The 109789-nt window shown below is 69.2% G+C and carries 110 protein-coding genes (2 of these 110 cut by a window edge); 52 read left to right on the top strand and 58 right to left on the bottom strand.

The features are described 5' to 3' along the window. On the top strand, positions 1-3599 hold the 3' portion of the coding sequence (locus JMJ55_RS02380; protein ID WP_202823878.1) for an SdrD B-like domain-containing protein. 6964 nt of this gene lie to the left of the window's left edge; only the last 3599 of its 10563 coding nucleotides appear in the window; its start codon lies off the left edge, out of view; it ends in the stop codon at positions 3597-3599. Here the strand turns inward: JMJ55_RS02380 and JMJ55_RS02375 are convergent. Genes JMJ55_RS02375 through JMJ55_RS02360 form a run of 4 tightly spaced genes read right to left on the bottom strand, consistent with a single transcriptional unit; the run spans position 3590 to position 6385 of the window. Next, on the bottom strand, positions 3590-4249 hold the full coding sequence (locus JMJ55_RS02375) for an NrsF family protein (RefSeq protein WP_202823877.1): 660 nt from the start codon (positions 4247-4249) through the stop codon (positions 3590-3592). The genes JMJ55_RS02380 and JMJ55_RS02375 overlap by 10 nt on opposite strands. Continuing rightward, entirely contained in the window at positions 4250-4846 is a 597-nt protein-coding gene (locus JMJ55_RS02370; RefSeq protein ID WP_236033319.1) for an RNA polymerase sigma factor, read from the bottom strand. Next, entirely contained in the window at positions 4809-6194 is a 1386-nt protein-coding gene (locus tag JMJ55_RS02365; RefSeq protein ID WP_202823876.1) for an amidase, read from the bottom strand. The genes JMJ55_RS02370 and JMJ55_RS02365 overlap by 38 nt, the downstream gene beginning before the upstream one ends. Next, positions 6191-6385, bottom strand: coding sequence for a hypothetical protein (locus JMJ55_RS02360; RefSeq protein WP_202823875.1), 195 nt, complete (start codon positions 6383-6385; stop codon positions 6191-6193). Before JMJ55_RS02360 ends, JMJ55_RS02365 begins: the two co-directional genes overlap by 4 nt. 107 nt (positions 6386-6492) lie before the next feature. Between JMJ55_RS02360 and JMJ55_RS02355 the strand changes: the two genes are divergently transcribed. The 5 genes from JMJ55_RS02355 to JMJ55_RS02335 are packed head-to-tail and all read left to right on the top strand — an operon-like array spanning position 6493 to position 12545. Then, a complete protein-coding gene (locus JMJ55_RS02355) occupies positions 6493-8196 on the top strand; it encodes a thiamine pyrophosphate-requiring protein (protein ID WP_268885239.1) in 1704 nt (567 codons plus the stop codon). Between the two features lie 34 nt (positions 8197-8230). Further along, positions 8231-9280 carry an ABC transporter ATP-binding protein gene (locus tag JMJ55_RS02350; RefSeq protein WP_202823873.1) on the top strand — a complete coding sequence of 350 codons (1050 nt, stop codon included), beginning with the start codon at positions 8231-8233 and terminating at the stop codon, positions 9278-9280. A 28-nt stretch (positions 9281-9308) separates the two neighbouring features. After that, positions 9309-10637: an ABC transporter substrate-binding protein gene (locus tag JMJ55_RS02345; protein WP_202823872.1), complete on the top strand. Its 1329-nt coding sequence runs from the start codon at positions 9309-9311 to the stop codon at positions 10635-10637. Between the two features lie 50 nt (positions 10638-10687). Beyond that, positions 10688-11644: a carbohydrate ABC transporter permease gene (locus tag JMJ55_RS02340; protein ID WP_202823871.1), complete on the top strand. Its 957-nt coding sequence runs from the start codon at positions 10688-10690 to the stop codon at positions 11642-11644. After that, positions 11637-12545 (top strand): carbohydrate ABC transporter permease, encoded by a 909-nt coding sequence (locus JMJ55_RS02335; RefSeq protein WP_202823870.1) that lies wholly within the window; start codon positions 11637-11639, stop codon positions 12543-12545. Before JMJ55_RS02340 ends, JMJ55_RS02335 begins: the two co-directional genes overlap by 8 nt. Before the next feature lie 4 nt (positions 12546-12549). Here JMJ55_RS02335 and JMJ55_RS02330 read toward each other — a convergent pair whose 3' ends face one another. Further along, a complete protein-coding gene (locus JMJ55_RS02330) occupies positions 12550-13311 on the bottom strand; it encodes an SDR family oxidoreductase (RefSeq protein ID WP_202823869.1) in 762 nt (253 codons plus the stop codon). Positions 13312-13414: 103 nt separating this feature from the next. On the opposite strand from JMJ55_RS02330, the gene JMJ55_RS02325 reads away from it, so the two are divergent. Genes JMJ55_RS02325 through JMJ55_RS02315 form a run of 3 tightly spaced genes read left to right on the top strand, consistent with a single transcriptional unit; the run spans position 13415 to position 16407 of the window. Continuing rightward, complete coding sequence (locus tag JMJ55_RS02325; protein WP_202823868.1) at positions 13415-14587, top strand: mandelate racemase/muconate lactonizing enzyme family protein; 1173 nt, start codon at positions 13415-13417, stop codon at positions 14585-14587. Positions 14588-14600: 13 nt separating this feature from the next. After that, positions 14601-15644 (top strand): C-terminal binding protein, encoded by a 1044-nt coding sequence (locus JMJ55_RS02320; protein ID WP_202823867.1) that lies wholly within the window; start codon positions 14601-14603, stop codon positions 15642-15644. A gap of 10 nt (positions 15645-15654) precedes the next feature. After that, on the top strand, positions 15655-16407 hold the full coding sequence (locus JMJ55_RS02315) for an SDR family oxidoreductase (protein ID WP_202823866.1): 753 nt from the start codon (positions 15655-15657) through the stop codon (positions 16405-16407). A 3-nt stretch (positions 16408-16410) separates the two neighbouring features. Here JMJ55_RS02315 and JMJ55_RS02310 read toward each other — a convergent pair whose 3' ends face one another. Further along, on the bottom strand, positions 16411-19002 hold the full coding sequence (locus JMJ55_RS02310; protein WP_202823865.1) for a hybrid sensor histidine kinase/response regulator: 2592 nt from the start codon (positions 19000-19002) through the stop codon (positions 16411-16413). Here JMJ55_RS02310 and JMJ55_RS02305 point away from each other — a divergent pair. Further along, entirely contained in the window at positions 19001-19906 is a 906-nt protein-coding gene (locus JMJ55_RS02305) for a substrate-binding periplasmic protein (RefSeq protein WP_202823864.1), read from the top strand. The two genes, JMJ55_RS02310 and JMJ55_RS02305, sit on opposite strands and share 2 nt — an antisense overlap. Before the next feature lie 9 nt (positions 19907-19915). On the opposite strand, the gene JMJ55_RS02300 is transcribed toward JMJ55_RS02305, so the two are convergent. Further along, on the bottom strand, positions 19916-20260 hold the full coding sequence (locus JMJ55_RS02300; RefSeq protein ID WP_202823863.1) for an Hpt domain-containing protein: 345 nt from the start codon (positions 20258-20260) through the stop codon (positions 19916-19918). A 355-nt stretch (positions 20261-20615) separates the two neighbouring features. On the opposite strand from JMJ55_RS02300, the gene JMJ55_RS02295 reads away from it, so the two are divergent. The 3 genes from JMJ55_RS02295 (at position 20616) to JMJ55_RS02285 (ending at position 24988) form a co-directional block, all read left to right on the top strand. Continuing rightward, positions 20616-21830: an NADP-dependent isocitrate dehydrogenase gene (locus JMJ55_RS02295; protein ID WP_202823862.1), complete on the top strand. Its 1215-nt coding sequence runs from the start codon at positions 20616-20618 to the stop codon at positions 21828-21830. A gap of 54 nt (positions 21831-21884) precedes the next feature. Next, entirely contained in the window at positions 21885-22580 is a 696-nt protein-coding gene (locus JMJ55_RS02290) for a DUF599 domain-containing protein (protein ID WP_236033318.1), read from the top strand. 200 nt (positions 22581-22780) lie between these two features. Then, the gene (locus tag JMJ55_RS02285) at positions 22781-24988 is read left to right on the top strand and encodes a peroxidase family protein (RefSeq protein ID WP_202823861.1); all 2208 of its coding nucleotides are present in this window, start codon (positions 22781-22783) and stop codon (positions 24986-24988) included. Positions 24989-24991: 3 nt separating this feature from the next. On the opposite strand, the gene alaS is transcribed toward JMJ55_RS02285, so the two are convergent. From alaS to JMJ55_RS02240, 9 genes are all read right to left on the bottom strand, one after another. Then, positions 24992-27640, bottom strand: coding sequence for an alanine--tRNA ligase (alaS, locus tag JMJ55_RS02280; protein ID WP_202823860.1), 2649 nt, complete (start codon positions 27638-27640; stop codon positions 24992-24994). 106 nt (positions 27641-27746) lie between these two features. Next, positions 27747-28793: a recombinase RecA gene (gene recA / locus JMJ55_RS02275; protein WP_202823859.1), complete on the bottom strand. Its 1047-nt coding sequence runs from the start codon at positions 28791-28793 to the stop codon at positions 27747-27749. A 176-nt stretch (positions 28794-28969) separates the two neighbouring features. After that, positions 28970-30466, bottom strand: a complete 1497-nt coding sequence (locus JMJ55_RS02270; protein WP_202823858.1) for an ATP-binding protein — start codon at positions 30464-30466, stop codon at positions 28970-28972. Then, a complete protein-coding gene (locus tag JMJ55_RS02265; protein WP_202823857.1) occupies positions 30459-31502 on the bottom strand; it encodes an EscU/YscU/HrcU family type III secretion system export apparatus switch protein in 1044 nt (347 codons plus the stop codon). The genes JMJ55_RS02270 and JMJ55_RS02265 overlap by 8 nt, the downstream gene beginning before the upstream one ends. 3 nt (positions 31503-31505) lie before the next feature. Beyond that, on the bottom strand, positions 31506-32261 hold the full coding sequence (locus JMJ55_RS02260; RefSeq protein ID WP_236033317.1) for a flagellar biosynthetic protein FliR: 756 nt from the start codon (positions 32259-32261) through the stop codon (positions 31506-31508). After that, positions 32258-32530 carry a flagellar biosynthetic protein FliQ gene (locus JMJ55_RS02255; protein WP_202823856.1) on the bottom strand — a complete coding sequence of 91 codons (273 nt, stop codon included), beginning with the start codon at positions 32528-32530 and terminating at the stop codon, positions 32258-32260. The genes JMJ55_RS02260 and JMJ55_RS02255 overlap by 4 nt, the downstream gene beginning before the upstream one ends. Before the next feature lie 13 nt (positions 32531-32543). Then, positions 32544-32837 (bottom strand): flagellar hook-basal body complex protein FliE, encoded by a 294-nt coding sequence (locus JMJ55_RS02250; RefSeq protein WP_202823855.1) that lies wholly within the window; start codon positions 32835-32837, stop codon positions 32544-32546. Continuing rightward, positions 32837-33244: a flagellar basal body rod protein FlgC gene (gene flgC, locus JMJ55_RS02245; RefSeq protein WP_202823854.1), complete on the bottom strand. Its 408-nt coding sequence runs from the start codon at positions 33242-33244 to the stop codon at positions 32837-32839. The genes JMJ55_RS02250 and flgC overlap by 1 nt, the downstream gene beginning before the upstream one ends. 12 nt (positions 33245-33256) lie before the next feature. After that, the gene (locus JMJ55_RS02240) at positions 33257-33637 is read right to left on the bottom strand and encodes a flagellar basal body rod protein FlgB (RefSeq protein ID WP_202823853.1); all 381 of its coding nucleotides are present in this window, start codon (positions 33635-33637) and stop codon (positions 33257-33259) included. A gap of 87 nt (positions 33638-33724) precedes the next feature. Here JMJ55_RS02240 and JMJ55_RS02235 point away from each other — a divergent pair, with 87 nt between their 5' ends. From JMJ55_RS02235 to fliP, 3 genes are read left to right on the top strand one after another with little or no spacing between them, the layout of a single operon-like run. Beyond that, on the top strand, positions 33725-33958 hold the full coding sequence (locus JMJ55_RS02235; protein ID WP_202823852.1) for a hypothetical protein: 234 nt from the start codon (positions 33725-33727) through the stop codon (positions 33956-33958). A 26-nt stretch (positions 33959-33984) separates the two neighbouring features. Further along, positions 33985-34251 (top strand): flagellar biosynthetic protein FliO, encoded by a 267-nt coding sequence (locus JMJ55_RS02230; protein WP_202823851.1) that lies wholly within the window; start codon positions 33985-33987, stop codon positions 34249-34251. Further along, on the top strand, positions 34248-34988 hold the full coding sequence (gene fliP / locus JMJ55_RS02225) for a flagellar type III secretion system pore protein FliP (RefSeq protein ID WP_202823850.1): 741 nt from the start codon (positions 34248-34250) through the stop codon (positions 34986-34988). The genes JMJ55_RS02230 and fliP overlap by 4 nt, the downstream gene beginning before the upstream one ends. A 9-nt stretch (positions 34989-34997) precedes the next feature. Here the strand turns inward: fliP and speE are convergent, their stop codons facing one another. From speE to JMJ55_RS02180, 9 genes are all read right to left on the bottom strand, one after another. Further along, a complete protein-coding gene (gene speE / locus JMJ55_RS02220; RefSeq protein ID WP_202823849.1) occupies positions 34998-35873 on the bottom strand; it encodes a polyamine aminopropyltransferase in 876 nt (291 codons plus the stop codon). Between the two features lie 72 nt (positions 35874-35945). Continuing rightward, on the bottom strand, positions 35946-36401 hold the full coding sequence (speD, locus tag JMJ55_RS02215) for an adenosylmethionine decarboxylase (protein WP_202823848.1): 456 nt from the start codon (positions 36399-36401) through the stop codon (positions 35946-35948). A gap of 154 nt (positions 36402-36555) precedes the next feature. Further along, entirely contained in the window at positions 36556-39285 is a 2730-nt protein-coding gene (locus JMJ55_RS02210; protein ID WP_202823847.1) for a hypothetical protein, read from the bottom strand. Beyond that, on the bottom strand, positions 39285-39872 hold the full coding sequence (locus JMJ55_RS02205) for a protein phosphatase CheZ (RefSeq protein WP_202823846.1): 588 nt from the start codon (positions 39870-39872) through the stop codon (positions 39285-39287). Before JMJ55_RS02205 ends, JMJ55_RS02210 begins: the two co-directional genes overlap by 1 nt. Beyond that, entirely contained in the window at positions 39865-40245 is a 381-nt protein-coding gene (locus JMJ55_RS02200; RefSeq protein ID WP_456237064.1) for a chemotaxis response regulator CheY, read from the bottom strand. The genes JMJ55_RS02205 and JMJ55_RS02200 overlap by 8 nt, the downstream gene beginning before the upstream one ends. A gap of 36 nt (positions 40246-40281) precedes the next feature. Further along, complete coding sequence (locus JMJ55_RS31500; protein WP_202823844.1) at positions 40282-40881, bottom strand: MotE family protein; 600 nt, start codon at positions 40879-40881, stop codon at positions 40282-40284. After that, positions 40881-41318 carry a DUF6468 domain-containing protein gene (locus JMJ55_RS02190; protein WP_202823843.1) on the bottom strand — a complete coding sequence of 146 codons (438 nt, stop codon included), beginning with the start codon at positions 41316-41318 and terminating at the stop codon, positions 40881-40883. Before JMJ55_RS02190 ends, JMJ55_RS31500 begins: the two co-directional genes overlap by 1 nt. A 3-nt stretch (positions 41319-41321) precedes the next feature. After that, positions 41322-42368, bottom strand: coding sequence for a flagellar motor switch protein FliM (gene fliM / locus JMJ55_RS02185; RefSeq protein WP_456237063.1), 1047 nt, complete (start codon positions 42366-42368; stop codon positions 41322-41324). Next, the gene (locus tag JMJ55_RS02180) at positions 42365-42862 is read right to left on the bottom strand and encodes a flagellar basal body-associated FliL family protein (protein WP_202823842.1); all 498 of its coding nucleotides are present in this window, start codon (positions 42860-42862) and stop codon (positions 42365-42367) included. The genes fliM and JMJ55_RS02180 overlap by 4 nt, the downstream gene beginning before the upstream one ends. A gap of 203 nt (positions 42863-43065) precedes the next feature. Here JMJ55_RS02180 and JMJ55_RS02175 point away from each other — a divergent pair, with 203 nt between their 5' ends. From JMJ55_RS02175 to flgH, 4 genes are read left to right on the top strand one after another with little or no spacing between them, the layout of a single operon-like run. Next, a complete protein-coding gene (locus JMJ55_RS02175) occupies positions 43066-43788 on the top strand; it encodes a flagellar hook-basal body complex protein (RefSeq protein ID WP_202823841.1) in 723 nt (240 codons plus the stop codon). Positions 43789-43799: 11 nt separating this feature from the next. Further along, positions 43800-44585 (top strand): flagellar basal-body rod protein FlgG, encoded by a 786-nt coding sequence (gene flgG, locus JMJ55_RS02170; RefSeq protein WP_202823840.1) that lies wholly within the window; start codon positions 43800-43802, stop codon positions 44583-44585. 2 nt (positions 44586-44587) lie between these two features. Then, on the top strand, positions 44588-45526 hold the full coding sequence (gene flgA / locus JMJ55_RS02165; RefSeq protein ID WP_202823839.1) for a flagellar basal body P-ring formation chaperone FlgA: 939 nt from the start codon (positions 44588-44590) through the stop codon (positions 45524-45526). Beyond that, entirely contained in the window at positions 45526-46248 is a 723-nt protein-coding gene (gene flgH, locus JMJ55_RS02160) for a flagellar basal body L-ring protein FlgH (protein WP_202823838.1), read from the top strand. Before flgA ends, flgH begins: the two co-directional genes overlap by 1 nt. Here flgH and JMJ55_RS02155 read toward each other — a convergent pair. Beyond that, the gene (locus tag JMJ55_RS02155; RefSeq protein WP_202823837.1) at positions 46223-47644 is read right to left on the bottom strand and encodes an aminotransferase-like domain-containing protein; all 1422 of its coding nucleotides are present in this window, start codon (positions 47642-47644) and stop codon (positions 46223-46225) included. The two genes, flgH and JMJ55_RS02155, sit on opposite strands and share 26 nt — an antisense overlap. Positions 47645-47817: 173 nt before the next feature. Between JMJ55_RS02155 and JMJ55_RS02150 the strand changes: the two genes are divergently transcribed. Next, positions 47818-48033, top strand: a complete 216-nt coding sequence (locus JMJ55_RS02150; RefSeq protein ID WP_202823836.1) for a DUF1127 domain-containing protein — start codon at positions 47818-47820, stop codon at positions 48031-48033. 4 nt (positions 48034-48037) lie between these two features. Here the strand turns inward: JMJ55_RS02150 and JMJ55_RS02145 are convergent, their stop codons facing one another. Beyond that, on the bottom strand, positions 48038-48673 hold the full coding sequence (locus tag JMJ55_RS02145; protein WP_202823835.1) for a glutathione S-transferase family protein: 636 nt from the start codon (positions 48671-48673) through the stop codon (positions 48038-48040). A 33-nt stretch (positions 48674-48706) separates the two neighbouring features. On the opposite strand from JMJ55_RS02145, the gene JMJ55_RS02140 reads away from it, so the two are divergent. Continuing rightward, positions 48707-49432, top strand: coding sequence for an SOS response-associated peptidase (locus tag JMJ55_RS02140; protein WP_202823834.1), 726 nt, complete (start codon positions 48707-48709; stop codon positions 49430-49432). Here JMJ55_RS02140 and JMJ55_RS02135 read toward each other — a convergent pair. Both JMJ55_RS02135 and JMJ55_RS02130 read right to left on the bottom strand, forming a co-directional pair. Continuing rightward, the gene (locus tag JMJ55_RS02135) at positions 49422-50348 is read right to left on the bottom strand and encodes a dihydrodipicolinate synthase family protein (protein WP_202823833.1); all 927 of its coding nucleotides are present in this window, start codon (positions 50346-50348) and stop codon (positions 49422-49424) included. The two genes, JMJ55_RS02140 and JMJ55_RS02135, sit on opposite strands and share 11 nt — an antisense overlap. Before the next feature lie 2 nt (positions 50349-50350). After that, on the bottom strand, positions 50351-51778 hold the full coding sequence (locus JMJ55_RS02130) for a M20 family metallopeptidase (protein ID WP_202823832.1): 1428 nt from the start codon (positions 51776-51778) through the stop codon (positions 50351-50353). Between the two features lie 113 nt (positions 51779-51891). Between JMJ55_RS02130 and JMJ55_RS02125 the strand changes: the two genes are divergently transcribed. The 8 genes from JMJ55_RS02125 to cysG all read left to right on the top strand — a co-directional run bounded on the left by JMJ55_RS02125 (position 51892) and on the right by cysG (position 61879). Further along, positions 51892-52512, top strand: a complete 621-nt coding sequence (locus JMJ55_RS02125) for an ANTAR domain-containing response regulator (protein WP_236033316.1) — start codon at positions 51892-51894, stop codon at positions 52510-52512. A 214-nt stretch (positions 52513-52726) separates the two neighbouring features. Next, the gene (locus JMJ55_RS02120) at positions 52727-53842 is read left to right on the top strand and encodes a CmpA/NrtA family ABC transporter substrate-binding protein (protein WP_202823831.1); all 1116 of its coding nucleotides are present in this window, start codon (positions 52727-52729) and stop codon (positions 53840-53842) included. A gap of 1 nt (position 53843) precedes the next feature. Then, positions 53844-55109: a CmpA/NrtA family ABC transporter substrate-binding protein gene (locus JMJ55_RS02115; protein ID WP_202823830.1), complete on the top strand. Its 1266-nt coding sequence runs from the start codon at positions 53844-53846 to the stop codon at positions 55107-55109. A 3-nt stretch (positions 55110-55112) separates the two neighbouring features. Continuing rightward, on the top strand, positions 55113-55982 hold the full coding sequence (gene ntrB, locus JMJ55_RS02110) for a nitrate ABC transporter permease (protein WP_202823829.1): 870 nt from the start codon (positions 55113-55115) through the stop codon (positions 55980-55982). A gap of 11 nt (positions 55983-55993) precedes the next feature. After that, positions 55994-56788 carry an ABC transporter ATP-binding protein gene (locus tag JMJ55_RS02105; RefSeq protein WP_202823828.1) on the top strand — a complete coding sequence of 265 codons (795 nt, stop codon included), beginning with the start codon at positions 55994-55996 and terminating at the stop codon, positions 56786-56788. Positions 56789-56799: 11 nt separating this feature from the next. Next, positions 56800-57999 carry an NAD(P)/FAD-dependent oxidoreductase gene (locus JMJ55_RS02100; RefSeq protein WP_202823827.1) on the top strand — a complete coding sequence of 400 codons (1200 nt, stop codon included), beginning with the start codon at positions 56800-56802 and terminating at the stop codon, positions 57997-57999. After that, a complete protein-coding gene (locus JMJ55_RS02095) occupies positions 57999-60566 on the top strand; it encodes a nitrate reductase (RefSeq protein ID WP_202823826.1) in 2568 nt (855 codons plus the stop codon). The genes JMJ55_RS02100 and JMJ55_RS02095 overlap by 1 nt, the downstream gene beginning before the upstream one ends. Next, positions 60566-61879 carry a siroheme synthase CysG gene (cysG, locus tag JMJ55_RS02090; protein WP_202823825.1) on the top strand — a complete coding sequence of 438 codons (1314 nt, stop codon included), beginning with the start codon at positions 60566-60568 and terminating at the stop codon, positions 61877-61879. Before JMJ55_RS02095 ends, cysG begins: the two co-directional genes overlap by 1 nt. Before the next feature lie 6 nt (positions 61880-61885). On the opposite strand, the gene JMJ55_RS02085 is transcribed toward cysG, so the two are convergent. The 4 genes from JMJ55_RS02085 to cnbZ all read right to left on the bottom strand — a co-directional run bounded on the left by JMJ55_RS02085 (position 61886) and on the right by cnbZ (position 65580). Beyond that, a complete protein-coding gene (locus JMJ55_RS02085) occupies positions 61886-63163 on the bottom strand; it encodes a TRAP transporter large permease (RefSeq protein WP_202823824.1) in 1278 nt (425 codons plus the stop codon). Then, the gene (locus JMJ55_RS02080) at positions 63160-63732 is read right to left on the bottom strand and encodes a TRAP transporter small permease (protein WP_202823823.1); all 573 of its coding nucleotides are present in this window, start codon (positions 63730-63732) and stop codon (positions 63160-63162) included. The genes JMJ55_RS02085 and JMJ55_RS02080 overlap by 4 nt, the downstream gene beginning before the upstream one ends. A gap of 2 nt (positions 63733-63734) precedes the next feature. Further along, positions 63735-64724, bottom strand: coding sequence for a sialic acid TRAP transporter substrate-binding protein SiaP (locus tag JMJ55_RS02075; RefSeq protein ID WP_202823822.1), 990 nt, complete (start codon positions 64722-64724; stop codon positions 63735-63737). Between the two features lie 100 nt (positions 64725-64824). Then, on the bottom strand, positions 64825-65580 hold the full coding sequence (cnbZ, locus tag JMJ55_RS02070; protein WP_202823821.1) for a 2-amino-5-chloromuconate deaminase CnbZ: 756 nt from the start codon (positions 65578-65580) through the stop codon (positions 64825-64827). Positions 65581-65646: 66 nt separating this feature from the next. Between cnbZ and atzD the strand changes: the two genes are divergently transcribed. After that, positions 65647-66753, top strand: a complete 1107-nt coding sequence (gene atzD / locus JMJ55_RS02065; RefSeq protein ID WP_202823820.1) for a cyanuric acid amidohydrolase — start codon at positions 65647-65649, stop codon at positions 66751-66753. Positions 66754-66779: 26 nt separating this feature from the next. Here the strand turns inward: atzD and JMJ55_RS02060 are convergent, their stop codons facing one another. From JMJ55_RS02060 to JMJ55_RS02040, 5 genes are all read right to left on the bottom strand, one after another. After that, the gene (locus JMJ55_RS02060) at positions 66780-67985 is read right to left on the bottom strand and encodes a hypothetical protein (protein WP_202823819.1); all 1206 of its coding nucleotides are present in this window, start codon (positions 67983-67985) and stop codon (positions 66780-66782) included. Positions 67986-68029: 44 nt separating this feature from the next. Continuing rightward, positions 68030-68389 (bottom strand): hypothetical protein, encoded by a 360-nt coding sequence (locus JMJ55_RS02055; RefSeq protein ID WP_202823818.1) that lies wholly within the window; start codon positions 68387-68389, stop codon positions 68030-68032. Between the two features lie 79 nt (positions 68390-68468). Further along, on the bottom strand, positions 68469-69347 hold the full coding sequence (gene ypfJ, locus JMJ55_RS02050) for a KPN_02809 family neutral zinc metallopeptidase (protein WP_202823817.1): 879 nt from the start codon (positions 69345-69347) through the stop codon (positions 68469-68471). A gap of 60 nt (positions 69348-69407) precedes the next feature. Further along, positions 69408-70631 carry a CaiB/BaiF CoA transferase family protein gene (locus JMJ55_RS02045; protein WP_202823816.1) on the bottom strand — a complete coding sequence of 408 codons (1224 nt, stop codon included), beginning with the start codon at positions 70629-70631 and terminating at the stop codon, positions 69408-69410. After that, a complete protein-coding gene (locus JMJ55_RS02040) occupies positions 70628-71596 on the bottom strand; it encodes a tripartite tricarboxylate transporter substrate-binding protein (protein WP_202823815.1) in 969 nt (322 codons plus the stop codon). Before JMJ55_RS02040 ends, JMJ55_RS02045 begins: the two co-directional genes overlap by 4 nt. A gap of 103 nt (positions 71597-71699) precedes the next feature. Between JMJ55_RS02040 and JMJ55_RS02035 the strand changes: the two genes are divergently transcribed. After that, positions 71700-72692, top strand: a complete 993-nt coding sequence (locus tag JMJ55_RS02035) for a Bug family tripartite tricarboxylate transporter substrate binding protein (protein WP_202823814.1) — start codon at positions 71700-71702, stop codon at positions 72690-72692. 11 nt (positions 72693-72703) lie between these two features. On the opposite strand, the gene dksA is transcribed toward JMJ55_RS02035, so the two are convergent. Both dksA and JMJ55_RS02025 read right to left on the bottom strand, forming a co-directional pair. Continuing rightward, positions 72704-73123, bottom strand: a complete 420-nt coding sequence (dksA, locus tag JMJ55_RS02030; protein WP_202823813.1) for an RNA polymerase-binding protein DksA — start codon at positions 73121-73123, stop codon at positions 72704-72706. Positions 73124-73252: 129 nt separating this feature from the next. Next, positions 73253-73672, bottom strand: coding sequence for a flagellar assembly protein FliX (locus tag JMJ55_RS02025; RefSeq protein ID WP_202823812.1), 420 nt, complete (start codon positions 73670-73672; stop codon positions 73253-73255). Between the two features lie 116 nt (positions 73673-73788). Between JMJ55_RS02025 and JMJ55_RS02020 the strand changes: the two genes are divergently transcribed. Genes JMJ55_RS02020 through JMJ55_RS02010 form a run of 3 tightly spaced genes read left to right on the top strand, consistent with a single transcriptional unit; the run spans position 73789 to position 75604 of the window. Continuing rightward, positions 73789-74934 (top strand): flagellar basal body P-ring protein FlgI, encoded by a 1146-nt coding sequence (locus tag JMJ55_RS02020; protein WP_202823811.1) that lies wholly within the window; start codon positions 73789-73791, stop codon positions 74932-74934. Then, positions 74934-75206 (top strand): rod-binding protein, encoded by a 273-nt coding sequence (locus JMJ55_RS02015; protein WP_202823810.1) that lies wholly within the window; start codon positions 74934-74936, stop codon positions 75204-75206. The genes JMJ55_RS02020 and JMJ55_RS02015 overlap by 1 nt, the downstream gene beginning before the upstream one ends. Continuing rightward, the gene (locus tag JMJ55_RS02010) at positions 75203-75604 is read left to right on the top strand and encodes a hypothetical protein (RefSeq protein WP_202823809.1); all 402 of its coding nucleotides are present in this window, start codon (positions 75203-75205) and stop codon (positions 75602-75604) included. Before JMJ55_RS02015 ends, JMJ55_RS02010 begins: the two co-directional genes overlap by 4 nt. Here the strand turns inward: JMJ55_RS02010 and JMJ55_RS02005 are convergent. The 3 genes from JMJ55_RS02005 to JMJ55_RS01995 form a co-directional block, all read right to left on the bottom strand. Continuing rightward, the gene (locus JMJ55_RS02005; RefSeq protein ID WP_236033315.1) at positions 75601-76035 is read right to left on the bottom strand and encodes a phasin family protein; all 435 of its coding nucleotides are present in this window, start codon (positions 76033-76035) and stop codon (positions 75601-75603) included. The two genes, JMJ55_RS02010 and JMJ55_RS02005, sit on opposite strands and share 4 nt — an antisense overlap. A gap of 46 nt (positions 76036-76081) precedes the next feature. Continuing rightward, positions 76082-76681 (bottom strand): TetR family transcriptional regulator, encoded by a 600-nt coding sequence (locus JMJ55_RS02000; protein ID WP_202823808.1) that lies wholly within the window; start codon positions 76679-76681, stop codon positions 76082-76084. Between the two features lie 217 nt (positions 76682-76898). Further along, the gene (locus tag JMJ55_RS01995) at positions 76899-78587 is read right to left on the bottom strand and encodes a sensor histidine kinase (RefSeq protein WP_202823807.1); all 1689 of its coding nucleotides are present in this window, start codon (positions 78585-78587) and stop codon (positions 76899-76901) included. Between the two features lie 604 nt (positions 78588-79191). Here JMJ55_RS01995 and JMJ55_RS01990 point away from each other — a divergent pair. The 3 genes from JMJ55_RS01990 (at position 79192) to JMJ55_RS01980 (ending at position 83100) form a co-directional block, all read left to right on the top strand. Continuing rightward, complete coding sequence (locus JMJ55_RS01990; RefSeq protein ID WP_202823806.1) at positions 79192-80523, top strand: MmgE/PrpD family protein; 1332 nt, start codon at positions 79192-79194, stop codon at positions 80521-80523. Between the two features lie 35 nt (positions 80524-80558). Then, positions 80559-81563 carry a Bug family tripartite tricarboxylate transporter substrate binding protein gene (locus tag JMJ55_RS01985; RefSeq protein WP_202823805.1) on the top strand — a complete coding sequence of 335 codons (1005 nt, stop codon included), beginning with the start codon at positions 80559-80561 and terminating at the stop codon, positions 81561-81563. A gap of 100 nt (positions 81564-81663) precedes the next feature. After that, positions 81664-83100: an amidase gene (locus JMJ55_RS01980; protein WP_202823804.1), complete on the top strand. Its 1437-nt coding sequence runs from the start codon at positions 81664-81666 to the stop codon at positions 83098-83100. Between the two features lie 53 nt (positions 83101-83153). Here JMJ55_RS01980 and JMJ55_RS01975 read toward each other — a convergent pair whose 3' ends face one another. From JMJ55_RS01975 to JMJ55_RS01965, 3 genes are all read right to left on the bottom strand, one after another. Continuing rightward, positions 83154-83582 carry a DUF1810 domain-containing protein gene (locus JMJ55_RS01975; protein WP_328702556.1) on the bottom strand — a complete coding sequence of 143 codons (429 nt, stop codon included), beginning with the start codon at positions 83580-83582 and terminating at the stop codon, positions 83154-83156. A gap of 108 nt (positions 83583-83690) precedes the next feature. Beyond that, on the bottom strand, positions 83691-84092 hold the full coding sequence (locus JMJ55_RS01970) for a DUF4186 domain-containing protein (RefSeq protein ID WP_202823803.1): 402 nt from the start codon (positions 84090-84092) through the stop codon (positions 83691-83693). 9 nt (positions 84093-84101) lie between these two features. Further along, positions 84102-85691 carry an ABC transporter substrate-binding protein gene (locus JMJ55_RS01965; protein WP_202824317.1) on the bottom strand — a complete coding sequence of 530 codons (1590 nt, stop codon included), beginning with the start codon at positions 85689-85691 and terminating at the stop codon, positions 84102-84104. 174 nt (positions 85692-85865) lie between these two features. On the opposite strand from JMJ55_RS01965, the gene JMJ55_RS01960 reads away from it, so the two are divergent. The 3 genes from JMJ55_RS01960 to JMJ55_RS01950 all read left to right on the top strand — a co-directional run bounded on the left by JMJ55_RS01960 (position 85866) and on the right by JMJ55_RS01950 (position 88939). Further along, the gene (locus tag JMJ55_RS01960; protein WP_202823802.1) at positions 85866-87125 is read left to right on the top strand and encodes a CinA family nicotinamide mononucleotide deamidase-related protein; all 1260 of its coding nucleotides are present in this window, start codon (positions 85866-85868) and stop codon (positions 87123-87125) included. A gap of 63 nt (positions 87126-87188) precedes the next feature. Next, positions 87189-88058 carry an LLM class F420-dependent oxidoreductase gene (locus JMJ55_RS01955; protein WP_202823801.1) on the top strand — a complete coding sequence of 290 codons (870 nt, stop codon included), beginning with the start codon at positions 87189-87191 and terminating at the stop codon, positions 88056-88058. A 74-nt stretch (positions 88059-88132) separates the two neighbouring features. Continuing rightward, positions 88133-88939 (top strand): IclR family transcriptional regulator, encoded by an 807-nt coding sequence (locus tag JMJ55_RS01950; RefSeq protein WP_328702554.1) that lies wholly within the window; start codon positions 88133-88135, stop codon positions 88937-88939. Here JMJ55_RS01950 and JMJ55_RS01945 read toward each other — a convergent pair. Further along, positions 88929-89771 carry a polysaccharide deacetylase family protein gene (locus JMJ55_RS01945; protein WP_202823799.1) on the bottom strand — a complete coding sequence of 281 codons (843 nt, stop codon included), beginning with the start codon at positions 89769-89771 and terminating at the stop codon, positions 88929-88931. The two genes, JMJ55_RS01950 and JMJ55_RS01945, sit on opposite strands and share 11 nt — an antisense overlap. Before the next feature lie 302 nt (positions 89772-90073). On the opposite strand from JMJ55_RS01945, the gene JMJ55_RS01940 reads away from it, so the two are divergent. The 3 genes from JMJ55_RS01940 to JMJ55_RS01930 all read left to right on the top strand — a co-directional run bounded on the left by JMJ55_RS01940 (position 90074) and on the right by JMJ55_RS01930 (position 92537). After that, positions 90074-90727, top strand: a complete 654-nt coding sequence (locus JMJ55_RS01940; protein WP_236033384.1) for an SDR family oxidoreductase — start codon at positions 90074-90076, stop codon at positions 90725-90727. A gap of 17 nt (positions 90728-90744) precedes the next feature. After that, positions 90745-91515 carry an SDR family NAD(P)-dependent oxidoreductase gene (locus JMJ55_RS01935; protein ID WP_202823797.1) on the top strand — a complete coding sequence of 257 codons (771 nt, stop codon included), beginning with the start codon at positions 90745-90747 and terminating at the stop codon, positions 91513-91515. A 101-nt stretch (positions 91516-91616) separates the two neighbouring features. Further along, positions 91617-92537 carry a tripartite tricarboxylate transporter substrate binding protein gene (locus tag JMJ55_RS01930; protein WP_202823796.1) on the top strand — a complete coding sequence of 307 codons (921 nt, stop codon included), beginning with the start codon at positions 91617-91619 and terminating at the stop codon, positions 92535-92537. 42 nt (positions 92538-92579) lie between these two features. Here JMJ55_RS01930 and JMJ55_RS01925 read toward each other — a convergent pair whose 3' ends face one another. Together JMJ55_RS01925 and JMJ55_RS01920 are read right to left on the bottom strand one after the other, a co-directional pair. Beyond that, positions 92580-93443, bottom strand: a complete 864-nt coding sequence (locus JMJ55_RS01925) for an aspartate/glutamate racemase family protein (protein ID WP_202823795.1) — start codon at positions 93441-93443, stop codon at positions 92580-92582. Between the two features lie 30 nt (positions 93444-93473). Next, positions 93474-94280 carry an SDR family NAD(P)-dependent oxidoreductase gene (locus JMJ55_RS01920; RefSeq protein WP_202823794.1) on the bottom strand — a complete coding sequence of 269 codons (807 nt, stop codon included), beginning with the start codon at positions 94278-94280 and terminating at the stop codon, positions 93474-93476. Between the two features lie 222 nt (positions 94281-94502). On the opposite strand from JMJ55_RS01920, the gene JMJ55_RS01915 reads away from it, so the two are divergent. Next, positions 94503-95576: a malate/lactate/ureidoglycolate dehydrogenase gene (locus JMJ55_RS01915; protein ID WP_202823793.1), complete on the top strand. Its 1074-nt coding sequence runs from the start codon at positions 94503-94505 to the stop codon at positions 95574-95576. 56 nt (positions 95577-95632) lie between these two features. Here the strand turns inward: JMJ55_RS01915 and JMJ55_RS01910 are convergent, their stop codons facing one another. Next, on the bottom strand, positions 95633-96601 hold the full coding sequence (locus JMJ55_RS01910; protein ID WP_202823792.1) for a Bug family tripartite tricarboxylate transporter substrate binding protein: 969 nt from the start codon (positions 96599-96601) through the stop codon (positions 95633-95635). Further along, positions 96598-97593: a Gfo/Idh/MocA family protein gene (locus JMJ55_RS01905; protein ID WP_202823791.1), complete on the bottom strand. Its 996-nt coding sequence runs from the start codon at positions 97591-97593 to the stop codon at positions 96598-96600. The genes JMJ55_RS01910 and JMJ55_RS01905 overlap by 4 nt, the downstream gene beginning before the upstream one ends. Before the next feature lie 120 nt (positions 97594-97713). Between JMJ55_RS01905 and JMJ55_RS01900 the strand changes: the two genes are divergently transcribed. The 7 genes from JMJ55_RS01900 to JMJ55_RS01870 all read left to right on the top strand — a co-directional run bounded on the left by JMJ55_RS01900 (position 97714) and on the right by JMJ55_RS01870 (position 107105). After that, positions 97714-99852, top strand: a complete 2139-nt coding sequence (locus tag JMJ55_RS01900) for a molybdopterin-containing oxidoreductase family protein (RefSeq protein ID WP_202823790.1) — start codon at positions 97714-97716, stop codon at positions 99850-99852. Between the two features lie 177 nt (positions 99853-100029). Continuing rightward, the gene (gene fabI, locus JMJ55_RS01895; protein WP_456237062.1) at positions 100030-100857 is read left to right on the top strand and encodes an enoyl-ACP reductase FabI; all 828 of its coding nucleotides are present in this window, start codon (positions 100030-100032) and stop codon (positions 100855-100857) included. A gap of 15 nt (positions 100858-100872) precedes the next feature. Next, on the top strand, positions 100873-101526 hold the full coding sequence (locus JMJ55_RS01890) for a CoA transferase subunit A (RefSeq protein WP_202823789.1): 654 nt from the start codon (positions 100873-100875) through the stop codon (positions 101524-101526). After that, on the top strand, positions 101526-102188 hold the full coding sequence (locus JMJ55_RS01885; protein WP_202823788.1) for a 3-oxoacid CoA-transferase subunit B: 663 nt from the start codon (positions 101526-101528) through the stop codon (positions 102186-102188). The genes JMJ55_RS01890 and JMJ55_RS01885 overlap by 1 nt, the downstream gene beginning before the upstream one ends. 6 nt (positions 102189-102194) lie before the next feature. After that, positions 102195-103598: a bifunctional enoyl-CoA hydratase/phosphate acetyltransferase gene (locus JMJ55_RS01880; protein WP_202823787.1), complete on the top strand. Its 1404-nt coding sequence runs from the start codon at positions 102195-102197 to the stop codon at positions 103596-103598. After that, positions 103595-104779, top strand: a complete 1185-nt coding sequence (locus JMJ55_RS01875; RefSeq protein WP_202823786.1) for an acetate/propionate family kinase — start codon at positions 103595-103597, stop codon at positions 104777-104779. The genes JMJ55_RS01880 and JMJ55_RS01875 overlap by 4 nt, the downstream gene beginning before the upstream one ends. A 43-nt stretch (positions 104780-104822) precedes the next feature. Beyond that, complete coding sequence (locus JMJ55_RS01870; RefSeq protein WP_202823785.1) at positions 104823-107105, top strand: DUF3141 domain-containing protein; 2283 nt, start codon at positions 104823-104825, stop codon at positions 107103-107105. Positions 107106-107164: 59 nt separating this feature from the next. Here JMJ55_RS01870 and JMJ55_RS01865 read toward each other — a convergent pair whose 3' ends face one another. From JMJ55_RS01865 to JMJ55_RS01835, 7 genes are all read right to left on the bottom strand, one after another. Continuing rightward, positions 107165-107470, bottom strand: coding sequence for a hypothetical protein (locus JMJ55_RS01865; RefSeq protein ID WP_202823784.1), 306 nt, complete (start codon positions 107468-107470; stop codon positions 107165-107167). 69 nt (positions 107471-107539) lie between these two features. Next, positions 107540-108019 carry a GlcG/HbpS family heme-binding protein gene (locus JMJ55_RS01860; RefSeq protein ID WP_202823783.1) on the bottom strand — a complete coding sequence of 160 codons (480 nt, stop codon included), beginning with the start codon at positions 108017-108019 and terminating at the stop codon, positions 107540-107542. Then, entirely contained in the window at positions 108016-108324 is a 309-nt protein-coding gene (locus JMJ55_RS01855; protein WP_202823782.1) for a 2Fe-2S iron-sulfur cluster-binding protein, read from the bottom strand. The genes JMJ55_RS01860 and JMJ55_RS01855 overlap by 4 nt, the downstream gene beginning before the upstream one ends. Next, entirely contained in the window at positions 108321-108620 is a 300-nt protein-coding gene (locus JMJ55_RS01850; RefSeq protein ID WP_202823781.1) for a ferredoxin, read from the bottom strand. The genes JMJ55_RS01855 and JMJ55_RS01850 overlap by 4 nt, the downstream gene beginning before the upstream one ends. Continuing rightward, on the bottom strand, positions 108620-108952 hold the full coding sequence (locus JMJ55_RS01845; protein WP_202823780.1) for a 2Fe-2S iron-sulfur cluster-binding protein: 333 nt from the start codon (positions 108950-108952) through the stop codon (positions 108620-108622). The genes JMJ55_RS01850 and JMJ55_RS01845 overlap by 1 nt, the downstream gene beginning before the upstream one ends. Before the next feature lie 3 nt (positions 108953-108955). Then, positions 108956-109687, bottom strand: coding sequence for a TenA family transcriptional regulator (locus JMJ55_RS01840; protein ID WP_202823779.1), 732 nt, complete (start codon positions 109685-109687; stop codon positions 108956-108958). Between the two features lie 32 nt (positions 109688-109719). Beyond that, positions 109720-109789: the 3' end of a hypothetical protein gene (locus JMJ55_RS01835; RefSeq protein ID WP_236033313.1), read on the bottom strand. Its footprint extends 1496 nt past the window's final position; 70 of the gene's 1566 nt are visible here — the last part of the coding sequence; its start codon lies beyond the right edge, outside the window; the stop codon is at positions 109720-109722.

Raw genomic sequence — 109789 nt, 5'->3', positions numbered from 1 at the left:
CGGATGCCGGCCTCTATCTGCCTGCGACCATCGGAGATCTGGCGTTTGAGGACAAGAACGGCAACGGCATCCTGGATTCCGGCGAGGGCGGCGTCGCCAATCTTGGCGTCAAGCTCGTCAACGACCTGACCGGCGAAAGCTACACCACCACCACCGATGCGAACGGCGCCTACAGCTTCACCGGCCTGCGGCCCGGGACCTACCATGAGGAGTTCACCAAGCCCTCCGGCTGGGTCTTCACCCCGAACGACAAGGGCACGGCGGCGACCGACAGCGACGCGAACCCGGCGACCGGCATTGCCCCCGCTTTCAGCATCAGCTCGGGCGACAGCGACCTGACCCATGATGTCGGGCTCTACCGCCCGATCAGCATTGGCAATCGCGTCTTCGCCGATATGAACGCCAATGGCGTGCAGGATGCGGGCGACCAGCCCCTGGCCGGTGTGACGGTGACGCTGCTGGACAGCGCCGGCAACCCGATCTCGGGCAAGACCGTGACCACCGGTGCCGATGGGGGCTACCTGTTCAGCGGCCTCGCCCCCGGCCAGTATGGCGTGCAGTTCGTGAGGCCCACGAGCTATGTCGCCTCGGCCCAGGATGCGGCGGCCGACGACCAGGACAGCGATGCCGATACGGCCACCGGCAAGACGGCGATCAAGACCTATGTCTCGGGCGACCAGGACAATACGGTCGATGCCGGCTTTTACCAGCCGACCGGCCTCGGCGATCGCGTCTTCCTCGATGTTAATGGCAACGGCATCCAGGACAATGGCGAGCAGGGCATCGACGGCGTCACCGTCACGCTGCTGGACGGCAGCGGCAATGCCCTCCCCGGCCGCGTCACCACCACCGCAGGCGGCGGCTTCTATCACTTCGCCGGCCTCGTCCCGGGCGAGTACAAGGTGCAGTTCTCCGCGCCCAGCGGCTATGCCATCACCCTTGCCGATCGCGGCCTGGATGACGCGGCCGATAGCGATGCGAGCCCGCTGACCGGCATCACCGGCACCCATACCCTGGTCTCCGGCCAGACCGACAACAGCGTCGATGCCGGTCTCTACCAGCCGGTCACCATCGGCGACCGCGCCTGGGTGGATGTGAACGGCAATGGCGTGCAGGATTTGGGTGAGCCCGGCCTCGCCCATGTCCTCGTCACCCTGGTGAACGACCTTACCGGCGCGACCGTCAGCCAGGAGACGGATGCGGACGGGAACTACCTCTTCACCAACCTCCTGCCCGGCACCTATCACGAGATCTTCACGGCCCCGGCGGGTTATGTCTTCACCCGCAGCGGCGCCGGCACGACGGCGACCGACAGCGACGCGAATGCCGCGGGCCTTGGCGCCAGCTTCGCCATCGGCAGCGGCGAGACCGACCGCACGCATGATGCCGGGCTCTATATCCCGCCGAAGATCGGCGGCACCGTCTCGCTCGTGCTGCCGCCCGGCATCTGCGACTACAAGCGCCCGGATGCGGTCTTCGCCGGCGTGACGGTCGAGCTGCTGGACGTGAACGGCCATGTGGTGGCGACCACCACCACCCGCAGCGATGGCACCTACCTGTTCGAGAACCTGGTCCCCGGCACCTATAGGGTGGAATTCATCGCCCCGGCCGGAACACAGTTCGCCGCCGGCGTCGGCGCGGACGGCCTCAGCGCCAGCATGGCAACGGTGAGCGGCGATGCCTTCACCTATGTCGATGCCGGGCTCAGCCACCTCACCGGCACCATCTTCGACCAGCCGGCGACGGTGCTGACCTCGCCCTGGGCCTATGATGCGAACACCGCCGTCAATATCGCCTTCGAGGGTGCCGGTCAGGTCAATCTGAACGCGCCGGGCAGCTATGTGGTGGGCGGCCTCGGCGGCCTTACCGCCAGCAGCAACCAGGCCGGGCAGTACATCATCGGCGGACGCGGCAACAATCTGGAGCATGGCGGCTCCAACGGCGCCCAGCTCGGCGGCAGCGTGCTGGTCGGCGGTGCCGGCAACAATGTCTTCGAGGGCACCAGCGGCAACGACATCATCATCGGTGGCTGCGGCACCAACAACATGCAGGGCCTCGGCAGCGTCGGTGCCTCGGCCCCGCATGGGCTGGCCGGCTTCGATATCCTGGTCGGCGGCCCCTCGGCCGATATCATCGAGGGCAATAGCAGCCTCGCCCTAATGGTCGGCGGGGCCGGCAATGACGAGCTCAATGGCAATGGCACGATCGTCGGCGGCAGCAATGACGGCAGCGTCACCTATGCCGATGGCGCCATCACCAGCCTGGTCATCGGCGACCACCTGAAGCTCGGCGGTGGGGCGAATACCGTCATCTTCCAGAAGGGAGACGGGGTCCAATGGGTGGAGAATTTCCATCCCGCCGAGGGCGACAACCTGCAGATCTACGGCTATGCCGCGCCGGTGGCGGTCGGGAGCTATAACGGCTTCACCGTCCTGTATTTCGGCGGCAATGACGCGCTGGTCTTCAACCAGCCGGTCCCGCAGGAGCACCTGGCCTATTTCGCCGGCCAGAACAGCGCTCCTGGTGCCTATGGCCATTGGGCGCCGCTGCCGCCGACGCTGCTGACCACCGCCGTCACCAGCTACACCGGCACCCAGGGCGACGACATCGCCGTGGGCTCCTCCGCCGCGACGACCTTCTGGGCCGGCGCCGGGGATAATCTGCTGATCGGCGGCACCGGGAACGACACCTTCCATGGCGGCGCCGGCAACACGACCATGATCGGCAATGGCGGCACCGATCTCTATTACGGCGGCACCGGCGACGACCTCTACTATCTGAACAGCGCCGCCGAGACGATCGTCGAGCAGGCGAATGGCGGCCATGACATGGTGGTGGCCGGCTTCAGCCTGACGCTGGCGGATAATGTCGAGAACCTGATCCTCTCCATCGGGGCAGGCGATCTCGACGGCACCGGCAATGCCTCGGACAATGTCCTGGTCGGCAATGGCGGGGTCAATATGCTCAAGGGCCTCGAGGGGAATGACAACCTCGCGGGCAATGGCGGCAACGACAAGCTGCTGGGCGGCTTGGGCAACGACACGCTCGATGGCGGGACGGGCGGCGATGTCATGCTCGGCGGCGCCGGCGACGACACCTATGTGGTGGACGATGCCGGCGATCTGGTGATCGAGGTTGCGGGGGCCGGGACGGATACGGTGATCGTCCAGGGCAGCTTCGTTTCCTACACCCTCAACACCACGCTGGAAAATCTGGTGCTGCGCGGCAGCATCAGGCTCGGCACCGGCAACACGCTCGACAACCAGCTCACCGGCAGTGACGCCGACAACTGGCTGCTGGGCAAGGAGGGCAATGATACGCTCGATGGCGGCGTTGGCAGCGATGTGCTGTTCGGCGGCACCGGGGCCGACCTGTTCGTCTTCGGCCGGGGCCTCGGTTTCGACGTGGTCGGTGACTTCACCGCCGGCGCCGATCGCATCCTGCTGAAGGGCCTGGGCTTCGCCGACTTCGCCGATGTCGAGGCGCATCTGGCGGAAGTGAACGGGTCCAGCGTGATCGATCTCGGTGCCAATGGGGCCGTCACCCTGGTCGGGGTGGCCAATGCCTCCCTGACGGCCAGCGACTTCCTCTACGCCTGATCCCTACCCGCCCGGCTGGCCAGGAATGGCCGGCCGAGCAGCCAGCCGGCGACGACCAGCAGGGCCATCGCCCCCCCATGCCAGAGCAGGATCATCACTGCGGCGTCGAGGTGATGGAACAGGCTCAGCCCAGCCGAGCAGAGCGCGGCCGAGGCGAGGCCACCCAGCAGCAGCACCGGCCCGGGCCGCACCGGCCCGGCATGGCGCAGCAGCCAGAACTGCGCCGCGGCCAGGGGTAGCCCCATGGCCAGGATGAAGCGCAGGCACCCCCAGCTGGTGCCCAGCTGCCCCTCCATCGGGCCGAGCCTGGCGAGATCGGCGAGGCACCCCCAGCCCAGGCTGACGAACCAGACCAGCAGCGCCGGCACCGGCAGCAGAGCCCAGCGCCAGGATCGGTCCGGCCGCGCCAGCATCGCCGCGGCCAGCGCCGAGCCGCCACCGGCCAGGACCGAGGCCACCCATTGCGCGACCTCCTGCGGCATCAGCATCCGCTCCTGCAGGTCGTGCCGCAGCCCATGCGCCAGCACCGCCAGCCCGACCGCCCCGGCGGCGAGGCCGAGCCAGAGCGCCGCCTGCCGGCCCGGCGGGGCCATCCGCCGCACCGGGCGCAAGCCGCCCGCCAATTGGCCGATGAAGTCCTCGGTCCGCACCTAATCCTCCGCGCCCAGGCGCCGCCGCAGCGCCTTCACCGCCCGATGGGTCGCCACCTTCAGCGCGCCGACCGACATGCCGGACCGGGCGCTGGCCTCGGCCAGCGACAGGCCCTCCAATTTCGCCAGGCCGAGCGCGGTGCGCTGGGCCTCGCTGAGTTCGGCGACGGCGGCGCGCAATTCGGCCGATGCCACCCTCTCCTCCCCCTGGTTCGCTCCAGGGGTTGCCAAGGTTTCATGCCAATCCTCGATTGGTGATTCGCGGCCGCCACGGCGGGATTGCCGCCGCAGCCGGTCGATCGCCCGGCGCTCGCAGATGGCGACCAGCCAGGGGCGGATCGGCCGCGCCGGCTCATAGCTGTGGCGGAGCCGGTGGATGGTCAGCAGCGCATCCTGCACCGCATCCTCCGCCTCGGCCGCGTTGATGATGCGGCGGCGGGCGACGGCGCGCAGCAGCGGCAGGGCGGCGCGCAGCAGGCGGTCATAGGCGGCGGCGTCGCCGGCCTGCGCCGCTGCCATCCAGCCCTCCCACTCGCCTTCCGCCCCGACCATCAGCTGTTCAGGCGGCCAGGGCGGGACGCGTCGCGCGCCAGGCATGCGCCTTTTCATAGGCATCCGCCGCCTGAAACAGCAGCGGCTCGGCAAAGGGCTTGCCGACCAGTTGCATGGCGACCGGCAGCCCGCCCTCGCCGAAGCCGGTCGGGACGGTGATGCCGGGCCAGCCGGTGACGTTGAAGGGAATGGTGAAATTGGGCTTCTCGAGGAAGGCCCATTTCGGCACGGCCTCGATCCGCGGCGCCTCACCCGGCTGGGCGGCGGTCAGCAGCAGGTCGCAATCAGCCATGGCCGCCTCGGTCGCGGCGATCAGCGCCCGGCGCTGCTTCTGCGCCTGGAGGTAGTCGGCGCCGGAAAGCAGGCCGCCCAGGACCAGCCGGTCCCGCATCAGCTCGCCATAGAGGTTGGGGTCGCGGCGCATCCAGGTCTCATGCACGGCGAAAGCCTCGGCGAGGAGGATGATCCAGCCGCAGGCATTGAAGGCAGCGAGCGAGGGCAGCGTGATCTCCCTCACTTCCGCCCCCTCGGCACGGAAGAATTCGGCGGCGGCGTTGATGCCGGCCAGCGTCGCCGGGCTGACCGGATTGTCCGTCTCATGGAAATGTCGGACCAGGCCGATTCGCAGCCCCTTCACGCCGCGGCCGAGGCCGGCACGGAAATCCGGCACCGACCGGTTGGCGCTGGCCGGGTCGGCCGCATCATGGCCGGCCATGGCCTGGAGGAGGATGGCGCAGTCCTCCACGGTCCAGGCCATCGGCCCGGCATGGTCGAGGCTCTGGGCGAGCGGCAGGATGCCGGCGCGGGAGCAGAGGCCATAGGTCGGCTTGATGCCGGTGATGCCGCACAGCGCCGCCGGGCCGCGGATCGAGCCGCCGGTATCCGACCCAGTCCCGCCCAGCACCATCCCCGAGGCAACGGCAGCGCCGGTGCCGGAGGAGGAGCCGGCGGTGAAGTGGTCCGGATTCCAGGGATTGCGGGCCGGCGGCCAGGGCAGGTCGAAGCTCGGTCCACCGAAAGCGAATTCATGCGTCGCCAGCTTGCCGAGCATCACCACCCCGGCGGCCGCCAGCTTCGCCACGGTGGTGGCATCGGCGGACGGCACATGGTCCTGCAATACCCGGGAATGGCCCGTGGTCGGGATGCCGGCCGTGCCGTAGATGTCCTTATGAGCGAAGGGGATGCCGTCGAGCGGCCCGCGCGGGCCCTCCTTCATGATGCGCGCCTCGGCCGCCCGCGCCGCCGCACGCGCCTCCTCCGGCATCAGGCGGATGAAGGCATGCAGCGTGCCATCCAGCCGTTCCGCCCGCGCCAGGCAGGCCTCGGTCAGCTCGACCGGGGAGAGCTTGCGGGCGGCGATCAGCGCCGCGGCCTCGGCGATGCTCGGGATCATTGGCCGGCCTCCGCCGAGAAGGTGGTGGCCGGCTCCGCCTCGGCCTCGGGCAGCGGAGTGCGGATCAGTACCTGCATCGCGGCGAGGCCGGGCAGCGCCGGCAGGATGCCGGCCCGCTGTGCCGGGCTGAGGGGAATGCCGGCGCGGGCGAGCAGCGCTTCGAATTCGGCTTCGGTGATTTCGGGCGGCATAGGGCTCCCCCTGGAGAAGGTGTGATCGGTGGGGAGTATGCCGTGTTTCCCCGGCCCGGAAACCATCCCGCCAGCCCGGTTGCGCGGCGCCGTCCGCGAGGGTTAGTCTGAGGTCGGAAACGAAAGCGGAGCCGCAAGCCGGCACCGCGATAAGGGCCGAACGGCCCGTATCGGGGAGGAAGGCGATGAAACTCGGCGACGCAATCGCGGAGATTATGAAGCGCGAGGGGATCGAGATCCTCACGGGCTATCCGGTGAACCACCTGATCGAGCATGCCGCGGCGCGCGATATCCGCCCGGTGATGGTCCGGCAGGAGCGGATCGGCCTGCACATGGCCGATGCGATCTCCCGCGTCACCTCGGGCCGCAAGCTCGGCGCCTTCTGCATGCAACACGGGCCGGGCAGCGAGAATGCCTATGGCGGCGTCGCCCAGGCCTACGGCGAGAGCGTGCCCATCCTCGTCCTGCCGATGGGCTATCCGCGCCGCATTGCCCATGTGGACCCGAACTTCAACTCGACCAGCGCGATGCGCGGCATCACCAAGAGCGCCGAGCCGATCACCCTCGCCGCCGAGGTGCCGAACATCCTCCGCCGCGCCTTCACCCGGCTGCGCAACGGCCGCGGCGGGCCGGTGCTGGTCGAGATTCCGACCGATATGTGGAATGAGGAGGTGCCGGAGCCGCTCGACTACCAGCCGGTGATGGCGACGCGCTACGGGCCCGATCCAGCGGATGTGAAGCGCGCGGCACGGATGCTGGCGGATGCGAAGCGGCCGGTGATCTATGCCGGCACCGGCGTCCATTGGGCCCAGGCCTGGCCGCAGCTCAAGGCCCTTGCCGAACTACTGGCAGCGCCGGTGACGACCAGCCTCGGCGGCAAGTCCTCCTTCAACGAGGACCATCCTTTGAGCCTCGGCTCCGGCGGCCTCGCCATGCCGAGGCCGGTGCGGCACTTCCTCGACCAGGCGGATGTGATCCTCGGCATCGGCTGCTCCTTCACCGAGACCAATTTCGGCGTCCGCATGCCGAAGGGCCCGCGCATCATCCATGCGACGTTGGACCCGATGCATCTGAACAAGGATGTCCGGGCGGAGATCGGCCTCATCGGCGATGCCGCGCTGACCCTGGATGCGCTGCTCGCCGAGCTCGCCGGCCATGCGCCGCGCGACCAGGTTGCGGTTGCCGCCGAAATCCAGTCCATTCGCGAGCCCTGGCTCGCCGAATGGATGCCGAAGCTCACGCATAACGACGCGCCACTGAACCCCTATCGGGTGCTCTGGGACCTCCAGCACACGGTGGACCGCGACAACACGATCATCACCCATGACGCCGGCAGCCCGCGCGACCAGCTCTCGCCCTTCTGGAAGTCCACTACCCCCCTCTCCTATCTCGGCTGGGGCAAGACGACGCAGCTCGGCTACGGGCTCGGCCTCGCCATGGGGGCGAAGCTGGCGGCGCCGGAGAAGCTTTGCATCAATGTCTGGGGCGATGCCGCGATCGGCTTCACGGGGATGGATTTCGAGACCTGCGTGCGCGAGCGCATCCCGATCATGTCCGTGCTGCTGAACAACTTCTCCATGGCGATCGAGCTGAAGGTGATGCCGGTCAGCACGGAGAAATACCGCAGCACCGACATCTCCGGCGACTATGCCGCCATGGCCCGCGCCTTCGGCGGCCATGGCGAGCGGGTGACCGAGCCTTCGGAGATCATCCCGGCCATCCGGCGCGGCATCGAGAAGACGCAGCAGGGCATTCCCGTGCTGCTGGAATTCATCACCTCCAAGGAGACGCAGGTCTCCCGCTTCGCCTGAACGATAAACAAGCCGCGTCCATCAGGGAGGACCAATGGCCAGCGTCGAGATCCGCAATGTCCGGAAAGCCTTCGGGCCCGTGCAGGTGCTGCATGGTGTCAATGTCGATATCGCGGATGGGGAATTCGTGGTGCTGGTCGGGCCGTCGGGCTGCGGCAAGTCCACCCTGCTGCGCATGCTGGCGGGGCTCGAGAACATCACCAGCGGGGAGATCGCCATCGGCCCGCGCGTGGTGAACAACGTGCCGCCGAAGGACCGGGACATCGCCATGGTGTTCCAGAACTACGCGCTCTATCCGCATATGACCGTTTTCGACAACATGGCCTTTTCCATGAAGCTGGCCAAGGCGCCGAAGGCGGTGATGGAGCAGGAGGTCGGCCGCGCGGCCAGGATCCTGGGGCTGGAGGCGCTGCTGCAGCGCTACCCGCGCCAGCTCTCGGGCGGCCAGCGGCAGCGCGTCGCCATGGGCCGCGCCATCGTCCGCAACCCGCAGGTCTTCCTCTTCGACGAGCCGCTCTCCAACCTCGATGCCAAGCTGCGGGTGCAGATGCGGGCCGAGATCAAGGAGCTGCACCAGCGGCTGCGGGTTACCACCGTCTATGTGACGCATGACCAGATCGAGGCCATGACCATGGCCGACAAGATCGTCGTGATGAATGGCGGCCATGTCGAGCAGGCCGGCCCGCCGCTCGAACTCTATGACCGCCCGGCCAACCTCTTCGTCGCCGGCTTCATCGGCTCGCCGGCGATGAACCTGGTGAAGGGCGGCCCGGGCGAAGGCGGCTTCCAGGCCGAAGGCGGTGCGGTACTGCCCCTGCCGGGCAGCGCCCGCGGCGAGGCCGGCATCTACGGCATCCGCCCCGAACACATCCAGCTGCGCGAGGACGGCATCCCGGCGACCGTGGTGCTGGTCGAGCCCACCGGCTCTGAGACCCAGGTGATCGCCCGCATCGGCGAGACGCCGCTGACCTGCGCCTTCCGCGAAAGGGTGACGGCGCGGCCGGGCGAGACCATCCGCATCATGCCGGAAATGGGGCTGGTGCATCTGTTCGAGGCCGGCTCCGGCCGGCGGCTTGCCGCCTGAACCATAAACAACCGGGGGAAACAGAAGAATGCACATTATCCAACGGCGCGCCGCCCTGAAGCTCGGCCTTTCCGCCGCCGCCCTCTCCGCCTTCAGCGCCTCGGCCCAGTCGCAGATCCAGGCCGCGGATGCGCCGGAGCCGCGCCTGCAGATCGAGAGCGGCGCCACGCTGCGGATGCTGCGCCCGGTCCGCTTCGTCCAGCCGGATGAGGAGGTGTTCCGCGCCAATGCGGCGAAATTCACCCAGAAGACCGGCGTGCAGGTCCGCGTCGATTTCGTCGGCTGGGAGGACATCACGCAGCAGACCGCAGTGACGGCCAATACCGGCGCCGGGCCCGACATGATCATCGGCTTCGGCGACGCGCCGCATATCTACCAGGACAAGCTGGTTGAGCTGACCGATGTCGCCGAATACGCAGGCAAGCGCTACGGCGGCTGGCTGGCCCTCGCCGAGCGCTACGGCAAGAAGCACGGCACCAACTCCTGGATCGGCCTGCCCTTCGGCGCGACGGCGGGCCCGACCGTCTACCGCAAGTCGGCCGTCAGCGCCGCCGGCTTCGACCGAATCCCCGATGACCATGCCAGTTATCTCGACCTTTGCAAGAAGCTGAAGGCGGCGAACAAGCCGGCCGGCTTCGCCCTCGGCAATGCGGTCGGTGACGGCAACGGCTTCGCCAACTGGCTGATCTGGTCGCATGGCGGCTTCCTCGTGGACGAGGAAGGCAAGGTCGCGATCAACAGCAAGGAAACGATCAACGCCCTGAACTACCTGAAGGAGCTATACCCGACCTTCGTGCCGGGCACGCTCTCCTGGGGTGATATCAGCAACAACCGCGCCTATGCCGCGAGCGAATGCTGGATGACGGCGAATGGTGTCTCGCTCTATTTCAGCATCAAGAACGACCCGGCGACGGCGCCCATCGCTCAGGACACCGAGCATCAGGAGTTGCCGAAAGGCGTTCTGAGCGCTTCGCCCATGGCGGGGCTGACGCTGAACGCCATGGTGTTCAAGCACAGCCGTTACCCCAACGCCTCCAAAGCCTTCCTGCAATTCATGCTGGAGCGGGAGCAGTACGATCCCTGGTTGAACGCGAACCTCGGATACTGGGCGCATCCGCTGGCGAATTACGACGCCAGCGCGGTCTGGACCAGCGACCCGAAGGTGGCGCTGTTCAGGAACACCATGCGCAGCACCTTCTACAACGGCTATAAGGGCCCGCTTTCCGAGGCGACGGGCGCCGCGACGGCCGATTACGTGATGGTGCAGATGTGCGCCGCCGTTGCCTCCGGCCAGGCGACGCCCGAAGCCGCGGCACGCGAGGCCGAGCGCCGCGCCCGCCGCTACTTCCGCCGCTGAGCCGCGCGGGCGGCGCCCCCGCGGCGCCGCCCCCGATCGGGGAGCCAAGCATGTCCGCCACCACCGCCGTGACCTGGAGCCGGCCGAATCAGCAGCCGAATTGGCTGGTCCGGCTGTTCGACTGGAAGCCCTTTCTTGCATTTGCCTGCCTGCTGCCGGCGGCCGGCCTGCTGCTGGTCTTTCTCACCTATCCCCTGGGCCTCGGCATCTGGCTCGCCTTCACCGACACCACCATCGGCCGCAGCGGCTACTGGGTGGGGATCGAGAACTTCCAGTACCTGCTGGAAGACCCTTTGTGGTGGAATGCGGTCTTCTACAGCGTCTTCTACACGGGCGTGGCGACCTTCGGGAAGTTCGCCCTCGGCCTTTGGCTGGCGCTGCTGCTGAACAACCACCTGCCCTTCAAGTCGCTGCTCCGGGCCATCATCCTGCTGCCCTGGATCGTTCCGACGGTGCTCTCCGCCATTGCCTTCTGGTGGATCTACGACCCGCAATTCTCGATCATCTCCTTCCTGCTGGTCGAGAAGCTCGGCCTGCTCAGCAGCAATATCGACTTCCTCGGCAGCGCCTGGCCGGCGCGCTTCTCGCTGATCGCGGCGAATATCTGGCGCGGCATCCCCTTCGTCGCCATCTCGCTGCTGGCGGGGCTGCAGACCATCTCGCCCTCGCTCTACGAGGCGGCGCTGCTCGACGGCTCCACCGCCTGGCAGCGCTTCCGCTTCATCACCTTCCCGATGCTGCTGCCGATCCTGGCGATCGTCATGACCTTCAGCATCATCTTCACCTTCACCGACTTCCAGCTGGTCTACGCGATCACCCGCGGCGGGCCGGTGAACTCCACCCATCTGCTGGCGACGCTCGCCTTCCAGCGCGGCATCCCCGGCGGACAGCTTGGCGAGGGCGCGGCCATCGCCGTCTCGATGATCCCTTTCCTCGTCTTCGCAACGCTCTTCAGCTATTTCGGCCTCGCCCGGCGCAAGTGGCAGCAAGGAGAAGGCAATGACTGACGCCGCCGTACTGCCCGAAGCCGCCCAGAGCAACGCCGCCACCGCCCAGCCGGAGACCATGGCCTGGGACAGCAAGGCGCGCCGGATGGTGACGCTCTATTTGCCGCTGGCCTGCTTCGTCATCATCCTGCTGTTTCCCTTCTATTGGATGACGGTGACGGCCTTCAAACCAAATGCGGAGCTGTTCGACTACAAGACCTACAATCCCTTTTGGATCGGCTCGCCGACCCTCGACCACATCAAGCACCTGCTGTTCAACACCGCCTATCCGCACTGGCTGGTGACGACGATGACGGTGGCCATCTGCGCCACCTTCCTCTCGCTCTTCTCCTCGACGCTTGCGGCCTACGCAATCCAGCGGCTGCGCTTCAAGGGCAGCCAGTATGTCGGGCTGGCGATCTACCTCGCCTATCTCGTGCCGCCCTCGATCCTCTTCATCCCGCTGGCGACCATGGTCTATCGCCTCGGGCTGTTCGACAGCCCACTGGCGCTGATCCTCACCTACCCGACCTTCCTGGTGCCCTTCTGCACCTGGCTGCTGATCGGCTACTTCAAGTCGATCCCCTATGAGCTCGAGGAATGCGCGCTGATCGACGGCGCGACGCGGCTGCAGATCCTGCGCCAGATTACCCTGCCGCTGGCCGTGCCGGGGCTGATCTCGGCTGGCATCTTCAGCTTCACCCTGTCCTGGAACGAGTTCATCTACGCCCTCGCCTTCATCCAGAGCAGCGAGAACAAGACCGTCCCCGTCGCCATCCTGACCGAGCTGGTCTCCGGCGACGTCTATCAATGGGGCGCGCTGATGGCGGGCAGCCTCCTAGGCTCGCTGCCCGTCGCCATCTTCTATTCCTTCTTCGTCGACTACTACGTCTCCTCCCTCACCGGCGCGGTGAAGGAATAGCCGGCTACAGCTTCCGACCCAGGGCCGCGACATAGCCGCGGTTGTGGGTCGGGGTGAGCCAGACCTCGTTCATCGTCACATGCGGCGGCAGCGTCGCCACAGTGAGCAGCAGCTCGGCGCAATCCGCCGGCTGCAGCATCTGGTTCAGCTCCTCCTGGCTCAGCGGATTGGGCCGCTTCTTCAGGATCTCGGTATTCACCTCGCCGGGGCAGAAGGCGGTGGAGCGGATGCCGTTGACGCATTCCTCCATGTTGATGCTGTGGCTCATGGCGACGACGCCGTGCTTCGCCGCCGAGTAGCCGCCGCCGCTCATCACCCCGACATGACGCCCGGCCATGGAGGCGGTGTGGATCATCACGCCGCCGCCCTGGACCCGCATGATCGGCAGCACCGCCCGCGCCACATAGAAGGCCGAAGAAAGGTTGCCATGGATCAGCTCGTCGATCCCCTCCGGGCTGATGCGCTTCCAGTCCCGCTCCGTAATGTTCAGCCCCGCATTGCTGACCAGCAGGTCCAGCCGGCCGAATTCGGTGCCGATCCAGTCTGCCACCCGTTGCACCTCCGCCGAGCGCATCAGGTCGGCCGGCTGCACATGGACGGTGCCGCCCGCGGCGCGGATTCGGCCGGCCACTTCCTCCAGCTTCTCCTGCCGGCGGCCGGTGATGACGGTCACGGCGCCTTCCGCCGCGAAACGCTCCGCCACCGCCTCGCCGATGCCGCTGCCCGCGCCGGTCACCCAGGCGATCTTCCCCGCTAGCTTGCCCATCGCATCCTCCCATGTTGCGCGGGAAGGCTAGCCCCGCCTCGCCGTCTTGTGGAGCCGCCCCCGCCATGCTTCGCTTGCCGCCAGGGATGGAACGGAGGATGCGATGAAGGTCGCCCGGATCGAGACACTGCGCGCGGATGCGGGCTGGCGGCTATTCTCCTTCCTCAAGGTCACCACCGATGACGGGCTGGTCGGCTGGTCCGAATACAACGAGAGCTTCGGCAGCACCGGCCTTTCCGCCGTCATCGATGGCCTCTCCCCCCTGGTGATCGGCCGCGACCCGACCCGGTGGGAGGAGGTGACGGCTTGGCTGCATGTGATGACGCGGCAGTCGCGGGGCGGGCTGAACCAGCAGGCTATTGCCGCGATCGAGAATGCGCTGCTCGACATCGCCGCCCGCGCCCGGGGCATCTCCGTCGCCGCGCTGTTCGGCGGCCCGATCCGGGAACGCATCCCGGTCTACTGGTCGCATTTCGGCAGCTATCGCGTGCGAAATGCCAGGCATATGGGCGTGCCGCCGCTGACCGATTACGAGGAGGTCGCCCGCCATGCCGCCGAGGTGAAGGCGGCCGGCTTCCGCGGCCTCAAGACCAATATCCTCATCCCCGGCGCCGACAGCCTGCTCTATCAATACTCGCCCGGCTTCGGCCGCCATGCCGGCTGGCCGGAGCTCAACTGGGACAACAAGACCCTCGCCCAGCTCAAGCACCATCTGCGCACCATCCGGGAGGCGGTGGGGCCCGAGATGGGCATCCATCTCGATACCAACTTCCACTTCCGCACCGAAGGCTTCCAGCGCGTCGCCGAGGCCGTGGCCGAGTTCGACCTGACCTGGCTCGAGATCGACTCCCATGACGCCGCCGCGCTGGCCACGATCAAGCGCATGGCCCCCTGCCCCATCGCCTCCTGCGAGACGCTGCATGGCCGCCGCGAATTCCGCCCCTTCCTCGAGCAATACGCCATGGATGTCGGTATCGTCGACGTCATCTGGAACGGCATCGCGGAGTCGATGAAGATCGCCGCGATGTGCGACGTCTACGAGGTCAACTGCGCGCCGCACAACTTCTACGGCAACCTCTGCAGCATGATCAGCGCGACCTTCAGCGCCTGCATCCCCAATCTCCGGGTCATGGAGATCGACATCGACAGCGTCTCCTGGCGCGACGAATTCACCCCACCGCCGGTGATCGAGAATGGCGAGCTGGTAATGCCGACGGGCCCCGGCTGGGGCGTCGAGGTGAACGAGGCCGCGATCCGCGCGCGGCCGCCGAAGTAAGAGGGAAGAACTTATGGCCAAGTACCGAATCGTCACGCCGGCCGGCGCCAGCTTCACCGTCGCCGGCGGCGGCTACGCGCTGGAGAGCGAGGCGCTGGAAGGCCTCGACGCCGAGATCGTCGAGGCGCCGACCGATACTGCCGGCTTCATCGCCGCCGCGAAGGATGCCGATGCGATCTACGCCAAGGGCATCCCGATCACGAAAGAGATCATCGACAGCCTCGAGCGCTGCAAGGTCATCACGCTCGGCAGCGTCGGCGTGGACAGCGTCGACGTGAAGGCGGCGACGGCCCGCGGCATCCCCGTCACCAACATCCCCGACACCTTCATCGAGGAGGTCGCCGACCATGCAATGACCCTGCTGCTGGCCGGCTTCCGCCGCCTGATCGAGCAGGACAAGATGGTGCGCGACGGCCGCTGGAAGGAAGGCCGCCCGGCGCTGCTGAAGATTCCGCGCCTGATGGGCCAGACCCTCGGCTTCATCTCCTTCGGCCGCGTCGCCCGGGCCGTGGCGAAGCGCGCCGCCCCCTTCGGCCTCCGGATGATCGCCTATGACCCCTTCGTCGAGGAGATGCTGATCTCGGAATATGGGGTGCAGCCGGCGACGCTGACCGAGGTGCTGAGCCAGTCCGACTTCGTCAGCATGCATGCCCCGGCCCGGCCGGAAGTGCACCATATGCTGAAGGAGCAGCATTTCCGCCTGATGAAGCCGAGCGCGATCTTCATCAATACCGGCCGCGGCCCGACCGTGCAGGAGGAGGCGCTGATCAAGGCGCTCCAGGAAGGCTGGATCGCCCATGCCGCGCTCGACGTGCTCGAGGTCGAGCCTCCCTCGCATAACAACCCGCTGCTGCGCATGGAGAATGTGACGCTGACCGCCCATGTCGCCTCCGCCTCGGCGCGCTTCGATGAGGCGCGGAAGCGGCGCGTGGGGCATGAGCTGGCCCTCGTCCTCCAGGGCAAATGGCCGATGAGCTGCGTCAACCCGGCGGTGCTGCAGAACACCGCATTGCAGCGCTGGCAGCCCATCGGCATGGGCCGCGGCCCGAACAGCTAGGAGAATGACCATGACCACCCAATACGCCGTCGTCACCGGCGCCGGCTCCGGCGTCGGCCGGGCCGCGGCGCTGGCCCTGCTGGGCGGCGGCTGGACCGTCGCCTTGGCCGGCCGGCGCAAGGACGCGCTGGAGGAAACGGTCGGCCTCGCCGGCGATGCCGCCTCCCGCGCCCTGCCCGTCCCGACCGATGTCGGCGACCCGAAATCGGTCAATGCCCTGTTCGACAAGCTGAAGGCGGAGTGGGGCCGGCTCGACTTCCTCTTCAACAATGCGGGCGGCAATGTCCCGGCCGGGCCGATCGAGGACCTGGCCTATGAGGACTGGGCGCGGGTCGTCCAGGTGAACCTGACCGGCAGCTTCCTCTGCGCCCAGGCCGCCTTCCGCATCATGAAGAACCAGTCCCCCCAGGGCGGCCGCATCGTCAACAATGGCAGCATCAGCGCCCATGTGCCGCGGCCGGAGAGCGTCGCCTATACCTCGACCAAGCATGCCATCACCGGCCTCACCAAGACCCTGGCCCTGGATGGCCGGGCCTTCGACATCGTCAGCGGCCAGGTCGATATCGGCAATGCGGCGACGCCGATGACGGCGCGGATGGCGAAGGGCGTGAAGCAGGCCAATGGCGAGATGAAGGTGGAGCCCACCTTCGACGTCGCCCATGTCGGCAGCACGATCCTGATGATGGCGAACCTGCCGCTGGATGCGAATATCCAGTTCGTCACCATCACCGCATCCAAGATGCCCTGGATCGCCCGGGGCTGACGCTCAGGCTGGCCGTGCCGGCGCGATGAGACCCAGCATGGCCATCAGCGCCGTCCGCTGCACCGGCTTGCCGAGATACTCGTCCATGCCGGCGGCGCGGCATTGCTGCTCGAAGACCGGGCCGACCGCCGCCGTCAGGCCGATGATCTTCGTCCGGCGGTTCGGCCCGGTGCTGCGGCGGATCTGGCGCGTCGCTTCCAGCCCGTCCATCACCGGCATCTGCAGATCCATCAGGATGGCGTCATAGGGTTGGCGCCGGGCGGCGGCGACCGCCTCGGTGCCGTCGCCGGCCACCTCCACCTCGCAGCCGGCCCGTTGCAGGATGGTCCGCATCACCAGCTGGTTGGTGGCATTGTCCTCGACCAGCAGGATGCGGAGGCCGAGATTCTCCGCCGGCCGCGGCACCGCTGTCGGCCTCGCCTCCACCCCCGCGCCGAGCGCCTGCATCACCGCATCGCGGAAGCGGCCTGGCAGGGCGGGCTTCAGCAGCACGGCATCCACCAGGCCCGGCGCCGGCGGCTCCCGCAGCGCCGCGGCGCCGGCGGCGGCCAGGATGATGGCAGGTCGATCTTTGGCCGGCTCGGCCCGGACGCGGCGCGCCAGTTCCTGCCCGTCCATCCCCGACAGGGTCGCATCGACCAGCAGGGCGCTGAAGGGCCGGCCCATGGCACGGGCCGTCCGCAGCGCGGCCAGCGCCGCCTCGGCCGTCTCGACCGCTTGGGATTCCGCGCCCAGCACCATGAGCTGCCGCGCCAGCACCTCGCGGCTCAGGGCGAGGTCGTCCACCACCAGGACCCGGCGCCCGGCCAGCGGCCGCGCATCACGCGTCTCGCCGGGCATATCGGGGGCGATGCCGACCATGATGTCGAAGCGGAAGACGCTGCCGCCGCCCGGCCGGACCTCGGCGCCGATACTGCCGCCCATGGCCTCGACCAGCTTGCGGCAGATGGCGAGGCCGAGGCCGGTGCCACCGTATTTCCGGCTGATCGAGGCATCGGCCTGGGTGAAGCGCTCGAACAGCAGCGGAATCTTCGCGGGGTCGAGGCCGATGCCGGTATCGCTGACCCGGCAGGAGAGGCGCCAGCCCTCCCCCTCCCGCTCGGCCGAAATTCCCAGCTCGATCCAACCGGATTCAGTGAATTTCACCGCATTGCCGACCAGGTTGAACAGCAGCTGGCGGAACCGGCCGGGATCGCCGATCACCCGCGCCGGCAGACTGGGCGAGAGCGAGCAGATCAGCTCCACCCCATTCTGCGCCGCCTTCGGGGCAAAGAGCTCGACGATGGTCGAGAGCTCCGCCTCCAGCGCGAAGGGTACCTCCTCGCGCTCCACCCGCCCGGCCTCGAGCTTGGAGAAATCGAGGATGTCGTTCAGCACCATCAGCAGGTGCTCGGCCGAACCCTGGATCGTCTCGGCATAGCGGTGCTGCAGCGGGTCGAGCCCGGTATCGAGCAGCAGGCCGGACATGCCGATGACGCCGTTCATCGGCGTGCGGATCTCGTGGCTCATCGCCGCGAGGAAGTCCTCCTTGGCGCGGCTGGCGGCCACCGCCTCGCGCTCACTCTCGGCCAGGCGGGCACCCTGGCGCTGCAGCTTCTCCGCCAGCCGCACCAGCATCCAGAGGGCGAAGAGCGTCGCCGTCGCCGCCGCTCCGACGCCGCCACCCAGGACGAGGCCGAGCTGGTGCAGCGCCGCCAGCGCATCGTCCCGGTTCCGTGCCACCTCGACCACGAAGGTGCCCTGGCGGGTGACGGCGAAGCTGGCGATGACATCCGCCCCGTCCTGGTCGATGCCCTGGAAGGAACCCGATTCCCGCCGCGGCAGGAAGTCGCGGAACAGCCAGGCGCCGGAATGCAGCTGGCCGATCCCGCCGGCGGTGGCATCGGAGCGGGCAAGCAGCTGCCCACTGAAGGAATGCAGCCGGATGGTGACGCCGAAGGCCTCGGCATAGCGGCGGCTGACCCCGGTGAAGTAGTCGGGGTTGAGCAGCGCCACCGCGGCACCGGCGAATTCGCCCCCCTGCGGCGCCCGGATACCCCGCGCCAGCGGGATGGACCAGAGGCGCGTATGCGCGATGCTGGCCCCGGTGCTGAGATACCGCCCGGTCTCCGGCGCACCGAGCCGGAGCGTCTGGCCCCCATAGCGCAGCACCCGGAACCAGTCGCGGTCGGAGACTTGCAGGTCGCGCAGCGAATCCACCGTGGCATGGGTGATCCGGCCGTTCACATCGGTCATCAGCAGGGCGCGGATCTGTGCCAGGTCGCGCGAGCGGTTGGCCATCTGCTCGGCGAAGGCGGCCGGGCTCATCTCGACCGGGTTCTCCGCCAGGTCGTTCATCAGCAGCTCGACCGTCTGGGTAGCGCGAGTCAGCTGGTCCGCCAGCGCCGCCGCCACGCTCTGGGTCAGCTTCTCCGCCTCGGCCAGGGCATCGCGCTGGCCTCGTTCCAGGACGATACCGTAAATCAGCACCAGGCAGGCGGCGACCAGTCCGACCGCTGCCCCGAACAGCAACCAGGGCCGCGGCTCCGCTGGCTTGGGGGCGCCAAGGTGGAGGGACCGCCGGATGCTCGCGTCCAGTTTGGCGAAAGGATGCATGATCGCGTCCTTTATTGCACCATTGGTTGCTGTTTTCGAGATGAATGGCGCGGCGGCGCAGACCCCGCCGCCCCGTCCCGCGGCGCGGCCGGCGCCGGTGCCGCTCGGCCCGCCCCCGCCCCCGCCGCCGGCCGCCCTGCTGCAGCCCGAGCCACCGGTCCCACCGCCCGAGCCGCCGCCGCCGGACCACCTCGCCGCCATCCGCAGCCGCGGCGAGGTCATGGTCTGCATCTGGCCGGACTATTTCGGTATCAGCTACCGCAACCCGCGCAACAGCGAGCTGGAGGGGCTCGACATCGACATGGCGCGGGCCCTGGCCAACCGGCTCTCGGTCCAGCTCCGCTTCGTCGAGACCAATTTCGCCGAGGTGATCGACAAGGTGGAGTCCGGCGCCTGCGACATCGCCATGATGGGGGTCGGCATTCTGGCCGCGCGCCAGACGCGGGTCGCCTTCTCGAAACCCTATATGGCCAGCACCGTCCACGCGGTGACGACGCGGGAGAACACGCGGATCAGCCGCTGGGAGGATATCGACACGGTCGGCACCGTCGTCGCGGTGGCGGCCGGGACGCTGATGGAACCGCTGATGCGGCGCAGCCTGAAGCTGGCCGAGCTGCTGGTGGTGCGCCCGCCCCGCACCCGCGAATCGGAAGTGCAGTCGGGCCGTGCCGATGTCTTCATGAGCGACTACCCCTATGCCCGCCGCTTCGCCCTGGCCGGGGACTGGGCCCGGGTGCTGGAGCCGCCGGAGCGCTTCGGCGAGACCCTCTATGGCTATGCGGTGCCGCGGGGTGACGCTGCCTGGCTCGCGGAGGTGAATGCCTTCGTCAATGCCGCCAAGGCGGACGGCACCCTGGCCCGGGCCGGGGCCCGCTACGGCCTCTCGGCGCTGCTGGTCTTCTGAGGCCGGCGCTCAGCGATCCGGCTTGGCCCCGAGCGCGACCATCGCTTCCGCCACCTCGGCGGGCAGGCGGCTGAGCGCGCCGCGCAGGCCGAGAGTATCGGCGGCGCGGGCCGCACGCTCCAGCGTCAGCAGCTCCTCGGCCAGGACCTCCAGGCCGAAATTAGCGGCGACGCCGCGCAGCGCATGCGCCTCTGCCTTCAGCGCATCGAGATCCCCGGCGGCGGCAGCAGCCTCGATCCGCGGATGGCGTTCGCGCAGTTCATCGGCGCAGAGCGCGGCCAGGGCCGGGCCATGCCGGTCCGCCAGATAGGCGCCGGCCGGGGCCCCGTCCGGACGGGGCGGAGGTGATGCCATGCCTTGCCCCTCCCCCTTAGACGGCATCGGCACCGGCCGTGCTGGGCCGGGCTGGCCGCGGGACGGCCGCACCGAAGCCGCGAGTGGGATGGGTGCCGTAGCGGTGAATGCGGGAATTCGGGACCGGATTCATGGTACCCACCTGCAGCATCGGCGATGCGTTAACACGTCTGAGGCGACTAAGCACGGAAGCACGACTACCGGCAAGTGTATCGACTTCGGAATGATCGGGCGGCCGGCCCATGGGCTTGCCGCCGCCCGTGACGGGTGCGATGTTCCCCCGCCCAAACCCCCCAAGGCCGCCCCTGCGCAGCGCCCCGCCGCGCCCGGCGGCGGGGAGACCACGAGGACCGGCATGGCAAAGATCCAGGTAAAGACCCCCGTCGTCGAGCTCGACGGCGATGAGATGACCCGCATCATCTGGGGGTTCATCAAGGAGAAGCTCATCCTCCCCTACCTGGATGTGGATCTCAAATACTACGATCTGGGTGTCGAGTACCGCGACCAGACCGATGACCAGGTGACGGTCGATGCGGCGAATGCCATCAAGCAGTATGGCGTCGGCGTGAAATGCGCCACCATCACCCCGGACGAGGCGCGGGTGAAGGAGTTCGGCCTCAAGAAGATGTGGAAGTCGCCGAACGGCACCATCCGCAACATCCTCGACGGCACCATCTTCCGTGAGCCGATCATCTGCTCGAACGTGCCGCGCCTGGTGCCGCACTGGTCGAAGCCGATCGTCGTCGGCCGCCATGCCTATGGCGACATCTACCGCTCGGTCGAGATGAAGGTGCCGAGCGCCGGCAAGGTCACGATGACCTTCACGCCGGATGGCGGGCAACCGCAGGAGATCGGCGAGTTCGTCATGCCGGCCACCGGCGGCGTCGCGATGATGATACACAACCTCAACAAGTCGATCGAGGGCTTCGCCCGCGCCAGCTTCAACTACGGCCTGGCGCGCAACTACTCGGTCTATTTCAGCCACAAGAACACGATCCTCAAGGCCTATGACGGCAACTTCAAGGACATCTTCCGCGGCATCTATGACGCCGAATTCAAGGCGGAGTTCGAGAAGCGCGGCCTGACCTATGAGGACCGGCTGATCGACGACATGGTCGCCTCCGCGCTGAAGTGGGAAGGCGGCTATATCTGGGCCTGCAAGAACTATGACGGCGACGTGCAGTCCGATATCGTGGCCCAGGGCTTCGGCTCGCTCGGCCTGATGACCTCCGTGCTGCTCTCGCCTGACGGCAACACCGTCGAGTCCGAGGCGGCCCACGGCACCGTCACCCGCCACTACCGCGAGCACCAGAAGGGCCGCGAGACCAGTACCAACCCGATCGCCTCGATCTTCGCCTGGACCCGGGGCCTCGCCTATCGCGGCAAGTTCGACAACACGCCGGACGTGACCGCCTTCGCCGAGACGCTGGAGAAGGTCTGTATCCAGACCGTCGAGAGCGGCGACATGACCAAGGACCTCGCCATCCTCATCGGCAAGGACCAGCCCTGGCTGAACACCCAGGCCTTCCTCGCCAAGATCGACGAGAACCTGAAGAAGGCGATGGGCTGACCCTTCGGCCTGGCGTTCCAGAACGGGCGGGTCCTTCGGGGCCCGCCCTTTTTCATGCCCGGGGCTTCCGCCATGCACTCGCTCTCCTGGCTCGACTGGCTGGCCCTGGCCTGCTTTCTCCTCTGCTGGGCCGGCTATTCGGCGCTGGTGGACCGCCACCCGGCCCTTCGCCGACGCAGCGTCATCGCCGCCATGGACGAGCACCGCCGGCGCTGGATGCAGACGATGGTGACGCGGGAGAACCGCATCATGGACACCAATATCGTCGGCAACCTGATGAACAGCACCAGCTTCCTGGCCAATACCGCGATCTTCATCCTGGGCGGGCTGGTGGCGATGCTGGGCAGCCCGGAGCTCGGCGCCCGGGTCTTCGGCGCCCTGCCCTTCGCTGCGGTCCCCGACCAGGCCGTCTGGGAAATGAAGATCGCCCTGCTGCTGGTGATCTTCGTCCGCGCCTTTTTCGAGCTGACCTGGGCACTGCGTCAGTTCAATTATTGTTCCATCGTCATGGGCGGCATCTCGCACGATCCGGTCGATGACGGCCGCGTGGCCCAGGCGGAGATGGCGGCCAAGGTCGCCAACCGCGCCGCCGGGCATTTCAATAGCGGACTCCGCGCCTACTACTTCGGCCTCGCGGCGCTGGCCTGGATCCTTCACCCGCTGGCGCTGATCGTGGCGAGCCTCTTGGTGATGCGGGAATTATACCGGCGGGAGTTCCGCTCGGTCGTTCGTGAAGCGCTCCGCGGTTGAATTGCTGAGAGCACCATCCATCGCTCATACCGGATAACACGAGAGGGAGAGCTAATGCTTGAACAGTTATTCAGGCATTTGCAGTAATCACGCAATCATTATGGGATTGCGCCACCGGTTCAGGGGAAACTGACTTCGCCGTAACCAACGCTTCCTGTATCAAAGCGGGTGACAATCAATCGCAATAAAGGCCCGCCAGGATGCTCTATCGCTCAATCGACGGCTCGGGGAACAACCTCTCCAATACGGAGATGAATGCCACGGGCACCGATTATGTTCGGATCGGGCCGGCGAATTTCGCGGATGGGGTGAGCATCCCGGTCGAGGGCCCGAATCCGCGCACCATCAGCAATCTCGTCGTTGGCGAGGGCGATGCGGTCGGACCGAATTCCCTCGGCCTCTCGGGCATGATGTATGCCTGGGGCCAGTTCATCGACCATGACATCACGCTGGCAGGCACCGGCAAGACGCCCTTCAATATCGTAGTGCCGGCAGGCGACCCGATCTTCGCGGATGGCACCGTCATCGCCATGAACCGGTCGAAGTCGGATCCGGAGAGTGGCACCGGGACGGACAACCCCTCTATTGCGATGAACACCAATACCGGCTGGCTCGACGGCTCGATGGTCTATGGCTCGGATGCCGTGACCGCTGCGGCGCTTCGCTTGGCCGATGGGCATCTGGCAAGCTCGGCGGGCGGCAACCTGCCGATCGTCAACGGGAATTATCTCGCTGGCGATGTGCGCGCGATGGAGAACCCGTCTCTCACCGCGCTGCAAACCATATTCCTCCGCGAGCACAACTGGCAGGTCGACCGGCTGGCCGCTGCTGATCCGACCCTCACGGGCGATGAGCTCTACCTCCAGGCCAAGGCGATCGTCACCGCCGAGATCGCCCATATCACCTACAGCGAATTCCTGCCGCATCTGCTCGGCAGCGATGCCCTGCCCGGCTATGCCGGTTACGACCCGACCGTCGATGCCCGGCTGAGCATCGAGTTCACCGGCGCCGCCTACCGCTTCGGCCATTCCATCGTCTCCGCCGAGACCGAGCGGGTGGATGAGCAGGGCAATGTCACCGGGCCCGAGCTGCAACTGCGCGACACCTTCTTCCTCAACCCGGCGGGCTTCGAGCTGGGCGGCGGCGCCGATGGCTTCATCCGCCATCTTGGCGACGATGCCTCGCAGGAGATGGATGCCCGCATCGTCGAGGATCTGCGCAACTTCCTCTTCGATCCGCCGGTCGGGCTCGACCTCGCCGCCATCAACATCCAGCGCGGCCGCGATCTCGGCCTCGGCACACTGAACCAGACGCGGGTCGCGCTGGGCCTTGAGGCCTATACCGACTTCGCCCAGATCACCGACGACCAGGGCACGGTCGCGGCGATGCGGTTGGCCTTCGCCTCGGTGGACGAAGTCGACCTCTGGACCGGCGGCCTAGCCGAGGCGCATGCGCCGGGCGCCTTCGTCGGCGAAACCTTCGCCCGCATCATTGCCGACCAGTTCGTCGCCCTTCGCGACGGCGACCGCTTCTGGTACGCGAATCAGGGCTTCGATGCCGACACCCTGGCGATGATCGAGCACACGACTCTCAGCGACATCGTGCTGCGGACGACGGATACGCAGTATATCCAGCCGGACCTCTTCCTGTTCTACGACCGTCTGGCCCCTGGCGTGGTGCCGGATGAGGAGGGCGCCCCAGTGCTCGTGGTCGGCGGCGCGGCAGACGAAGTTCTCACCGGCAGCGACGGAGACGATATCCTCGCTGGTGGTGCTGGTGCCGACACGATGGCAGGCGGCCGAGGCAACGACACATACTATGTGGACGACAGCCGCGATATTGTTGACGAGGGCAATATGCCCGAATACGCCTACCTCGGATCCGACGGCAAAGACTCCATAATTTCGACCGCCAACTGGTATTGGGACATTTACTCGGTCGCGGAGCGCTTGGTGATCGCCGATGGAGCGGCAGACTCGAATGGCGCCGGCACCACCGCCATCGGCTCCTGCTTCGACAACGAGATGATCGGCAACTCGGGAAACAATATCCTGTTCGGGCGCGGCGGCTCCGATACGTACCGCGCCGGAGACGGTGTCGACTACATCTCGCTTTCGACGCTCGGCATGCAGGACGCGCCCGGCTATGTCGCCGACGGTGCAAACGTCATCATAGTCGATCCACGCAAGAGCGGTGCATTTTCCTATGATGTCATCTTCGAGTTCGATGTGACGAAGGACAAGATCGATATCTCCGCCTACCACTACGCGTCGGCCGAAGACGTGCTGACCCGCGGCGTTGATGACGGCGCAGGGAACAGCTACTTCATTCTCGGCGACGGCCTTGACTACGTCTTTCTGGTGGGAGTTGAGAAGTCCGCAGTGAAAGAGGAAGACTTTATCGTCTGACCGTTACCTGGCCAGCGCCCCGCGGATCGCCTCCAGCGCGGTCTCGGCCAGGGCCGCATCCGGCCCGCCTGCCTGGGCCATTTCCGGCCGCCCGCCGCCGCCCTTGCCGCCCGCCGCGGCGCTGGCGGCGCGCACCAGCGCCACCGCATCCGCCTTGCCCCGCGCGGCCTCACCGAGGCCGACGACGATGCTGGTCTTGCCCTCGGCGGTCGAGACCAGAGCGGCCACATCGGCGGTGCCGCCCTTCAGGATGGCCTCCGCCAAGCCCTTCAGGTCGCGCGCCGGAATCTCGCCCAGGTTCCGCAGCGCCACGCGGAAGCCACCTAGCGTCTCGGCCTCGGCCGCGGCGCCGCCGGTCGCCAGCTTCTTGCGCAGCTCACTCACCTCGCGCTCCAGCCGACGCCGGTCCTCCACCAGGGCAGTGACCCGTGCCGGCACCTCGGCCGGCGCCACGCGCAGCGCCAGCGCCGCTTCGGAGAGGTTGCGGGCCTGCTCCTCGATCAGGGCCAGCGCCGCCTCGCCGGTCACGGCCTCGACGCGCCGGACGCCGGCCGAGACCGCGCCCTCGGAGACGATCTTGAACAGGCCGATATCGCCGGTGCGCCGCACATGCGTGCCGCCGCAGAGCTCCAGCGAATAGACGCCCTGGCGCTCGGTCGCCGCCGGGTCATGGCCCATGCCGACGACCCGGACCTCATCGCCGTATTTCTCGCCGAACAGCGCCATGGCGCCGACGCCGACCGCCTGTTCCGGCGTCATCAGCCGCGTCACCACCTCGGCATTCTCGCGGATGCGGGAATTCACCTCGGCCTCGGTCCAGGCCAGATCCTCCGCCGTCATTGGAGTCGGCTGGGAGACATCGAAGCGCAGCCGGTCGGGCGCGTTCAGCGAGCCCTTCTGCGCCACATGCGTCCCGAGCCGGCGCCGCAGCGCCTCATGCAACAAATGGGTCGCGCTGTGATGCGCCCGGATCGCGCCGCGCCGGACATGATCGACCTCCGCCAGCACGGCGAGCCCTGGCCGGGCCTCGCCATGCGCGACCGTCCCGATATGGACAAAAAGGTCACCGAGCTTCTTCTGCGTGTCCCGCACCACGATGCGACAGGCCTCGCCGGCCGAGATCAGCCCGCTATCGCCGACTTGGCCACCGCTCTCGGCATAGAAGGGTGTCTGGTTCAGCACCACCGCCACCTCGGCGCCCGGGCCGGCGCGCTCGACCGGCTTGCCGTCCTGGATGACGGCGAGAATCTCGCCCTCTGCCGTTTCGGTGCTGTAGCCGAGGAATTCGCTGGCGCCGATCCGCTCCTTCACGTCGAACCAGACGGCGTCGGTGGCGGCCTCGCCGCTGCCGGACCAGGCGGCACGGGCGCGGCGGCGCTGCTCGGCCATCGCCGCCTCGAAGCCGGCGACATCGACGCCACGGCCTTCGGCCCGCAACGCGTCCTGGGTCAGGTCGAGCGGGAAGCCATAGGTATCATAAAGGCGGAAGGCGACCTCGCCGGGCAAGGTGCCGCCCTCGCCGAGCTTCGCCGTCTCCTCCGCGAGCAGGCCGAGGCCGCGTTCCAGCAGGCTGCGGAAGCGCGTCTCCTCCAGCTTGAAGGTCTCGGTCACCAGCGCCTCGGCGCGGACGATCTCGGGATAGGCGGCGCCCATCTGGCGGATCAACGCCGGGACCAGCCGGTGCAGGAGCGGCTCCCGCGAGCCCATCATATGGGCATGCCGCATGGCGCGGCGCAGGATGCGCCGCAGCACATAACCCCGCCCTTCGTTGGAAGGCATGACGCCATCCGCCATCAGGAAGGTGCCGGCGCGAAGGTGGTCGGCGACGACCCGGTGGCTGGTCTTCCAGCGCCCATCCGGGTCCTGCCCGGTCGCCTCGGCCGAGGCGAGGATCAGCGCCCGCAGCGTATCCGTATCATAATTGTCGTGCTTGCCCTGGAGGATGGCGGCGAAGCGTTCCAGCCCCATGCCCGTATCGATCGAGGGCCGCGGCAGCGGCACGCGGGTGCCGGGCGGCCCCTCCTCGAACTGCATGAAGACCAGGTTCCAGATCTCGATGAACCGGTCGCCATCCTCATCCGGCGAGCCGGGCGGGCCGCCGGGGATGTGGTCGCCATGGTCATAGAAGATCTCGGAACAGGGTCCGCAGGGGCCGGTATCCCCCATGCGCCAGAAATTATCGCTGGTCGGGATGCGGATGATCCGGCTGTCCGGCAGGCCGGCGATCTTCTTCCAATAGACCGGCGCCTCCTCGTCCTCGGAGAAGACGGTGACGAGAAGCTTGTCCTTGGCGAGGCCGAAGTCGCGGGTCAGCAACTCCCAGGCATGGGAGATCGCCTGCTCCTTGAAATAGTCGCCGAAGGAAAAATTCCCCAGCATCTCAAAGAAGGTATGATGCCGAGCGGTATAACCGACATTGTCGAGATCGTTGTGCTTGCCACCGGCACGGACGCATTTCTGCGCCGTGGTCGCCCGGCTATAGGGACGCTTCTCCTGCCCGGTGAAGACATTCTTGAACTGCACCATGCCGCTATTGGCGAACATCAGCGTCGGGTCGTTCCGCGGCACCAGCGGCGAGCTTTCGACCACCTGATGGCCGTTGCGGCCGAAATACCCAAGGAAGGTCGCGCGGATATCGTTGCTGCTGGTCATCGCCGGTGCGGATCCTGTCAATAGCCCCGCGCGCGCAGGGCCCCGAGCCCTCTACCGCGCGCGGCAGGAGGCGTCGAGGCCCTGGACGGCAGGGGGACGGGGCGGCCTATTCGGCCGCCGCGGCCTCCTCCTCGTTCTCGCTCTCGCCGGTCAGCATGGCATTGGCGACGATACCCGCCTGGCCGCGCACCTTGGCCTCGATCGAGGCGCCCATGGCCGGGTTGTCGCGGAGGAACTGCTTGGCGTTCTCCCGCCCCTGACCAATGCGCTGGCCCTCGGCGCTGAACCAGGCGCCCGACTTCTCGACGACACCGGCCTTCACGCCGAGATCGACCAGCTCGCCGACCTTGGAGATACCCTCGCCATACATGATGTCGAACTCGACCTGCCGGAACGGTGGGGCCATCTTGTTCTTCACCACCTTCACGCGGGTCTGGTTGCCAACCACGCTCTCCCGGTCCTTGATGGCGCCGATGCGTCGGATCTCCATCCGGACAGAGGCGTAGAATTTCAGCGCATTGCCGCCCGTGGTCGTCTCCGGGTTACCGAACATGACGCCGATCTTCAGCCGGATCTGGTTCAGGAAGATCAGCAGGCAGTTGGAACGGGAGACGGTGCCGGTCAGCTTGCGCAGCGCCTGGGACATCAGGCGGGCATGCAGGCCGACATGGCTGTCGCCCATCTCACCCTCGAGCTCCGCCCGGGGCACCAGCGCCGCGACGCTGTCCACCACCAGCACGTCGATCGCGCCGGAGCGGACCAGCGTGTCGCAGATCTCGAGCGCCTGCTCGCCGGCATCCGGCTGGCTGATCAGCATGTTGTCGATATCGACGCCAAGCTTCTTGGCATAGCCGGGGTCGAGCGCGTGCTCGGCATCGATGAAGGCGCAGGTGCCACCCTTCTTCTGCGCCTCGGCAATGGCATGCAGCGCGAGCGTGGTCTTGCCCGAGCTTTCCGGGCCGTAGATCTCGACAATGCGGCCCTTCGGCAGGCCGCCGATGCCCAGCGCGATGTCGAGGCCGAGCGAGCCGGTCGAGACCACCTCGATCTCGCCATCCTGCGCCTGCCGCGCCCCCATCTTCATGATCGAGCCCTTGCCGAAGGCCCGTTCGATCTGGCTGAGCGCGGCGTCGAGCGCCTTTCCCTTATCCATTCTGGCTATCCCGCTGCTGGCCCCGGTTCACGTGCCGAACCTACACGTAATGGATTCGGAATGAAACAGGATCGTAATTGAAGCCGCCGCACCCTCGCGGCCGGGCTCAGAGTATGGGGATGCGGGCCGCGAAAAACAAGAACATTTGGTAAACACGCCGAAATTCTCTGGCTGTCTCAGGCAGGTTGCCCGGCTGTTCCCAGCGCCGCCAGCAGCTCCGCCGGCGCATAGGGTTTGGCGAGGAAGCGGAACCCCTCCCCCGCCAGATCGGCCGCCAGCGCCGCTTCGGCATAGCCCGAGAGCAGCACGACCGGCAGGCTTGGCCAGCGCTGCCGCAGCCGCCGCGCCAGTTCCACCCCATCCATCCCCGGCATCGCCACATCGCTGACCAGCAGCGCCGGGGGCGGCGAATCCTCCAGCAGGTCGAGTGCTGCCTCGGCGCTTTCGGCCGGCAGCACCTCATGCCCGGCCCGGGCCAGCACCCGCTCGGCCAGGCGGCGCAGCGGCGCCTCATCCTCCACCAGCAGCAGCGGCCCCGACCCGGGCGCAGGGACTGCAGCCGGCGGCACGGCGGGCTGGTCGACCGGCCCCTCCTGCCGCGGCAGATGGATGCGAAAACAGGTCCCGACGCCGGGCGTGCTCTCGACCGCGATGCGGCCACCGGACTGCGCCACGATCCCCTGCACCGTCGCCAAGCCGAGCCCCGTTCCGCCCCGTTCCGGCCGGGTGGTGAAGAAAGGCTCGAACAGCCGCGGCAGCGCCTCGGGCGGGATGCCGCAGCCGGTGTCACGCACCTCCAGCACCGCATAGCGACCGGGGGGCAGGCTCGGATCCCCCTCCCCGAGCACCAGGGCATGGGTGGTGCCGATGGTCAGCACCCCACCTGCCAGCATCGCCTCCCGCGCATTGGCGGCAAGGTTCAGCAGCACCTGGTCGAGTTGCGCCGGATCGACCCGCACCCGCCGCCCCGGCTCCTCCAGGGCGAGGTCCAGCCTCACCCCCTCCCCCAGCAGCCGACGCAGTAGCGGCGCGAGGCCAGTGATGGCGGCGTTCAGCTCGATGATGCGCGGCTGCAGGCGCTGCTGCCGGGCAAAGGCGAGCAACTGCCCGACCAGCGCCGCCCCGCGCCGCGCCGCATCCTCCACCGCCGCCAGCTCCGTCGTCACGGCGGGGCCAGGGGCGGCGGCGCGCGCCGCTGCCGTGCCGCCCAGGATGATGCCGAGCAGGTTATTGAAATCATGCGCGATTCCGCCAGCGAGCCGGCCGATCACCTCGAGCCGGGCACCGGCCGCCAGCCGTGCCTCGGCCCGCCGCTCCGCCGTGCGGTCAAGGATGCGGAGCAGGCGCCGGCCGCCCAGGGGCAGCGTCTCGGCGGTTACGCTCCATTCGGCATCGGGCGGCGCCGCAGGATCGGCCGGATGGGCGCAGAGCGGCGCCGTGGCGCGGCCGGCGAGCAGCGCCTCCAGCCCCGGCCGGTCCGCCGGGGCCAGCAGCCGCGTTGCCGGCAGGCCCGGCCGCAATGCGAGCGCCGGCCCCGCCAGCCGGCCAAGCGCAGGGTTGGCGGCGAGAATGGCTCCCCCATGGTCCAGCAGCGCCATGCCATCCGGCGCGGCGGCGAAGAGCGTCCGGAAGGCCTCTGCCTCCCGCCCGCGGCGGAGCAGGCGCTCAGCCATGGCGCCGGCCCTGGAGCCGCCAGACATAGGCGATAATCTCTGCCACCGCCTGCCAGTGTTCGGCGGGGATCTCGGTATCCGGCTCCAACCGCCAGAGGGCACGGGCCAGGGGCGGATTCTCGACGATCGGCACGCCATGCTCGGCCGCCGCCGCCCGGATTCGCGCCGCCATAGCATCCACCCCCTTGGCCACCAGCCTTGGCGCACCGGAGGAACCCTGCGCATAGGCCAGAGCGACAGCGTAATGAGTCGGGTTCGTTACGACAACGGTTGCTTTCGGCACCGCGGCCAGCATCCGCCGCCGCGCCCGGGTTTCGCGCAGCCGCCGCAGCCGGCCCTTGATTTGCGGGTCGCCCTCGCTCTCGCGCAGTTCCTGCCGCAGATCCTCCCGGCTCATCCGCATCCGCCGCAGGAAGCGCCAGCGCACCCAGAGCAGATCGAGCAGCGCCAAGCCAGCCAAGGCCGCCAGCGCCACCGCCAGGAGCCGGAGCGCCTCCTCCCCCAGCACCCGCAGCAGCCCGCCTGGCGCGAGATGCGGCGCCTGCCGCAGCAGACCGAAATCGAGCGTGCCCCAGAGGGCCGCCCCGACCACCCCGAGCTTCACCAAGTTGCGGACCAGCTCGGCCAGCCCCTCCGGCCCCAGCAGTCGGCGCAGGGTGGCGAGGGGGCTGATCCGCTCCCATTGTGGCGCCAACGCTTCGGCCCGCAGGCGGAGCCCGGTCTGCGCCAGACTGGCCAGCACCCCCGCCAGGGCGACCAGGACCAGCACCGGCAAGAGGGCTAGGGCCGATTGCCGCAGCAGCGCGACGGCCATTCCCTCCTCCGGCCGTTCCAGCAGGGCGCGCAGCGCCCGTAGCCAATCGAGGCCCAGCGGCGGCAGGGTCAGGAAGCCCGCCATGGTCCCGGCGAGCAGGGTGGCGAAACCAATCGCCTCGCGCGAGACCGGCGACTGCCCCGCCTCTCGCGCCTGGTCGAGGCGCCGCTGGCTGGGGGCTTCCGTTCGGTCCTCAGCCGCCGAGTTCTCACCTTCCGCCATAGTTCAGCTTGGCAGGGTCAGCGAGTCGGCGGCCGCGGCGAGCCAGAGAGCAAGCAAGGCGGGCAGCAGCAGACCAAGCACCGTTAACCCGGCCAGGATCTGCGCCGGGGCAGCGAGGTTGAGCAGCTGGGTTTGCGGCGCCATCCGCGCCAGCAGCCCCAGCGCGACATGGCCCAGCACCGCCACCAGCAGCAGCGGCGCGGCCAACCGCAGCGCCAGCCCCAGGCTGTCCGCCACCGCCTGCGCCACCCGCCCGGCGCCGGCATCGGCTGGAAACGGCGCCCCGGGCGGCAGCAGAGCATAGCTTTCGGCCAGCGCCCGAAGCGGTAACGCATAGAGCCCGCTGGACAGCAGCAGCACCGCCGCCAGCAGGGTAAAAAGCCGCCCCGTCGCGGTGGATTGCGCGCCCAGCATTGGATCGGTCTGCAAGGGGCTGGCGAGGCCGATCAACAGCGCCGCCAATTGCCCCACCTGACCGAGTGCCAGCGCCACCAGTCGCGCCAGCAGACCGAGCCAGAGGCCGATCGCCGTCTCCACCAGGATCAGCCGCAGCAATTTCGGCACCGCATCCGGCAGAGACGGCAAGCCCGGCGCAATTCCCGGCAGCAGCAGCGCCACCAGCGCCAGCAGCAGGGCGAGGCGGATGCTGGCGGGGATATCCTGTTCCCCGAGGCCCGGCAGCAGCAGCAGCGCACCGCCGAGCCGCGCTACCAGCAGCATCGCCTGGAAAGCCAGCAGCGGCAGCGCCTCGGACGTCAAGGCGCCGCACCCACCGCCACCACCCGGTCGAACAACCCGACCGCGAAGCCACGCAGGCTGCCCGCCATGGCCGGGCCGAGCAGCAGCAGCACCACGGCGAGCGTGACCAGCTTCGGCAGGAAAGCCAGTGTCGGCTCCTGGACCTGCGTCAGCGCCTGCAGGATCGAGACGACAAGCCCCACCACCAGCAGGGCGCCCAGCGGCGGCGCAGCCAGCTGCACTGACATCCACAGCGCCTCCCGCACCGCCAGCACGGCCTCGTTCTCCATCGCGGCGGCCCTCCTAGATCGGCATCCGCATGATGTCCTGATAGGCGGAGACCACCCGGTCCCGGACCGCCACCGCGGTCTGCAAGGCGAGTTCGGCGCGCGAGACGGCAAGCACCACATCCGAGACGCTGCCCTGGCCGAGCAACGCCCCGGTGCTGGCCGCATCGGCGCTGTGCCCGATCTCCACCGCGCCTTCCACGGCGCGTTGCAACGCGGCGCCGAAGCCCGCGCCCTCGGCCGGCGCCTCCGGCGCCAGCGCCGCACGATAGGCGGCGGCAGCCTGCACCGGCGCGACGGCGGCCGGCATCAGCGCAGCGCCTCGATCGTGCGGGTCAGCATGCCGCGCGTCGTCTCCAGCACCGCGAGGTTGGCGCTGTAGCTGCGCTGCGCCTCGCGCACGTCCATCATCTCGATCAGACTGTCCACATTGGGCCGCTTCACATAGCCATCTGCATTCGCCGCCGGATGCGACGGATCATGGGTCTGCGGGAAATCGCCTGATGCGGTGCCGATCCTCCGCAGCTCCAACAACTCGACGCCCGCCGCGCGGTCGAGCCGGTTGGCGAAGGTGACGGTCTTCCGCCGATAGGGATCGGCGCCGGGCGAGCTGCCGGTGCTGTCCTGGTTGGCGATATTCTCGGCGACGACGCGCAGGCGCGTCGCCTGGGCCTGCATGCCGGCCGCCGAGATCCTGAGCGCACTATCGAGATCCATCCCATGCCTCCGTCATTGCTGCCGCCCGAGCGCGGTGCGGAATAGGCCGATCCAGCGGCGATAGAGGCCGGTGGCCAGTGCATGCGCGGTATCGGTATCGGCGACCTTCAGCGCCTCCCGGTCGAGGGAAACGCCATTGCCATTGGCGGCGCGCTCCGCCCCCCGCTCCGCCCGCGCCCGTGCCACGCCGGTGCGACCTTCCAGATGCGACCCGGCCGTGCGGGCCATCGCCATGGCGTCGGACAGGCTCTGCGCGAAGGCGCCGATATCGCGCGGCAGATAACCAGGCGTATCGGCATTGGCGATGTTCTGCGCCAGCACGCGCTGGCGTTCCTCGAGCCAGGCGATGCGGCGTTCCGCGAGGGCGATGGTCGGGCTGCGCGTCAGGTCCATGCCCGGCATGCTGGCCCGGGCTTTCCGAAGATTTGGTGAAGGCCGCGCGTCACGCTTCCTTAACCACGGTCCGTCGATCCTCCCGGGATGACGCAAACCCCGCTCGCCGCGATCGAGGCGCTGCACGACACCGTGCTGATGGCCCGCGCCCTCGCCTCGACCGGCCGGCGGATCGACCTGACTGGCCTCGATATCGAAACCGCCGCGCTATGCCAGGCCGTTGCGGGCCTACCTCGGGCCCGAGCCCGCCGGCTGCGCCCAGCGCTGGAGGCGCTGGCACAGGAGGTCGAGGGGCTGGCGGCGGCCCTGCCCCCACCCTGATCCCCCCAGCACAGGCAGGATGCCGCATGGTGATCGAAAGCGGAGACTGGTTTCAGGCGGGCGGCGCGTTGCTCGCAGTGCTGCTGATCCTGGCGCTGCTGGCGCGCGGGCTGCGCGCCGGCGGCCTGGCCGCCCGGCCCGGACGAAGGCTGGCGGTGCAGGAGGTGCTGGCGCTCGATTCGCGTCGCCGCGTGCTGCTGCTGCGCTGCGACGGTCGGGAGGCATTGCTTTTGACCGGCGGCGGACAGGATGCGCTGCTCGGCTGGCTGCCGCCAGCGGAGCCGGGTGCATGAGGCGCCTCCTCCTCGCTCTGCCGCTGGCCTTGTTGGCCCTGCCGGCGGCGGCGCAGAGCGTCAGCATCGATCTCGGCAGTGCCGGGGGTGCCGGCACCACCGCGCGGCTGGTGCAGGTGGCGGCGCTGATCGGCCTGCTCTCCCTCGCCCCCTCGCTACTGGTGATGGCCACCGCCTTCACGCGGATCGCCATCGTGCTCTCACTGTTGCGCAGCGCCATCGGCGCTCAGGGCGTGCCGCCGAATCCGGTGTTGATCGGCCTCGCCCTCTTCCTCACCCTCTTCGTCATGCAGCCGGCGCTGGAGGCGAGCTGGCGCGAGGGGTTGGCGCCGATGATGGAGGGTCGGATCTCCGAGCTCGACGGCATCGCCGCCAGCGCCGAGCCGTTCCGCCGCTTCATGGCGGCACAGGTGCGGGAGGGCGACCTCGCCCTCTTCACCGATCTCGCCCGGCTGCCGCCGGTGCCGGAAGGGGCGGCGCCGGATCAGCTGCCCTGGCGCGCGCTGCTGCCGGCCTTCCTGGTCGGGGAGCTGAAGCGCGCCTTCGAGATCGGCTTCCTGCTCTTCCTGCCCTTCCTCGTCATCGACATGGTGGTGGCGAGCCTGCTGATGTCGCTCGGCATGATGATGCTGCCGCCGAGCGTCGTCTCGCTGCCCTTCAAGCTGATCTTCTTCGTGCTCGTCGATGGCTGGCGGCTGGTGTCCGGCAGCCTGGTGCAGGGCTTCGCGAGCGGCTGAAGGCGCGCCTCAGCCCGCTGCGCCCGGCAGATGCTCGGCGATAAAGGGCGGCAGGTTGAAGGCGCCGACATGGATCTCCGGCGTCCAGTAGCGGGTTCGGCCGAGGATGCCGGCGGCCTGCGCCCGTTCCCGGATCTCGCCCACGGTCGCCGTCCGCAACCGCGCATCCTTCGCCGCCCAGCCCAGCGTCATGAAGCCGCCGACATAGGTCGGCACCGCGGCCACATAGGCGAAGACATCGGCGAAAGCCTTGGCGCGCCGAAGGCTCGTGTCACGCAACTCGTCAGATTGCATGAAAGGCACGCCGCACTGGTTCACCACCAGGCCGCGCTCGGTCAACAGCCGAGCGCAGTTGGCATAGAACTCGTCGGTGAACAGCACCTCGCCGACGCCGATCGGGTCGGTGCTGTCGACGATCACCACATCGAAGCTGGCATCCGGCGCCTGCCGGACATAATCGATGCCATCGCCGACGATCACCTCGGCCCGCTGGTCGGTCCAGGCCTCGCCGGCGATGCCGGGCAGGTGTTCCTTGGCAAGGCGGATCACCTCGCCATCAATCTCGACCATCACCGCCCGCTGGACGGTGTTGTGCTGCAGCACACGCCGCAGCACGCCGCCATCGCCGGCGCCGATGATCAGCACCCGCTTCGCCGCGCCATGCGCCAGAAGCGGCACATGGGTCAGCATCTCCTGGTAGACGAACTCATCCGCCTCGGTGATCTGCACCACGCCATCGAGCAGCATGACCCGGCCATGGGTCTCGCTCTCGAAGATCATGATGTCCTGAAATTCGCTCCGCACACGGGCCAGCTCCCGCACCACGCGGAAGCGCTGTCCCCAGGCGCTGTAGAGCGTCTCGTTCACCCACGAATCGGTCGTCATGGCATACCCCGATGACAGCGAAGGGGCGGGACCCTACGGCCCCGCCCCTTGCTGCGCATGCATGGTTTCGTGTCAGCCGATCAGGCCGCGCTTGTGCTCGGCAAGCTGGACGCGGCCCGGCATGAAACCGCGCTTCAGCACCGGGATCGCCTTGTACGGATTGCACTCGCCGCAGACGAAGATGTCGAGCGCAGCATAGTCCCGCTCGGGCCAGGTGTGGATGGAGACATGGCTTTCCGCCAGCACCAGCACACCGGACACACCACTGTTCGGGCCGAAATGGTGAAAATGCCCGTGCAGGATCGTCGCACCCGTGGCGATCGCCGCCTCGCGCAGCACCGCATCGATATGCTCCGGGTCCGCCAGATTGGTGGCGTCCCACAGATCAATGATCAGATGCGTGCCGGCGAATTTGACGCCGTCACGGGAAACAAAATAGTCCTTCCCCTCGCTCGCCGAGGTTTCAGAGTTCTGGGCTTCGCTCGGGGATAATTCCGAGACCATCCCCAGTTGGAGAAGAGCGTCCATCGGGCTCCTGTTCCCACCAGCAGATGACCAGGGTGATCGGGGATCGATCAGGTCAACGGGGCGCGCATATGGGGCATGGGGGGCAGGGACGCAAGCGAAAACCCACCCCATCGGCCGAAAAATTTGCCGCCCTCCCCCGCGCCCGACGCGGGACTTAGCGTGTGACCGGGCCGCCGGCCCGCAATGCCTCCAGCCGTGCCGGCATCGTCCGGAACAGGGAGAGCTCCCGCTGCAGTCGTGGCAGATCGGCGAGGCCGCGCAGCCGTTCCGCCGTCAGCAAGATGAAGCCGGCGGCGAGCGGACCGGGCGACAGGCGCGACGCCGATTCGGCGCGCAGCGTGGCGAGCGCGGCCTCATCGCCCGCCAGCACCAGCATCGCGGCCTGGCGTAGCAGCAATCGCTGCTGCGCCTCCGTGAGCGGCGCCGGCATGGCCGGCAGTGTATCCCGCAAATGCTGCGCGAAGGCAGCCGCGGCGCCGGCCCAGTCGCCGCGTTCGGCGAGAAGCTGCGCGAGCGCCTCCGCGCCCGCCACGCCGAGTGCGCGCAGCCGCGCCTCCGCCGCCTCGCCGCGGCCGAGCCGCACATCCGCCTGGGCCTGCAACAGGCTACGGGCCTCAAGCAGCGATGCTGGCAGTTCCGGCGTAGCGCTCGCCTCCAGTGCCGCCAACGCAGCCGTCGCATTGCCCTCGGCAAGCAGCAGCCCAGCTTGGCGCAGGCCGAGGGCGGCACGCCCCGGCCCGCCGCCCTGCACCGCCGCGCGGCCGAGCAGCGCCGCGGCCCGGTCACCGAGATCAAGCGCTGCGAGACGATCCGCCAACGCCAACAGTGCCGCTTCGCCCGCACTGCCCTCGGGCAGCCATGCGGGATAGGCATCAAAGAGCGCGACGGCGGCGAGCGGCGGCTCCTGCGCCAGCGCGGCGAGGAAGGCGGCACCGATCGCGGGCCGCAGCCGCGCCGCCTGGTCGGGAAACAGCGCCTCCGTCTCTCGCAGCAAAGCCAATGCGCCGCTGGCATCGCCCGAATCCCGCCGCAGCTCCGCCAGGCGCAGCCGCGCCGCGATCTCTTCTGCCTCGTCGCGCCAGGCGAAGAGCGTGGCGTCCAACGCCCGCGCCGCACCGGCGGCGTCCAGCTTCCCATTCGCCAGCCGCAGCTCCACCGCGCGGCGCAGTGCGCGGGCCCGGGCTGGCCGGTCGCGTCCGGCGGCGATGGTGTCATAGGCGGCCAGCGCCGCCTCCGCCTGGCCCTCCGCCTCGGCCAGCATGGCGCGCGGCAGGGCCAGGGTGGGCAGTGGCCCGGCGCGATCGAGCAATTGCCGCAGCGGATCGAGCGCCCCGGCCTCAGCCAATGCCAGCGCCGCCCGTGGCAGCAGCCGCGCCCGCAGCGCCTCGGGATAGTCGAAAAGCAGCGGCAGGGTGGCGGCGAAGCCAGGCGCCGCCCGGGCCGGTTCGCCCTCGGCCGCGGCCAGGGCGGCGCGCCAGAGCGTCACCTCGTCGGAGGCAGGCTGCGCATCGTTGCGCAGCGCCGCGGCCTGGGGCAGCCGGCCCGCCAGCAGCGCCGCGGCCGCGGTCAGCGCCGCGAGCGGCGCATCGCCGGCGGCACGGGGATCCTCCGTGCCGGCCAGATCCAGCATCGATTGCGCTTCCTGCGGCAGCCCGAGCGCCAGCAGCGTCTCCCCCGCCGCGCGGCGCAGCGGCAGACGCGTCAGTGGTGGCGCGGCAGCGATGCTGGCTTGCAGGGCGCGCAGCCGGTCGAGCAACTGCGCCGGCGGCAGATTCGGCAGGTCGAAGATCCGGGTCGGGGCCATGGCCGGCGCCGGGCCGACGGCGGCTGGGTCGAGCGCCAGCGCCTCGCCCGCACCAATCAGGAAGCGGCCCTCGCCGGCCCGCAGCGTCACCCGGTCGCTTCGCGCCAGCACAGCCAGGCCAAGCAGGGTCGGCGGCAGGTCCAGTTCCGGCAGGCGGCGCGCGGTGGGCTGGTGATCCGCCCCCGCCCGCACCGTGCCGACCAGCAGCGGCAACCCGCTCTCGGGATCGGTCAGCGGCACCACCCGGCCGGGCGTGGCGGCGCGCAGCAGCAGGCGGGAGGCGGCGCCGCCCTCGGCCTCGACTGGCATGGGCTGGCCAGCACCGGCGCCAGCCGGGTCGAGCACCCAACCCGCACCCTCCCTCCGCAGCAGCGGCGGCTCCGGCGCCAGCGGCAAGCGGAGCAGGGTGGCGCCCGGCAGGGCTTCCGCCTCGAGCGTCGCCAGCCCCGGGCGGGCCCGCAGCGCGGCCAGGTCGAGCGGCGCGGCGCTGTCGAACAGGGCGAGAAGCTGACCGCCGCGGCGCAGCACCGCGGCGCCGGTGCCTGGTGGGAAGGGCAGCGCGACCGGCCCGGGCCGGACCGCCCGCGGCGCCGAGGCAGCAGGCGGTTCGGTCGGGGCCGGCGCGGCAGCGACCACAGGCGCGGGTGCTGACGTGGCAGGCGGCGGCGCGGGCCGGGCCGCCTGAGCGGGCTGCGTCGGTGGTGGCGACTGCCCCTGCACTTGTCCTTGGGCCGGCGCCGGATCGAGCGCATCCACCACCACCTTCGGCCCCACCCGAAAGATGCGTGTCCGCGCCCCGGGCCGCAGCGCGATGCGGATCGCCTCGCCTTCCGCCGTCACGCCGAGCACGTTGCGTGGCGGCCGCCGCGCCCCGGCGAGGTCGATGGCGCTGCCGGGCGGGAAGCGCAGCACGACCGCGCCCTCCGCCTGTTCGGCCTGATAGCCGGGCGGGGCGGGCCAGTCGAAGACCACCCGGCCATGGTTGGGATGATTGCCGACGCGTATGCCGACCGCCCCTTCCGCCCCGGCCGCGGCCGGAGCGAGCAGTAGCCCGAGCAGGAGCAGCGGAGTCCCGCGCATCAATCGAAGCTCGCCAGCAAGGCGTCGATCTCCGCCTGGGAGGAGGCGGTGCCCGGCAGCTGCGGGCCATTGGCCAGTTCCTCACCCTCGGTGCGAGAGGCAGCCGGCGCCTCCTCCGGTTCCGGTTGCCGGTCGCGGCCGAAGCTCTGCGTCACCGCCGCCACCCGCCGCTCGATCGATTTCAGCGCTGCCACCACCTTGCCGATGCGCTGGCCGGTAATGTCCTGGAAGCTGCAGGCCTCGTAGATGCGGGTCACCGCGCCCGAGAGGGCTTCGGCATCCTCGCCGGCCAGCCGCGCCTGCAACCCTTCCAGAACCTCGCAGCTGTCGAGGATCTCATTGGTCGCGGCGGCGGTGTGGCTCACCACCGCATCCAGCTCATCCGTCGCGGTCGGGATGTGGCTGGCATTGATGTCGTCGACGCGCAGGGCGGCGATCTCGCTCTTCGCCCGCGCCACCTCGCGCCCCAGCGCCTCCAACTCGCCAAGGAGCGCGGCCTCGGTGACGGTGAGGTCGCCTGAAAGGGTGCCGAGCACGGCGCGCACCGCCGCCTCGATCCGGTCGCCGCCGGTCTCGCCGTCAGGCATGCCCGAGAACCTTCTCGATCTTGCCGCGCAACGTCTCGGCGTTGAAGGGCTTGACGATGTAGTTGGAAACGCCCGCCGCCTTGGCCGCGACCACATTCTCGGTCTTGCTTTCGGCGGTGATCATGATGAAGGGCGTCTCCTTCAACCGCGCATCCGCCCGCACTTCCTTCAGCAGGTCGAGGCCCGTCATCGGCTGCATGTTCCAGTCGCTGATGACTAGGCCGAACTGGCCGGCGCGCAGCTTGGCCAGCGCCTCCTGCCCGTCAGAGGCTTCCTCGACATTGTCGAATTCCAGCTGCTTCAACAGGTTGCGGATGATGCGCAGCATCGTCTTGTAGTCGTCGACGATCAGCACGTGGGTGTTCTTGTCCATCGCCATCCTCGGCCTGGGTTGCGGTTCGGTCCTCGTTCACTCCGCCGGCCGGGCGCGCAGCCGGGCCAGTTCCGCGGTCAGCAGCCGGGCACGATCGGGCTTCATCGCGCCGAGCACCGGGGCCGCCTTCGCCTCCCGCATCCGGTCCACCAGCTGGACCAGAACGGGCATCTCCAGCTCCTCGAGGATCGCCGCCGCCTCGCGCGGCCGCATGCCCTCGTAGAGCTTCACCATCTGCCGCCAGCCTGCCTCCTCGCGCTCGGAGCGGCTGCGCTCGGCAGCCTCCAGCCTGGCCTGCAGGGCGGCCAGTTCCTCGATCCGCTCGGCGAGGCGGCGTTCGGCGGCGGCCAGCACCATCTCCCGCGCGGCGAGCGTCGCATCGCGTTCCTCCAGAACAATGCGGCGGGCGCGCAGCCCCTCGAGGAGGGCACGTTCGGCACGCTGCTCGGGGCTCGGCTCCGGCGGGGCCGCTGGCGCAGGGGGCGGCGCAGGCGCTGCGACGGGGGTCGGCGGCGGGGCTGGGCTGCTCGCCTGGGCCGGCGCCAGCGCCACCATGCCCGGCAGCAGCGCGGCCAGCTTCGCGAGCAGCAGGAAGCCGGTGGCGGCCAAGGCCGCGGGCAACAGGCGGGGCCGCATCAGCCGCCTCCCCGGGCCTGGGCGAGGCCCTGGCTCAGCGCCCGCAGCAGGTCCCGCTCCGCCTGGCTCTGCGCCGGCAGTGCGGCCAGGGCCGGCTCCGGCGCCGCCATCGGCCGCGCGGCGCGGACCAGGCCGTCCAGCCGGTCGGCCAGCCCCTCGGCGCGTTCCGCCAGGTAGCGCAGGTCATCCCGCACCGGCTCGGCCGCAGCCAGCCGCTCGGCGACTTGCCGGCCTGCTGCCTCGGCGGTGGCGCGCAGCCGGAGCGCGGCGGCCTCCGCCATCCGGGTGGCTTCGCCCAGGCCGGCGGCGCTCGCCTCCAGCGCCGCGCGGTCGCGCCGCACCGCGGCCAGGCCGCGTTCCAGGCGCAGGATGCAGGGAATCGCCGCCAGCAGCAGGGCAATGAGCAGGAGCTGCGCGGCCCATTCATAGAGGCTCATGGCTCAGTCCTCCGGGCCGCGGAGTTCGCGCAGGATGCGCACGGCCAGCCGGTTCTCGCGCCGCCCCAGCTCCGCCTCGAACATCGGCACATCGCCGCAGCGCAGCCGCACCGGCGCGCCGGGCGCGGTGTTCAGCGTGATCCGGTCGCCGCGCTGGAGCGACATGACCGAGGCGAGCGGCATGGTCTGCTCGTCGAGCACGACATCCATCGACATCTCGGTATGCCGCAGCTCTTCGGCGAGATGGGTCTCCCAGATGCTGTCGCGGCCGAAGCGCTCGCCCATGAATTGCTGCAGCAGCAGCTCGCGGATCGGCTCCAGCGTCGCATAGGGCAGCAGCAGCTCGATCTTGCCGCCGCGATCCTCCATATCGACCCGCAGACGCGACAGGATGCAGGCATTGGAGAGGCGGGAGACGGCGGCGAAGCGCGGGTTGACCTCCAGCCGCTCGAAGCGGAAATGCGCCGGCGAGAGCGGGCTGAAGGCATCCGAGAGATCGGCCAGCACCACCGCGATCAGCCGCTCGACCAGGGTGCGTTCGATGGTGGTGTAGGGCCGGCCCTCGATCCGCATCGCCGCGGTGCCGCGCCGGCCGCCGAGCAGGACATCGACCACCGAATAGATCAGCGCGCTGTCCACCACGATCAGCCCGTAATTGTCCCACTCCTCCACCTTGAAGACCGCCAGCATGGCGGGCAGCGGCACGCTGTTCAGGTAGTCGCCGAAGCGCAGCGAGACGATGCTGTCGATCGAGACCTCGACATTGTCGCTGGTGAAATTCCGCAGCGTGGTGGACATGATCCGCACCAGCCGGTCGAAAATGATCTCCAGCATCGGCAGGCGTTCGTAGGAAACGAGGCCGGCGCTGACGATGCGCTGGATGCCGGACTGGTCCTCCTGCTGCTCCGGCCCGCCGCCGAAGCCGAGCAGGCTATCGATCTCCTGCTGGTTCAGCACCCGGGTCGAATCCGGCGCGGTCGGCGGCGGCGCGGCGGCCTCCGCCTCCATCGCCTCGCCCCAGGCGGCGGCGAGATCCTCGTCCTCGCTCACTGGACCAGCAGCTCGATGAAGAGGATGTCGGTGGCCCGGGCCGGGGCCATGGCCAGGTTGGCGCGGACCAGCAACTCCTCGCGCAGGCGCTGGGTGCCGGTGCTGCCGCGCAGCTCCTCGGGTCGCATCTCCCGCAGATAGGTGGTGAAGAGATCCTGCAGCCGTGGCAGAGCCGCCTGGGCGGCTGCGGCGTCCTCGGGCCGCGCCAGCTCGAGCTTGCTGCGCAGCTTTACAAAAGCGCTGCGCCGGCCGGCGCCGCCGAGATTGGCAACCGTATCCGGCATATCGAAATAGGCGGCCGGGCGCGGCGCTGGGGCGGCGGGCGCCGCCTCGGCATGGGTCTCGGCCGGCGCGGCATGGCCGAAGGGAAGCAGGCCAGCGAACCAGGCACCGGCACCGGCCACGCCGAGCAGCAGCGGCAGTGCGAGCAGCAGCAGCTTCCGCTTGCCCTTGCCCTTGCCGCCTCCTTCCGCCGGCTTCGCCTCCGCCGCCATGCGCCGCCCCTTCCCGTCATTGCCGATGCCGGGACTCTGCGCCGCCAGGACTTAAGGAAGCCTTGCGAGGCAGGATGCGCCGCGCCCCCGGCAAAGCCTGCCGCCCGCGGCAATCCGCGCCGGGCTGCACCGCCTCTTGGGCTGGCATGGCGGTTGCCGAAGCCAGGCCATGGCGCCGCCGCGCGGCCGCCGAGGAGACCGCCATGGACCAGCCCGGCACCATCCTGCTCTCGCGTCTCAGCAGCCAGCTCCGCGCCACCCAGGTGATGGCCAACAACATCGCCAATGCCGATACGCCAGGCTTCCGCGCCGAACGCCCGGTCTTCGCCAGCCATATGGTCCGTGCCGGCAGCAGGGGCGAGCTCGCCTATGCGGTGGATCGCGCCACCTGGCGCAGCATGGCGCCCGGGCCGCTCGCCACCACCGGCAACCCGCTCGACCTGGCGCTTCGCGGCGATGGCTTCTTCGCCATCGAGACGCCGCGCGGCGAGCGCTACACCCGCGCCGGCCGTTTCACCCTGGACGCCACCGGACGGCTCACCGATTCGGACGGCAATACCGTGCTCAGCGCCGATGGCACGTCGCTGACCTTCGCCCCCGGCGATACGCGGATCGAGGTGCTGGGTGATGGCAGCGTCCGCTCCGAGAACGGCCCGGTCGGCCAGCTCCGCATCGTCGGCTTTGCCGATCCGCAGCGTTTGCGGCCCGAGGGCGCGCGGCTCTTCGCCGCCACCGATCCGCCGCAGCCGCTGGCACGGCCACAGGTGGTCCAGGGCGCGGTCGAAGGCAGCAACGTCTCCCCCATCGCCGAGATCACCGGCCTGACCGAGGAGGTCCGGGACTTCCAATTCGCCGCCCAATTCGCCGAACGCGAGGCCGACCGCCAGCAGAGCGCGATCGACCGCATCCTCCGCCGCCGCAATTAAAGGAACCGCGCATGCGCGCCCTGCAGATCGCCTCCACCGGCATGATGGCCCAGCAGACGAATGTCGAGGTCATCTCAAACAACATCGCCAATATGAGCACGACCGGCTTCAAGCGCCGACGGGCGGAATTCCAGGACCTGCTGTATCAGAATATGCGCCGCGTCGGTTCGCAGAGCTCGGAGAACGGCTCGATCCTGCCGGCGGGGGCGCAGATCGGCCTCGGCGTGAAGACCGCGGCCATCTACCGCATCGGTGAGCAAGGGAGCCTGTCGCAGACCGACAACCGCTTCGACCTCGCCATCCGCGGCAACGGCTTCTTCCAGGTACAGCTTCCCTCCGGCGAGACCGCCTATACGCGGGACGGCACCTTCGGCCTCTCGGCCGAGGGCCAGATCGTGACCGCCGAGGGCTTTCCCGTGCTGCCCGCCGTCACCATCCCGGCTGCCGCGGTCGATGTCACCATCAATGCCGCGGGCGAGGTGCTGGCCAAGCTCGACGGCCAGACGGCGCCGCAGAATGTCGGGCAGATCCAGACCGCGATCTTTGCCAATGAGGGCGGGCTGGAAGCGGTCGGCGATAACATGCTGCTGGCGACGCCGGCCTCCGGCCAGGCGCAGCTCGCCGCCGCCGGGCAGCCCGGCCATGGCCAGATCATGCAGGGCTTCATCGAGACCAGCAACGTGAACGTCGTGCAGGAGATCACCCAACTCATCACCGCCCAGCGCGCCTATGAGATGAACAGCAAGGTCATCACCGCGGGCGACGAGATGCTCTCCACCCTCTCGCGGATGCGCTGACCATGCGCGCGCTACTGCTGCCCCTGCTGCTGCTCGCTGACCCGGCCGCGGCACAGACCCTCATCCAGGCCCGGCCGCAGGTGGTGCTGGAGGAGCCGGTGCTCCGCCTCGGCGATGTCTTCGAGGGCGCCGGCCCGCAAACGGCCCGGCCGATCGGCACCGCCCCCGCGCCCGGCCAGAGGCTGGTGCTGGAAGCGGCGCAGCTCCAGGCCCTGGCTCGCGCCCATGGCCTCGCCTGGCGCCCCGCCTCGCCCTATGAGCGGGTTGTGCTGGAACGGCCCGGCCGCGCCCTGGCCCGCGAGGAGATCGAGGCGGTGCTGCGCGGCGAGTTGCTGCGCCTCGGCCTCGACCCGGAGGCGGAGCTGGAGCTCGGCCCCCTTGCCTCGCCTATGGTGCCGCCCGGCGCGCCGCCGCGCCTTGGCCTCGAAGGCGCGGGCTTCGACCTGGCGACCGGCCGCTTCGCTGCTACCCTCTCGGTGCTGGCCGAGGGCATGGCGCCGCTCCGCCTCCGCCTCGCCAGCCGCGCGGTGGCGACCGCGCCGGCGCTGGCCGCCACCCGCCGCCTGCTGCCCGGCGAGGTGATCCGTCCCGGCGATCTTCGCCCGCTGCGGCTGCGGGCCGAACGGCTCCGCCCCGGCCTCGCCGAGCGGCCGGATCAGGTGATCGGCCAGCAACTCCATCGCGCGGTGGCGGCGGGGGCACCGCTGGCGCTGGCCGATCTCGGCCCGCCCACCCTTATCGAGAAGAATGCTCTGGTGACCATGCTGGTCGAGGCACCGGGCCTCTCCCTCGCCGCCCAGGGGCGGGCGCTGGAGGCCGCGCCGCGGGGCGGGCTGGTACCGGTGATGAATCTCGCCAGCCGCAGCGTGGTGGAGGGCGAGGTGGTCGGGCCCGGCCGCGTCCGCGTCGCCATGGGCGCCACGCCGCTGCGGGCGCCGTGATGCGCGCCGCCCTCCTCCTCCTCCCCCTGGCGCTGGCGGGTTGCGGCTCGCTCGAGCGCCTGTCGCGGGTCGGGCGGGTGCCGGAGACCTCGGCGGTCCGCGACCCGACCGCCGATCCCGCCTGGCGCCCGGTCTCCATGCCGATGCCCCAGGCGCAGGAGGCGACGGCGGTGGCCAATAGTCTCTGGCGCCCGGGCAGCCGCACATTCCTGCGGGACCAGCGGGCGGCGCAGGTCGGCGATCTCGTCACCATCCTGGTCGGCATCGCGGATGACGCGCAGCTGCAGAACCGCACCCAGCGGACGCGCAATGGGACGGACAGCCTCGGCATTCCGCAGATCTTCGGCATGCAGACGCGCTGGCTGCCGCGCGGCGCCGATCCCGCCAGCCTGCTCGATTCCAAGGGTGGCCAGACCAGCGATGGCAACGGCACGGTGAAGCGGGGGGAAACGGTCAATCTCCGCCTCGCCGCGACCGTCACCCAGGTGCTGCCCAACGGCAACCTCGTCGTCTCCGGCCGGCAGGAGATGCGGGTCAGCGCCGAGCTGCGGGAGCTCTCGGTGCAGGGGGTGATCCGCCCGGAGGACATCGCCAGCGACAACACCATCCGTCACGACCGGCTGGCCGAGGCGCGCATCACCTATGGCGGCCGCGGCAGCCTCTCGGACCTGCAGCAGCCGCGCTACGGCCAGCAGCTCATGGATGCGCTGCTGCCATTTTAAGCGCAGCGCCCAGCGTCTCAAACAGACGTGGGTCGGAGGAGCGGGCGGCGTTGAAGCGGAAATGCCGGCTGGCGCCGCGGTCGGGCCGGAACAGATCGCCGCGGGCCAGCAGCAGCCCGTGGTCCAGCGCGGCGCGGTGCAGCGCCTCCGGCTCGCAGCCCGGCGGCAGTCCGGCCCAGAGAAAGAGGCCCGGCTCCCCCTCCGCCGCCAGGCCGAAGCCGAGGGATTGCAGCCGCGTCACCGCCCCGGCCCGCGCTGCGGCCAGCTTCGGCCGCAGCCGGTCCAGCCAGCGGCGATACTGGCCGGACGCCAGCAGCTCGGCCAGCAGCGCCTCCACCAGCGGCGGCAGGGCCGGCGAGGTGAGCAGCTTCGCCCCATGCAGCGCCTCGATCACCGGCCGCTCGGCGGCGATGAAGCCGATCCGCGTCGCCGGGCCGACGATCTTGGTGAAGGAGGACAGGTAGATCAGCCGCTGCCCGCCCGCGAGATGCAGCAGCCGCACCGGATGGCCGGGATGCAGGTCGGCATAGGTGTCGTCCTCCACCAGCAGCAGCCCATGCCGCTCGGCGATCAGCAGCAGCCGGTGCAGCGTGGCCGGCGAGGCAGTCCAGCCAGTCGGGTTGTGCAGCACGCTCTGGACGAGAAAAAGCTTGGGCCGGTGCTGCCGGCAGGCGGCCTCCACCGCGTCCAGATCCGGCCCCTCCGGGTGCATCGGAATCGGATGCAGGCCGATGCCATGGCGCTCCAACATGGTGTAGAATTTGAAATAGCCCGGGTCCTCGGCCAGTACGCAGTCGCCGGGCTGGATCTGGGTGCGGATGATGAGGTCGAGCGCCTGGGTCCCGCCATGGGTCAGCAGGATGCAATCCGGCGAGACCGGCATGGACTGGCTGGCAAGGCGGAGCGCGATCTGCTCGCGCAGCGCCGGGTCACCGCGGGCGGTGCCGTCGCAGGCCAGCAGCTCCGGCATGCGCCGCTGCACCCGCGCCAGCACGGCGGCCGGCCAGGCATCGCGCAGCCAGGCCTCGGGCAGGTAGCCATTGCCCGGCTTCCACAGCGCCGGCGGGCCGGAGTTGCGCAGGCTCACCGCCTCGTCGCCCAGGTCGGGATCGCCCCCGCTGCCGGCAGGCGCCGGGCCAAGCGTGGCGACGAAGGTCCCGGCACCGGGCCGCGGCGCCACCAGGCCGAGCGCGCCCAGCCGGTCATAGGCCTCGACCACCGAATGCACGCTGCAGCCGAGCCGCCCGGCCAATGCCCGGACCGAGGGCAGGCGCAGCCCCGCCGCCAAACTCCCGCCGCGGATCATGGCGCCGATCTGCTCGACGATCTGTTCCACCACCGGCTGCGAGCGGTCGAGCCGGAGGGTGGCGAGGCTGGCGGGCAAGGTGGCCGACATGCTGCCAGCCTGAGGCCCGGACGGCGGAATCGCAAGGAACACCGGCCCGTACGGCGCCGTCACTGTGCCGGCGGCCGAGCAGTACAGTTTGCGGGCGTTTCGGTCGGGCGTGCCGGGACCGGGCGGCCATCCAGGGGCATCCTGCCACCGTCCCCAACCGGGAGAACGGAGCCATGCAGACCGCCCTTCGCACGACCGCCCTCGCCCTTCCCGCCAGCCTCACCCGCCGCCCGCTGCGCTTCCGGGTCGCGACCTGGCTGCGGCTCGGCTGGGCCCGTCGCCGCGAGCGGCAATATCTGGTCGAGATGGATCACCGGATGCTGCGCGATATCGGCCTCACCCGCCATGATGCGCGGGCGGAGGCGCGGAAACACTGGTGGGAGGTGTAGCGCCCTACTTGCCCTTGGGCGGCGGCGGCTCGGTCGCCGCCACGCTCGGCCGCGCCAAGTGGTGCGTCAGGTAGTGCGTCAGCGCCGGCAGACCGGCCATGATCGCCCCGGCCTCCGGCAGCCGCGCCAGGTAGTAGAGGATCGGCAGTAGGTTCGCATCCGCGAGCGTGAAGGCGCCGCCCACCAGATGCCCGGTCGGCGCCACGCTGCGGTCGAGGAATTCCAGCTGTTCCCGCAGGCCGGGCAGCGCCGCCTGCACCGCCGCTTGGTCCGGACCGCCATCCGGCGTGCCGGGGAAGACATGGGCATAAAGGTAGCGGCGGATGCAGAGCGGATCGATGGTGGTGTTCACCACCGAGATCCATTGCTCCACCAGCGCCCCCGCCACCAGCTCCTCCGGGATCAGCTTCGGGCCGGGGAAGGCGCGGTCGATATAGGTGCAGATCGCCTTGCTCTCATAGAGCACGAGATCGCCATGCCGCATCGCCGGGATCTTGCCGAAGGGGTGCAGCGCCCGCATCTCCGGCGTGCCCGGCCAGCCGCGGGTATGGGTGTAGGGCACGCCCTTCTCGACGCAGGCGATGCGGCAGGTCCAGACATAGGTGCTGCGCGCCACGCCGATGATCTCGAGCCCTGCCATCGCGTTCTTCCTGTCCTGCTGTAGGATGCCCCGATGTGCGGACGATACTTCCAGCAGCGCGGCCCCGCCTATGTCGCGCGCTATTTCGAGACGGTGAATCCCGTCCCCAACACGCCGCCGAGCTGGAACCGCGCCCCGACCCAGGATGCGCTGGTGGTCCGCCGCCATCCGGAAACCGGCGCCCGCCATCTCGACCCGCTGCGTTGGGGGCTGGTGCCGCGCTGGGCGAGCGATCCCTCGGTCGGCAGCAAGATGATCAATGCCCGGTCGGAGGGGATCACGGAGAAGCCCTCCTTCCGCGAAGCCTTCCGCAAGCGCCGCTGCCTCGTCACCGCCGACGGCTTCTACGAATGGCGCACCGAGGGCAAGGCGAAGCAGGCCTTCGCCATCGCCCTCGCGGGCGGGGAGCCGATGGCCCTGGCCGGGCTCTGGGAGGGCTGGCGCGCGTCGGATGGTAGCATCCTCCGCACCTGCACCATCGTCACCGGCGAGGCGAATGAGAAGCTCTCGGCCATGCATCACCGCATGCCGATGATCCTGCCGCGCGAGGCCTGGCCGGCTTGGCTCGGCGAGGAGGCGGCCGAGCCTGAGGCGCTGCTCGCGCTCCTCAGGCCCTGGCCGGCGGAGGGGGTCCTCGCCTGGCCCGTCTCCAGCCGGGTGAACAAGGTGGCGGAGAACGACGCCGGCCTGCTGAGCCGCGACCCTTTCGCCGTGCCGCCGGCGGGCCTCGACGACCCGCCGCCGGAGTTCAGAGAGTGACGACCGGGTCGCGTGCCGCCAGCCGCCCGAGCAGGTAGTCCACCTCCGCCCGCGTCTCGGCCGAGAGCTTCGGCCCCGGCGCCCGCAGCGCGTCGGAAGCGATGATACCCCGCCGCATCAGCATGTATTTCCGCACGGCGAGGCCGAGGCCCGGCTGCAATTCGGTGCGGATCAGCGGCAGGTGCAGGTCGAACAGGTCCTGCGCCGCATCGCGCTGCCCCTTCGCCATCAGCTCGCAGACCCGCACCAGCATCTCCGGCACGCCATAGCCGGTCATGATGCCATCCGCACCGCGCGCCAGCTCCTCGGGCAGGAACTGCCCGCCGAGCCCGCCCAGGATGCTGACCCGCCGCATCCGCCCCTCGGCCGAGAGCCGGCGCATCGCGGTGATCTTGTCGAGCCCCGGCCAGTCCTCGGCCTTCACCATGACGAGGCGCGGGTCCTCGGCCATCCGCCGGATCATGTCCACCGACATAAAAATGCCGTTCGCCTGCGGATAGTCCTGCAGCACATAGGGCGCGTCGCCGACCACCTCGGAGGCCTGGGCGATGTAGGAGACGACCGCTTCATCCCCTTTGAGGCCCGGCGTCGGCGCGATCATCACCCCTGCCGCGCCGGCCTCCATGGCGCTGCGCGACAGCGCCCGCATGCTGGCGAAGCCCGGCGAGGAAACGCCGACCACCACCGGCACCCGGCCATCCACGCATCGCAGCACGCGGGCGGTGAACTCTACCGCCTCCGCCGCATCCAGCTTCGGCGCCTCCCCCATGATGCCGAGGATGGTGAGGCCGCTGGCGCCGGCGGCCAAATAGGCCTCGACCATCCGGTCGGTGCTGGCGAGGTCGAGCGCGCCATCCGGCGTGAAGGGCGTCGGCGCGATGACGAAGACGCCCTTGGCATTGACATCGAGTTGCATGGTCAGGCCGCCGTCACGGACATGTCGAAGGGAGGCTGCACATCGGGCGAGAGCACCGGCTCATAGGGGTTCGCCGCCGTCCGCGCCGCAAGATCGGCCTTGGCCGCCTCGATCAGCGCCGGGTCGCGCAGGCAATCGATGGCCGTCCCGGCCATCACCTTCGCCACATGCACCATGCCCTTATGCGCCGCCGGCAGCTTGCCCTGGGCGGTCAGCTGCCAGGAATGCCCTGGCGTGCCGATCGCATAGGTCGAGCCCCGCGCCTGCACCGTCGGCACCACCCAGCTTACATCGCCCACATCGGTCGAGCCCATCATCGGCGCCCCCCGCACCTCGAGCGGCACCACCACGTCGCAGAGCGAGACGCCCTTCCGCATCGGCAGGCCGATCCGGCGCCAGGAAGCGGCGATATCCTCCTCGGTCAGCGTCGCCTGGAATTCCGCCGCCCGGGCGCGGTCCAGGTCGTCGAAGGGCGGCGGCCCCAGCCGGTCGAGATTGCTCTGCATCGCCCGCTCCAGCGGCGTGTTGCCGAGCAGGTTGGAGACGCCGGAGACGACCTTGGAGGAGACCTTGGTCTCCGTCATCAGCGCGGCGCCATCGGCGATCTTCCTGACGCGCTCGATCAGCCGTCGCAGCTCGACCAGGTCGCGTGCCCGGATCAGGTAGCGCACCTTGGCAGTCGGCTGCACCACATTCGGCGCGACACCGCCGGCATCGAGATAGGCATAATGGATGCGCGCATCGCTCGGCATGTGCTCGCGCATGTAGTTGACACCGACATTCATCAGCTCGACCGCATCCAGCGCGCTCCGCCCGAGATGCGGCGCGGCGGCGGCATGGCTGGCGCGGCCGACGAAGGAGAAGTCGATCCGGGTATTGGCGAGGCTCACCGCCTCCTGCACCGCCGCGAAGGCCGCCGGATGCCAGGAGATGGCGATGTCGACATCCTTGAAGGCGCCGTCCCGCACCATGAAGCCCTTGGCGGCCCCGCCTTCCTCCGCCGGGCAGCCATAGTAGCGGACCCGGCCCGGCAGCCCGTTGGCCGCCAGCCAGTCCTTCACCGCCGTCGCCGCCAGCAGCGAGGCGGATCCGAGCAGGTTATGCCCGCAGCCATGGCCAAAGCCCGGCCCCGGCAGCGGCCGCGGCTCGGCGACCCCGGCCTCCTGGCTGAGGCCCGGCAGGGCATCGTATTCGCCGAGGATGGCGATGACCGGGCCGCCCTCCCCCGCCTCGCCCATCACGGCGGTCGGAATGCCGGCGACCTTCTCGGTCACCCGGAAACCCTGCTCCCGCAGCATCGCCGTGTGCTCGGCGCAGGAGCGGGTCTCGGTATAGGCCAATTCCGGCATGCCCCAGACGCGGTCGGAAAGCGCCTCGAATTCGGGCTTCTTGGCGTCGGCCAGGCGCCAGATTTCCTCGGTGTTCTGCATCCTGCGGGGTCCATCGCTGGGTTCGGGCCGGGGATCATAGACCCTGGCGCGTGGCTGCCCAGCCTCGGCCCCTACCATTCCGTCTCGCGGCACGATCCGTGCTTCAGCGCGGCATGATCCATGCTTCCGCCTGGATGGACCCCTCTCGGAAGACCCAGGAGACCCAGCTGCGCGTCTTGCTTGTGGACAGCGACCCGGACCGCGCCGCCGCCGTCGAGGCGGGGCTGACCGCCACCGGCTGCACGGTGGTGGCGATCGCCGCCGGGACGAAGGAGCTGACGCGCCATGTGCGCGACAGCGGCGCCGAGGTGATCGTCTGCGGCCTTGATGATCCCTCCCGCGATGAGTTGGAGAGCATGAGCGCCCTGCACCGCGACGAGCCGCGCCCGGTCGTGCTCTTCGCCGAGAAGGCCGAGCCGGAGCAGATCGAGGCGGCGCTGGCCGCGGGCGTCTCGGCCTATGTGGTCGAGGGGATGGCGCCGCAGCGGGTCCGCCCGGTGATCGAGGTGGCAATCCGCCGCTTCCGCGCCCATCAGGCCCTGCGCGAGGAACTGGCGGAGGCCCGGCAGGGTCTGGAGGAGCGCAAGCTCGTGGACCGTGCCAAGGCGGTGCTGATGCAGCGGCACCGGCTGAGCGAGCCGGAGGCCTATCGGAAGCTGCGCCGGATGGCGATGGATCGCGGCCTCAAGGTCGTCGCCGTTGCTGCATCTATTTTGGGCAGTCAGGATGCATAACGGCGCTGAATTATTCATTGTTTCGAGCATCTGAGATTTTTGCACAAACTGGATGCATTCTGCTTGACGTGCCGGATCGGCTTCTGCTGAATTGCAGCCGCGATGCGATGCGCAATGAAGTGCGTCGCGCCGGCTCCCGGCCGGGCCCTTGCAGATCCATCCCGCGGTCCAATGGCGGTCCGCATCTGGCCTCTTCTGGCCGGAGGACCGCCCCATGCCGCTCGATACCGAAGCGCCGTCCCGTCCCACCCTCCGCCGCCCCGTGCTGCGGACGCTGCGCATCGGCTTCGTGCCACTGACCGATGCCGCGCCGCTGCTGGTGGCGCAGGAGCTGGGGCTGTTCGACTCGGTCGGGCTGCGCGTCGCCCTCTCGGCCGAGTCCTCCTGGGCCGCGCTGCGCGACAAGCTGGCCTTCGGCGCGCTCGATGCGGCGCATCTGCTCGGCCCGATGGCGATCGCGCTGGCCGCCGGGCTGGCCGGGGTGAAGGCGCAGGTCGTGGTCGCCGCCGGGCTCGGCGCCAATGGCAATACCGTCACCCTGTCCAACAGCCTGGCCGAGGAACTGGGCCGCTTCACCCCACCGCTCAGCGCCGCCGCCTTCGGCGCCCTGGTCCGCCGCCGGGCGCAGGCGGGCCGCCGGCCGCTGACCATCGCGGTCGTCTTCCCCTATTCCTCGCATAACTACCTGCTGCGCCACTGGCTCGCCGCCGGCGGTCTCGATCCGGACCGCGATCTCCGCCTGACCGTCGTGCCGCCGCCCATGGTGGCCCAGCGCCTGGCCGAAGGCGTGATCGACGGCTTCTGCGCCGGCGAGCCTTGGGGCAGCCAGGCTGCGGCGCTCGGGGTGGGGCGGATCGCCCTCTCGACCGGCGATATCTGGCCGAACCATCCGGAGAAGGTGCTGGCCTTCGCCGCCGACTATGTCGCGCGGGACCCCGACAGCGCCACCGCCGGCACCGCCGCCGTGATCGCCGCCGCCCGATGGCTGGAGGAGCCGGCAAACCTAGCCGAGGCGGCTGCAATCCTCCGCCGCCGCGCCTTCCCGCGGCTGGAGCGCGGCGTGATCGCTGCCGCCTTCGAGGGGATGGCGGAGGGACTGCCGCTCGCCGCCCCACTCTCCTTCCGCAATGCCACCCTGCCGCGACGGGAACAGGCCGCCTGGTTCCTGCGGCAGATGCGCCGCTGGGGACACCTGCCCGCCGGCATCAGCGACAGCGCGGCCCTCGCCCCGTGGCGCCAGGACATCTGGCGCGCCGCCGCCACCCGCCTGCGCGAGCCCGAGCCGCCCGCACCCCCGCCCCCGCCCGCCGATCGCCTGGAGCACGCCTGAGATGAGCCTGACCCGCCGCAACGCCATCGCCGCCACGGCCGCCCTGCTAGCCGCGGCCCGGGCCACCACCCCACGCGGCGCCTTCGCGCAAGGAGCGACGACGCCCGAGGTAAAGAAGGCCGTGCTCGGCTACATCGCCCTGACCGACGCCGCGCCGCTCATCATCGCCAAGGAGCGTGGCCTCTTCGCCAAATATGGCATGCCAGAGGTCGAGGTCTCGAAGCAGGCAAGCTGGGGCGCGACGCGCGACAACCTCGTCCTCGGCGGCGAGCGCGGCGGCATCGACGGCGCGCATATCCTGACGCCGCTGCCCTATCTGATGACCGCCGGGAAGGTCACGCAGAACGGCCAGCCCGTGCCGATGGTCATCACCGCCCGGCTGAACACCAATGGCCAGGCCCTGTCGGTCGGGGAGAAGCACAAGGCGCTGAAGCCGACCATCGATTCCTCCGCCCTGAAGCGTGCCTTCACGCCCGAGAGCAAGGTCGCGATGACCTTCCGCGGCGGCACGCATGACCTCTGGATCCGCTACTGGCTGGCGGCCGGCGGCATCGACCCGGACAAGGAGGTGCAGACCATCGTCGTCCCGCCACCGCAGATGGTCGCCAATATGAAGGTCGGGACCATGGACGCCTTCTGCGTCGGCGAGCCCTGGAACGACCAGCTCGTCAACCAGAAGATCGGCTTCACCGCCGCCGTCACCGGCGAACTCTGGAAGGACCACCCGGAGAAATCCCTCGGCCTCCGCGCCGACTGGGTCGAGAAGAATCCGAACGCCGCGACGGCGCTGACCGCCGCCGTGATCGAGGCCCAGCGCTGGTGCGACGAGGCTGCGAACAAGCAGGAGATGTGCAGCATTATCGGCCGCCGCGCCTGGTTCAATGTGCCGGTCACCGATATCCTGCAGCGCTCGCTCGGCAATATCGACTATGGCGACGGCCGCAAGGTCGAGGGCAGCCCGCTGCTGATGAAGTTCTGGCGCGACCATGCCAGCTACCCCTTCCCCTCGCATGAGCTCTGGTTCCTCACCGAGGACATCCGCTGGGGCGTGCTGCCGGAATCGACCGATACCAAGGCGCTCATCGCCCAGGTCAACCGCGAGGCGATCTGGCGCGGCGCCGCCGAGCGCGCCGGTGTGCCAGCGGCCGAGATGCCCACCGGCACCAGTCGCGGCCGCGAGACCTTCTTCGACGGCAAGGTCTTCGACCCGGAGAACCCGGCCGCCTATCTCGCCTCTCTTTCCATCAAGAAGTTGGCCGGAGCCTGAGCGATGAACATGCTCGCCCCGAAGCCGGCGGCCACTACCCCGGCCGCCCTTTCGACGCCGGCGGACTTCGCCGCTTTGCCGAAGGTGTCGCGCCTGCGCCCCGTCCTGGCGCAGCTATTGCCGCCGCTGCTGGTCGTGGTCGCCCTCATGGCGCTCTGGCAATTCGCTGCCAGCGGTCCGAACGCGACACTGCCGCCGCCGAGCAAGGTCTGGACCGATGCGCGCGACCTCATCACCGACCCCTTCTTCGACAATGGTGGCCTTGACAAGGGCCTCTTCTGGCACCTGCTGGCGAGCCTCCAGCGCGTCGCCCTTGGCTTCGCCCTCGCCGCCGTCGCCGGCATCCTGGTCGGGCTGCTGATCGGCACCTCGGACTTCGCCATGCGCGGCCTCGACCCGATCTTCCAGGTGCTGCGCACCGTCCCGCCGCTTGCCTGGCTGCCCCTCTCGCTGGCCGCCTTCCGCGAGGCGCAGCCCAGCGCGATCTTCGTGATCTTCATCACCTCGATCTGGCCGATCATCATCAACACCGCCGTCGGGGTCCGCAACGTGCCGCAGGACTACCGCAATGTCGCGGCCGTCATCCGCCTGCGCGGCCCCGCCTTCTTCTGGAAGATCGTGCTGCCGGCGGCCGCGCCCTACATCTTCACCGGCCTCAAGATCGGCATCGGCCTGTCCTGGCTGGCGATCATCGCCGCCGAGATGCTGATCGGCGGTGTCGGCATCGGCTTCTTCATCTGGGATGCCTGGAACAGCTCCAACCTCTCCGACATCATCGTGGCCCTCACCTATGTCGGCCTGGTCGGCTTCGCGCTCGACCGCATCGTGGCCCTCGCCGGCCGCTTCGCCACCCGTGGCACCTCGGCCAGCTAAGGAGAGCCCCCATGGACCGCTTCCTCGACATCTCCCAGCTCTCCGTCGCCTTCCCCAAGGCGCCCGTCCCCGTCCTGCGCGAGATCGACCTCCAGATCGCCCGTGGCGAATACGTCTCCGTCATCGGCCATAGCGGCTGCGGCAAGTCGACGCTGCTGAATGTCATTGCCGGCCTGCTGCCCGCGACCGCCGGCGGCGTGGTCCTCGAGGGCCGCGAGATCGAGGGCCCTGGCCCCGACCGCGCCGTCGTCTTCCAGAACCACAGCCTGCTCCCCTGGCTGACCTGCTACGAGAACGTCAAGCTCGCGGTGGACCAAACCCTGTCGAAGGCGATGTCCCGCGCCGAGCGGAGTGACTGGGTGCTGGAGAACCTCGCCCTCGTCCGCATGACCCATGCCAAGGACAAGCGGCCGAGCGAGATCTCCGGCGGCATGAAGCAGCGCATCGGCATCGCCCGCGCCCTCTCGATGAGGCCCAAGGTCCTGCTGCTGGACGAGCCCTTCGGTGCCCTCGACGCCCTGACGCGCGCCCACCTACAGGACCAGGTGATGGACATCCATGCCAGCCGCGGCACGACGGTGGTGATGATCACCCATGACGTGGATGAGGCGGTGCTTCTCTCGGACCGCATCGTCATGCTGACCAACGGTCCGAATGCCCGCATCGGCGAAATCCTTGAGGTCGACCTCCCCCGCCCGCGCGACCGCCTGGCCCTTGCCGCCGATCCGCGCTTCGTCGCCGCGCGCACGGCCGTGCTGGAATTCCTCCACACCCGCCACGCCAATCCGGCCCTCGCCGCCGCCTGAGGACAGCCATCATGCGCGTTCTCGTCATCGGTGCGGGCCCAGCCGGCGCGCGCTGCGCCGTCCGACTCGCCGAGCGGCTGCCCGGCGCCCTGGTCACCCTCGCCGGCGCCGAAGCCGCGCTGCCCTATGATCGGGTCGCACTGTCGCGGCTGCTGGCGGGTGCTGCGACCATCGAGGGCCTCATCACCCACCCGCTGGCGATGCTGCGGTCCTTGGGCATCCGCTACCGCCCGGCGACGCCCATCGCCGCCATCGACCGCGCCGCGGGCGAGGCCGTCACCGCCCGCGGCGAGCGCCTGCCCTATGACCGGCTGGTGCTGGCCTCCGGTTCCACCGCTATCCGCCTGCCGCTGCCGGGCGCCGATCTGCCGGGCGTGGTCCTCTACCGCGACATGGAGGATGTGCGCCTGATGCTCCGCGCCGCCCAGCGCGGCGGCCATGCGGTGGTTATCGGCGGCGGGTTGCTCGGCCTCGAGGCCGCGGTTGGCCTCGCCCATCGCGGCATGACGGTGACCATCGTCCATGCCGTCGGCTGGCCGATGGAGCGCCAGCTCGACCCGGCTGCCGGCGCCCTCCTCACCCGGCGCCTCGGCATGCGCGGAATCCGCTTCGCCATGCCGGCCAGCACCGTCGCGGTCGAGGGCGAGGCCGCCGCCCGCGCCGTCCGCCTCTCCGATGGCGCTCTGATCCCGGCCGAGCTGGTGGTGATGGCGGTCGGCATCCGGCCGAATGTCGCACTCGCCCGCGAGGCCGGCCTGCCCATCGGCCGCGCCGTCACCGTGGACGACGCCATGCGCAGCGCCGATCCGGCCATCTATGCCATCGGCGAATGCGCCGAGCATGGCGGCCGCTGCATCGGTCTCGTCGCCCCTGCGCTGGAACAGGCCGAGGTCGCCGCCCGCGCCATCACCGGTGAGGCCGCTGCCTGGGCTCCGCGCGCCGATGCCGCAGCGCTAAAGGTTTCCGGCACCGCCGTCTGGTCGGCCGGCGAGATCGCCGACGACGGTGCCGAGTGCATCACCCTCCGCGACGAGGCCGAGGAGCGCTACCGCCGGCTGCTGCTGCGCGACGGGAGGTTGGTCGGCGCCGTGCTCTATGGCGACACGGCCGATGCCGGCTTCTATCTCGACCTCATTACCTCGCGCCGCAGCGTGGCCGGCTTCCGCGCCGCCCTCGCCTTCGGCCCGGCATTCGTGCGGGAGGCGGCCTGATGGGCGAAATCCGCACGACCTGCCCCTATTGTGGCGTCGGCTGCGGCGTTCTCGCTGCGGCCGACGGCACGCTGCGTGGCGACCCGGAGCATCCTGCCAATCGCGGCCGGCTCTGCAGCAAAGGCACCACCCTCGGCGAGACGCTCGACCAGCCCGGCCGCCTGCTCCACCCCGAAGTCGATGGCAAGTGCGCCAGTTGGGAGGTGGCGCTGGATGAGGTGGCCGAGGGTTTCCGGAAGGCGCTGGCCGAGCACGGCCCGCAGGGCACCGCCCTTTATGTCAGCGGCCAGTTGCTGACCGAAGATTATTACGCCGCCAACAAACTGGCCAAGGGCTTCCTCGGCACCGGCAATATCGACAGCAATTCCCGCCTCTGCATGGCCTCCGCCGTCGCGGGCCATCGCCGTGCCTTCGGCGAGGATCTCGTCCCTGGCATCTATGAGGATCTGGAACTCGCCGATCTCGTGGTGCTGGTTGGCAGCAACCTCGCCTGGTGCCATCCCGTGCTGTTCCAGCGCCTCCAGGCCGCCCGCGCTGCCCGGCCCAGCATGCGGCTGGTGGTGATCGACCCCCGCCGCACCACCAGCTGCGAGGGCGCAGACCTTCACCTCCCCATTGCCCCCGGCGGCGACGTCGCCCTGTTCAACATCCTGCTCCGCCACCTCCACGTGCGGGGCTTCCGCAGCGAGGCCCCCGGTCTCGATACAGCGCTGGCCGCTGCCGATGGCGAGACCGGCCTCGACCCGGCCCTGCTCGCCACCTTCCTCGACTGGTTCGCAACGACGCCTCGCACCGTGACCCTGTTCAGCCAGGGCGCCAACCAATCCTCGGCGGGGACGGACAAGGCGAACGCCATCATCAACTGCCATCTGCTGACCGGGCGCATCGGCCAGCCGGGCGCCGGACCCTTCAGCATCACCGGCCAGCCCAATGCCATGGGCGGGCGCGAGGTCGGGGCGCTGTCCAATATGCTCGCCGGCCACCTCGACTGGGACCGTCCCGCAGAAGCCGAGGCGCTGCGTGGCTACTGGCAGACACCAAACCTCGCCGCCGGTCCCGGCCTCAAGGCCCTCGACCTGTTCCGCGCCGCCGGCGAGGGCCGTATCGGCGCCCTTTGGGTAATGGCCACCAACCCGGCCGTCTCCCTCCCCGATGCCGGCCGCATCCGAGAGGCCCTCCGCCGCACCCCCTGCCTCGTCGCCTCCGATTGCACCCGGGAGAGCGACACGGTCGATCTGGCCCGCATCCGCCTCCCCGCCCTCGGCTGGGGCGAGAAGGACGGCACGGTAACCAATAGCGAGCGCGTCATCAGCCGCCAGCGCGCCTTCCGCCCCGCGCTGGGCGAGGCCCGGCCCGATTGGTGGGCAATCGCCCAGGTCGCCGCCCGGCTCGGCTGGGGCGATGCCTTCGCCTGGGCCGGCCCCTCCGCGATCTTCCGCGAGCATGCTGCCCTGACCGGCCTCGCCCGCCCCGCCGCACGGGCCTTCGACATCTCCGGCCTTGCCGATCTCTCGGATGCCGAATACGCCGCGATGCCGCCGACCCGTTGGCCGGTCGTCCGCCGCGGTGAGCAGGGCGGCCGCCTCTCGCCCCCCGCCCGCTTCGTCCCGACCCCCTACCGCCCCCCGGCCAACGCCCCGAGCCCGGCTTACCCCCTCGTTCTGCTGACCGGCCGGCTGCGCGACCAGTGGCATACGATGACCCGCACCGGGTCGGTGCCACGCCTCATGGCCCATAGCCCCGAGCCGGCCGCGGCCATCCACCCCGCCGATGCGGCCGGCCTCGCCGATGGCAGCCTTGCCCGCATCGAGAGCCCCTGGGGCGAGGCCACGCTGCGCCTCCGCCACGATCCCGGCCTCGCCCGTGGGGGCATCTTCGTGCCGATGCACTGGACCAGCCGCTTCGCCCCCTCCGCCCGTATCAACGCCTCGGTCAACCCGGCGGTGGACCCGATCAGCGGCCAGCCGGAGCTGAAGCACACCCCGGTGCGGCTCCTCCCCGCGCCGATGGCATGGCATGGCTTCCTCCTGGCCCGCCGCAGCCTCGGTGCCGATCTCGCGGACTGGACGGCGCTGATCCCCGTCGGCGCGGCGCTCTGGCGCCATGAGTTGGCTGGCACCGAGCCGCCGGCCGAGGCCTTCGCCCGCCTCCGCGCCCTGGTGGAGGAGCCCGAGGCCGCTTGGGTCTTGCTGGAAGATCCCGCCGCCGGCCTGCACCGGGCCGCCCTGTTGCGCGATGGCCGCTTGCTGGCCTGCCTCTTCCTCGCCCCCGACCCCGCCGCGCTACCGCGACGGGATTGGCTCATCTTCCTCTTTGCCGAGGCGGCCATCGGCAGCGCCGCCCGCCGCGCCCTGCTCGCCGGCGCCCTGGCCGAGGGCCCCGCCCCCTCGCCCACCCTCTGCGTCTGCCACGGCGTCACCGAAGCCGTGATCTGCGCAAGCATCGCCCGGGGTGCTAACACCCCCGCCCTGGTCGGCGAGGCGACGCGGGCCGGCACGGGCTGCGGCTCCTGCCGCCCGGAAATCGCCGCTCTGCTCACCAAGACCCCGGTGCCGGAACCCGCCTGATGCAGCATTTCCCCGTCTTCCTCGACCTCCAGGCCCGGCCGGTGCTGGTCCTCGGCACGGGCGAGGTCGCGGAGCGCAAGGCCGATCTCCTCCGCCAGGCCGGAGCCGAGATCCGCTTCGCCGCGGCTTTCGAGGAGGCGCTGCTCGATGGCTGCGCCTTGGCCATCGGCGCCGATGCGCCGGAGGCCGAGCTCCAGGCCCTCGCCACCGCCTGCCGCGCGCGGGGGATTCCGGTGAATGTGGTCGATCGCCCTGCCCTCTGCACCGCGCTGATGCCGGCGATCATCGACCGCGCCCCGGTCACCATCGCCGTCTCTTCCGGCGGCGCCGCCCCCGTCCTCGCCCGCATGATCCGCCAGAAGATCGAGGCGCTGCTGCCGCCCGGCCTCGGCCGTGTCGCAGCGCTGGCCGAGCGTTTCAAATCCGCCGTGCGCGCCCGCCTGCCGGACCTTGCCGCCCGCCGCCGCTTCCTCGATGCGGCGCTCGGCGGCCTCCCGGCCGATCTCGCCATCGCCGGCCGCGAGGTTGAGGCCGATACGGCCTTCGTCGCCGCGCTCGATTCCGCCGAGACCCGCCCGCGCGGCATGGTCCATCTGGTCGGCGCGGGGCCGGGCGCCGCCGATCTGCTGACCCTGCGGGCGCTGCGTCTGCTCGGCGAGGCGGATGTCATCGTGCATGACCGGCTCGGCACCGAGGCGGTGCTGGAGATGGCGCGGCGCGATGCCGAACGCATCTTCGTCGGCAAGGCGCGGGCCAATCACTGCATGAAGCAGGAGGACATCAACGCCCTGCTGGTCCGCCTTGCCCGCGAGGGCAAGCGCGTGGTGCGCCTGAAGGGCGGCGACCCGCTGGTCTTCGGCCGGGGCGGCGAGGAGGCGGAAGCGCTCGCCGCCGCCGGCATCCCCTGCGAGGTCGTCCCGGGTGTCACCGCGGCGCTGGCCTGCGCCGCCGGGGCGGGCATCCCGCTGACCCATCGCGACGCCGCCCGTGCCGTCACCTTCGTCACCGGTCATCGGCGCGATGGCGGCATCGATGTCCGCGGCCTGGTGCAGCCCGGCCAGACGCTGGCGATCTATATGGGCATCAGCACCCTCGCCCCGTTGCGCGACGGCCTCATCGCCGAGGGCATGCCGCCCTCGATGCCTGCCGCCGTGGTGGAGCGCGGCGGCACCCCACAGCAGCGCGTCCTCCGCGGCACCCTCGACAGCATCGCCGCCGAGGCACCCGCCTGGGTCACCGGCGGCCCTGCCCTGCTGCTGGTGGGCGAGGCTGTCGCGCGCGGCGGGGCGCGCGGCTGGCTGGCCGCCGCCTGATCACGGCTACCGGTAGATCGTCACCGGCAGCCACATCACCATGCTCTCCCAGTAGGTCACTAGCCCAAGGCAGATGAAGAGCGGGATGAGGAAGGGCGAGCAGGCCCTCATGGTCTGCTCGAAGGAGAGGCCGGAAACGCGGGCCAGGATGAACAGCACCATCCCGACCGGCGGCGTCAGCAGGCCGATCATCAGGTTCAACACCATGATGATGCCGAAATGCACCGGGTCGACGCCGAGCTGGATCATCAGTGGCAGTAGCACCGGCACCAGGATGGTGATGGCCGCGATCGTCTCGAGAAAGCAGCCAACTACCAGCAGGAACAAATTGACCAGCAGCAGCACCAGCCATTTGTTGGTGGTGATGCCGAGCACCCAGCCTGCCACGCCTTCCGTGACGCGGGTCGTGGTGATGAGCCAGCCGAAGATCGAGGCGCCGGCGACGATCAGCAGCACCACCGCCGTCGTTTCGATGGTCTCCTGCGTGACGCGCAGGAAGCTGCGCCAGGTCAGTGTGCGATAGACCACGGCGCCGAGGAACAGCGCGTAGAAGGTCGCCGCGATCGCCGCCTCGGTCGGGGTGAAGGCGCCGGAGGTCATGCCGCCCACCAGCAGCACCGGCGTCATCATCGGCAGGAAGGCGCGCTTGCCGGTATGCCCCAGCCGCGCCCAGCGGAATTGCGCATCGCGGTCGAAGCCGCGGCGATGAGCGGTGACGGCGACCGCACCCATCAGCGTTGCCGCCATGACCAGCCCCGGGATCAGCCCCGCCGCGAAGAGCTGCCCGACCGAGGCATTGGCCATGACGCCGTAGATCACCATCGGCAGCGAAGGCGGGATGATGGGCCCAATGGTGGCCGAGGCCCCGGTCAGCCCGACCGCGAAGGGCAGCGGGTAGCCATGGTCCCGCATTGCCTTGATCTCGATGGTGCCGAGCCCACCGGCATCAGCAACCGCGGTGCCCGACATGCCAGCGAAGATCACGCTGCCCACGACGTTCACATGACCGAGCCCGCCCTTGAGCCAGCCGACCAGGGCGGTGGCGAAGCTGTAGATGCGTTCGGTGATGCCGGCGCTGTTCATCAGCGATCCAGCCATGATGAAGAAGGGCACGGCCAGCAGCGGGAAGCTGTCCACCCCCGATGCCATGCGGTGCAGCACCACCAACGGCGGCAGCGCGCCCTCGGCCCAGACATAGAGCAGCGAGGAGCCGCCAAGCGCGATGGCGACCGGGACGCCGAGCAGCAGCATCGCGAGGAAAGCGAGGAAGAGCAGCGCGGTCACAGCTTCACTCCACCGACCGAGGGATCCAGCGGCGCCTCGGGCTCGCCCGCGCGCCAGCGGGCGATGCCATGCAACGCGCTGCGGATGGTGGTGAGGACAAGTCCCAGCAAGATGCCGTAATAAATCAGGGAGAGCGGCTGATCGAGCGCGATCATCGGCTGGAATTGCATCGCCTGCGCCACCTGCCAACAGAGCAAGATCGAGATGGCGAAGAAGGTCGTGGACAGCACCGCAACCAGGCCATGCGCCAGCCGCCGGGCGGAGGCCGGGAGCTTATCGAGAAAAAACTCGACCGCGATATGGGTACCCCGCCGGGCCGCCATTGCGCTGCCGGTGAAGGTCAGCACCATCAGCATGTACTGGGCGATTTCCTCAGTCCAGGACAGGCTGCTGTTCAGGACGTAGCGGGTGAAGAATTGCAGGAAGACGATTCCTGCCAGTGCCCAGAACAGGGCGACGCTGATCCAGTCCTCCACCGCCAGGTCGGCCGGCGCATCGGGCTGCGCGGCCTCCTCCTCCCGTGCAAGTTCGGCGAAGAGGTTGTCGGTATCGGCATCGCCCTGGCGCATGGTCAGGTCCGCGCGCCGATGGCCTGGAGGCGGTCGTACTGCTCCCGCGTCCAACCGGCGCCGGCCGCGCTGTCATTGTGCAGCGCCTGGGCGGCAGTGCGGAAGGCAGCGCGGTCCGGGCGCAGCACCGTCTTGCCCTGCTGCTCGAACCAGGACGGCAGCGCCAGTTCCGCCTGCCTAATCTCGGCCGTGGCGCGGTCGGAGGCCTCGCGGAGCACTTCCTCGAAGACCTTCTTGTCTGCATCGTTCAGCCGGCGCCAGGTATTGCCGGAGATGATGGTGACGAGGCTTTCCGTGATATGCCCGGTCAGCGAGATATGGCTCTGCACCTCGTAGAACTTCTTCGCCTGGATCGTTGGCAGCGGATTTTCCTGCCCGTCCACGGTGCCCTGCTGCAAGGCGAGATAGACCTCGGCGAAGGCGATCGGCGTGGCATTGGCGCCGACGCTGCGGGTGAACATCAGGAATAGCGGCGCCTGCGGCACGCGCAGCTTCATCCCGCGCATGTCCTCCGGCTTCATCACCGGGCGATTCGCCGTCACATGCCGCTCGCCGTAATAGGTCAGCGCGACGGAATGGTGGTTGGTCTGCCGGTCATAGCCCGCCATCAGGTCGCGCAGCAGGTCGCTGCTGCGGAAGGCGTTGAAATGCTCGTAGTCGCGGAAGACATAAGGCGCGTTGCCGATCGAAATCGGCTTGTAGGTCGCGCCGGCGAAGGCGACGCCGGTATAGATCAGGTCGACCGTGCCGAGGGCCAAGCCCTGATTGATCGTCGGCTCGTTGCCGAGTGCCGAGGCCGGAAAGACCTCGATGGCCCAGCGGTTGCCGGTGCGCTGCGCGATCTGCTGGGCCGCCCAGAGCGCCTGGGTGTGATAGGCCTCGTTCGTCTCATAGACATGGGCCCAGCGCAGGCGCGTCTGCGCCTCGGCGGCCCGGCCCGTGAGAAGCGCCGGCGCGGCCAGGGCCGTGCCGAGTAGGGTCCGGCGGTTCATGTGATCCTCCCCGATCGACGGCAGCCGCCACCGCTGCCGCGCTATTGCGGGCAGGATGGCGGGCATGGCGGGGCGAAGCAAGCGGCCTCGGCGCGGAGCCTCAGCCGGGCAGCACCCGCTCCAGCGGCAGGCCGCGGCAGTCCATCTCGTATTCCAGGTCGATGACCGGCGGGCGGCAATGCTGCCAGGTGACGCCATGCCGCGCCGCGCCGCGTCGCACCAGCGCATCGCCGAGGAAGGGGTGGATGTCGTGGATGGTATAGACCTGCACGCCGGTCGTCACTTGCCAGGTCGCATCCAGCGCCGCCATGCGCCGCTCCATCTCGCCCAGCACATAGTCGGCCTTGGCGCGGATGCCGGCGGGGGAGAGGTCGCGATAGGCAACCGTGCTCTCGGCATAGGTCGCCTTGCCCTCCATGCTCTCGCCGCTGCCGGCGACGACGAAGCTGGGCGCGGCGCCGGCTTCCGGCAGCGCATAGGTGAAGGCGTGGAAGCTCGGCTCGGCCGGCGGCGCGATCTCCGGGCAGACATTGCTGCGTGCCACCGGGTTGTGCCCGCCGGTGAGCACGCCCCATTCGCCGAGCACGCCCGCATAGGCCTCGTTGAAGCTGCGGAAGCCGGCATCGGTGAAGGGCGCAGGGGAGCGCAATTCGCAGGCGCAGAAGGCGGTCAGCGGCAGGCCGAGCCCCTGCAGATAGGCGGCGATCCGGGCGAAGCCAGCCGCCAGCGGCACCGGATCGGCGAAGCGCGCCCGTTCCAGCCGCCAGCCGGGCAGCGCGGCGACGCCGCCGGAATACTGGAACACCGCCGGGATGAAGCGATAGCCGCGATCGGGCAGCGCGATGGCACTGTACATGCAGGGGACTCCTCGGTCTCCATGCCAGGATGCCATCGAAACCCAGATCCGGGAGCCCCCTGCCCCATGTCGAAGCCCCGCCGCGCCGCCCTGCACCGCGTCCCGATGCGTCATCCCGGCGATACCGCGGCGATCGAGGCGCTGTTCGAGAGCGGCGCCCTCAACCCAGCCGCCATTGTCGCGATCCTTGGCAAGACCGAGGGCAATGGCTGCGTCAACGACTTCACCCGTGCCTATGCGGTGCAGTCCCTCTCGCTGATGCTCGTCCGCCGCATCGGCGCCGCGGCAGCCGAGCGCGTGGCGCTGGTGATGTCGGGTGGCACGGAGGGCGGCCTCTCGCCGCATTTCCTGGTGCTCGCGGTGGAGCCGGGCGAGGCGCCGAATCCGGCAGGGGCACTGGCCATCGGCACTGGCTTCACCCGCGACTTCGCCCCGGAGGAGATCGGGCGCCCGCCCCAGGCCGAGGCCGTGGCCGAGGCGGTGCGCGCCGCCATGGCCGAGGCCGGCATCGCCGACCCGGCACAGGTCCACTACGTCCAGGTGAAATGCCCGTTGCTGACGACGGAGCGCATGGCTGCGGCGCAGGCCCGCGGCGCGACGGTGGCGACCGAGGATACCTATGCCTCCATGGGCCTCTCGCGCGGCGCCTCGGCCCTCGGCGTGGCGCTCGCGCTCGGCGAGGTGGCGGCGGTGCCGGCAGCGGCGATCGGGCGGGATTGGAGCCTGCATTCCGGCGTCGCCAGCGCCTCGGCCGGAGTCGAGCTGGAGCGCTGCGAGGTGATCGTGCTCGGCAACAGTACGGACTGGGACGGCGACCTCGCCATCGCCCATGACGTCATGGGCGACACGATCGACCTTCCGGCAGTCCATCGCGCCCTCCGCGCCGCCGGATTGCCGACCGAGGATGGCCAAGTGCCGGAAGCATCGGCCGTGCGGCTGGTCGCGGTGCTGGCAAAGGCAGAACCGTCCTCCTTCGGGCAGATCCGCGGGCAGCGGCACATCATGTGGGATGACAGCGACATCAATGCCACGCGCCATGCCAGGGCATTGGTCGGCGGCGTCATCGCCGGTGCGGTCGGCCGGACGGATATCTTCGTCAGCGGCGGCGCCGAACATCAGGGCCCGGACGGCGGAGGGCCCGTCGCGGTCATCGCGCGACGGGCCCCTGGCTGACAATCAGGCAAAGAAAGGCGGAAGACTTACCGGGACGGATTGGGGTTCCGGTTCGGCTTCACCTCATTCTCCGGATGCGCACCGCTGACATTGGTGCCGGCGGCCTCATCGAGACCGCGCGAGAGCTTGGTGCCCGGCGGGTTGCCCGGCGTGCCGTCCGGGCTGCTGCTGCCAAGGCCGGTGCCCATACCGGTGCCGGTCGTGGTGCCGGTCGACGTGCCGGTGCCGAGGCCCGTGGCACCACTCGCGCCCATGCCCGTGCTGCGCGTCTCGTTCTCCGGATGGGCGCCGCTCACATTGGTCCCGGCGGCCTCGTCGAAGCCACGCGAGAGCTTGCTGCCGGGCGGATTGCCGGGCGTGCCATCGGTGGTGCTGCTCAGCGTGCCGGTCCGGGTGCCGGGCGCGAGATCCGGGTTCCGGGTGGCGCCCAGCTCATTCTCCGGATGCGCGCCGCTCACATTGGTGCCGGCGACCTTGTCGAAGCCGCGCGAGAGCTGCGTGCCGGGCGGGTTGCCCGGGCTGCCGTCCGGTGCGCCGCCAACCAGCGAAGCATCGGTGCGGCTGCCCATGCCGGTGCGGGTGCCCATCTGATCGGCGGCGGTCGTGGTACCGACGCCAGCTGCGGTGCCGAGCCCACCCGCCGGATCAACCAGGCCACCGGTCGCCGCGGTGTCGTGCCGGGTCCAGCCCGCCTCGTCCCAGCGACCAGTCTTGGCATCGTAGTCCTGCGGATTGTGGCGGGCGAGGATCTCCTCGATCTCGGTCGCGCGGCTGTCATCGGCGCGCACGGTGACGAGATTGCTGCCGCGGCGCACGCCCTCAGCATAGACTGCTGCCTGCTCCTCGCCGATGCCGGCCTGGGTCAGGGCGCCGAGCAGGCCGCCCGCCGCCGCGCCAACGCCGGCGCCGGTCAGCGCCGCCACCAGCCAGCCAGCCGCGACGATCGGGCCGAGGCCCGGGATGGCCAGCGCGCCGATGCCGGCGAGCAGGCCTGCGCCGCCGCCAACCAGCGTGCCGAGCGTGGCGCCGGTGGCGCCGCCGGTGCTGGCACCGGTCTGACCATCGGCCTCGACATCGGTGGTGCTGGTGGTCGGCGTGGTGGTGCCGTCCTCCGCGCCACGGGCGACGAGGCTGATATCGTCATGCGCGAAGCCGGCAGCTTCAAGATCACGGACTGCCGAGGCGGCGTCGGAGTAGTTGTCAAACATGCGGGCGATAGTGCGGGTCGCCATGGATCAATGCTCCCTGAAGGTGATGAAGGGCAGGCTCAGGCGACTCACTGGGTCGAGACATTCCCCTGGAAGTCGAGCGAGACAGAGGTCTGTTGACCGTTCCGCGTCGCCCGGCCGCGCCAGATGCCTTGGTCGTCCTTGCGGAGGTCGTTCACGCCGGAGAAGCCCGCCGCCTCGATGCGATTGCGCGCCTGGCCTTCAGTGAAGCTGTTGGCGCCGGGCTGCGGGTTGGCAGAGGTGCGAGTACCATTGTCCATGGTGACCGCCGGCGGGGTCGAACCCTCACTGCGGGCATTCGGCGTGGTGGTGCCGCTGCGGTCGGGCTGCGTGGCCTGGGTCTGGGCATAGGCTGGCATGGCAGCAACGGCGCCCAGCAGCGCCAGGCCGAGGATCGTCTTGCGCATCTTTCTCATCCCGTGTGGTGACGTGGCGTGTTGAGACGCCATCTCCGTGACTAACGGAGAGACGGACCGATCGTTCCCTTCACGGGCGGTTGGCGAAGGTGTCGCAGGCGCGCGGATCGCCGGCTTCCAGCCCGCGCCGGAACCAGCTCACCCGCTGGGCGGAGCTGCCATGGGTGAAGCTCTCCGGCACCACCACGCCGCGGGAACGGCGTTGCAACCGGTCGTCGCCCACCGCGGCGGCGGCATTCAGCCCTTCCTCGACATCGCCCTGTTCCAGCACCTGGCGCATGCGCTGCGTGCGGTTGGCCCAGATGCCGGCGAAGCAATCCGCCTGCAACTCCACCCGTACCTGCAGCCCGTTGGACCCAGCCTCGTCCAGACCACGCCGCTCGCCCTCGACGCGCCGCAGCACGCCGATCTGGTTCTGCACATGGTGGCCGATCTCATGCGCGATGACATAGGCGCGGGCAAAATCGCCGGGCGCGCCGAGCCGCTGCTCCATTTCGCGGAAGAAGCCGAGGTCGAGATACACCTTCTGGTCGAGCGGGCAGTAGAAGGGGCCGGTCGCGGTCTGCGCAGTGCCGCAGCCGGATTGCGTCGCGCCGCTGAACAGCACGAGGTTCGGCGGCTCGTAGGTGTTGCCGGCGCGGCGGAAGACATCCGTCCAGACATCCTCGGTCGTCGCCAGGACCTGGGCGACGAAGCGGCGCTGGCCGTCCTCGGCCGCATCGGGCGGCGCGCCCTGCTGGCGGGCGACCGGCGCATCCGGCTGGCCGCCCCCGCCGCCCGAGAGGATCACCGATGGATCGACGCCGAAGAACAGCGCCACCAGCACCAGCGCGATGGTGCCGAGCCCGCCGCCGGCGATCCCGATCGGGAAGCGGCCACCGCCGCCGAAGCCGCCGCCCCCGCGCCGATCCTCGATATTGCCGCTTTCCCTCTCATCGCCGAGCCGCATGACCCTGTCCTCCAACGCTCCAGCGAAACAGCCGGGGGGCGGGGAGGTTCCGGGGCGGCGTTACGCCTCGCGCACGATCCCCTCGGCGCGCAGCCGCGCCAGTTCCGCCTCGCCGAGGAGTGGGCCGAGCACCGCCGCATTATGCTCACCGAGGGCGGGCGCTGGCCGGGCCAGGATGCCGGGCGTCGCCGAGAGGCGCGGCACCATCCCGTGCATGGGCAGCCAGCCGCCCGGCATCTCCGCATCGGGCACCTCGATCAGCGCCTCGCGCTCGACCACATAGCGGTCCTCCGCCAGCATCGCCGCATCCATGATCGGGCCGATGGTGACGCCCGCCGCGTCGAAATGCGCGAGAACCGCCGCCAGGTCACGCTCGGCGATATAGCCGGCGATGATCGCGTCCAGTTCTTCGCCATGGCGGATGCGGTCGGCATTGGTGCGGAAGCGCGGATCCTCGATCAGTTCCGGCCGGCCGAGGCTGCGGAAGAGCTTCTCCGTCATCCCCTGCGTGCTGGCCGAGAGGCAGACCCAGCTGCCATCCCGCGTGCGATAGGCATTGCGCGGCACGGCATTGGTGCTGCGGCTGCCGGTGCGCGGCTTGAGCTGCTGCGTCAGCTGCCAATTCGCGTGCTGCGGTTCCATCATCACATGGATCGGGTCGAACAGCGTCAGGTCGATCACCTGTCCCTGCCCCGTTGCCTCGGCATGGCGCAGCGCGATCATCGCGGTGGCGGCGCCATAGAGGCCCGAATAGCCATCGGCCATGTACATCGGCGGCAGCACCGGCTCCCGGTCGGCGAAGCCATTGACGGCGGCGAAGCCAGAATAGCCCTCGACCAGCGTGCCGAAGCCGGGCTTGTGCCGATAGGGGCCATCCTGTCCCCAACCGCTGATGCGCACGATGACGAGGCGCGGGTTGACCGCCAGCAGCGTCTCGGGCGAAAGCCCCATCGCCTCCAGCACGCCGGGGCGGAAGCTCTCGACCAGCATCGCCGCACCGGGTAGCAGGCGCAGCACCACCTCAATCGCCGCCCGTTCGCGCAGCGCGAGGCAGACCGAGAGCTTGTTGCGGCTCAGCGTCTTCCAGGTGGTCGAGATGCCGCGGGTGCGCCAGGCGCGCAGCGTGTCGCCCTCGGGCGGTTCCAGCTTCACCACCTCGGCGCCGTGATCGGCCAGCACCTTGGTCAGGACATTGCCGGCGACAAGGCGCGAGAGGTCGAGCACGCGCAGGCCGTGCAGCGCGCCGGTGGCAGCGGGATCGAATTGGTGGCGATGCGGGGTCATTCGGCGCGGATATCCGCAAGGCGTGCGACCTCGCGCCAGCGGGCGAGATCGGCATGGAGGATGGCGGGGAATTCCTCGGGACCGACCGGCGAGGGCGTCGCCCCCTCCGCGGCATAGATGCGGGCCAGGTTGGGATCCTCCAGCGCGGCATTGACCGCCGCATGGATGGCGGTGCGGATCGCGGGCGGCAGGCCGCGCGGCGTCAGCAGCCCCCACCAGATGGCGACCTCGTAGTCGATCCCCGCCTCCTTCACGATGGGCACCGGCGGCACCTCGGGCGGGAGCCCGCCGCCGGGCGCGGTCGCGGCGAGGACGCGCACGCGCCCCTCGCGGATCGCGGCATTGGCGCTGGCGACGGTGGTGATCATCAGCGGGATGGTGCCGGCGACCAGATCCGTCACCGCCGGCGCGGTGCCCCGATAGGGAACGTGGTTCATGCGGATGCCGGCGCGCTGGCAGAAGTATTCCGAGATGAAGTGGTTGATCCCGCCGGCGCCGGAGGTGCCGTAGTCGATGCTGCCGGGCTTTGCCTTCGCCAGCGCCACCAGCTCCGCCACGCTACGGGCCGGAAACCCCGGGTTGACCAGGATGAAGAAGGGGGCGCGGGCCAGCAGCGCCACGGCATCGAAGCTGCCTTCCGCATCCCAGCTGGTCTTCTGCAACACGGCGCTGGTGGGGAAGGAGGAGGAGGTGACCATCAGCGTATAGCCGTCGGCCGGCGCCTGGGCGACCTGGCCGGCACCGATCGCGCCCCCGGCGCCGCCGCGATTCTCTACCACCACCGGCTGGCCGAGCCGCGCCTGCAACCGCTCCGCCAGCGGCCGCGCCACCACATCGTTCGACCCGCCGGGCGGAAAGGGCACCACCAGCCGCACCGGGCGCGTTGGCCAAGCGGCCTGGGCGCGGGCGATGGCGGGCGCCGCCAGCGGGGCGGCGAGCAGGTGGCGCCGGCGGAGCTGGATCATGGAATTCCTCCTGGCCGGGAGCCTCCCCGGCGGGGACTGTGCTGTCAATCTTGCCCCTGCTGGCGGGTGGCCCTTAGGCTTCTCCGAACAGGGGATATCCGGCATGAGCAGCGACGAGGCCCGCGATCCAGGCATCCACCGCCGCGCCCTGCTGCTCGGCCTCGCCACGCTGCCCGGCCTTGCCCGCGCGCAGCCGGTCTGGCCCGACCGGCCGGTGACGGTGGTGAATCCCTGGCCGGCTGGCGGCTCCTCCGACAGCGTCGCGCGCATCCTGATGCAGCGCATGGCCGCCGATCTCGGCCAGCCCTTCGTGGTCGAGAACCGGCCCGGCGCGACCGGCACGCTCGGCCATGCCTATGTCGCCCGGGCGAGGCCGGATGGCGCGACGCTGCTGGTCGGCACCAACAGCACCTATGCCATCGCGCCGCACCTCACCGCCGCGCTGCCCTATGACAATGCCACCGCGCTCACCGGCGTCTCGCTGCTGGCGAGCAGCCCGCAAATCCTCTGCCTGCATCCGGCGGTGCCGGCGCGGGATCTCGGCGAGTTCCTGGCGCTGGCGCGGGCGAAGCCCGATGGCTTCAGCTTCGGCACCTCGGGTATCGGCGGCACCAGCCATCTGGCGACCGAGATGCTGATGGCGATGTCCGGCGTTGCGATGCTGCACATCCCCTATCGCGGCGGCGGGCCGGCGGCGCAGGCGCTGCTGGCGGGGGAGACGCAGGTGACCTTCATCGACCTGATCACCGCCCTGCCCTTCATCGCCTCCGGCCAGGCACGGCCGCTCGGCGCCTCCACCGCGCGGCGGGCGGCGCTGGCGCCGGAGGTCCCGACCATCGCCGAGGCAGGCCTGCCGGGTTTCGAGAGTTCGACCGATTTCGCCCTGATGGCCCCGGCCGGCATGCCGGAGCCGATCATCCGCAAGCTGGCCGGCGCGAGCGCCGCCGCATTAAGGGCGCCGGAGGTCTCGGCGAAGCTCGAAGCGGCCGGGATCACCATCCTGGCCGAGGGGCCAGAGCAATGGCCCGCTTATTTCAACAAGGAAGTCGCCAAATGGGGTGACATCATCAAGGCCCGCAACATCCGCGCGCCGTGATGCCGGTCGCTTCAGTCGTCGCGGTGAATCCGCTCCATCCGCTCGTGGCGCTCCTGCGCCTCGATGGACAGCGTGGCAATCGGCCGCGCCTCCAGCCGGCGGAGGCCGATCGGCTCGCCGGTCTCCTCGCAATAGCCGTAGGTACCGTTCTCGATCCGCTCCAGCGCCTGGTCGATCTTGGAGATCAGCTTGCGCGCCCGGTCGCGGGTACGAAGCTCCAGGGCGCGGTCGGTCTCGACACTGGCCCGGTCGGTCAGGTCCGCTTCGGTGATGCCGCCGGCTGAAAGGCTCGCCAGCGTGTCCCCCGCCTCCCGCAGCAGCTCCAACCGCCACTTCCGCAGCTTCTGGCGGAAATACTCCTGCTGCCGGGGGCTCATGAATTCTTCGTCGTCCGAGGGACGATAATCGGGCGGGAGGGTGATCAGCATCATTCGGTCGGCCCATTCCGCTGGAGGGCAGGGCACACCGCCCCGGCCCCCTAAGGTGGCCGGACCATACAGGGGTGATACAGTCCGCGCCAAGGGGTTACGGGCGCGTAAAATGCTTGCCCGGCGCGGGTTTCACGCAAGATTCTCTGGCAAAACCCTGCTGCGGCGCAGCATTTCGACCTGAGCGCGCAATCTGACGCCCTCGATCGCCTCGCGCAACCCAGGGTCGGCCGCCTCAGGCACCGACTCCAGCAACTCACCCAGCCGGTTCACGTCTCCGGCACTGCCAGACAGCATATCGCATTGCAGAGTTGTCAGTTCCGCGAGAATTTCACGCGCCTGTCGTTGTGCTGCCTCATTCCGACTGGCGTCGGAGCCGGTCTCCTGCAAGGCGAGCAGGCTGGAGCCCGGTGCGGCCACCAAGCCGACTGACCCGACGTCCCGTCCTGCCTCCGCCTCACCAGGCGCGATGGCGAAGCCGGTCGCGCTCCGCCCGCCGCGGCGCGGCGCGCCCGGTCGCGTCGGACCCGAAATCCCTCCGATGCCCTGCATCCCGAAGCCACTCCTTCCTGCCGCCCGCCCGGCAAGCCCTGGCGCCTGCCCGGCATCTTCTGCCGCCTCGGTCGCTTTCCCGCCTGGCATGGCGGTTGCCCCAAGGCCCGGCCGAGATGGATCGGGCGAGGTGGAGCTTGGGGCAGAAAGCTTTCGCAAGGGCGAAGACCGGCCTGGCCTGGCTGCTGCTGGCCTGCCTCCTCGCCGGCGGCGCCGGAGCGCAGACGGTCCGCATCAAGGACATCGCCGATATCGAGGGTGTCCGCGACAACCAGCTCGTCGGCTATGGGCTGGTGGTCGGCTTGGCGGGAACGGGTGACCGGCTGCGCACCGCCATCTTCACCCGGCAATCCCTGATCGGCATGCTGGAACGGCTCGGCGTCAACACCCGCGACAACGAGGCGCGGCTGGATACGCGGAATGTCGCGGCGGTGATGGTCACCGCCAACCTGCCCGCCTTCGCCCGGCCCGGCAGCCGGATCGACATCGCCGTCTCCGCCCTCGGCGATGCCACCAACCTCCAGGGCGGCACGCTGCTGGTCACCCCGCTGCTCGGCGCCGATGGCGAGGTCTATGCGGTGGCCCAGGGTGCCGTCGCCACCAGTGCGGTCGCCGCCCGCGGCGCCGCCGCCAGCGTGCAGCGCGGCGTGCCGACCAGCGCCCGCATCGCCTCCGGTGCCATCGTTGAACGCGAGATCCCCTTCGCCCTTACCGGACGGCCGGCGCTCCGCCTCTCGCTGCGCAACCCGGACCTCACCACCGCCCGCCGCGTCGCTGCCGCCATCAATGCCGCAGCCGCCGGCACCCCCGCCACCGCCACCGATCCGCGCACCGTGGTGCTGGCGCTGGGTGGGCGGGACCCGGTCGCGCTGCTGGCCGAGATCGAGCAGCTCCGCGTCGAGCCCGATCAGGCCGCCCGTGTCGTCATCGAGGAAGCTTCCGGCACCATCGTCATGGGCGCGAATGTGCGCGTCTCCACCGTCGCCATCGCGCAGGGCAACCTGACCATCCGCATCACCGAGACGCCGCAGGTCGCCCAGCCCAACCCCTTCGGCGCAGGCGAGACGCGGGAGGTGCCGCGCACCAGCATCGAGGTGGACGACCAGGCCGAGCGCCGGATGGGCGTGCTGCGCGGCGGCGTCACCTTGCAGGAACTGGTGCGGGGGTTGAACGCGCTCGGCGTCGGGCCGCGCGACCTCATCGCCATCCTGCAATCGATCAAGGCGGCCGGTGCCCTCCAGGCCGAGATGGAGCTGCGCTGATGCGGATCGAGGCCCCGCCTGCCCTGCGCCGCGCCGCCCAGGCCTTCGAGGCCCAGGCGCTGGGCCAGATGCTGCAACCACTCTTCGCCACCCTCCCCGCGGGACGCTTCGGCGGCGGCGCGGCCGAGGCGCAGTGGCAGCCGATGCTGGTCAATGAGATGGCGGCCGCGGCAAGCCGGGCCGGCCGCGGGCTCGGCCTGGGCGATGCGGTGCTGCGGGAGATGCTGCGCTGGCAATCCGCCGGCGCCGAACACGGGGAGCGACGCGGATGATGGATGCCCTGCTGACCGCCGGCCAGCGCCTGGCCGAAGCGCTCGGCGCCGAGAACGAGGCGCTGGCAGCACTCGATCTGCCGCGCGCGGCCGGCCTCGCCACCGCCAAGATGCAGGCAGCGGATGCCTTCGCCGCCGCCTTCGCCACCGCCCGCAAATTCGGCCTCCGCGCTGAAGGGCCGGAGCGGCGGCAGGCGGCCGAGCTGACCGAACGGCTCCAGCGCCTGGGCGCCGAGAACCGCCGGCTGCTGGAACGCGCCATCGCGGTGCAGTCCCGGGTGATCGAGACCATCGCCGGCGCCGCCCTGCCGCGTGCCGGGACCGGCGCCTATGGTGCTGCCGGGCGTCCGGCCGGAGCCCGGCAGGCCCCGGCCCTCGCCATGGCGACGCGCGTTTAGCCCTGCTTGTTCCCCATCAGCGACTTCACCTCATCCATCGCCTCGGTGAAGCGGTGGTTGATCAGGGAGAGCGCCTCGGTATTCGACTTCTGGATGAGGTCGGCGACCTCCCGCATATTCGCCACCGCCCGCTCATAGGCCGCCTTCAGCATCTCCGCCTGGCGGGCGGCCTTGGCCTGGGGCGATTCCTGCGTGGCGATCGACTTCATCGCCTCGGTCATCTCGGTCATGGAAGATTGCATGATCTCCATGTGCCGCCGCGCCACTGCCTGGGCGCCCTCCAGCGCCACCCGGTTGGCGGCCGAAAGCGCTTCCAGGTTGCGCCGCTGTGCCGCCGCCAGCGCTTCCATATCCGGCATGCCGGGCAGGCGGAAATCCGCCAGCATGCGCATGATGTCGGCATCCGGCCTGAAGCCACCCTTGTCTGACATGGTCATCTCCACCCTGTTGTCGCTCGGGCGGGGCGACTGTAGCGCCTCAGCCCCGTGCCGTCTCGCCCGGCTCCAGCCGCAACGCGCGGGCAAGCCGTTCGGCGCGATCCAGCGCGCGATCCAGCGCCGCCATGGTCGGGCCGAGATCGGCGCTCTCATCCCCCGCCCAGGCCCGCAGCACCGCCAGCCAGACCGCGGTGAGCCCCTTGGCCCGCGCCAGCCCGGCGATCCCGCCGGCGCCGAGCCCAGCTGCCTCCAGCATCCAGGCCATGGAGCCCGGCAGGGCGGCAAGCAGCGCGAGGGCCAGGAGCGGGTCCCCCCTCAGGTCGTCCATGAAGCGCAGGATGCCGGCACGGTGCGGCTGGAGGGCATCGATCCGCCGCATCATCACGTCGAAGACGCGGTCGCGCGGCGTGTTGTCGTCCGGCGCATCCGGCACCACGCCCTCCAGCACCGCCTGATCGACCAGCCGCCCATGCAGCAGCAGCAGGTGGTGCGGGGTCGGGCAGCGCCGCCTGATCTCGGCCGGCGCCACGCCCGAGGCGGCGGCGACCCGCCGCATCGACAGCCCGGCCCAGCCATGCGCCGCGACCACCTGCCAGAGGCCGGCGACCAGCCGGGTCTCGGTATCCTGCATCTCGCTCATGCCCCCTAGAGTGTGGGCGGTTGGGCGATTGCGGAAGGGGCTAAGTGGATGGGTAGCGGCAAGCCTCAGGCCGCCGGCAGGCCATACCCCTGCAGCCGGGCAACGACATGATCCACGAAGGTCTGCACCTGCGGCACCATCGGGCGGTTGGTGGCATAGACGGCGAGGATGGCGCTGGGCGCAGTACGCGATGGCCCCGGGCTGGCAGCCCCGGCCCCTACGCCGCTTGCGGCAGCCGCACCACCACGCGCGTGCCCTGCCCCGGCTTCGAGGCGATGGCGAGTTCGCCACCGGCCTGCCGGGCCAGGCGTCCGATCAGGATGCTGCCGAGGCCAGTGCCGGCCTCGCCCCCTTCGGCCAGGCCCACGCCATCATCCTCGACGACGAGTTCCAGCCCCTCCCCGCGCTCGCTCAGGGCCACCCGCACCGTGCCCATCCGGTCCCCGGGGAAGGCATGCTTGCCGGCATTGGTGACCAGCTCGGCCACCAGCAGCCCGATCGCCATGGCGCGCCGGCCCTCCAGCATATGGCTGCCGCTCGGCTCGCATTCGATCTCGATGCCGGGCCGCAGCGCGGCCGCCGCATGCTGGCGGCAGAGGTCGCTCAGCATGGCGCAGAGATTCACCTGCTCGCCCGGCAGGCCATCCGCCCGGTAGAGCGCCCGGTGGACCTCGGCCACGGTGCGCACGCGGGCGATGGCGTCGTCGAAGGCGCTGCGCGCCAACGGGTCGTTGGTGCGGCGGGCCTGCATGACGAGGATCGCCGCCACCGTCTGCAGGCTGTTCTTGAGGCGGTGATCGGCCTCGCGGATCAGCATGGCATGGGTCTGCTGTCCCTCGCGCAGGCCCCCGACGAGCCGCCCGAGTGCCCCGGCGAGGGTCCGCGCCTCCTGATAGGGCGCCTTCGCCGTCCCGCTCGGGAAATGCACGTCGTCGCCCAGCAGATGCGCCCGTTCCGAGGTGGCCGCCAGCACCCGCAGTGGGCGGGCGATCCAGGAGGCCAGCAGCCAGCCGATGGGTGCCGCCAGCAGGGCGGCGAGCAGCCCGTTCACCACGATCCGGCTGATGGTGTGGCTCGCCTTCGCCGTGGCAAGCTCGATCGGCTGGCGCACCACCACGCTCCAGCCGAGCCCGGGATAGTCGAGATAGCCACGGGTCTGGACGCTCGTGGTCAGGTACTCCTGCCCGTTCGGCCAGCGCGCCGGCCCGGGCAGTGCGGCTGCCACGGGCAGCGGCTTGCCCTGCAAGTTCTCCGGGCCGAGCAGGACGTTGCCGGTCGATGAGACGATCATCGGCTCGATCAGCCGCACCGGCCCGACCGCCTCGCGGAATTGCCGGGCGATATCCTCGGCCCATTGCCAGTAGAGATGGCCGGCCACCACCCCGACCAGGTCGCCATCATCGCTGATAACGGGTGCTGCGATGTCGATGAAGCGCGGTGGCAGGCCATCCACCTGACGTGGCAGCAACCGGGCGAGGACGATGGCCTCGTGCACATCCTCGACCACCGGCCGCACCTTGGCCTTGATGAAGATGCTGCGCGCAGAGGCATCCGCCCCTTCGGCCAGCTTGCGGCTGTCCACCAGCACCCGGCCGCCCGGTTCTATGAAGGCGAGGATGGCGTAGTCCGGATAGCTCTCCTGCACACGGCGGAGGACGGCGCGGCGGGCCTCGAGCGGCGCGGTGGGGTTGCTCAGAACCGGATCGGTGGCGAGGATGCGGATGTCCCGCCACCGCTCGAACATGCCGCGGTCGAGCCGGTCGGCCATCCCCCTGGCGAAAGTGTGCAAGGTCTCGATCGCGTCTTCACGGGCCTGGATAGTCGCTTCGCGGCCGGTGAGGAGGGTGGTGCCCGCGACCGCGAGCAGGGCGACGAGACCGAAAGCCAGGGCCAGCAGGCCGCGCAATCCGGGCGTCCACCTCCCTAGCATAGGGCTTCCTTGCCTTGTCGAGATCGGCGGAACCTGGAACGGTTCCGAACGAGTTCCAGCGCATTGCCGCTCTCATCCGGCAACAGGGGTAAAATAATCGAAATAATAGCACGGTGTATAGTCATGCCGGGAGATGCCGGCGCGCCTGTTCGGTCACAGGACCATGACCGCGGCGCATGTCTGCGATCGCCTCATGACGTTGCAATGACGCCGGGTGCAACGACCGAGCGGTACGACCGGAGAAACGACGCCAGACCTAGTGGCTGGACTATACCGCCTTTGAGAGAAGCCCTCCCCCGCAGCGGCCGGCTTCGACCGCATCCGCCAGAAGCCAGACTCTGCAGTTGCCCGCCATTCTGTAATCGACAGCGGCCATTCCGATCCTGCGGGCCCGTGATTGACGGACGACGTCCCCTATGATCCGGTGACGGAAATAAGCATTCTCGTCAGAAGACGGGATCGTCCAAGGAAATGCCATGAGCCGTGCCAGGACCTTGCCTCGCAGGGGCTGCCGCTTGCCGCTTGCTGCGTGTGGCCGCCCGAGATGACGCAATCCCGATCCGGGACAGCCACCGAGCGGATGGCTGAGTTCGCAGCCAGCGCAGAATGGGAAACCCTGCCGGAGGAGGTCCGGCGGGAAGCCGTGCGGGCCTGGCTCAACTTCGTCGCCTGCGCGACGGGAGGAGCCTCGACGCTGATCATGGACTCTGCTCTCCGCGGCGTGCTCGCCATGGCGCCCCAGGGCATGGTGCCGGTATTCGGACGGCCGGAGCGCGTCGGCCTCGCCGATGCGGCCTTGCTCAACAGCATGAGCACCTCGGCCCATACTTTCGACGACACGCATCTCTCGACCATCACCCATCCCACAGGGCCCGTGGCCGCCGCACTCGCCGCGGCAGCGCATGCGCTGAAGGCCAAGGGCCAGCCGGTTTCAGGCCCCGCGCTGCTCACCGCCCTGATGGTCGGGATGGAGCTGGAGTGCCGCGTCAGCTGCGCCATCGCGGCGGGCAAGGCCAACCAGGGCTGGTACATGACCGGATTGTCCGGCGGCATCGGTGCTGCGGCGGCGGTCGGCCGCCTGCTGCATCTCCGCCATGAGCAACTGGTCTATGCGCTCGGCCTGGCTGCGGCGCAGGCCTGCGGGACGCGCTCGGTTCATGGCAGCATGGCGATCACCTATGTGCCGGGCGTGGCGGCGCGCGATGGGCTGGTCGCCGCCTATATGGCGCAGGCCGACTTCACCTGCGGCGCGGGTACCATCGACGGACGGAACGGCCTTCTCCAGGTGCTCACCGGCGCGCATGATGCCGCGTCGATCCTCGATGACCTCGGGCAGAGGTATGAGGTCCTGAACAACACCTACAAGCCCTATCCCTGCGGCATCGTCATTCACCCCGCCATCGATGCCTGCCTGGCGCTCGTGCATGAGGACGGGGTCCTGCATCAGGCGATCGAGCGCATCGAGTTGCGCGTCCATCCCGATGCGCTGAATCTCTGCTGGCGGAAACTGCCGGAGACGGCCCTGGACGCGCAGGTCAGTCTCTTTCACTGGGTGGCCGCCGCCCTGGTGCATGGCGCGGCCGGCATCGCGGAAGGGGAACAGCCCTGCGTCAGCAGTCCCGCCATTCGCGCATTGCAGGAGCAGGCCGAGGCGACGCCCGATCCGATGCTTCGAGACAACCAGGCGGCTGTGACCTTGCACCTGCGGGACGGCCGGAGGGTGGAGCGCTTCACCGAGAATGCCATCGGCAGCGTCACCAATCCGATGACCGACGCACAACTCGTCGGCAAATTCCGCGGCTTGGCGCGGCGCAGCCTCACGGCGGACCGTGTCGAGCGGCTGCTGGAGCTGTGCCTCGCCGCGCCCTCGCTGAAGGACGTTGCGGAGGTTGTGGAAGCCGGCACCCATTGAGTGCAGACAGCCAGGCAGTTGGGGGAACGCAAAATATGCAGCGAGCGAAAATCCTGCGCGGCATCGGGGTGGCGATCATCTCCTTCTGGGGCATGACCGTGCTGGCGACTCCCACCACCGCCCAGACCCAGGGCGCCAGTTTTCCCGAGCGGCCCATCACGCTCGTCGTAGGCTTCTCCCCGGGCGGTTCCAACGATGTCACCGCACGGGTGATCGCGCCGGAACTCTCCCGCCTGTTCCGGGTGCCGGTCCTGGTGGAGAACAGGGTCGGTGCGGCCGGCACCATCGCCACCAATTATGTCGCCAAGTCCAACCCGGATGGCTACACGCTGGTCGTCACCAGCGCCTCGCCGCTGGTCCTCGCGCCGCATACCACCGACAACATCCCCTATGACACGATGCGCGACCTCGCGGGCATCACCCTGCTGGGCGTCACGCCCGAGGTTCTGGCCCTGAGCCCTCGCATCGCCGCGTCGAATCTGGGCGAATTGGTCGGCCTCGCCCAGACGCGTGACGTGAGCCTGGCATCCGCCGGGAGCGGAGGGCTGCCACATCTAGCCATCGAGTTGTTCCGCAGCACGGCGCCCGGCGCGCGTATCCTGCATGTTCCCTACAAGGGGGCCGCACCGGCGGTGACCGATGCGCTGGCCGGCCATGTGGATGGTGTTGTCGTCGATCTTCCTGCCGTGCAGGCCCATATCCGGGCCGGACGCCTGCGCGGCCTGGCCGTGGCGAATGAACGGCGTTCCGAATTCCTGCCCGACATACCCACCTCCGGCGAGCAGGGACGGCCCGCCTTCATTGCGGTCAATTGGCTCGCCCTCGCTGCACCGGCGCGGACGCCGCCCCTGGTGCTGGAAAGGCTTCGCGGCGCATTGGTCGAAGTCATGCAGGTCAGATCGGTCAAGGATGCGCTCGCCGAGGCCGGCGTCGAAGTCCAGCTCAGCCAGGATCGCCCCGAGTTCCAACGCTTCATGGCCGCCGAGTATGAGAAATGGGGCGGCATCGCCCGGGCAGCCAATGTCCGCTCCACGGACTGAGCCTGCCCGACGCCCCGTACGTCGCCCGCTGCGCCATCTCGGCATGGTTCTCGCCACCGAACAGGGCTAGCCTTCCATTCTGGGAAACCGGAGAGCGGCCATGCGCGACGAGGATCTGTTGTTCATGCCGGCGACGCGCGCCGCTGCGCTCATCCGCCGCCGCAAGCTCTCGCCCGTCGAGTATATGGACGCAGTCCTGGCCGCAGCGCCCGAGGCGCAGCGTCGCCTCAACTGCTTCGTGGTCGTCATGGAAGAAGCGGCGCGCGCGGCCGCGCGCCGCGCCGAGCAGGCGGTGATGAGCGGCGAGGCGCTTGGCCCGCTGCATGGCGTGCCGGTGACCGTGAAGGACCTGCTGGACGTGCAGGGCGTGCCGACCCGCCATGGCTCCGCGATCTTCGCCGAAGCCGGGCCGGCTGCAGCCGATGACGGGCTGGTGGCGCGGCTGCGCGCGGCGGGTGCCATCATCTGGGCCAAGACCAGCACGCCCGAATTCGGCGTCAAGGGGCTGACGGACGGCCTGGCCTTCGGCATCACCCGGAACCCCTGGGACCTGTCGCGTACGCCCGGCGGCTCCTCGGGCGGTGCCGCGGCCGCGGTGGCGGCAGGCATCGGGCCGCTTGGCCTCGGGACCGATGGCGCAGGCAGCGTGCGCGGGCCGGCCGCCTGCTGTGGGCTGGTCGGGCACAAGCCGACGCTCGGCGTGGTCCCTTGGGAGCCGGGGCGCGATGCCTTCGGCAATAACATCTTCGCCGGTCCGCTCAGCCGCACTGTCGTAGACGCTGCCGTCATGCATGCCGTGCTGGCCGGGCCATCGGCCAAGGACCCCTGGAGCCTCGGTGTCGAGGACAAGCGCGCGCTGTCGCCGACGCTCATCAGCGGCGACCTCTCCGGGGTGACGATCGGCTACCTGCCGCGCTGTGCCAATCCGCGCGTCGCCAGCGATGTCGAGGCGAATACGTTGGCCAGCCTGGACAGTTTGCGTTCGCTCGGCGCCGAGGTGGAAGAGGTGACCGAGGCCCTCGACTGGATCGAATACGAGGGCCGCATTCTGTATCAGGCGAATTTCACGACCTTCTGCGCCCCCTTCCTGCCGCGCTGGCAGAATGGGATGGATCCGGTGACGCTCGCCTTCATGCAGCGCGGCGCCGACTTCTCCCTGACCGACTTCCGCAACGCGCAATTCGCCCGTACGCGGCTGTGGCGCGCCATGCAGGCTCTGCTGGAACGCTATGACGCGCTGGTCATGCCGACGCTGACGCGCACCGCGCTCGCGGTGGAATTCGATGCGGCGAATGACGAAGTCGAGATCGATGGCCACCGCTGCGGCATCACGCGGCAGGGTTGGACCTCCTATCTCTATCCCTTCAACCTCACTGGCCACCCGGCGCTGACGGTGCCATCGGGCTTCGGCGCAGACGGATTGCCGACCGCTGTCCAGATCGTCGGTCGATGGAGTGCGGATACTGACGTGTTCCGCCTGGGCGCAGTTCTTGAGCAGGCCCGGCCCTGGGCCCAATACCGGCCACCTGTCGTCTGAGAAAAATTCGCTTTCGCATCGGGCGATGCGCCACGGGCGGCGATGCCGATCCGCTATTCCTTTGGCAGTAGTTCGGCCGTCAGCGGATCCGGGTTGCCCTCGAAATACAGACGAAGGATGTCGGTGAATACCGTCGCCTCGGGCCGCGCAGCCGCGAAGAGGGTCATGGACGACCGCAGCTTGAGATCATCCGGGCTGCCAAAAATCTCATGCGCGGACCGGCCTCGGACTGCGCGGACCAGATCGGCACAGTCAACCAGCCGCGGTCCGAGGACCGGGTGCGCCATATAGGCTTGCGCCTCGGCGAGCGAGGCGATGCCGTAGTGCTGGGCGGTCGGGCTTCGGCCGAGGGCGCGAAGCTGTGGGAAGATGAACCACATCCAATGCGTCCGCTTCCGCCCCGCGCCGAGCTCCCGGCGCACCTCGGCCATCACGGGCTCCTGCGCCTGCACGAAGCGTTCGAGATCGAAGGGGTCCTGCATGGCCAGCAGGCTACATCCGTACGGAGCAGCCCCAAAGGCGAATCACGGGCCAGGCCGTTGCCGGCGCTGAAAAGGCTCAGGGTATCCCGGACTGTTCCGGCAGTCCGCTCAGAGCAAAGGCAAGCTCTGCTGGGCGCCTGATCTGTCAGCCGCTCCCTGCATCGCAAGCCACCGATCGATGACCGCGACGACCTGACTTTGCTCCTCGGCGCTCATGGGTCGGTCGGCTGGGATGTCATGCCATTTCGAGAGGCAGCTCCGGCAGCAGGTGGCAGTCGCATGCTGCGCAACAAAGACCGGATGCCCGCGGAGAGGCGTCTGCCGCCCATCCTTTGGCGGATGCGCCGGCGCCAGCCGCTGGGCCACGAAATCGCGGGCATGCGCGAGGATCGTGTCTCTCCCCTTGGTCCTGATGTAGTCACGCTCACGCGCGGCAAGTTTGAAGCGTTGCCGGAAGGCCGAATTTGCCAGCCGGGCGAATAGCTCGTCCAGCTCGGCTGCCCTTACCACCCGGTCGCCCTAGGCCGGCCGCACGCCCCAGGGATAGGGCATGCTGCCCTTCAGCAGACCGGTGATGGATCTACGGTATGCGCTGCGGATGAAGAACTGGCCGAGGGGGATCGTCGCCACGTCATCCTGCGCCAGCCTGTTGATCTCATTTCCCAGCGACTGCTGGCGCTCCGCATCGGGCGCGTCCATCCAGGCCTGGACCAGCTCCTGCATCCGCGGGTTCTCGTACCAGCCGAACCAGCCGGAGCGGCCTGGCCCCTTCACCAGGGAGGACACCGCCGGGTTCAGATAGGCCAGGGAAGAACCATAGGTGTGGAAGATGCTCCAGCCGCCCTGCTCCACCGGCTCCTGGCGGACACGGCGCTGGACGACCGTGCCCCAATCGCTCTCGGCAAGATCGACATTCATCCCCAGCCGCCGGAGCAGATCGGCCGTGACCTGGCCATGTGGCCCGATCAACGGAAAATCCGTCGGATTGATGATGACGACCTTCTCGCCGCGATAGCCGGAGGCATTGAGCGCGGCCTTGGCCCGGTCGAGGTTGCGCGGCGGCTTGGCGAAGTCCGAAAGGTCCTCCACCCCGAGCGGCGTGCCGCAGGGGAACAGGCTCCGGCACTCCCGCCAGACCGACTGGTCATCGCCGAGGGTCGCCCGCATGTAGTCGGCCTGGTTCACCGCCAGCGCGACCGCCTGCCGCGTCTTGAGATCGTTGAAAGGTCCTTGCAGGTGGTTGAGCCGCATCAGGCTCATGAAACCGGCCGGGCTCAGGACCTCGAGCGCGATGTTGCGGCTGCGGGCAAGCGTGGGGATGAGGTCGGAGAGCGGCTGCTCCACCCAATCGACCTCACCGCTCTGGAGGGCAGCCGCCGCAGTCGCGGGATCGGGCAGGATGTGCCACTCCACCCGCGGAAACCGCGCGACCTTGCCGCCCGAAGCCCAGTCTGCCGGCTCCGACCGCGGTGCATAGCCGTCGAACTTGGCATAAGCGACACGGCTGCCCGAGATGAACTCGTCCTTCAGGAAGCGGTAGGGCCCCGACCCGATTACCTCACCGACCTGGGCATTGGCATCGGTTGCGGCCAGCCGCTCTGGCATGATGAAGGCGACATTGGCGTCAGGCTTGGCGAGTGCGTCGAGCAGCAGCGGGAATGGCTTCGTCAGCCGGATCTCCAGCGTCCGGTCATCGGCGGCCCGCCAGGCTTCCACCACGGGTGCGAGGAGCTGGCCGAACGGGTCGCGCTTCGACCAGCGTGCCATGCTGGCGGCGCAATCCTGGGCACGCACCGGCTCGCCATCATGAAAGCGAAGCCCCTCGCGCAAGCGGATGCGCCACAGCCGCCCATTGTCGGACACGGTGTGGCCTTCCGCCATCTGCGGCTGCGGCTTCAGCTGCCCATCGACCGCGTAGAGCGTGTCATAGACATGATAGCCGTGCATCTGCGTGACGATCGCGCTGGTCCAGATAGGGTCAAGCGCCGTGAGATTCGCCTGCGGCACGAAGCGCAGTGTGCTCGACCTTGCCGATTGCGCGATGCCGGGGGAGGCGAGCATGGCCCCGCCTATGGCGGCGGCGGCCCGGAAAAGCGTCCGGCGGTCCATGGCGTCCATCTTATCCTCCCCAGGCGGTTCAGCAGGCTAGAAGCCGCTGCCTCCGACCGTCAATTCGCTCCAAGCCCGGGGGATAGAGGCGGAGCTGCGACCTCTCGCCTCCTTGAGGTATCCGGTGCCCAGGCTAGGCTCAAGCCGTGACGGCGTAAGGCCAAAAGGGACGATATGCGCATCGAAATCCTGTGCACCGGCGACGAGATCCTGACCGGCAAGACCATCAACACGAATTACAGCCATATCGCTCAGCGCCTGGGTGAGGCCGGGTTGGAGGTCTGCTGGGGCACGACAGTCGGCGATGACCGCGCCAGCCTGCTCACCGCCTTCCGCCAGGCTGCGGCGCGGGCCGATGCGGTGATCGTCAATGGCGGCCTTGGCCCCACCGTGGACGACCTGTCGCAGGAGATGGCAGCCGAGGCGGCGGGCGTTCACCTTGTGCTGCATGAGCCCTGGCTGGCGCGCATGGAGGCCTTCTATGCCCGCCGCAACCGCCCCATGCCCGCCAATAACCGGAAGCAGGCCATGCTACCGGAAGGCGCCGAGTTCATCGACAACCCGATCGGAACGGCCTGCGGCTTCGCCGTTACCATAGACGGTGCCCGCTTCTACTTCACACCAGGCGTCCCGCGTGAGATGCGGCGCATGCTGGACGAGCAGGTGCTGCCCCGGCTTCTGGCCAAGGCCGGGTTGCAAGGCGTGACCCGGTTGAAGCGCTTCCATTCCTTCGGGATCGGGGAGTCGCGCGCCGACGAGATGCTGGCAGGCATCGAAGCCCTGGCACCGGGCGGCGGCGTGAAGCTGGGCTTCCAGGCCCATTATCCCGAGCTGGAGACCAAGCTCGCAATCCGCGCCAGCGACCAGGAGGAGCTCGATCGCAAGCTGGCGCCTGTCGAGGCTGAGATCCGCCGCAGGCTGGGCAATTTCATCATCGCCGAGGATAGCGAAACCCTGGAGACGGTCGTGCTGAGCGCGCTGCGAGCTCGTGGTGGTTCCTTGGCAGTCGCTGAAACCTTCACGGGCGGTGCCATCGCATCCCGGCTGTCGCAAGTCGCAGGGGCGAACGAGGTTTTTCGGCGCGGCCTGGTGGCCTGCGACCTTGAACAGATGGTTGCTGCGGTCGGCACGGCCGCGGAGGAGTCACGACCGGTGGCCGCACGGGCAGTATGCCTGGCACTGCAACAGCAGAGCGGCGCGACACACGCTCTCGCAGTGCTGGTCAGGATGGAGGTGGGAGCCGAAGGGACGGAAACCGGCGGCGCCATCACCATTGGCCTGGTCGGTTCCGAGACGACAACCGTGCGAGAGGCACGGCTGGTTGGCGGTCGGGACTGGGTGCGCCTTGGTGCCGCGGAAATGGCGCTTGATTGCCTGCGCCGCCACTTGCTCGGCCTCCCGACGGATGAAGGGTTGGATTTCGAGCGGCGCTGAGCCTAACTGGCGGCCAGATAACAGGATGTCGGGCCACCGACATCAGCGGGGAGGAAAGTCCGTATGAAGATCGGGGTGTTTTCCACCTTCATGTCGCCCTTGGCGACACCCGGGATGATCCGCGATTTCGGGCGCCAGGCCGAGGATATCGGCCTGGACTCGATCTGGATGGGCGAACACGTCGTTCTCTTCGACAAGAATACCTTCGGCTATCCCAGTTCCAAGGACGGGCGCATTCCCCTTCCGGAGGGCGGTGGCATGCTGGACATCATCGCCACCTTCGGCTTCCTCGCTGCCGGGACGACCAGGCTGCGCCTTGGCACCGGCGTCGCCCTCGTGCCGCAGCGCAACCCGCTGTACACGGCCAAAGAGATCTGCACGCTGGATTGGCTGACGAATGGCCGTATCGATTTTGGCATCGGTGTCGGCTGGAACAAGGAGGAAGTCGAGGCCTGCGGCTATGGCTGGGAAGACCGCGGGGCACGCTGCGACGAGTTCCTCGAGGTCATGCGGCGGCTCTGGACCGAGCCGGTCGTCGATTTCCAGGGCAAATGGGTGAAGTTCGAGACCTGCCGCCTGGATCCCAAGCCGATCCAGAAGCCGCATGTCCCCATCATCGTCGGTGGCTATGCGGAACCGGCGCTCCGCCGCGCCGTACGGTTCGGCGCTGGCTGGTATGGCTTCAGCCGCGACCCGGCCGGCACGAAGGAGATGCTTCGCCGGCTCGATGAGGCATTCGCCAAAGCCGGGCGCCAACGCAACCAGGACTTCCAGATCATCATCACCCCGCCGGCGACGATGCCGATCGATGCGATGCAGGAGTATGCGGAGCTGGGCGTCGATCGATTGGTGGTGAACCTGGGCAGCCAGCGCGCCGACCGCGTTGGCCAACGCATGGCGGAGATCGAAAAGCTGGTGAAGATGGTCGCGTAGGCATCGGTGACCGCGCTTGCCGACCATGGCGCCAATCGATACGCTGTCTCGTAATACAGCACGGCGTCGACAGCGTGAGAGCAGTGCCTCCGAAGCGGCCACAGGGCCTACGCCACTTGGCAGAGGCCAGCGAAGCCCCAGGCTCGGTCCGATCCATCGGCAAGGCCTTCGAGGTGCTGGAGGCCTTCGCCGGCCGGGAGCGGGCTCTGAGCCTCGTCGAGCTCGCCCAGGCCTCGGGGCTCGACAAGAGCTCCGTGCAGCGGGTCACGCGCACGCTGCGGGATATCGGCTATCTGGACCAGGATCCGGTGACGCGCCGCTACATGCTGGGGAGCCGCGTCCTCGACCTCTCATACAACTATCTGCGAACCCATCCGCTGATCGAACGGGCCTTGCCTGTGCTGGTGGATCTGCGCCGGGTCGTGAAGGAGCGTGTGGACCTCGTGGTCCCGGATCACGACACCGTCCTCTATGTCCTGCGCATGCAGGCCAAACGCGAGACCTTTCGCCCGGCACTGATCGGCCGTCGTGTTCCCGTCTTCTGCACCGCAGCCGGCCGGGCCATGCTCGCCCATGACGATGAGGCAGAGGCCGCGCGGATCATCAACGCCTCCGATCGGGTGGCCTATACGCGGCACACCCTGACCGATCCCGACGCCATCCTCTCCGAGATTCGCCGCGCCCGCCGGCAGGGCTATGCGGTGCAAAGCGAGGAATGGCTGCCTGTCGAGATGGTGGGTGCGGCAGCGGTCCTGGACTCGCAGGGTGCACCGATTGCCGCCGTGAACATCGCCGTCTCGACCCGGGACTGGGAGCGTGACGCCTTCGAGCAGGAGATGATGCCCCCGCTGATGGCGGCTGCCGCAGAGCTCAGCCGCTAGTCGCGCTGCTTCTGGCACGGAATTCCTGCTGCACCTCGTCCAGGGTCATGAAGACAGCATCCATCTCGCCCAGCGCATCGATCAGCTTCTCCAGGATCAGCATGCGGTGCCCGCGGCCGATCACATAGGGGTGGAAGGTGTAGACCAGCATCCCCCATTCTGTGATGCGGCGCATATACTCGAAGTCCTCGATCCAATTCTCCAGCACGCCGCCCGCATTGGCGAGCCCCGGCATCAGGAATTCCTTCGTCCGCATGAACTCGAAATGCGGATGGTCATCCAGTGACCAGCTGATCGGAATCTCGACCAGATCGGTGGTCTCGCCGAATTGCAGCGGCTGGTCGGCCGCAACCTTGTCGCCGCGGCGTGCGAAATAGGGCTCGCAATCATGGCCCATCATGCTGCTGTCGTAGCGGCATCCATGTTGCAGGACGAGGTCGATTGTGCGGTCGCTGATATCCCAGGCCGGGGAGCGATAGCCGACCGGCCCGTGTCCGGTCAGGCGGCGGATTGTCTCCACGGCGCGGCCGAACTCCTCCGCCTCGCGGTCTGGCGGTAGATTGGCCGGCGGCACATGGCTCCATCCATGATGCCCGATCTCATGCCCGCTGGCCACGATGCGTTCGCAGGCCTGCGGATAGGTTTCGATGACCACGCCTGGCACATACCAGCTCGAGCGGATGCCGCGGCTGCCGAGCAGATCCAGGATGCGGCCGGCACCGATCACCCCGAACTCTCCGCGCGAGATGGGCGTGGGTGTGGTGAGGCCGCGGGAGGCGAAGCCGGACCAAGTGTCGAAGTCGAAGGACAGGCAGGCGATGTGGCGTGGCATGATCAGCTTCCTCGAACATGGCTGCCGAACGCATCGGGCGTCATGCGCTGGCACCGTCATCGCGGGCAAGGATTGCCGACCGCCCTCGCCTTCGCAAGCCATCGCAGCACGGCAGCATGCCGCATCCAGGCTCTAGATGGGCCGTATGGTGCGCTGCAGGATCAGGATTGACACGGAGCGCGGTCCGATCGTCTGATACCATAATATGCGCCAAGATATCGCATGACGATATGATGGATGGGAAAGGCCCCTGGTCGGTCAGGCGGCATTTCGCAGGCGCTGAGGGGAGCTGTGCCTTGACCATGCCGGCTAGAGCTGACGATGTGCCCGCCACCGCGGAGCAATCCAGAACCCCGCTGCTGCTGGTCGGCACGCCAACGGACTTCACGACGACCATTGCGGCCACGCTGTCCAAAGCCGGCTATGCGCCCGTGCCAGCTCAGCTCGACGACATTCCTGCCTCCGCCATCGCGGCGCCGCCGCCAGCCATTCTGGTGCTGCCACCCGTGCTCGACCGCGTCGATGCTCGTATCCCGGTCGAAGACTTCATCGACGCACTGGATGCCATCCTCGTCCCGGCCGGCCTCATGGCACGGGACCTAGTGGCGCGGCGTGGTGCCGATCAGGGCACCCGCATCGTCGTCCTCCTGGACAGCGCCGTCACCGGCCCGGCGCACAACACAGTGGCAGCCGCGGCGATGGGTGGCCTGCTCGGGCTGGCACGCAGTTGGGCACTGGAATTCGCACCGCTCCTGGTGACCGTGAACGTCGTCGTCATCGGCTTCGATCCCGCCGCCGATCCGGGTGCTCCCCGTCTGCCGCACATGCTGCCGCAGCCGGACGTCAAGGCGGTGGCTCATGCCGTTGCCTTCTTCCTCGATCCACGCGCCGCCAGCATCACGGGTCAGGTCCTGTCCGTCTGTGGCGGCCGCCTCGCAAGCGGCCTCCCGCTATGATCCAAGAGCGCCAAGCCTTGAACGGCGGTTCAGTCCTCGTCACCGGCGTGGCCAGCGGCATCGGCCGGAGCATCGCATTGCGCCTCATTGCCGATGGCTACGCGGTTCTCGGCCTGGACATTGATCCCTCCCCTCCCCCGGGTCTCGCCGGGTTCGAGGCTGTCGACATCACCCAGCCCGCCGAGGCTCGCAAGGCCCTTGCCCAGCTCCTGGCTGCGCATGGCGCCGTGCTTCGGCTGGTGAACAATGTCGGCTCCTCCCGCCGGGAGAACGTCATCGACTCCAGTGGCGACACGCAGCGCTGGCTCAACCGGCTCAACCTCGGTAGCGCGTTACTGTGCCTCCAGGCAGTACTGCCCGGGATGCGGGAGGCAAGGTTCGGCCGCGTCGTGAACATCACCAGCCGAGCCGCCATGGGGCGCGAAACTCGGAGCGCCTATTCCGCCACCAAATCGGCGCTGGCCTCGCTCACGCGGTCCTGGGCACGCGATTTCGCGGCCGAGGGCATCACGGTGAACGCCGTCGGCCCCGGCACCATCAATACCGATCTGTTCAGCCGCAACAACCCGCCGAACGCACCGGATGTGACGCGGCTGCGGGAGGGCGTGCCGATGCGCCGCATTGGCGAACCGGAGGAGATCGCCCAGGCCGTGTCCTTCTTCCTCGATACCCGGTCGAGCTACATCACCGGTCAGACACTCTATGTCTGCGGCGGCCTGTCGCTCGGTGCCGTATCTCCGGCGGGCAACGGGCCTCCGCTGGATGACGCCATTGCGCCACGTCCCTGACGAACATTGTCCGGAACACCATCGCCCCTTGGAGTGAGGAGAATCCCCTTATGCTGATCCATAGGCGCGCCCTTCTCGGTACTGCCGCCTTTGCGGGCGGGGTGCCGGGGCTTGCCCGCGGGCAGGAACGCTACCCAAGCCGGCCCATCCGGATCATCGTGCCGCGCGCCCCTGGTGGCGGCTCGGATATCCTTGCACGCCTGCTGGCGCCGCCGCTGGGCCAGCAGCTCAATGCGACCGTCGTGGTCGAGAACCGCCCGGATGCCACCGCGATCGTGGGTGCGGAGGCCACGGCGCGTTCCGCGCCGGATGGATACACGCTCTACATCGCGGATAACTCCTTCTACTTCAATCCATCGATCATCCCGAGGCTGCCCTATGACACGGCGAAGGATTTCGCCGGCGTCACCATGCTCGCTCAGGCGCCGGTTGTGCTGATGACCCGGCCGGATTTCGAAGCGAAGGATCTCAAGTCGCTGATCGCCTACGGCAAGGCCAATCCCGGGCACCTCACCTACGCCTCGGGCGGCGTCGGGGCATCAACGCATTTTGCCGGCGTCCTGATGGGGCTGCGCGCGGATATTGAGATGGTGCATGTGCCCTATCGCTCTTCCGGCCCGGCGATGACGGCGCTGCTGGGGGGCGAAGTCACGATGAATTTCGGCGGCTTCGCCTCTGGTGCCCAGCTCATCCGCGCCGGCACCGTTCGGCCGATCGCCGCGACGCACAGGGCGGCCGATCCGAACCTGCCGCCCGTGCCGAGCTTCGAGGAACTGGGCCTGCCGGGCGTTGATGTAGCCAGCCTGTGGGGCATTCATGCGCCGGCGGGCACGCCGATGGAGATCCGCACCCAGCTTGCGGACACCTTCCGCGCCATCATGACCGAGCCCGGCTTCAAGGCGAAGCTTCTCGGAATGGGCTATGAACCAATCTGCAACGCGCCCGAGGAACATCAGGTGCAGACGGCGCAGATCGTATCCCAGTGGATCGAGATCGGGAAGCGCGTGGACCTTAATCGCTGAGGGGCAGGTGTGCTGCGCCGCTTGGCGCAGCACACCATGGCCTCAGAAGATCTTGCGCCGGCGGGACCGCGGCGGCGGGTCGCTCGGCACCATCAGCCCGCTGTAATTGACACCTAGATCCACCATGCTCTTCGCCATGGCGATGGCGCAGCGATAGCCCTCGAAGACCGGGACCTCCCAGCCCATCGCCACCAGGCGCTCCTGCAGCGGCCGCTGCAGCCAGAAGGCACCGGAGCAGCCGAGAATGATGACCTCGGCCCCATCCTCCTCGATGGCCGCGACCGCTTCCTCCACCGCGGCCTCCAGCATGCCGGAGGTCTCGCCGCGCTCCGCCTTCGCGTGCTCGCCATGCAGCGTATGCGGATGGGTATAGGGTGGCCGCGGCAGGGGATAGTCGATGTTGCGGATGGAGGCGCAGCGATCGGTGAAGCCGTATTGGCGCACCAGATGATACATCTGCATGTTGTGGACTTCCGAGATGTCCACGATGCTGAACTTATGGCCAAGCATGCCGGCCAGATGCATCTGCGCATGGGCGCAGGTGGTGACCGGGATGCCGTAACGCCGGCCGATCTCGCGGGCGGCAAAGAAACCGGGATCCCCACCACCCAGCAGGACGATCGCGTTGTAGCGGCCGCTCTCGCAGGCCTCCTTCACGATCGGCAAGCGGTTCGTGCCGACCATGGCGAACTCTTCCTGACGCTCGACCGGCCAGTCGCCATGGGTCGCTCGCGCGCCAGGATGAAGATCCCAGTCCACATCAGACAGTAAGGGCGCCAACTCGGCATGGTTCATCAGCACCGTTTCCTTGCTGCCATGCTGGGGCCGCAGGTGGTGCCGTGCCTCGTCGCTGAGGCTGAAGGCGTGGATCATCAGGAAGCGGTAGCGGGCATTGCTCTGGCTCATGGTGTCGGGTCCTGTCGGTGTGGATCGGGCTCAGGCGGTCTGCACCATGAAGCCGCCGTCGATGAGCAACTCGGTTCCCGTGATATAAGCGGCCTCGTCGGAGGCAAGGTAGAGCGCCGCATGTGCCACATCCCAACCGGTGCCGCGGCGCCCAAGGGGAACGCGCCGCCGCGCCTCCTCATGCAGCGCCGCCATGTCGCCGCGATGGCCTTGCTTCGCCACCCGCACCGCCATCAAGGGCGTGTCCATCATGCCCGGGATGATGGTGTTCGCGCGGATGCCATGCCGCCCGTATTGGCCCGCAATCTGCCGCGTGAATTGCACGAGGCCGGCCTTGCCGGCGGAATATCCCACATGGTCGTGGCCCAGATGGCGCAGCCCGCCGATCGAGCCCACCGTGGTGATCACGCCGGTGCCCTGCCGGATCATGACCGGCAACACCGCCTTGCAGCCGATGAAGGCGCTGGTGAGGTTCATGTCCAGGTCGCGGCGAAACTGCTCCACGCTCAGCTCCAGCGGGCCGCCGGGGCTTCCCCGGCCGACATTGCAATGCAGGATGTCGATCCTGCCATAGGTCTTGTCGCAATGCTCGGCGAGGGCGACCGTCGCGTCGAGATCCAGGACGTCCAGCGCCGCGACTTCGCAGCGATTTCCCTCGCCTTCAATCAAGGCCGCCGTCTCGGCTGCCGCCTGCCGGTCCAGATCCACCAGGATGACCGTGGCGCCTTCGCGCGCGAAGAGCACCGCCGTGGCGCGCCCATTGCCCCATCCCGGCCCGCAGGAGCCTGCCCCGGTCACGATGGCGACCTTGCCCTGCAAGCGTTGCGAGGCGGTCATGGACGTACTCCCGCAATGTGGTCGGAACCGTGTGGCGCTGATGCCGGATTACCGATATCGCATTACGATATCGGGGTTCGTTATGTGATAGGTTTTCAGCTCGGCGCCAGAGCTGTCAAGAGCAGTTGGGCAGCGTCGAGTTGCGAAGGGTCACGTTGACCCTGCCTCTCGTGCTTGCCTACCCTCCCCCTCATACAAGCCAGCGGCGAAGGAACCTCCATCATGCTGATCCAGGCGGAGAGGCTGCAGACAGCCATCGTGGAGATGCTGCAGGCGGCGGGGACGGCCCCAGCGAGCGCGACCATCGTCGCGGCAGACCTGCTGGAAGCGAACCTGCAAGGTCATGACAGCCATGGCGTGCAGCTGGCGCCTCGGTACGTGCTGAACGTGCTGGCCGGCAAGTTGGCGCCCAACGCCGCGATCCAAGTGGCGCGGCGGGACGGCGCCATCATCGTAGCGGATGGCGGCATGGGCTTCGGTCAGGTTGTCGGGCGGCAAGCCATGGACCTCGCCATTGCCTCAGCGCGCGATACCGGCCTGGGGCTGCTGGCGCTCCGGAACGTGCACCATCTCGGCCGCATCGGGGCCTATGGCGACCAGGCCGTGGCGGCAGGGATGCTATCCATCCATTTCGTCAATGCCGTCTCCGGCCCGCCGGTGGTGGCACCCTTCGGCGGCAGCGAGGCGCGCTTCGGCACCAACCCCATCTGCATCGCAATCCCGCCCGTCGCGGCCGGAGGATATCCATTGATCCTCGATTTCGCCACCAGCGCGATCGCCATCGGCAAGGTCCGCGTGGCCCATGCCGCCGGCCGGCCGGTGCCGGAGGGCAGCCTTGTGGACCGTTCCGGCCGACCGACCACCGATCCGGGTGCGATGTATGGCGATGGCCCGCGCGGTGCGCTGCTGCCCTTCGGCCTGCACAAGGGCTCGGGGCTCGCCTTGATGTGCGAGATCCTGGCCGGAGCCCTCACCGGCGGCGGCACCAACCAGCCGGCCACGCCGAAGGACCGCGGCATCGTGAACGGCATGTTCGCCCTGGTCCTCGACCCGGCCCGATTTGGCGACATCGAGGCCTTCCGGGCGGAGACCGCGGCCATGGTCGCGCATGTGAAGACCGCCGCCCCCGGCGCGGAGCACCCGGTGCTCGTGGCTGGCGAGAAGGAGCGGATCACCAAGGCCGAACGGCAACGCGACGGCATCCCGGTGCCCGGTCCGACCTGGACGGAGCTTTGCGGCGCCGCGGCCGAGGTCGGTATCCCGGTGGATTGCCTCGCCGCCATCGCGGGAGTCTGAGCCACTGGCACCGCACTGCTGGCTGGGTTGCCGCTGACGGCCTGGGCTCGCGCGTACTAATCCGGCTGAACGCCGGTAGCGCGCACCAACTCGGCATGGCGCTGCATCTCGGCGGCGACCAGGTCGCGGAAGGCGGGCTGCGACATCGGCAGGCCGACCGCGCCGAGCGCCGCCTGGGCATCGATCACCGCCGGCTCGGCCAGGATGCGATTCACCTCGGCATGCAGCCGGACGACGACCGGGCCGGGCATGCCGGCCGGGCCGAACAATCCGTTCCACAGCCCGGCCTCGAAGCCCGGCCAGGTTTCGGCCAGGGTGGGCAATTCTGGCAGTTGCGGATCGCGCTTCAATCCGCCGGTGGCGAGGCCACGGATCTGCCCGGCGCGGATCAACGGCGCCAGGGTGAAACTGCCGTCGAACATGGCCTGGATCTGGCCGGCCATCAGCGCCGTCCGCGCCTCGGCATAGTTGCGGAAGGGGATGTGCTGGAGCTGGATGCCAGCCTGACGGGCCAGCCTCTCCATCGCCAGATGCAGGGCGGAACCGGGGCCGGAGGAGGCATAGTTCAGCGCCCCCGGATGCGCCGCGGCATGGGCGATGAATTCCGCCAGATTCCGCACCGGCAGCGCATTGCTGACAGCGAGCGCGAAGGGGACGCTGTCCACCATCGCCACCGGCACCAGGTCTTCCAACAGGCGGAAGGGCCGGCGCGGCTGCAGCGTCTCATTGATCGTCTGGTTGGTGGTGCCCATGCCGATGGTGTGGCCATCCGGCGGCGCCTTGGCGACGACATCCATGCCGATGGTGCCGGCAAGGCCGGGACGGTTCTCCACCACCACCGGCTGGCCCAGCGCCACGCCCAACCGGTCCGCCAGCATCCGGGCGACGGTATCGGTCATACCCCCAGCGGAATAGGGCACCACCATCCGCAGCGGGCGGCGGGGCCAGACCTCCTGCGCCGCGGCGGCAACGGGCGCCAGCAGGGCCAGCCCGGCCAGGGAGCGGCGGGTCGGGTCGCGCCTCATGGCAGCGGCACCAGGCGGTGCTCGCGGATCGCCTGCTCCACCCGCGTGGCGAGGCGCACCAGCCGCAGCCCGTCTTCCCCGGTGCCCAGCCGCCGGCCGCCATCCGCCAGGTCGAGCGCGAAGCCGTCGAGCTCATCACGGTAGAGATCGCTGGCCGGATGGCGCTCCACCCGCTCCCCCTCGGCATTGGTGACGGTCAGGGTGAACTCCTCCACCCAGCGCAGCGGGCCGGTGCGGAGCATGCCGGCGGTGCCGAGCACGGTCAGGTCGCTGCCGGAATGCGGGGCCTCCCGCGAAGCGCGCAGCGCTACCTGCGCCCCATCCTGCATCCGCAGCAGGAGGGAAATGGTATCGGCCCCCTGCCCCCCACCCGGTGGCGGATAGGCGAGGCCGCCGACCTCGGCATAGTCTGTGCCGAGCAGCCGCGGCACCAGGTCGAGCAGATGCAGGCCGACATCGTAGAGGATGCCGCCGCCGCGCGCGGCATCCTCGCGCCAGGGGGCACGTTCCGCGAGCGGCGCGGTGCGCTCGATCGAGAGGGCGCGCGGCGTGCCGATGGCGCCGCTGCGGATCACCGCCGCCACCTGATCGAGGAACCGCTCGAAGCGGAGATGCAGGCCTAGGCGGAGCATGACCCCGGCACGCTCGCAGGCGGCGATCATCGCCTGCGCGTCCGCCTCGGTCATGGCCAGGGGCTTCTCGCAAAGCACCGGCTTCCCCGCTGCGGCGGCGGCGAGGACGACCTCCCGGTGCCGGTCATTCGGCGTCATTACGAAGACCGCATCCACCTCCGGGTCGGTGACCAAATCCTCGTAGCGCGCATGGATGCGGGGAATGCCGTGGCGTTGGCCGAATTCACGGCCTTTCTCCGGGTCGCGGGTGGCGCCGGCCTGGATGACCGCATGGGCCGAGCGCGCGGCGGCCGGGACGATGCCATTCCTCGCCAGGGAGCCGAGCCCAACCAACCCCCAGCGCAACCGCCTGACCGGCATGCCACCCTATCCCTTCCTGATGCGCGAAGGATAGCGACACCATTCCCGATGGGAAGCTCCGCCCTGGGCGAGCGCAAAGACGGTTGCGGCGACGCCGTCCGGGATGACACCCTCCCCTGCATGACAGCTTCCACGATCCCGAGCACCTGCTGGGAATGCGGCACGCTCTGCGGCGCCCTGCTGACGCTGGATGAGACTGGCCGCGTCGCCAGGATCGCGCCCAATCCCGCACATCCGACCTCCAAGGGCGCATTCTGCGTCAAGGGCATTCGCGGCCTGCAGGACTGGACCGACCATCCCGACCGCCTGCTGCACCCGCTGCGGCGTGTGGGCGAGCGCGGCAGCGGCCAATGGCAGCGGGTGTCCTGGGATGCGGCGCTGGACGAGCTGGCCGATGGCCTGGCCGCCGTGCGCGCCAAGCATGGCCCGCTGGCGCTGGCCGGCGCGGTCAGCGGCGCCTTCTTCAGCCGCGGCGCAGTGGTCGCGCTGCTGCTGCGCAGCCTCGGCTCGCCGAATTGGATGATCAACCAGGATCTCTGCGGCGGCTGCCGCGCGGTCAGCGACCGCCTCACCGGGCTGAATATCGGCCGCGGCGAGGATATCGAGGCGGCCCGCTGCACCTTGCTGGTCGGTCGCAACCCGCATGCCGCAGACCCGATCCAATGGGCCGAGCTCAAGCGGGCCCGGGCGCGCGGTGCGCGGCTGGTGGTTCTCGATCCCTTTCGCACGCCGGCGGCGGAGATGGCCGATATCTGGCTGCAACCGCGGCCGGGCACCGATGGCGCCATCGGCCTCGCGCTGCTGCATGCGATGATCCGCGACCGGACCTATGACGCGGATTTCGTCGCGCGCTGGTGCCATGGCTTCGAGGCGCTGGCGGAGCGCGTGGCCTCCTGCACGCCCGATTGGGCCGCTGGAATCGCCGGCGTCCCGGCCGAGGCCATCGAAGGCGCTGCCCGCCTTTATGCCGAGGGTCCGTCCTGCTTTGTCGGCGGCCACGGCATCGATGCGGCCAGCAATGGAGTGCAGGCCTTCCGCGCCTTCCACGCCCTGGTTGCCATCAGCGGGAATCTCGACCGGCCGGGCGGCAACCGCCGGGTCAAGAAGCCGGCTGGCTTCCGCACCTATCTCGAACTGCTGCACGAGCCGCGCTTCCGCCTGCCCAAGGCGGTCGAGCGTCAGACCATCGGCGCCGAAGCTTATCCGCTCTGGGCCGGGCCTGAGGGCTGGCAGACGGCCTGCCACAACCCCTCCGTCATTGAGGCCATGCTCACCGGCAAGCCCTATCCGGTCCGCGCGGCCTATGTCAGCGGGGTCAATATCGCGGTGACCTATCCGGATGCGCGCCGGACACTCGCCGCGCTTCGCTCGCTGGATGTGCTGGCGGTCGCCGCGCATACGATGACGCCGACAGCGGCCATTGCCGACCTCGTCCTACCGAAGACGACGACGCTGGAGGAGGAGGAGGTCACTCTCGACCCCTCCGGGCCGAACATCGCCTATACCGCCGCCGTGCCCGCACGTGGCGAGGCGCGCAGCGACCTGGAGATTGCTGTCGGATTGCTCGACCGGCTGCGCGCCCGCGGCGCCCTCACCGCCGAGCTGCTGCCCTGGCGCAGCCAGACCGAATTCAATGCCTTCCTGCTGGGGGAAAGCGGGGTTTCATTGGCGGAGCTGCGCCGCGACGGCTACGCCCATTTCGAGTTCGAGCTGGGCGACTTCACGCGGCATGGCTTCAAGACGCCGACCGGCAAGATCGAGCTCTATTCGGAAACCGCCGAGCGGCACGGCCTCGACCCGCTGCCGGGCTTCCTGCCGCCACCGGCCGCCGCAGCGCCGGGCGATGCGCTGCTGCTGCAGACCGGCTTCCGTGAGAAGACCTATCATCACTCCCGCTTCCGCGACCAGGCCTGGGCGCGAAAAGTCTCGCCCGATCCGGAGGTCCGGCTGCATCCGGAGACCGCGGCGGCCCATGGTGTCGCCGAGGGGGATTGGGTGGAGGTGGAATTGCCGGGCGGCCCGGGCGCCTGCCGGCTCCGTGTGACGATCACCGACCGGATTCAGCCCGGGATCCTGACGACCGGGATGGGCTGGTGGCTGCCGGAAGCGCCGGGGCCGGAATTCGCCGCGCTGGATATCAACGTCAATGCCGCGCTGAGCTACCGCGGCGCCGCCGATCCGATGAGTGGGTCGGTGGATATCGGCGCGCTGCCCTGCCGCCTGCGCGCCGTACGTCCCACCAGCACGCAGAGGGCCTGAGGGATTGGAAGGCCACTGCATGCCTTCGGCTTCGTCCGTCGTTGCCGGCGATCCGGCCTCCGTTTTTAAGCCTAGGATAACTCATTCGGTTTAGGTTCAACCGCATAGCCGCGGGGCAAAAGGCGACCGCAGACTTCGCAATCCGGCTTCCCGGATTTCGCAGCGGAGACACCGGACATGCCCCAAGCCATCGAATTTCGTGATCCATTGCCGCATATCTGGGACCCCAGGTCCCGCATCGGCGACATGCTCAAGGGCAAGCGCGGGCTGGTCGTCGGCATCGCGAATGACCAGAGCATCGCCTATGGCTGCGCCGCGAAGCTGCGCGCTTTCGGCGCCGATCTGGCCATCACCTACCTGAACGCGAAGGCGGAGCGCTTCGTGCGGCCGCTGGCCGAGGAACTCGGCGCAGACCCGATCCTGCCGCTCGATGTCGAGCAACCCGGCGAAATGGAGGCCGTCTTCGATCGGATCGGGACGGCCTGGGGCGGGCTCGACTTCGTCATCCATTCCATCGCCTTCGCCCCCCGTGCGGACCTGCATGGGCGCGTCGTCGATGCCTCGCTCGACGGTTTCCAGCAGGCGATGCGGGTCTCCTGCTACTCCTTCATCGAGATGGCGCGCTTCGCCGAACCGTTGATGCGCCCGGGCGGCAGCCTCGTCACCATGTCCTATTACGGGGCGGACAAGGTTGTCGGGAACTACAACCTCATGGGGCCGGTCAAGGCGGCGCTGGAGGCGAGCGTCCGTTACATCGCCCATGAATTGGCACCGCGTGGTATCCGCGCCTACGCCGTCTCGCCCGGGCCACTGAGGACCCGCGCCGCGAGCGGCATCGCCCATTTCGACGAGCTGATCGAAAGCGTCGTCCAGCGCGCCCCGGCCCATCGCCTGGTCGATATCGCCGAGGTCGGGCGGGTGGTCGCCTTCCTGGTCGGTGGCGCCGCCTCCGGGATGACCGGTGACACGATCTTCGTGGATGGCGGCCTGCACAACGTCGCCTGAACCGGAGCCCCCCGCATGCGCAAGAGCATCAGCGCCGCCGAGGCGGCCGCCATGATCCCTGATGGAGCCAGGCTGATGATCGCCGGCTTCGTCGCCGTCGGCTCTCCGGAGCGTATCATCGACGCCCTGGTCGCGCGCAGTGCGCGCGGCCTCACTGTCATCGCCAATGACACGGCGCGACCCGGCCTCGGCATCGGGAAGCTGATCGAGGCTGGCTGCGTCGCACGCGCGATCGTCTCCCATATCGGCACCAACCCGGTGACGCAGCGGAAGATGCTGGCGGGTGAGGTCGAGGTCGAACTGGTGCCGCAGGGGACGCTGGCCGAGCGCGTCCGCGCCGGTGGCGCCGGTCTCGGCGGCGTGCTGACGCCGACCGGCCTCGGCACGCTGGTGGCCGAGGGCAAGCAGGTGATCGAGGTCGAGGGCCGCCCCTACCTGCTCGAGGCTCCATTGCGGGCCGATTTCGCGCTGCTGCATGCGCAGGAAGCCGACCACGAATTCAATCTGACCTACCGGCTGACGGCGACGAATTTCAACCCGATCATGGCCCTGGCAGCGGATTGCGTCATCGCCGAGGCGATGGAAACCGTGCCGGTCGGCGTCATCCCGCCCGATGCCGTGCGGACACCGGGTCTCCTGGTCGACCATCTCCTGGAAAGGATGCACTGATGGACGCCAAGGAGATGATCGCCAGGCGTGCCGCGCAGGAGCTGCGGGACCGCACCCTCGTCAATCTCGGCATCGGTCTCCCGACGCTCGTGGCGCGCTTCGTGCCGCCCGGGCTGCATGTGGCCTTTCAGAGCGAGAACGGCATCCTGGGCTTCGGCGCCCGTCCACCCGAAGGCATGGAGGATCCGAACCTCACCGATGCCGGAGGCGGCTTCATCGGCGCCGAGCCCGGGGCCGCCAGTTTCGACAGTGCCATGTCCTTTGCCCTGATCCGGGGCGGGCATCTCGACATGACGGTCCTGGGCGGCCTGCAGGTGGATGCGGCGGGCCGGCTAGCGAATTGGATGGTGCCTGGGCAGCTCGTGCCCGGCATGGGCGGCGCCATGGACCTGGTCACCGGCGCGCGCCGCGTCATCATCGCCATGCAGCATGCCGCGCGCGGCGAGTCGAAGATCGTCCCCAGGCTGAGCCTGCCACCCACCGCCGAGCGGCGCGTCGATCTTGTCATTACCGATCTGGCGGTCATTGAGCCGACACCGGACGGGCTGCTGCTGCGCGAATGCGCACCCGGTATCTCCGTCGCGGAGATCGTCGCCGCCACCGCGGCGCCATTGATCATCCCCGATGTGGTGCCGGACATGCCGCTGGGCGGCGGGAGATAGGGCGAGATGGACAAGCGAATCCTTGTCGGCCATTCCTGGGACGACCTGCAGCCGGGCCAGAGCGCACGGCAGGAGCGGGTGTGCACGCCGAACGACCTGCTGGTCTTCGCGCATGCCTCGGGCAACCACAATCCGCTGAACCTACCGGGGCTGGGCGAGCGCGAGCCGATCGCACCGAGCATGTGGGGCGGTTCCCTCTTCTCCGCCGTGCTGGGCAATCTGTTGCCGGGTCCGGGGACCGTCTATCTCGGCCAGACGCTGCGCTTCCATGAGAGGGTCCATCCGGGCGACACGCTGGTGGCGAATGTGACGGTGCGCGCCAAGCGCCCGGGCCGCGTGGTCGAGCTGGAGTGTCGGCTGGCGCGGGCCGATGGCGCGCTGGTGGCGGATGGCATGGCCGAGGTTCTGGCGCCAGAGCGGCCCGTCATCGCGGAGGATGTCACGTTGCCGGATCTGGCATTGCGGCACCGCGGCAAGTTCGGACGGCTGCTTGCTGCCTGCCGCGGCTTGGCGCCCATGCCAACGGCGGTGGTTGCGCCAACAGACGAACCCTCCCTCGTCGGCGCGCGGGATGCGGCTGAGGCGGGCCTGATCGAGCCCTTGCTGGTAGGACCAGCCGCCACGATACGCGCGCTGGCCGAGCGTATCGGCTGGGATCTCGCCGGCATCAGGATCGAGGATATCGCCGATCCGCATGCCGCGCCCGCCCGTGCTGTCGCCATGGTACATGAAGGCGCCGCCGAGGCGATCATGAAGGGCAACATCCACTCGGACGAGGTGCTGCATCACGTAACCAAGGCCGAAGGCGGGCTGCGCGCTGGTCGGCGCATCAGTCATGCCTTCGTGCTCGACGTGCCGGGACGGGAGGGGATGCTGATCATCAGCGATGCAGCCATCAATATCCTGCCCGATCTCAGGACCAAGGCCGATATCATCCAGAACGCGATCGATCTGTCGCATGCCATCGGCCTGCCGCAGCCGCGCGTCGGCGTGTTGTCGGCGGTCGAGACGGTCAATCCAGCCATCCCCTCGACCCTCGACGCTGCCATCCTCGCCAAGATGGCAGAGCGGGGGCAGATCACCGGCGGGCTGGTGGATGGACCGCTCGCCATGGACAATGCGGTCGATCTTGGGGCGGCCCGCATCAAGGGCATCGCCTCGGAGGTGGCCGGCCGCGCCGATGTGCTGATCGCGCCAAATCTCGAGGCCGGCAATATGCTGGCCAAGCAGCTCGTCTTCCTCTCGGGCGCTGAGACGGCGGGGCTCGTGCTCGGTGCGCAGGTGCCGGTGATGCTCACCAGCCGTGCCGATGACGCGCAGGCCCGGCTGATGTCGGCCGCCCTCGCCGTGCTGTTCAACCAGTGGCGACGAACCGGGGAGCCGCAGCTGAGCAGCGGGAGGGCAGAATGAGCGACCTCATCCTGGTCCTGAACGCCGGCTCCTCTTCGATCAAGTTCCAGGCCTTCGAGGCGCCTGCCCTGGACCTGCTCTGGTCAGGCCAGATGGAAGGCATCGGCGCCGCGCCGCATTTCATGGCCCGCGATGCCGCCCGCCACATCCTGGCCGAGTGGCGCGGAGCGGCGGGTGACCATCGGGCGGCGCTCGGGATCATCATCGCCTGGCTGAAGGGTGCCATGGCGGGCCGCCGGATCTCGGCCATCGGCCACCGGGTCGTGCATGGCGGTCCCGACTTCGCGGCGCCGGTGACGATCAACGGGCCGGTACTGCGTCGGCTGGAGGCGCTGGCCGCGCTCGCGCCGCTGCACCAGCCCAGCAACCTGGCCGGGGTCAGGGCGGCCATGGAGCATTTTCCCGGCGTGCCGCAGATTGCCTGCTTCGACACCGCCTTCCATCGCGGTCATCCCTGGGAGGCCGACAGCTTCGCCTTGCCCAGCGAATTCCATGCGCGCGGCATCCGGCGATACGGCTTCCACGGCCTGTCCTACGAATATATCGCGCGTCGCCTCGCCGCCGAGGATCCGGCGCTCGGGCGCGGGCGCCTCATCGTCGCCCATCTCGGCAATGGCGCCTCGCTCTGCGCTATCCGCGACGGCAGGAGCCTGGACAGCACCATGGGCTTCACGGCACTCGACGGCGTGCCGATGGGCACGCGCTGCGGCCGGATCGACCCGGGCGTGGTGCTGCACCTCATCCAAGCCGAGGGCATGACTCCCGCCGAGGTCGTCCGCCTACTTTACAAGGAGAGCGGGCTGAAAGGCTTGTCGGGCCTGAGCCAAGACGTGCGGGATCTCGAGGCCAGCAGCCGGCCCGAGGCGTCACTCGCCCTATCCTACTTCGCCTGGCACGTCCGGCGCGAGATCGGGGCCCTGGCCGCGGCGCTGGGCGGGCTCGACGCGCTCGTCTTCACGGCCGGCATCGGAGAAAACGCGGCACAGATGCGGCGGAGGATTTGCGATGGTCTCGGCTTCCTCGGCATCGCTCTCGACCAGAAGCGCAATGCTGACGGCGCGGGGGAAATCTCCCCAACCGGTGCGCCGGTCAAGGTGCTGATCCGCCGCACCGACGAAGAACGCATGATCGCCGAGCACGTACAAGCGGTACTCACCGCCGGAGACGCTGTCGCCGCCTGACACGCCCCTCAATCCTGTGGCGAACCCCAAGAGAGGCGTCCTCATGGACAAGACATCCAAGACCCCTGCCGCTGACCAGTTCAGCGGAACCCCAGACATCCTCTTTAGGGCGCTGAGGCAGCAGCCGGTGCTGATGCAGCTTGCCCAGGAGCAGCTACGCAATCTCTGGCCTCGGCTTAGCGAGCGGGCCACCATGCCGCGTCCGCTCCCCATCAAGCCACCGCTGGAGCTGTGGCAGGACGCCGTTGAATACGGCATCGACAGCACCCAACGTCAGCTGCTGTTCTGGGACACGATGCGGCGCGCCGGCAACGGCCTGCTCGACCATGAGCGGCGCGGCTGCCCTCCCGTTCTCGCCTTCGACTACGATATCGTGCTGGACGGGCGCAGCCTGGAACGGCCAGTCAACTACGCCCTGGCGCGAATCAAGGTCCCAGACGGGTGCCCGCCGGCTGATCCCGGGCTCCGTCCTTTCGTGGTCATCGATCCCCGTGCCGGGCATGGCGCCGGCATCGGCGGCTCCAAGACGGATAGCGAGGTTGGGGTTGCGCTGCGCGCTCGTCACCCGGTCTATTTCGTTATCTTCTTCCGGGACCCGGAGCCGGGGCAGACCATCCTCGACGTGACCGCAGCCGAGCGGGAATTCCTCCGGGAGGTGGGGGCGCTCCATCCTGGGGCGCCGAATCCCGTATTGCTCGGGAATTGCCAGGGGGGTTGGGCGGCCATGCTGGTGGCCGCCACCGCGCCCGAGCTGGTCGGGCCGCTCGTGCTGAACGGCGCGCCGCTATCCTACTGGGCTGGGCATATTGGTCGGTCCGCGATGCGCTATACCGGGGGTCTGGTCGGCGGCAGCTGGCCGGTGGCCCTGCTGTCGGATCTTGGCAATGGCCGGTTCGATGGTGCCCATCTTGGGCTGAATTTCGAGGCGATGTCGCCCGGCAATACCTGGTTCCGGAAATATTTCGATCTCTATTCCAGTGTGGATACCGAGGCGGAGCGCTTCCTCGACTTCGAGCGCTGGTGGAGCGGGTTGTTCCTGATGAACGGCGAGGAAATTCGCTGGATCGTCGAGAACCTCTTCATCGGCAACCGCCTCGTGCGCGGTGGGATCGCCTCGGAGACAGGCGCGCCTATCAGCATGCGATCCGTGCGTTCGCCGATCATCGTCTTCGCCTCCGAGGGCGATCACATCACCCCTCCCGGACAGGCCCTGCGCTGGATCGCCGATGTCTACCGGGACGAGGAGGATATCAAGTCGGCGGGCCAGACCATTGTGTATCTGCTGCACGACCGGGTCGGTCATCTCGGCATCTTCGTCTCGGCCGGAGTGGCCCGGAAGGAGCATCACGAGATCGCCTCGGTCCTCGACGTGATCGAAGCGGTCGCGCCGGGCCTCTACGAAATGCGCATCACCGGCGCCGAGGAGGCTGGTTATCAGGTCGATCTGCAGGAACGAAGCCTGGCCGATATCCGTGCCCTTTCCGGCAACGATGCCGCCACGGAAGCCTTCGCGGCACTCGCCGAGGTCTCGGAGGTGGCCAGCCAGGCCTATGATACCGGTGTCGCGCCGGTCCTCCGCCCGATGGTGACCGAACAGGCTGCCGAACTGGGCCGCCGGCTGCACCCATTGCGGCTGCGCCGCACCATGATCAGCGATGCCAATCCCGGGCTCGCAGCACTTCCCGTGCTGGCCGAGGCAGCACGGCGGACGCGCCAGGCCGCGTCGCCCGAGAACCTGTTCCGGCAGATGGAACAGGTCATGGCTCAGCAGATAGAGCATACGTTGGACACCTGGCGCGACCTGCGGGACGGGGCCACCGAGGCCTTCTTCTTCGGCACCTATGGATGGCTTGCAGCATTCGGCATCGGCCGACAGACCCGCGACGCGATCGCTGAAGCACGGCCCGCCGCCGCGACGGAAGCCGATATGGTCGATGTAGAGGCCCGTTGCCACGAAGGCGGATATGCCGAAGCCGTCATTCGCATGATGCTGCTGCTGGCGCGGGCACGGGGCGGCGTACGGCGTTCAAAGCTGGAGCGCTCCAAACGCCTTCTCAGCGCACAGCCGCCTTTCGCCGCCATGTCAGAAACGCGCCGGCATGCGCTGATCCAGACGCAAAGTGAACTGGTGTCCCTCGCACCGGAGGAATGCCTGGCCTGCCTTCCGATCCTGCTGCCCGCATCGGATGCGCGCAAGCGGGCCATGGGCGTCGTGCAGGAGGTTGCAGGTCCGGTGAAGGATCTCGACGAGCGAACCAGGGACATGCTCCACCAGCTCTATCAGGTGCTCGGTCTTGAATATGTGGAACTGGCAGAGGTGGTCTGAAACGCGCTGACAACTTGGTTGCCGTGGCAAGGCGGACCGTCCGGTCCGCCAGCAGCGCTTTATGGCAACACCTCGATGACGCCGGTCAGCGCCACCAGCTCCGCGGCGCTCAGCATGCCGAGGTCAGGACCCGCGGCGAGCACCTCTTGATAGGATGTCGCCTGCGCGACGGGCACCAGCGCTGCCACCGGGCTGCCGCGCCGGTTGAGTTCCTCATGGCTGAAGGTCGTGCCGGCCTGCATGCAGCACCTGAGGCGTGACGCGGTGCGCGACCTGGCCTTGGCCGGCAGCCGGCTGAGCGCCGTGCTGGGGCTCGCCCATCGCAGTGAGACCCGTTCGGAGACGTTGCGGAAGCTGACCGTCATGGCAGCTACGGTCAGTACTGCATAGGTGGCGCTTCCGGTCACGCCTCCCTGGGGCAGGAACAGCCCCCCTCACCGCTTGATATCGGCCTCCACCAGAACGGTGAGGCGCGCCGGGGCCAGATGCTCACCCAGGGCCCGCAGCCCGGCCAGGCCGCAGGCGATATCCTGTTCGCCATTGCCGCCGCTGAGGCCGATGCCGCCGACCACGGCGCCATCCACCACGATGGGGAAACCTCCGACGAAGACGGCGAAGCGCCCCTCGAAGCTCCACTGGATGCCGAAAGCCTCGTTGCCTGGCAGGGCAGGACCATTGGGCGGCGTATTGAAGAGATGCGTCGAGCGCTTGTGCCCCGCCGCAGTGAAAGCCTTGTTCCAGGCAATCTGTGGCCCGGTCACCCGGGCGCCATCCATCCGCTCGAGTGCAAGGGGGAAACCACCCTCATCCACCACGCAGACAGTCTGCGCCACGCCGATCCGACCGGCCTCGGCGATTGCCCCCGTGACCATGGCCCGCGCCTCGGCGAGTTCCAGCTTCAAGGCCGCTTTCATGCCGTCGGCACTCCCTGCTTCGTCACTTCGGGCCAGGACACCGCGACATCGCCGGTGACGAAGGTCTGGCAGGCCATCCGCCAGCCCTCGGCCAGTTCGGCCTCGCTCAGATGCCGCCGTTCCTTCGGCTTCACCGCATCGGTCCGGTCCTTCCCCTCCTCGATCCGGCATTTGCAGGTGCCGCAAATGCCGCCACCGCATTTGAAGGGGATGCCGCCTTTCTCACGGATGGAGATCCGCAGCAGGCTCGTGCTCTCGGCCACCTGCGCCTGCCGCCCGCTGGTCAGGAAGCGGATGGTGATCACGGTGCCGCCGGCTCCAGCCGCGCCTTGATACGGCCGAAGGCGGTCAGCGTGCGGATTTCCTGGCGTGCCCCCTCCAGGGTGTCGAAATGCTGGAGAAGCTTCACTGGCACGCTGTTGACCAGGGCAGGGTCCGCCTCCTCGACCACGCGGATGCGGGGCGTTCCTTCCACCGCGGCGATGACGAAGCGGGCCCGCTGCTTGTCATGCAGCAGGTAGTCCCAGGCCTCCACCGGCGCGAGCCCCGGCGTCGGCTCAGTGCGGAACTGGCCGGGCTTGCTGGTCAGGATCACATACATCACGCCCCTCCCGTCACGCTGCCCAATGGCCGCAGCGGCTGCTCGTCCTGCGCCAGGGCGATGTCATGGCTCAGCCAGAGCTGGCAGACCAGCCGATAGCCCTCGGCAAGCCGCGGCCCAAGCTGCTTTTCCTCTTTCCAGTTCGGTGCCGGCAGATGCTCGGCACCGCTCAACACGCGGCAGGCGCATTTTGCGCATTTCCCCATGCCGCAGCCATAGCGGAGATGCGGCCAGGGGAATTTCTTCACCCCAGCCCGCACCACCAGATTGGCATTCTCCGGGACCTCCTCGGTGAAGGTCCCTCCGCCCTTCTCGAAGGTGACGAGGGGCATCCCTCAGGCCGCGAGGCCAAGCTGCGGCAGAGAGAGATCCTTCGCCACATAGTCGTTGTAGAGTGCGGTAGTGTAGAGCAGCCGCATCTGCGCGCCGATCTCGCAGATCTTCAGGCAGCGCTGCTGCAGCTCCGGCGTGTTCGCATGCTCGAGCACGATCTGGTAGCCGCGCTCGCCATGGATTTCGTCGGAGACGATGTGCAGGTCGAAGAACTCGACTTCCTCGTCGGTGAAGCCGTATTTCTCGCGCAGGGTCGGGGTCTGCTTGCGGTAGATCGAGGGCACCTGGCTCTCGAGGCCGACCACCAGCCCGGCGACGGCGACGATCGGGTCTTCCCGCATCGCCACCGCATAGCACCAGCTCTGCAGGGCGCGGGTGGTGGGGGACATGTTGTCCTCGTCCTGCACCCGCTCGCGCGTGGTGCCGCAGGCCTCGGCGAAGCGGATCAGCAGATCGGTATGGCGGTCCCCGCCGATCTCCTCCTCATACATGTTCGCCAGCAGGAAGTCCTTCGCCTCCTGATAGTGGGCCGGCATGCGGGCATAGACATAGCCGAGATAATCGGCGAAGGGGCCGACATAATGGTAGTGGTTCTCCGCCCAGCGGCAGAGATGCTCGCGTGAGAGCTTGCCGGTCGCCCAGGCAATGCTGAAGGGCGACTGGTTGGCGCTCTTCCCCTTGATGGCATTCTCAAGCGCGGTGCGGAACTCGTCCTGGGACATCAGCTCAGCCATGGAAACCTCCCTTGGATGGATGATCGGCGTGGTCACCAGAGGACCACCGCCAGCAGCGTGGAGCAGACCAGCCCGGCGATGACGGGCAGGAACAGCATGCGG

Source organism: Belnapia mucosa (assembly GCF_016775475.1).
GTDB classification, from domain to species: Bacteria; Pseudomonadota; Alphaproteobacteria; order Acetobacterales; family Acetobacteraceae; genus Belnapia; species Belnapia mucosa.
Note: the sequence above shows the minus strand (reverse complement) of the source record. Positions and strands in the feature narration are given on the sequence as shown.

What these genes read in the sequence shown, in the direction of transcription:
- JMJ55_RS02370 (WP_236033319.1), bottom strand. Translation starts at nt 4,846, where the DNA reads ATGCCTGGCGCGCGACGCGTCCCGCCCTGGCCGCCTGAACAGCTGATG.
- JMJ55_RS02365 (WP_202823876.1), bottom strand. Translation starts at nt 6,194, where the DNA reads ATGATCCCGAGCATCGCCGAGGCCGCGGCGCTGATCGCCGCCCGCAAG.
- JMJ55_RS02360 (WP_202823875.1), bottom strand. Translation starts at nt 6,385, where the DNA reads ATGCCGCCCGAAATCACCGAAGCCGAATTCGAAGCGCTGCTCGCCCGC.
- JMJ55_RS02350 (WP_202823873.1), top strand. Translation starts at nt 8,231, where the DNA reads ATGGCCAGCGTCGAGATCCGCAATGTCCGGAAAGCCTTCGGGCCCGTG.
- JMJ55_RS02345 (WP_202823872.1), top strand. Translation starts at nt 9,309, where the DNA reads ATGCACATTATCCAACGGCGCGCCGCCCTGAAGCTCGGCCTTTCCGCC.
- JMJ55_RS02340 (WP_202823871.1), top strand. Translation starts at nt 10,688, where the DNA reads ATGTCCGCCACCACCGCCGTGACCTGGAGCCGGCCGAATCAGCAGCCG.
- JMJ55_RS02335 (WP_202823870.1), top strand. Translation starts at nt 11,637, where the DNA reads ATGACTGACGCCGCCGTACTGCCCGAAGCCGCCCAGAGCAACGCCGCC.
- JMJ55_RS02330 (WP_202823869.1), bottom strand. Translation starts at nt 13,311, where the DNA reads ATGGGCAAGCTAGCGGGGAAGATCGCCTGGGTGACCGGCGCGGGCAGC.
- JMJ55_RS02325 (WP_202823868.1), top strand. Translation starts at nt 13,415, where the DNA reads ATGAAGGTCGCCCGGATCGAGACACTGCGCGCGGATGCGGGCTGGCGG.
- JMJ55_RS02320 (WP_202823867.1), top strand. Translation starts at nt 14,601, where the DNA reads ATGGCCAAGTACCGAATCGTCACGCCGGCCGGCGCCAGCTTCACCGTC.
- JMJ55_RS02315 (WP_202823866.1), top strand. Translation starts at nt 15,655, where the DNA reads ATGACCACCCAATACGCCGTCGTCACCGGCGCCGGCTCCGGCGTCGGC.
- JMJ55_RS02305 (WP_202823864.1), top strand. Translation starts at nt 19,001, where the DNA reads ATGATCGCGTCCTTTATTGCACCATTGGTTGCTGTTTTCGAGATGAAT.
- JMJ55_RS02310 (WP_202823865.1), bottom strand. Translation starts at nt 19,002, where the DNA reads ATGCATCCTTTCGCCAAACTGGACGCGAGCATCCGGCGGTCCCTCCAC.
- JMJ55_RS02300 (WP_202823863.1), bottom strand. Translation starts at nt 20,260, where the DNA reads ATGGCATCACCTCCGCCCCGTCCGGACGGGGCCCCGGCCGGCGCCTAT.
- JMJ55_RS02295 (WP_202823862.1), top strand. Translation starts at nt 20,616, where the DNA reads ATGGCAAAGATCCAGGTAAAGACCCCCGTCGTCGAGCTCGACGGCGAT.
- JMJ55_RS02290 (WP_236033318.1), top strand. Translation starts at nt 21,885, where the DNA reads ATGCCCGGGGCTTCCGCCATGCACTCGCTCTCCTGGCTCGACTGGCTG.
- JMJ55_RS02285 (WP_202823861.1), top strand. Translation starts at nt 22,781, where the DNA reads ATGCTCTATCGCTCAATCGACGGCTCGGGGAACAACCTCTCCAATACG.
- alaS (WP_202823860.1), bottom strand. Translation starts at nt 27,640, where the DNA reads ATGACCAGCAGCAACGATATCCGCGCGACCTTCCTTGGGTATTTCGGC.
- recA (WP_202823859.1), bottom strand. Translation starts at nt 28,793, where the DNA reads ATGGATAAGGGAAAGGCGCTCGACGCCGCGCTCAGCCAGATCGAACGG.
- JMJ55_RS02270 (WP_202823858.1), bottom strand. Translation starts at nt 30,466, where the DNA reads ATGGCTGAGCGCCTGCTCCGCCGCGGGCGGGAGGCAGAGGCCTTCCGG.
- JMJ55_RS02265 (WP_202823857.1), bottom strand. Translation starts at nt 31,502, where the DNA reads ATGGCGGAAGGTGAGAACTCGGCGGCTGAGGACCGAACGGAAGCCCCC.
- JMJ55_RS02255 (WP_202823856.1), bottom strand. Translation starts at nt 32,530, where the DNA reads ATGGAGAACGAGGCCGTGCTGGCGGTGCGGGAGGCGCTGTGGATGTCA.
- JMJ55_RS02250 (WP_202823855.1), bottom strand. Translation starts at nt 32,837, where the DNA reads ATGCCGGCCGCCGTCGCGCCGGTGCAGGCTGCCGCCGCCTATCGTGCG.
- flgC (WP_202823854.1), bottom strand. Translation starts at nt 33,244, where the DNA reads ATGGATCTCGATAGTGCGCTCAGGATCTCGGCGGCCGGCATGCAGGCC.
- JMJ55_RS02240 (WP_202823853.1), bottom strand. Translation starts at nt 33,637, where the DNA reads ATGGACCTGACGCGCAGCCCGACCATCGCCCTCGCGGAACGCCGCATC.
- JMJ55_RS02235 (WP_202823852.1), top strand. Translation starts at nt 33,725, where the DNA reads ATGACGCAAACCCCGCTCGCCGCGATCGAGGCGCTGCACGACACCGTG.
- JMJ55_RS02230 (WP_202823851.1), top strand. Translation starts at nt 33,985, where the DNA reads ATGGTGATCGAAAGCGGAGACTGGTTTCAGGCGGGCGGCGCGTTGCTC.
- fliP (WP_202823850.1), top strand. Translation starts at nt 34,248, where the DNA reads ATGAGGCGCCTCCTCCTCGCTCTGCCGCTGGCCTTGTTGGCCCTGCCG.
- speE (WP_202823849.1), bottom strand. Translation starts at nt 35,873, where the DNA reads ATGACGACCGATTCGTGGGTGAACGAGACGCTCTACAGCGCCTGGGGA.
- speD (WP_202823848.1), bottom strand. Translation starts at nt 36,401, where the DNA reads ATGGACGCTCTTCTCCAACTGGGGATGGTCTCGGAATTATCCCCGAGC.
- JMJ55_RS02210 (WP_202823847.1), bottom strand. Translation starts at nt 39,285, where the DNA reads ATGCGCGGGACTCCGCTGCTCCTGCTCGGGCTACTGCTCGCTCCGGCC.
- JMJ55_RS02205 (WP_202823846.1), bottom strand. Translation starts at nt 39,872, where the DNA reads ATGCCTGACGGCGAGACCGGCGGCGACCGGATCGAGGCGGCGGTGCGC.
- JMJ55_RS02200 (WP_456237064.1), bottom strand. Translation starts at nt 40,245, where the DNA reads ATGGACAAGAACACCCACGTGCTGATCGTCGACGACTACAAGACGATG.
- JMJ55_RS31500 (WP_202823844.1), bottom strand. Translation starts at nt 40,881, where the DNA reads ATGCGGCCCCGCCTGTTGCCCGCGGCCTTGGCCGCCACCGGCTTCCTG.
- JMJ55_RS02190 (WP_202823843.1), bottom strand. Translation starts at nt 41,318, where the DNA reads ATGAGCCTCTATGAATGGGCCGCGCAGCTCCTGCTCATTGCCCTGCTG.
- JMJ55_RS02180 (WP_202823842.1), bottom strand. Translation starts at nt 42,862, where the DNA reads ATGGCGGCGGAGGCGAAGCCGGCGGAAGGAGGCGGCAAGGGCAAGGGC.
- JMJ55_RS02175 (WP_202823841.1), top strand. Translation starts at nt 43,066, where the DNA reads ATGGACCAGCCCGGCACCATCCTGCTCTCGCGTCTCAGCAGCCAGCTC.
- flgG (WP_202823840.1), top strand. Translation starts at nt 43,800, where the DNA reads ATGCGCGCCCTGCAGATCGCCTCCACCGGCATGATGGCCCAGCAGACG.
- flgA (WP_202823839.1), top strand. Translation starts at nt 44,588, where the DNA reads ATGCGCGCGCTACTGCTGCCCCTGCTGCTGCTCGCTGACCCGGCCGCG.
- flgH (WP_202823838.1), top strand. Translation starts at nt 45,526, where the DNA reads ATGCGCGCCGCCCTCCTCCTCCTCCCCCTGGCGCTGGCGGGTTGCGGC.
- JMJ55_RS02155 (WP_202823837.1), bottom strand. Translation starts at nt 47,644, where the DNA reads ATGTCGGCCACCTTGCCCGCCAGCCTCGCCACCCTCCGGCTCGACCGC.
- JMJ55_RS02150 (WP_202823836.1), top strand. Translation starts at nt 47,818, where the DNA reads ATGCAGACCGCCCTTCGCACGACCGCCCTCGCCCTTCCCGCCAGCCTC.
- JMJ55_RS02145 (WP_202823835.1), bottom strand. Translation starts at nt 48,673, where the DNA reads ATGGCAGGGCTCGAGATCATCGGCGTGGCGCGCAGCACCTATGTCTGG.
- JMJ55_RS02140 (WP_202823834.1), top strand. Translation starts at nt 48,707, where the DNA reads ATGTGCGGACGATACTTCCAGCAGCGCGGCCCCGCCTATGTCGCGCGC.
- JMJ55_RS02135 (WP_202823833.1), bottom strand. Translation starts at nt 50,348, where the DNA reads ATGCAACTCGATGTCAATGCCAAGGGCGTCTTCGTCATCGCGCCGACG.
- JMJ55_RS02130 (WP_202823832.1), bottom strand. Translation starts at nt 51,778, where the DNA reads ATGCAGAACACCGAGGAAATCTGGCGCCTGGCCGACGCCAAGAAGCCC.
- JMJ55_RS02125 (WP_236033316.1), top strand. Translation starts at nt 51,892, where the DNA reads ATGATCCATGCTTCCGCCTGGATGGACCCCTCTCGGAAGACCCAGGAG.
- JMJ55_RS02120 (WP_202823831.1), top strand. Translation starts at nt 52,727, where the DNA reads ATGCCGCTCGATACCGAAGCGCCGTCCCGTCCCACCCTCCGCCGCCCC.
- JMJ55_RS02115 (WP_202823830.1), top strand. Translation starts at nt 53,844, where the DNA reads ATGAGCCTGACCCGCCGCAACGCCATCGCCGCCACGGCCGCCCTGCTA.
- ntrB (WP_202823829.1), top strand. Translation starts at nt 55,113, where the DNA reads ATGAACATGCTCGCCCCGAAGCCGGCGGCCACTACCCCGGCCGCCCTT.
- JMJ55_RS02105 (WP_202823828.1), top strand. Translation starts at nt 55,994, where the DNA reads ATGGACCGCTTCCTCGACATCTCCCAGCTCTCCGTCGCCTTCCCCAAG.
- JMJ55_RS02100 (WP_202823827.1), top strand. Translation starts at nt 56,800, where the DNA reads ATGCGCGTTCTCGTCATCGGTGCGGGCCCAGCCGGCGCGCGCTGCGCC.
- JMJ55_RS02095 (WP_202823826.1), top strand. Translation starts at nt 57,999, where the DNA reads ATGGGCGAAATCCGCACGACCTGCCCCTATTGTGGCGTCGGCTGCGGC.
- cysG (WP_202823825.1), top strand. Translation starts at nt 60,566, where the DNA reads ATGCAGCATTTCCCCGTCTTCCTCGACCTCCAGGCCCGGCCGGTGCTG.
- JMJ55_RS02080 (WP_202823823.1), bottom strand. Translation starts at nt 63,732, where the DNA reads ATGCGCCAGGGCGATGCCGATACCGACAACCTCTTCGCCGAACTTGCA.
- JMJ55_RS02075 (WP_202823822.1), bottom strand. Translation starts at nt 64,724, where the DNA reads ATGAACCGCCGGACCCTACTCGGCACGGCCCTGGCCGCGCCGGCGCTT.
- cnbZ (WP_202823821.1), bottom strand. Translation starts at nt 65,580, where the DNA reads ATGTACAGTGCCATCGCGCTGCCCGATCGCGGCTATCGCTTCATCCCG.
- atzD (WP_202823820.1), top strand. Translation starts at nt 65,647, where the DNA reads ATGTCGAAGCCCCGCCGCGCCGCCCTGCACCGCGTCCCGATGCGTCAT.
- JMJ55_RS02060 (WP_202823819.1), bottom strand. Translation starts at nt 67,985, where the DNA reads ATGGCGACCCGCACTATCGCCCGCATGTTTGACAACTACTCCGACGCC.
- JMJ55_RS02055 (WP_202823818.1), bottom strand. Translation starts at nt 68,389, where the DNA reads ATGCGCAAGACGATCCTCGGCCTGGCGCTGCTGGGCGCCGTTGCTGCC.
- ypfJ (WP_202823817.1), bottom strand. Translation starts at nt 69,347, where the DNA reads ATGCGGCTCGGCGATGAGAGGGAAAGCGGCAATATCGAGGATCGGCGC.
- JMJ55_RS02045 (WP_202823816.1), bottom strand. Translation starts at nt 70,631, where the DNA reads ATGACCCCGCATCGCCACCAATTCGATCCCGCTGCCACCGGCGCGCTG.
- JMJ55_RS02040 (WP_202823815.1), bottom strand. Translation starts at nt 71,596, where the DNA reads ATGATCCAGCTCCGCCGGCGCCACCTGCTCGCCGCCCCGCTGGCGGCG.
- JMJ55_RS02035 (WP_202823814.1), top strand. Translation starts at nt 71,700, where the DNA reads ATGAGCAGCGACGAGGCCCGCGATCCAGGCATCCACCGCCGCGCCCTG.
- dksA (WP_202823813.1), bottom strand. Translation starts at nt 73,123, where the DNA reads ATGATGCTGATCACCCTCCCGCCCGATTATCGTCCCTCGGACGACGAA.
- JMJ55_RS02025 (WP_202823812.1), bottom strand. Translation starts at nt 73,672, where the DNA reads ATGCAGGGCATCGGAGGGATTTCGGGTCCGACGCGACCGGGCGCGCCG.
- JMJ55_RS02020 (WP_202823811.1), top strand. Translation starts at nt 73,789, where the DNA reads ATGGATCGGGCGAGGTGGAGCTTGGGGCAGAAAGCTTTCGCAAGGGCG.
- JMJ55_RS02015 (WP_202823810.1), top strand. Translation starts at nt 74,934, where the DNA reads ATGCGGATCGAGGCCCCGCCTGCCCTGCGCCGCGCCGCCCAGGCCTTC.
- JMJ55_RS02010 (WP_202823809.1), top strand. Translation starts at nt 75,203, where the DNA reads ATGATGGATGCCCTGCTGACCGCCGGCCAGCGCCTGGCCGAAGCGCTC.
- JMJ55_RS02005 (WP_236033315.1), bottom strand. Translation starts at nt 76,035, where the DNA reads ATGTCAGACAAGGGTGGCTTCAGGCCGGATGCCGACATCATGCGCATG.
- JMJ55_RS02000 (WP_202823808.1), bottom strand. Translation starts at nt 76,681, where the DNA reads ATGAGCGAGATGCAGGATACCGAGACCCGGCTGGTCGCCGGCCTCTGG.
- JMJ55_RS01990 (WP_202823806.1), top strand. Translation starts at nt 79,192, where the DNA reads ATGGCTGAGTTCGCAGCCAGCGCAGAATGGGAAACCCTGCCGGAGGAG.
- JMJ55_RS01985 (WP_202823805.1), top strand. Translation starts at nt 80,559, where the DNA reads ATGCAGCGAGCGAAAATCCTGCGCGGCATCGGGGTGGCGATCATCTCC.
- JMJ55_RS01980 (WP_202823804.1), top strand. Translation starts at nt 81,664, where the DNA reads ATGCGCGACGAGGATCTGTTGTTCATGCCGGCGACGCGCGCCGCTGCG.
- JMJ55_RS01975 (WP_328702556.1), bottom strand. Translation starts at nt 83,582, where the DNA reads ATGCAGGACCCCTTCGATCTCGAACGCTTCGTGCAGGCGCAGGAGCCC.
- JMJ55_RS01965 (WP_202824317.1), bottom strand. Translation starts at nt 85,691, where the DNA reads ATGGACCGCCGGACGCTTTTCCGGGCCGCCGCCGCCATAGGCGGGGCC.
- JMJ55_RS01960 (WP_202823802.1), top strand. Translation starts at nt 85,866, where the DNA reads ATGCGCATCGAAATCCTGTGCACCGGCGACGAGATCCTGACCGGCAAG.
- JMJ55_RS01955 (WP_202823801.1), top strand. Translation starts at nt 87,189, where the DNA reads ATGAAGATCGGGGTGTTTTCCACCTTCATGTCGCCCTTGGCGACACCC.
- JMJ55_RS01945 (WP_202823799.1), bottom strand. Translation starts at nt 89,771, where the DNA reads ATGCCACGCCACATCGCCTGCCTGTCCTTCGACTTCGACACTTGGTCC.
- JMJ55_RS01940 (WP_236033384.1), top strand. Translation starts at nt 90,074, where the DNA reads ATGCCGGCTAGAGCTGACGATGTGCCCGCCACCGCGGAGCAATCCAGA.
- JMJ55_RS01925 (WP_202823795.1), bottom strand. Translation starts at nt 93,443, where the DNA reads ATGAGCCAGAGCAATGCCCGCTACCGCTTCCTGATGATCCACGCCTTC.
- JMJ55_RS01920 (WP_202823794.1), bottom strand. Translation starts at nt 94,280, where the DNA reads ATGACCGCCTCGCAACGCTTGCAGGGCAAGGTCGCCATCGTGACCGGG.
- JMJ55_RS01915 (WP_202823793.1), top strand. Translation starts at nt 94,503, where the DNA reads ATGCTGATCCAGGCGGAGAGGCTGCAGACAGCCATCGTGGAGATGCTG.
- JMJ55_RS01910 (WP_202823792.1), bottom strand. Translation starts at nt 96,601, where the DNA reads ATGAGGCGCGACCCGACCCGCCGCTCCCTGGCCGGGCTGGCCCTGCTG.
- JMJ55_RS01905 (WP_202823791.1), bottom strand. Translation starts at nt 97,593, where the DNA reads ATGCCGGTCAGGCGGTTGCGCTGGGGGTTGGTTGGGCTCGGCTCCCTG.
- JMJ55_RS01900 (WP_202823790.1), top strand. Translation starts at nt 97,714, where the DNA reads ATGACAGCTTCCACGATCCCGAGCACCTGCTGGGAATGCGGCACGCTC.
- fabI (WP_456237062.1), top strand. Translation starts at nt 100,030, where the DNA reads ATGCCCCAAGCCATCGAATTTCGTGATCCATTGCCGCATATCTGGGAC.
- JMJ55_RS01890 (WP_202823789.1), top strand. Translation starts at nt 100,873, where the DNA reads ATGCGCAAGAGCATCAGCGCCGCCGAGGCGGCCGCCATGATCCCTGAT.
- JMJ55_RS01885 (WP_202823788.1), top strand. Translation starts at nt 101,526, where the DNA reads ATGGACGCCAAGGAGATGATCGCCAGGCGTGCCGCGCAGGAGCTGCGG.
- JMJ55_RS01880 (WP_202823787.1), top strand. Translation starts at nt 102,195, where the DNA reads ATGGACAAGCGAATCCTTGTCGGCCATTCCTGGGACGACCTGCAGCCG.
- JMJ55_RS01875 (WP_202823786.1), top strand. Translation starts at nt 103,595, where the DNA reads ATGAGCGACCTCATCCTGGTCCTGAACGCCGGCTCCTCTTCGATCAAG.
- JMJ55_RS01870 (WP_202823785.1), top strand. Translation starts at nt 104,823, where the DNA reads ATGGACAAGACATCCAAGACCCCTGCCGCTGACCAGTTCAGCGGAACC.
- JMJ55_RS01865 (WP_202823784.1), bottom strand. Translation starts at nt 107,470, where the DNA reads ATGACGGTCAGCTTCCGCAACGTCTCCGAACGGGTCTCACTGCGATGG.
- JMJ55_RS01860 (WP_202823783.1), bottom strand. Translation starts at nt 108,019, where the DNA reads ATGAAAGCGGCCTTGAAGCTGGAACTCGCCGAGGCGCGGGCCATGGTC.
- JMJ55_RS01850 (WP_202823781.1), bottom strand. Translation starts at nt 108,620, where the DNA reads ATGTATGTGATCCTGACCAGCAAGCCCGGCCAGTTCCGCACTGAGCCG.
- JMJ55_RS01845 (WP_202823780.1), bottom strand. Translation starts at nt 108,952, where the DNA reads ATGCCCCTCGTCACCTTCGAGAAGGGCGGAGGGACCTTCACCGAGGAG.
- JMJ55_RS01840 (WP_202823779.1), bottom strand. Translation starts at nt 109,687, where the DNA reads ATGGCTGAGCTGATGTCCCAGGACGAGTTCCGCACCGCGCTTGAGAAT.